Raw genomic sequence first — 104,995 nt, 5'->3', positions numbered from 1 at the left:
TGCCCCGCATCGATGCCGTGATACATCATCTGATCGTCCAGACGTCCGAGCCTGCGATTCAGGCCTTTGCACAGCCCGTCCTCCGACGCCTCGAACCATTCGCCTTCGGAATTCACCCCATGAACGAAGATCACGATACCGGGCAAGGGCATCTGCTTGAGACAGATGAGCGGCGTGTTCTTCGCGAACATCGTCACGCCTTCGACGCGGCCGACGACGATCGGCGGCGGTGCCGGCCGAGATGCGGGCGCGTCAGGCGCAGCCGCGTGCGCGACGGGTTCGTCATTGCGCGTGTTTGCTTCCGATCGAGGATCGAAAATTGAATCGGTCATCCAGACTCCTCAACATGCGGGATGCGTTCCACCGCCATCGGACCGACACGGAATGAAAAGATAAGTGTCCGAAGCAAGAGGGAAACGTGATCAGGCGGCGAGCATACTGAATCGGCGCGCATGAAAGACGCGGCCGCCCGAAAACTCCGCGCGGAGCCCGTGATAACGGACACGGATTGTCAGAATGTGTTTCAGGCCCGAATCGGTCGCATGGCTTCGCTGCTGACGTAGAGCGTGGCCTTGCGATTCGCTGTCGTCCGACAGGCGACCATCCGGCGAATCGGCCTCATGACACAGCTGCGCATGACATCGCGTCCGTACCTGGAAGCGCTCGAATCGCTATCGTCCGTATGTACGTGGCGATGCTGGCGAATTTGTATCGCACTGTATCTATCGAGGCTCCGGAAACATCGGATTGCACTGAAGGCGAGTTTTGGAAACATCCCGGATACGTGAGCCGGTTCTACTGTCGACATGCAGAAAACGTTCGGTGCCAAGCGTTCGCACCGGATGCCGAGTGATCGATACCCCACCTTCCTTCCAGGAGAAATCTCATGAAAGCCGCTCGAATCCTCGCAGTTGCCGTACTCGCTTCGATCCCCGTCTTGTCGTTCGCCGATGCCGGCCACGGCCTCACGCGCGCCGATGTGCGCGCCGACCTCGTCCGGCTCGAGCAGGCCGGCTACAACCCGGCCGGCAGCGACGCGCGTTACCCGGACGATATCGCCGCCGCACAGAACGTCATCGCGGCGCAGCAGGTCGCGCGCTCCGACCAGAATGGCCCGTCGAAGTCGCAGGACGACAACGTGGCTGCCGCGTCGGCGCCGGCCTCCCGCTACGCCGCGGCCGACCAGCGCGCCGCACGGAACGCGCGCACGGACGCTGACGATCTGTACGCGCACTCGTGATCCGCGGCCGCGCCCGGGAGACGAGCGGCGCGGCCGCATCGGAAACACTTCAGATGCACAACACGATGAAAAGGAGCATGACGATGGTCGGTTTGACGAAACGGGTTCTGGTGTCCGCGGCGGTGCTCGGCGGGCTGTTCGGTGCGGTCGCGGCGCAGGCGGCGCCCAAGGAAGACCTGAAGGGCACGAACGTCGTGCTGGTGCACGGCGCGTTCGCCGACGGGTCGAGCTGGAACCGCGTGATTCCGCTGCTCGAAGCGCGCGGCCTGCATGTCGTATCGGTGCAGAACCCGCTGAGCTCGCTCGCCGCCGACGCGGCCGCGACGAAGCGCGCGATCGACGAGCAGAAGGGGCCCGTCGTGCTGGTCGGCCATTCGTGGGCCGGTGTCGTGATCAGCGATGCGGGCAACGACGACAAGGTGAAGTCGCTCGTCTACGTCGCCGCGTTCGCGCCGGACAACGGCCAGTCGATCGCCGACGTCACGCAGGGGCTGCCGGCACCGTCGTGGGCCGGCGAGTTGCGCAACGATGCGGGCGGTTTCGCGACGCTGTCGGACAAGGCGATCGCACAGGATTTCGCGCCGGACCTGCCGCCCGCGCAGCAGCGCGTCGTCGCGGCGACGCAGGGGCCGTGGTACGGTGGCTGCATTTCGGAGAAGGTCGCGCAGGCCGCGTGGCATGCGAAGCCGTCGTCGTTCGTCGTCGCGACGCAGGACCGGATGATCGATCCGAAGCTGCAGGAGGCGATGGCGAAGCGGATCGGCGCGACGGTCACGCGTGTGAACGGCAGCCACGTCGCGATGCTGAGCCAGCCGAAAGCCGTGGCCGACGCGATCATCGCGGCCGCGGAACGTGCGAAGCAGGATGCGCAGTGAGTGAACCCGGCGATCAACGCGGTGGTCGAGCATCGCCCCGACGACGTGCGCCGGCAGGCCGACGAGGTGGATCGCGCGATTGCCCGCGGCGACGATCCGGGCCGCTGATGTGGTGACGGGCGTGGTGCGTCGGCGATGCACCGCGCCGGCCGCCTGCCGTTCGCCGATTCAATGAAGCGTGCGCCGTTCGACCCGGCGCACGATTCCATTGCGGATTCCATCACGACGTGCGGCGCGCGTCGCATGCGGCATCGTTCCCGGCTTCGCCGCCGCCGATCCTTTCAAAAACCTTCGATGCGCGACATCGAACGGCCGTCGCTCCCCGTCCTCCGCACGAATCCGCCCCAATTGCGCGCGTCTGCTATTGCATTTCACGCGCTGCTGATTAGGAAATGAATTTTTATTGGTTCTGCTTCCCCAAGCGCGCTCGCATAGTGGGGCTGACGGCTATAGACAGCACGCAAGCTGCACCGGCCGCATTCCCGGCATGTTTGATCATACGAATCTGCGAGAACAAGGAAGCGTGATGACGTTTGCATTGGAAGAACGAACCGCCGCCCAGCAGGCGCTCGAAGACGCCCGCGCGGCGGCCGCAGCGGCGGGCACGCCGTACGCGGGCGGCGTGGCGCCGGAAGCCGCGTGGGCGCTCTTTTCCGCCGGCGACGCGTTGCTGGTCGACGTGCGCACCGCGGAAGAACGGAAATTCGTCGGCCACGTGCCGGAGTCGCTGCACGTGCCGTGGGCGACCGGCACGAGCCTGACGCGCAACCCGCGCTTCGTGCGCGAACTGGAAGCGAAGACCGGCAAGGACGCGGTCGTGCTGTTGCTCTGCCGCAGCGGCAACCGCTCCGCGCAGGCAGCCGAGGCCGCGGCCAAAGGCGGCTTCACGCAGGTATTCAACGTGCTCGAAGGGTTCGAGGGCGACCTCGATGAACAGCAGCATCGCGGCGGCAGCAACGGCTGGCGCCATCGCGGCCTGCCGTGGGCGCAGGACTGAGTCACGGCCGTTACGGGGAGAAGTCAGCATGGCCGCATTCGATATCGACGACATCGTTCAGTCGCTCCAGACCGTGCGCCGCGCGTGGCGCGAGAAGCAGCGGCGCTCGCTCGAACCGGGCGGGCGCGACCTGCCGGCGCGCGAGGCGCTCGCACAGATCATCGGCGCACTCAAGGGCGTGCTGTTCCCGATGCGGCTCGGGCCGCCCGACCTGCGGCAGGAGAGCGAGAACTTCTATGTGGCTCACGCGCTCGACGCGGCGCTGAACGCGCTGCTTGCGCAGGTGACGCTCGAGCTGCGCTACGCGGCGCGGCAACGCAACGCCGACGCGCAGATCGACGAAGCGGCCGCCACGGCCGTGCAGGCCTTCGCGGCACGCCTGCCCGACATCCGCCGGCTGCTCGACAGCGACGTGCTGGCCGCGTTCCACGGCGATCCGGCGGCGGGCAGCGTCGACGAAGTGCTGCTGTGCTATCCCGGCATTCTCGCGATGATCCACCACCGGCTCGCGCACGAACTGTACCGGCTCGGGCTGCCGCTGCTCGCGCGGATCATCGCCGAGCAGGCGCATGCGGAAACCGGCATCGACATTCACCCGGGCGCGCGGATCGGCGGCGGCTTCTTCATCGACCACGGCACGGGCGTCGTGATCGGCGAGACCGCGATCATCGGCGAGCGCGTGCGCGTGTACCAGGCCGTCACGCTCGGCGCGAAGCGCTTCCCGCGCGATGCGGCCGGTCATCTGGAGAAGGGGCTCGCGCGCCATCCGATTGTCGAGGACGACGTGGTGATCTATGCGGGCGCAACGATCCTCGGCCGCGTGACGATCGGCCGCGGCGCGGTGATCGGCGGCAACGTGTGGCTCACGCAGGACGTGCCGGCGGGCGCGAACATCACGCAGGCCGTGCTGCGCAGCGAGGCGAATGCCGCGCCGCGCGCGCGGAGCGAGCCGGCCGAGCCGGTGCCCGACGCACAGGTAACGACATGAGCGACCTGATCCAGCACTTCGGCGCCAACGTGCGCAAGCTGCGCGAGGCGCGCACGTGGTCGCAGGAGCAGCTCGCCGAACACGCGGGGCTGAACCGCTCGTACGTCGGCGAGATCGAGCGCGGCGAGGCGATTGCCTCGATCGTCACCGCCGACAAGATCGCGCGCGCGTTCGACGTGTCGATCTCGACGCTGTTGCCCGGCGTGTCCGTCGCCTGACGCATTCCGCTTCCTTTCCCGTTCGGTGGTGCCGCGTGACGGCTATAGCATGTTGAGCCGGCAGGTGCGTGCTTCCGATAATCACCCAGCGTCATAAGCAATCCCGTTTTTCATCTTAAGAACCCGGAGCCACACATGTCGACCGTTGCAAGCGGCACGGCCGCGCTGAGCGATCACGCCGCCCGCCAACTAGCGAACGCTACCAAGACCGTCCCGCAGCTTTCCACGATTACGCCGCGCTGGCTGACCCATCTGCTGCAGTGGGTGCCGGTCGAGGCCGGCATCTACCGCCTGAACCAGGTGAAGAACCCGGAAGCCGTGCGCGCCGCGTGCACGCAGCTCGAGGACGAAAGCGTGCTGCCGCAGACCTTCGTGCCGTACGAGGAACAACCGCGCGAGTATTTCCTGAACGCGGTGAGCACGGTGCTCGACGTGCATACGCGGATCTCCGATCTCTATAGCAGTCCTCATGACCAGATCAAGGAACAGCTGCGCCTGACGATCGAGACGATCAAGGAACTGCAGGAAAGCCAGCTGATCAACAACCCGGACTACGGGCTGCTCGCGAACGTGACCGACGAACAGCGGATTTTCCCGCTGACGGGCGCGCCGACGCCGGACGACCTCGACGAACTGCTGACCAAGGTATGGAAGGAACCGGCGTTCTTCCTCACGCACCCGCTCGCGATCGCCGCGTTCGGCCGCGAATGCACGCGGCGCGGCGTGCCGCCGCCGACGGTCAGCCTGTTCGGCTCGCAGTTCCTCACGTGGCGCGGCATTCCGCTGATCCCGTCGGACAAGGTTCCGGTCGCGGACGGCAAGACCAAGATCCTGCTGCTGCGCGTCGGCGACAAGCGCCAGGGCGTGGTCGGCCTCTATCAGCCGGGCGTCGCGGGCGAGCAGGGGCCGGGCCTGTCGGTGCGCTTCATGGGGATCAACAACCAGGCGATCGCGTCGTACCTGATCTCGCTGTACTGCTCGCTCGCGGTCCATTCGCCGGATGCGCTGGCTGTCCTCGATGACGTCGAAATCGCCAAGTACCATGACTATCCCGACACCTACCGTTAATCCCGGCTCGGCCGGCAGCGACGCGCTCGCGTTGCCGCACGCGCCGCTGCCGGCCGGCCTGCCCGATCCGGCGGCGCTCGCGCGGCTCGCGTCCGAGTTCTTCGCGACGCCGCCCGGGCAGGCCACCGCGCCCGGGCTGTCGGCGGGCAGCGGGGCGGTCGGCGGCGTGCCGTCGGCGCTGCCGGCTGCCGCGCCGATCCTCGCGTCGGTGAGCAATCCGGCGCCGGGCGGCTCGCCGCTCGCGGGGCCGGGCGGCACGGGCACCGGCGTGCCGGGCCTCGCGCTGCCGCAAGGCAAGGCGCCCGGCACGAACCTCGCGCCGTCCGCGCCGACGCACGTGCTGTCGCTCGGCAATCGCGTGCCCGCGCTCGCGCCGCACGCGGCCGCGCAAAACGGGCTGCCCGACAACGCGGTGTCGATCGCGCCCGCGTTCGAGCCGCGCGTCGGCGGCGCGGCGCTCGGCGTGCCGCAGGCGCAGGCGGCGGTGTCGGAGGGCGCGGTGCAGGCCGCGCCGGCCGCGTCGCCGTTTTACTTCACCGACGGCTCGCGGCAGGGCTGGCAGGCGACGCCGCAGGACATCGTCGTGCCGTCGAACGGCCTCGCGTCGCCGGAAGCGTTCGGGCTGCCGGGGGACGATGCGCTGCGCGAACTGCTCGCCGTGCAGCGCGACGTGCCGGTGTCGCGCGCATCGGGCGGCGAGGTGCCGCGTTACTTCATCGACGATACGCGTGCGGCCGAGCCGCAAGGCCAGTTGTATCGCGGCGCACACCCGCCGTTCGACGTGAACGCGATCCGCCGCGACTTCCCGATCCTGCAGGAGCGCGTGAACGGCAAGCAGCTCGTCTGGTTCGACAACGCGGCGACGACGCACAAGCCGCAGGCCGTGATCGACCGACTCGCGTATTTCTATGCGCACGAGAACTCGAACATTCACCGGGCGGCACATGCATTGGCCGGCCGTGCGACGGATGCGTACGAGCATGCGCGGGAAACGGTGCAGCGCTTCATCGGAGCGTCGTCGCCGGACGAGATCGTGTTCGTGCGCGGCACCACCGAGGCGATCAACCTGATCGCGAAGTCGTGGGGCGTGCAGAACGTCGGCGAAGGCGACGAGATCATCGTGTCGAACCTCGAGCATCACGCGAACATCGTGCCGTGGCAGCAGCTTGCCGCGCTCAAGGGCGCGAAGCTGCGCGTGATTCCGGTCGACGATTCGGGGCAGGTGCTGCTCGACGAATACCGGAAGCTGCTCAACGACCGCACCAGGATCGTGTCCGTCACGCAGGTGTCGAATGCGCTCGGCACGGTCGTGCCGGTGAAGGAGATCGTCGATCTCGCGCATCGCGCGGGCGCGAAGGCGCTGGTCGACGGCGCGCAGTCGATCTCGCACATGCGCGTCGACGTGCAGGCGCTCGATGCGGATTTCTTCGTGTTCTCCGGGCACAAGATCTACGGGCCGACCGGCATCGGCGTCGTGTACGGCAAGCGCGCGATCCTCGACGACATGCCGCCCTGGCAGGGCGGCGGCAACATGATCGCGGACGTGACGTTCGAGCGCACGGTGTTCCAGCCGCCGCCGAACCGCTTCGAGGCCGGCACCGGCAACATCGCGGACGCGGTGGGGCTCGGCGCGGCGCTCGACTATGTGAACCGCGTCGGCATCGAGAACATCGCGCGTTACGAGCACGACCTGCTCGCGTATGCGACGAGCGTGCTCGCGCCGGTGCCGGGCGTGCGGCTCGTCGGCACCGCGCGCGACAAGGCGAGCGTGCTGTCGTTCGTGCTGAAGGGCTATGAGACCGAGGAAGTCGGGCAGGCGCTGAACGAAGAGGGCATCGCGGTGCGCTCGGGGCATCACTGCGCGCAGCCGATCCTGCGGCGCTTCGGGCTCGAGGCGACGGTGCGGCCGTCGCTGGCGTTCTACAACACGTGCGATGAGGTCGATGCGCTCGTGAGTGTCGTGAGAAGGCTGGCGGCACGGCGCTGAGGCGCGCGGCATGCGGAAAGGCCGCTTGCGACTCCCGGCAACGGGGCGTCGCAAGCGGCCTTTTTTCGTGGCGATGCGGCAGCGCGACGGCGCTCAGCGCCCGGCCAGCATGCGCCCGCCGAGCCCCATCAGCAGCAGCCCGGCCGTCGTGTCGAGCACGGCCTTGCGCCGGATCAGCAGCCGGCGCACCGACGGATGCGATGCGAGCAGCGCCATCGCGCAGTACCACGCGCCCGAAATCCCGATCGACAGCACGACGACCGTGAGATCGAGCCACACCGGCGTATGCGCCGGCACCATCAACGCGAAGATGCTGCCGTAGAACGCGACGGATTTCGGGTTCGTCATGCTGACCACGTAGCCCTTCTTCGCGGCCTGCCAGCCGGAGGACGCGGGCGGCGCGGACACGGCGAGCGGCTTGCGTGCGCTCAGCACCATCTTCAGGCCGAGCCAGATCAGGTACGTGGCGCCTGCCAGTCGCAGCGCGGTGTGCACCCAGGCGACGTGGGTCACGAGCAGGCCGAGGCCGGCAATCGCGATCGCGGCCCAGGTGCCCGATGCGGCGGCGAGGCCGAGCCCGGTCATCACGCCGGCGCGGCGCTGCGCGAGCGCGGTGGACGTGACGATCACGAAGTTCGGGCCGGGGCTGGCCACGCTGAGCAGCAGGACGCCGGCGAGCGGCAGCAGGGTGTTGATGGTGGTCGACATGGCGCGGGCGGCGAAGCGGCGGAAGGAGCGTTCATCTTACCCCGGCGTGCCGTCGATGGCGCCGCGCGGTCGCTTCGGCACCGGCCGGCGGGCGTGCGCCGCACGCCGCCGCCATTGTTGAGCGCGTTGGAAAGGTGCAATCCGGAATCGGCAATAGGTGTCGCGAATATGACCGATTATTCTCCCGAGCGCAGTACCGTCCGCCAGCCGCAAATGCTGTCGGACTGCTTACAAAATCAATCGCTCAGGGAGGCCTTTCATGAACCGCATCGTCGTATCCGGTGGTGTCGGCGCGGTGTTCGCCGTAGCAGCGGCATCACCCGCCTTTGCGCAGAGTTCCGTCACGTTGTATGGCCTCGTCGATACGGCGATCCGCTATCAGACGAACGCCGGCCCCGACGGCCGGGACCTGGTCGGCATGACGGTCGGCCCGGAAACGCACAGCCGCTGGGGCTTGCGTGGCAGCGAGGATCTCGGCGGCGGCCTTGCGGCGATCTTCCGTCTCGAGAACGGCTTCGAGCTCGGCGACGGCAGACTGCACGTCGCGAACACGCTGTTCAGCCGGCAGGCATACGTCGGCCTGGCGAGCGACCGGTACGGCTCGCTGACCTTCGGCAACCAGTACGCGCCGCTGTACGACACGATGGGCGACGTGTTCGACCCGATGACCGTCGGCGACTACTGGCAGGACAGCTGGGCGTACAACGGCATCGGCAACTACCTGACGGTGGCGAACTCGGTGAAGTACAAGTTCTCGACCAACGGCTTCAGCGTCGATGCGATCTACGGGTTCGGCAATCATGCCGGTGCAATGGGTCTCGACAGCACGTACGGTGTCGAGCTGACCTACGCGCAAGGGCCCGCGTCGATCAACGCCGGCTTCCAGCAGACCTCGGTATCGTCCGTGAACGGCAGCGCGGTCAACGGCGCGAAGGTGAACTTCCTGCACGTGAGCGGTGCGTACCAGGTCACGCCGTCCGTGCGCCTGCTGGCCGGCTGGCTGCACGGGCAGGACAAGACGGGTACGACCGACTTCAACATGCAGCAGGCCGGCGCGCCCACGCTCGGTGGCGGCAGCCCGAATCGTATCGACGATACGTTCTACGTCGGCGCGAACTGGCAGGCTACCGCGCCGCTGCTGATCACGGTGGCCGGCTATTACGGCCACGCGCGCAATGCGGAGCGGCTCGACGGCACGCTCGGCTCCGGGATCAACTACTCGGCGACCGTGCTGGCCGAATATGCGCTGTCGAAGCACACCGAGGTATACGGCACGGTCGATTTCGCGCGCGGCAACGGCGCGTTCGCGGCCGACTATCCGGGCGCCACCAACCGGCTCACCGGCAAGGTCGACCAGATCGGCAGGACCAACAACGTCGGGGCCGCGATCGGCCTGCGCCAGATGTTCTGACGACGGCGCGCGCGGCGTTCACGCATGAAAAAACGCGTGGCGACCGGTGCCGCCACGCGTCGTGGATCGAAACGCGGTTGCCCGGTTCGGGCGGCCGCGCACAGCGATGTCAGAAATCGAACCCGGGCCCGCCCGCACCCGGCCCGCCCGGCACCGCGGCCGGCGCCGCATCCTTCGGCGCTTCGAACACGGTCGCGTCGGTCGTCAGCAGCAGCCCCGCGACCGATGCCGCGTTCTGCAGCGCCGTGCGCGTGACCTTGGTCGGATCGAGCACGCCCGACTCGACGAGGTCGCCGTATTCGCCCGTCTGCGCGTTGTAGCCGAAGTTGCCCGTGCCTTCCGCGACCTTCGCGACGACCACGCTCGCTTCCTCGCCCGCGTTCGTGACGATCTGGCGCAGCGGTTCCTCGAGCGCGCGCAGCACGATCTTGACGCCCGCATCCTGGTCGGCGTTCGCGCCCTTGAGTGCGCGGATCGCCTGCCGCACGCGGATCAGCGCGACGCCGCCGCCCGGCACGATGCCTTCCTCGACGGCCGCGCGCGTCGCGTGCAGCGCGTCGTCGACGCGGTCCTTCTTCTCCTTCACTTCGATCTCGGTCGCGCCGCCGACCTTGATCACGGCGACGCCGCCCGCGAGCTTGGCCACGCGTTCCTGCAGCTTTTCACGATCGTAGTCGGAGGTCGCTTCCTCGATCTGCACGCGGATCTGCTTCACGCGGGCCTCGATGTTCTTCGCGTCGCCCGCGCCGTCGATCACGGTCGTGTTTTCCTTGCCGACCTCGATGCGCTTGGCCTGGCCGAGTTCGGCGAGCGTCGCCTTCTCGAGCGTGAGGCCCGTTTCCTCGGCGACGACCTGGCCGCCGGTCAGGATCGCGATGTCTTCCAGCAGCGCCTTGCGGCGATCGCCGAAGCCCGGCGCCTTGACCGCGACCGTCTTCAGGATGCCGCGGATGTTGTTCACGACCAGCGTCGCGAGCGCTTCGCCTTCGACGTCTTCCGCGATGATCAGCAGCGGCCGGCCCGACTTCGCGACCTGCTCCAGCACCGGCAGCAGGTCGCGGATGTTCGAGATCTTCTTGTCGTGCAGCAGGATGTACGGGTTCTCGATCTCGGCGATCTGCTTGTCGGCGTTGTTGATGAAGTACGGCGACAGGTAGCCGCGGTCGAACTGCAGCCCTTCGACGACGTCGAGCTCGTCGGCGAGCGACTTGCCGTCCTCGACGGTGATCACGCCTTCCTTGCCGACGCGGTCGATCGCCTCGGCGATGCGCTGGCCGATCGATTCCTCGCCGTTCGCGGAGATCGTCGCGACCTGCGCGATTTCCTTGCTGGTGGTGGTCGGCTTGCTGATCTTCTTCAGCTCGTCGACGGCCGCTGCCACCGCCTTGTCGATGCCGCGCTTCAGGTCGAGCGGGTTGAGCCCGGCCGCGACGTATTTCTGGCCTTCACGCACGATCGCCTGCGCGAGCACGGTGGCCGTCGTCGTGCCGTCGCCGGCGGCGTCGCTGGTGCGCGACGCGACTTCCTTCACGAGCTGCGCGCCGATGTTCTGCAGCTTGTCCGCGAGTTCGATTTCCTTCGCGACCGACACGCCGTCCTTGGTGACGACGGGCGCGCCGAAGCTGCGTTCGAGCACGACGTTGCGGCCCTTCGGCCCGAGCGTGACCTTCACCGCGTTCGCGAGAATGTTGACGCCTTCGGTCAGCTTCGCACGTGCGACGTCGCTGAAAATGATTTCCTTCGCTGCCATGATTTGCACTCCGTTATTGATTGACGACCGCGACGATGTCTTCCTCGCGCAGCACGAGGAATTCATTGCCGTCCACCTTGACCGCCTGGCCCGCGTACTTGCCGAACAGCACGCGTTCGCCGACCTGCAGGTCGGGCACGATGCGCTGGCCGTCCGCGTCCTTGCGGCCGGGGCCGACGGCAATCACTTCGCCCTGGTCGGGCTTTTCCGCGGCGCTGTCGGGGATCACGATGCCCGAGGCGGTGGTGGTTTCCTGGTCGAGTCGCTTCACGATGACCCGGTCGTGCAAGGGGCGTAGGCTCATCTGTCCGTCCTGTTCTGTTGTGTCGAAATTGGCTGGCACTCTTTAGCAGAGAGTGCTGACGAGTATAAAAACGCGCGACGGCGCGATCCAATAACGGATTCCGAAATGCATTTGCGTGCAGGCGCTATGGACGCGCCTGCCGCGACGATGCAGCCCATGCGTCGATTCCGGGAAAGCATTCGCGCCGTCATGCAAAGCACGTGCTGCCGGCTATTGCGCGTCGGCCTGCTGCGCGGCCGGCGTGCAAACCGGGCGGATCGTCGCGCCGGCGAGCACGCGCTTCACGAACGGAATCGAGTCGGCAAGCGATGCGTTGACGGTGCCGTTGTGTTCGCGGCCCGCATACAGGTGCGCCTCGACCGTCGTGCCCGCCGCGCACGCATCCTTCGCGAGCGCGAGCTCGAGCGGTGCGAGCCCGTCGTCCGCGCCCGCGCCGATGAAGACGGGCGTGGCGATCTTCAGCGTCGGATATTTCAGGTATTCGTCCCACCACGCCTTCAGACGCGCATCGCCGCCCGGCTTCACGGCGTTCGCGTGGGTGAGGTGCGCGAGCGCCGCATCGTCCTCGAGCGACGCGAGGCAACCGATGCGCGCCTGTTCGAGGATCGGCATCGCGGTGTCGGTCAGCACTTCGTCCGCGCGCAGCGACGGGTCGATCTGCTGCGCGGACAGCACCGAGTAGAACTGATACGCGAGCGTAGGATCGACGCGCTCGGGATCGCGCCGGTATGCGGTTTCGAACTTCGGGAGCGACGCGAGCGTGGCGCGCGACGCGTTGTAGATCGTCCCGGTCGCGACGGTCGCGCGGATCGCGAGCTCCGGTGCATAGACGGGTGCGTAGCCGGCCGCCGCGAATACGGCCGAGCCGCCCTGCGACTGGCCGACGAGCACGACTTCGTTCGCGAGGCCCGGCACGCCGCCCAGCACCGCACGCACGCTGTCGAGCAGCGTGTAGCTGTTCGAGCGGTTGTTGAGCTGCGGATTCGGGCCGGGTGTGCCGAGCCCCTGATAGTCGGTCGCGACGACCGCGAATCCTTGTTGAAGCCATGCGTTCAGGTAGCGCACGTCGCGATACGAGCGGCCGAACCACGACGGCGCGCAGATGTCGGCCATCCCGAATGTGCCGTGTGCCCACGCGACGATCGGCCAGCCGCCGGCCGGCGGCGTACCGCGCGGCACGAACAGCGCGCCCGATACGGCGATCGGCGCGCGGCCGCCGACGCCGTCGGTCGACGCATACAGGATGCGCAGTTGCCGTCCGGCGCTCGCGAGCCCGAGCGTCGCGGGCAGTGCTTCGGTGCGCAGCAGCACGCCGGGCGTCGCCGGAACGTCGCGGTCCCACGTGTAGAACGCGGATACGCGACCGTCGCCCTGCAACGGATCGGGCGCGGGAACGCGGCCGGGCGAAGCCGCATGCGAAACGAGGGACGGCACGGCGAGCGCCGAAACCAGCAGCGTGCGCGCAGCGAAGCCGCGCAGGGGGAGGAGCGTCATGGTCGGATGGAGGTCGGTGAGATCGGATCGGACGCGCCGGGCATTGCCCGGCGCGGGCCGACCACGACGCAAGTTTTGAACCAGCGCGGGGGCAGCGCGGGCGCAGCGCGAGTGCAGCGCGAGTGCAGCGCGTGAGCGGCACGCGCGGCGTGCGGCACGACGGGGAAACGCCCGCGCGCGGCGCGCGCAGGCGCCGGCTGCGTCTCGCGCAGCAATCCGGGCTCGCCGGTTGTTGCTCCCGCAACAGATGCCGACACACGGATCGCGCCGCGCGGTTCGTCCACGGCGCGCACACGGCACGTGCGCGCGGTGGCGCACGCATGCGACGCTCGCGTGCCCGGCTGGCACGATTGCTGCTGATCCGGTTGCCGTGCGTCGCGGCGTTGCGACGCGAGCCCATCCGTCCACCCGATCAAGGAAACCGTACTCATGTCCGTCACCCAAGCCATCGACAGCGGCGAACTCGTGGCATTCGTCGAGCGCGCCGCGCGCGAATTCGCGCAGGCCGCGCGCGTGCTGAAGGAAACGCGCACGCTGTCCGCCACCAACACGTTCCAGGCGTTTCAACGCGTGCCGGGCACGGAACTCGTCGTCGCGCTGTCGGCGCCGAGCCCGTGGGCTGCGTCTCAGGAGATCCAGCCGGTCGTCGTGACGCTCGACGGCGACGTGCTGCACGGCGATGCGCGCGCGGGCGCCAACGGGCCGCGTTATGCGGGCGTATTCCGCGAGGTACCGGAAGTCGACGTCGTGATTCACGTGCACGGCCCGTACCTCGGCGCGTGGGCGAGCGCGCATCGTCCGCTGCCGATCCGCTATGCGCCGGCCGCGCGCTACACAAGGGCCCGCGAGATTCCGGTCTACGTCGATCGCCGTCCCGGCGAACCGCGCTTCATCGTCGACACGATCCGGCGCGACCCCGAAGTCCCGGCGATCATCGAGGCGAACGGCGGCGCGACGTTCTGGGGCAAGTCGATTCTCGACGTGTCGAAGTACATCCTGATCCTCGAGGAAGCCGCGTATTTCCAGGCGCTCGCGGAACCGCTCGGCGGCTCGCTCGAATTCGGCCCGGGCGCGCTCGAGCAGCAATGGAAGATGACCGGCCTCGCGTGACGCCGCGCCGCGGGCGGCGCAATCCGGCCGCCGTCATACCGATAGCTCGATGAATTGGTTCCTGGCCGGCGCGCGCCTTGCTATCGTCGAACCTCTCCCGTTCAACACGCCGGTCGTGCCATGGCCATCTTCAGCTTGCCGGACCCGACTTCGCATGCGATCACGATCCGTGCGAAGGCACTGACGTTCGACGATCCCAAATCGCGGGTGCTGCTCGAACGCATCCAGCTCGTCGCGCCGAGCGATGCGACGGTGCTCGTCACCGGCGAGAGCGGCACCGGCAAGGAGCTGATCGCGCGCCTCGTGCATTCGTTGAGCGAGCGCCGCGACGGCCCGTTCGTCGCGGTCAACTGCGGTGCGTTCTCCGAGACGCTGATCGAAAGCGAGCTGTTCGGCCACGAGCGCGGCGCGTTTACCGGCGCGATCAACAGCCAGCCAGGCTGGTTCGAATCCGCGAATCGCGGCACGCTGTTTCTCGATGAAGTGGGCGACCTGCCGCTGTCCGCGCAGGTCAAGCTGCTTCGCGTGCTGCAGGAGCGCGAGGTGACGCCGGTCGGCTCGCGCAAGACCGTGAAGATCGACGTGCGGCTCGTCGCGGCCACCAACGTGAATCTCGAAGCCGCGGTGCGCGCGGGCAATTTCCGCGAGGACCTGTACTACCGGCTCAACGTCGTGAAGCTGAGCCTGCTGCCGCTACGCGAGCGGCCCGGCGACATCGCGCCGCTGATCGAACACTTCATCGACACCTACGCGAAGCGGCTGCGCGTGGCCGCGCCGACGCTGACCGACGCCGCACGCGCACGGCTGCACACGCACGCGTGGCCCGGCAACATCCGCGAACTCGAGAACGTGATCCATCATGCGGTGCTGATCTGCGCGGGCGGCGCGATCGACGTCGGCGACCTGCAGTTCTCGGCGCTGTCGCTCGCGCCCGACATGGCCGATTCACCGGGCGCGGCCGCCGCACCGCCGCGCCGTGCGCGCGACGTCGCCGAAGCGACCGACGCGCTGCGTCACGCGGTGATCGAGCTGCTGGATCTCGGCACGCCGGCGCTGTGGCAGCACATCGAGGACACCGTCTACCGCAGCGTGTTCGACTACAGCGAGCACAACCAGCTGCGCATGTCGCGCCTGCTCGATCAATCGCGCAACATCGTGCGCGCACGGCTCGCGCAGCTCGGCATCCTGAAGCCGCGCGATGCGGGTGGAGCGGGCGATGCGGGCGACGCCGACGCGCGGCTGCGCCGTCAGGCGTGATCGCGCCAGCGCAGCGCGCGCTGTGCGACCCGCTCGCATACCGCGCTCATCCCGACGGCCAGCGCCGTCACGCCCAGCACGCACACCAGTAGCACGTCGGCGCGCGCACCGGCCTGCGCGTTCTGCATCAGGCTGCCGACGCCGGCCCCCGTGTTGAACAGCAGCTCGCTGCTGGTCGCGGTGATCCACGCGAACGGCACGGCCTGCAGCACGCCCGCGAACAGGTCGGGCAATGCGCCCGGAATCAGCACGTCGCGCCACAAGCCGATCCGGCTCAGGCGATACGACCGCGCGAGTTCGACGTAGCGCGGATCGACGCGGCGCAGCCCGTCGAAGCTGGCGGTGGTCATCGGGTAGAACGCGGCGAGCGCGATGATGAACACCTTCGCGAATTCGCCGGTGCCGGCCCACAGGCTCAGCAGCGGAATCAGTCCGAGCAGCGGCACGTAGCGCAGTGCCTGGAAGGCCGGCTCGGCGAGCTTGCGCGCGAGCGGCGAACGCGCCATCGACGCACCGAACACGAGCCCGAACGCGACGCCGACTCCGAGCCCGAGCGTCGTGCGGCGCAGGCTCGCGCCGAGATCGGTCGCGAGTTCACCGCTGCGTGCGAGTTCGAGCAGCGCGGCGCCGACCTGCTGCAACGGCACGAACGCGTATTGATGAGCCGCGTCGCCGGACGACGCGTATTGCCATGCGGCAACCAGCAGGGCCGGCACGACGAAGCCGCGCGCGCGGCGGCGCAGCGGGGCGAACGAGAAAGCGCGGGTAGCGAAGGTCATGCCGAAGCGTATCCAGTCAGGGTCAGCGTGCGGGCATCTGCCAGCGCAATGCGTAGCGCTGCACGAGCGCGATCGATCGGTCGAGCGCGAAGCCGATCAGCCCGATCGCCGCGACGTCGACGAGCACCACGTCGAGCCGCAGCATCTGCCGGGCAAGTTCCATCATCTGGCCGATCCCGCTGTCGGCGCTGAGCAGTTCGACCGCAACGAGCGCGAGCCACGCGCGCGCCAGCGCGATTCGCACGCCGGTCAGCAGCGGAGGCAGCGCGGCCGGCAGCAGCACGTCGCGCAGCAGCGCGAAGCGGCCGAGCCCGTAGTGGCGCGCCATCTCGACGAGATCGCGCGGCGCGTCGTGCACGCCCGTGTATGCGGCCAGCGCAACCGGGAAGAACACGGCCTTGCCGACCACGACGAGCTTCAGCGGTTCGTCGACGCCGATCAGCAGGATCAGCAGCGGAATCAGCGTGAGCGTCGGCACTTGCCGCAGCAGGTCGAACGTCGGCCGCAGATAGTCGGAGAACAGTCGGCTGCGCGCGAGCAGGATGCCGAACGCGGCGCCGCCCGTCGCGCCGATCGCGAAGCCGAGCGCGAGGCGATGCAGCGTGATCAGCAGGTTGTCGCGCAGCTCGCCGGTGTCGAGCAGCGTGCGCAGCGTCGCCGCGAGGCGCTCGGGCGGCACGACGAGCTGCGGCGGAAACCAGCGCTGCGCGCTCGCGAGCCACCACAGCGCGGCGAACGCGACGGGCGTGATCCACCACAGCGCATGTTCGCCGAGCCGCGCGATGCCGGGCAGGCGGATGGCGCGCAAGCCGTTCGGCGCGAGGGCGCGCATCGGCATCAGCGGCTCGCGACGCGCGCGGCGTCGGCGTGCCAGTAGCCGTCGAGGCCGAGCTGCTTGAGCGCGGTCGACACGAAGGTCGGCGCGAGCAGCGCGTTCACGTCGACCGGCACGGAAGTCAGGCCGGCCTGGCGGCTGTATGCGATCACGTCGCGATAGTGGCCGGTCAGCGCCGGCGTGAAGAGCGGCGTCCATTGCTCCTTCCACGGCGTCGCTTCGTCCGCGTATTCGCGGCGGACGATGCTTTCCGGCTGGCCGGACGCGCTCAGGATCTTCACGTACGCGTCGCGGTTCTGCGGCTGCGAGATCCAGTGCGCGGCACGGACATAGGCCGTCGCGATGAGCTGCGTGATGTCGGGGTAGCGCCGCACGAAATCGTCGGACGCCCACAGTTCCGCGCGCATCTTCCAGTCGTCGGGCGCGGTCTTGGTCGACCAGATGATCTTGCCGACCTGCTTGTCGACGAGCGAATACGCGTCGGACAGCGTGAACAAGCCGTCGACGCGGCCGGCCGCGACGGCCGCCGCGCCGGCCTGCGGATCGAGGTTGTAGATCTTGAAGTCGGACAGCTTCAGCCCGTTCTCGGCGAGCAGCTTGCCGAACGTGACTTCCCACGGCCGGCCGCGGTTGAGCGCGATGCGCTTGCCCTTGAGGTCGACGATCGATTTCGCGGTCGAGCCGGCCGGTACGACGAGATACGTGTTGCTGCCGACGCCGCCGGGCACGATCAGGCGCGTGTGCGTGCCCGATGCGTTGACGACGACCGACGGCAAATCGCCGTAGCCGGCGAAATCGATGCTGCCGTTCGTGAATGCCTCGTTGACGAGCGTGCCGACCGCCGCGGTCGACACGGGCACCCATTGCAGCTTCACGTGCCGTGCCGCCAGCGCTTTTTCAAGCGACTTGTCGGCGTCGATCAGTGCGGAGGCGCCCGCGTATTGCGTCTTGCCGCCGCTCGAATACGCGACGACGGCGATGCGCACGACCTTGGGGGCGTCTTCCGCATGCGCGACCGGTGCCGCGAGCGCCGCCGCGGCCAGCGGCAGCGCGGCGAGCAGCGCGCGTAGCGGGCGGCGCAGCGAAGCGAGGGAGAGCGTGTGTTTCATGATGGTCCCGGACAGTGAACGGTAAAGGGGCTCATGCGCGCTTCTGCAGCGACGGCCGCAGCACGTCGGCAAGCGGGCGCGGGTCGATCCAGTCGGCGACATCGAAGTCCGCTTCCAGAAAGCCGTGGGCATGCAGGAACGTCTTGAACTCGTCGAGCGCGGCGATCGATTCGTCGTCGAGATTGACGCCGAGATGGCGGTGCAGCTGGTTGCCGTACGCGGCGCGCACCCAGTCGATCGACGACGCGGTTTCGCCGGCCACGTAGTGCGCGGTTTCGTCGGGATGCGCGCTCGCCCATTCGCCGGCGGCGACCACGAGCTTCAGGAAGCCGGCGACGATGTCCGGATGGTTCGCGAGCACGTCCGCATTGACGGTCAGCGGGCGCGGCGTGCCGTTGTTGTTGCGGATCGAGCGCTCCGGATGGAAGCCGATGTCGATCACGACGTGCGCGCCGATCAGTTGCGCGATCTCGAGGCCCGTCGAGCCTTTCACGTAGATCGCGTCGACTTCGCCGCGCAGCAGCGCGCCGGCTTCGGCCGCATAGAGCGCGCGGCTCGAGAAGCCTTGCGGCGACACGAACAGGTTCGCCGCGCGCGCCGGCCCGACGGCCTGCAGCGTGCGTGCGCGCACGTCGACGAGTTCGACGTCGCGCGTGGTCAATCCGTCGAGGCTCAGCGCATTGACGAAGCCGCGCAGCGCCGACGCGCGAAAGATGTCGATGCGATCGTCGGGGCGGCTCGGAATCGCGATCCGGCGCCCGCGCAACGCCTTCACGGAGCGGATGCCCGACTCGGGGCGCGCGAGGATCAGCTGCGATTCGTCGACCCACGACAACCCGATCACGCGCGTATTCGCGTCGTTCGAGCGCGCCCACATCGCGGGGATGCTGCCGCCCTGGCGAAACGACTGCGCGAGCGTGTGGTCGCTGATCGACGACACGTCGTGCCGCGTGGCGCCGCGCGGCGAGCGGATCGCGACGCCGTCGGCCGACGTCTCGCCGTTGAGCCAGCCGAGATGCACGGCGATGCCGAGCGGCGTCGGTACCGGCGATCGGGCGTACCAGAACGTCTGCTGCTTGTCCGATGACGAATCGGGCCTGTCTGTCATGTGTGAGATTCCCCTGTCTGGGTAAGCGTGGTCGAGGCGCGGTGTCGCACGCGCGGGCCGTTCCACATTGCAAGTTCCGGGCCAGTGAACGGAAACGGCCGTGCGGCAAGCGCAGCGGGCATCGCGCGCGATGCGTGGCGCGTCGGCCCGCGCATCGCCTGTTGCGTGAGCAACAGTCGCATCGAGTGCTGTTGCGCATGCAGCACCGGTGCGGCCGGTGCAGCAGCACCGCGCCGCCTCGTGTTCGCGATGCCGGCAACCTCGGGCGCGTTCCTGCCGTTTGCCGCCGACGCCCGGCCCGCAAGGCGTCGCGCGCGCTCGTCGGTCGCTTCGCAGGTCGGCGAGCGAGCGCGTTGGCACACCGCGTGCTTAACAGCGCTGCATACGCGCGGCACGCCGGTGCCGCACGCAATCCGAACGGGCCGACAAGGAGAATCCCGATGGCTGTTGAATTTCTGTGGCGCCTGCCGATGCACGGCGACGGCCGGCGCGCACACGACCTGCATACGCGCGGCGAGTGGAACCGCCAGCGCGCAGCGCGCGTTGCGCCCAAAGTCGACGACGACGATTTCGGCTACATCGACTACCTGTCGCAAGTCGCGCGTGCGGCCGATATCGTAGGCTTTCACGGCGCGCTGATTCCGATCTTCCGCTTTACCGAGGAGCCGTGGGTCGTCGCGGCCGCGCTGGCGCGCGAGACGCGCCGGCTGCGACTGCTGATCGCGCTGCAGCCGCATTTCGTGCATCCCGTCTATGCGGCGCAGATGGCCGCGAGCCTGCAGCGGATCAGCCGCGGCCGCGTCGAGTGGAACGTCGTCACGGGCGGCGGCGGTCCCGACCAGCGCGCGTACGGGGACTTCATCGATCACGACAGCCGCTATGCGCGCACCGACGAATTTCTCGACGTCGTGAAGGGCGTCGCGGCCGGCGCGCCGTTCACGTTCGACGGCCGCTTCTATCGCGTCGAAGCCGGCGGGCTGCTGCCGCCGCTGAGCGGCCAGACACCGCCGCGGATCTATCTGGCCGGCGCGAGCGATGCCGCGCTCGCGGTCGCCGCGAAGCACGGCGACGTGCACCTGAGCTGGGGCGAGCCGCTCGCGAAGCAGAAGGAGGTGATCGATGCGGCGCGCCGCGCGCTCGACCGCCAGAACGCCGAGCGCGACCTGCGCTTCGGCATGCGCATCGACATCCTGGCGCGCGAGACCGAGGAGCAGGCGTGGGCCGAGCTGCGGCAGATGTTCGCGACCGTGAGTGCGTCGACGCACAACGGCTTCGGCGGGCGCGGCGAGTCGGAATCGGTCGGCGCGAAACGTCAGTTCGCGCTGCACCAGGGCAACACGCAGCACTTCGACGACCTGATCGTCGGCCCGAACCTGTGGGCCGGGATGTCGCAGATCCGCGGCGGCCCCGGTTGCGTGATCGTCGGCAGCCACGAGCAGGTAGCCGAGCGGCTGGCGGAATACGTCGACATCGGCGTCTCGACGTTCATCCTCGCGAGCAACCCGCATCTGGAAGAGGCGTACCGCGTGGGCGAGGAAGTGCTGCCGCTCGTCGACGGCGCGCTGAACGCACGCGGCACGCAGGCGGCGCTGCGCGTGGCCGGCGCCTGAGCGCGGCGGTGGGCCTGCACATTCAAACGACAAGGACACTCACCATGACGACACTCGCTGCGCAGGCCACGGCTTGCGACGCACTCTGGTACACGCGCTGCCCGGTGCCGACCGCGCTCGGCATCGCCGTGCATCGCGGCTGGTTCGACGAGGAGTTCGGGCCGGACGGCATCGCGCTGCACTCGCTGCAGGAGACGGCCGACGCCGACAAGCGCGAATCGCATTTCGATCACAGCCTGCCGCACTCGTTCCGGCAGGGCGGCAACATTCCCGCGCTGTGGGCGCGGGCTCGCGGCGCCGATACGCGCGTGATCGGCCTGTCGTGGACCAACGAATTCCAGGCGATCGTCACGCTGCCCGAGCGCGGCATCCGCACCGCGCGCGATCTGCGCGGCCGGCGGCTCGGGTTGCCGCGCCATCCGATCAGCATCGACTTCTGGCGCGCGGCCGCGTTGAAGGGGTTCCTGAGCGCGCTCGAACTGGAAGGGCTCGGCCACGGCGACGCCGAATGGGTCGACCTGCCCGACACGCACGAGCGCCGCACCGGGCCCGCGTCGTTCACGCGCGGCCCGCACGAGTACGGGCTCGAGATCGCGGCACTCGTGCGCGGCGAGGTCGACGCGGTGTTCGTGAAAGGTGTCGAAGGGCTCGAAACCGTGCACCTGATCGACGCGCAGGTCGTCATCGATCTCGGCGCGCACCCCGATCCGCTGGTGCGGATCGGCAACGGAACGCCGCGCACGCTGACCGTCGATCGCGCATTGATCGATGCGCGCCCCGATCTCGTGAGCCGCTTCCTGTCGGTCGTGGTCGGCGCGGGCGACTGGGCCGCGCGCCATCCGGCGGAGACTGTCGCCTATATCGGCCGCGAAACGCGCGCGTCCGACGAGTGGGTGCGCTACGCGTACGGCGCGGACGTGCACCGGCATCTGGAAACGGGGCTCGCGCCGACGTCGATCGACGGACTGGTCGCGTTCAAGGATTTCCTCGTCGAGTGGGGCTTTCTCGAACGCGATTTCGATGCGCGCGCATGGATCGATCCGGCGCCGTTCACGCAGATCGACCGGCATCGCCATGCGTGGGTCGCGTAGCGCGCCGCGGCGCGTCATTGCAAGGAGTCGAACATGACAGGACTGGCGATCGAATACGGCGTGCCGCCGGCGCGCCGGCACGCGGCGCGCACGGCCGCCGCGGTTGCGGTGCCCGCGACACGGCTGCCGCCGGCGGTTCCGCCTGCGCGCAAGGACGTGCGGCCTGCGCAGCCGGGCGCTTGGCGCGGCGCGGGCGCGATTGCGCTCGCCGTCGCGGCGCTGCACGCGGGCATCGCGCTATTGGCGGCGCGTGCGCCCGCCGAGCCGCCCGTGCAACCGCCGAGGCCACTGCCGATGACGGTCGAGTTGACGCGGCCGCCCGAACCGTTGCCGCAGGCCGTACATCCGCCGCCGCCGGTCGTGCCGCCGAAGCCGTTGAAGCAGGCGCCGACCCCGCCGAAGCCGCGTGCGGCCGTTGCGCATCAGGCGGCCGCTCCGGCTGTCGTGCCCGCGGTGGCGCGCGACGCATCGACTGCTGCACCGGCACAGGTCGCCGCAGCGCCTGCCATCCCGAACCCGGCGCCCGTCTCCGCCGCGCCGGCCGCACCCGTGCGCGAATCCGCGCCGATCGGCGACGCGGCATACCTGCGCAACCCGGCACCCGACTATCCGGCGTTCGCGCAGGACCAGGGCTGGGAAGGGCGCGTCGTGCTGCGCGTGCACGTGCTCGCGAACGGCACGCCAGATTCCGTCGAGGTCCGCACGAGCAGCGGCCGCCGCGTGCTCGACAACGCGGCGGTGGCCGCCGTGAAGCGCTGGACGTTCGTGCCCGCGAAGCGCGGCGACGAAGCGGTCGACGGCTGGGTCAACGTGCCGATCGATTTCAAGCTGGGCTGACCCGCCGGGCGGCTCGCCACATTTTCCAAGGAACTCACATCATGACCGGTATCCCGACCACCTTCATCGTCCAGGGCGCGCTCTGGCTGCTCGTCGTCTTCTCCGTCGTCACGTGGACGCTGATCGTCGTCAAGGCGATCCAGAGCCTGCGGTCGAGCGCGCGCAACCGGCGTTACGTCAGCGCATTCTGGGCCGCGAACAGCTTCCACGACGCGGCCGCGCTCGACGGCGCGAACAGCCCGGTCGGCGAACTCGCCGCGACGGGCTTCGACGCGCTGCGGCGTGCCGACGAGAGCAGCGCGCACGATCTGGAACACAGCTGGAGCCGCCACGACCTGCTCGAACGCCATCTGCGCCAGCAGATCCACAATGCGCGCCGACGCGAGGAAGCGGGGCTCGCGGTGCTCGCGTCGATCGGCAGCACCGCGCCGTTCGTCGGCCTGTTCGGCACCGTGTTCGGCATCATCCATGCGCTGACCGCGATCACGCACAGCGCGTCGGCGAGCATCGACGTCGTTGCCGGGCCGATCGGCGAGGCGCTCGTCGCGACCGGGATCGGCATCGCGGTCGCCGTGCCGGCCGTGCTCGCGTACAACTTCTTCGTGCGTCGCGTGAAGGCCGCGTCGGCCGACCTCGATGCGTTCGCGACCGACTTCGTCACGCTCGCGCAGAAGGCCGGCTTCCGCGTGCCGGCCGCCGCGCCTGGCGCCGCGCCGGCACGCCGTTCCGACGACACCCGCCAGGAGGCGTTCGCATAATGGCCTTCTCGTCTTCTTCCGACAACGACGACGTGCTCAGCGAAATCAACATCACGCCGCTCGTCGACGTGATGCTCGTGCTGCTCGTCGCCTTCATCGTCACCGCGCCGCTGCTCAACAACGCGGTACACGTGAATCTCCCGAATACCGTCGCTACCGCGCCGGCCGACCGCAAGCCGAACGTCACCGTGAGCGTCGACGCCAAGGGCATCGTGTATCTCGACAAGCGAGCGGTCGCGCTCGACACGGTGCCGGCCGAGCTGGCCGCGCTGAAGGCCGGCCGCCCCGACGTCGCGCTCGACCTGCAGGCCGACGAGCACGTGCCGTACGGCACCGTCGCGAAGCTGATGGCCGCGATCGAGCACGTGGGCATCACGCGGCTGTCGGTGCTCACCGCGCCGCGCGGCTGACGCGCCCTTCAAGACTTCCTTTGCGAACGCATCCATGAGCACCACGGCTTCACACAACGTCCAGTCGATCTGGTACACGCGCTGTCCGGTACCGACGCCGCTCGGCATTGCCGCGCATCTCGGCTGGCTCGACAGCGAATTCGCCGGCGACGGCATCACCGTACGCGCATTGCAGGAAAGCCAGCACGCGGCGCTGCATCACGCGCACGTCGATCATTCGCTCGACAACGCGTTCCGGCAGGGCGGCAGCATTCCCGCGCTCTGGGCGCGCGCGTCCGGCGCCGACACGCGTGTGGTCGCGCTGACCTGGGTCGACGAGGCCCAGGTGATCGTCGCGCTGCCGGAAGCCGGCCTGACGCGGCCGAAAGACCTGCGCGGGCGCCGCATCGGCCTGCCGCGCCGCGACGGCGAGCGCATCGACATCTTCCGCGCGGCGGCGCTGCGCGGCTTCGTCAGTGCGCTGTCGCTCGACGGGCTCGGCCCCGGCGACGTCGAATGGGTCGACGTACCGGCGTCGAACCTGCGCGCGCCGGTGTCGACCCCCGTGACCCGCGACGCGGCATTCAGCCATCCGGCGAGCCTGTCGAGCCGGCGGCTCTATGCAGCCGAAGCGGCCGCGCTGGTGCGGGGCGACGTCGATGCGATCTACGTGAAAGGCTCGCTCGGGCTCGAAGCCGCGCACCTGATCGGCGCGCAGCCGGTCGTCGACATCGGCTTTCATCCCGATCCGCAGATCCGCATCAACAACGGTTCGCCGCGGCCGCTGACCGTCAACGCAGCGACGCTCGAGCGCCATCCCGACATCGTCAGCCGCTTCCTCGCGCGCGTGACGGATGTCGAAGGCTGGGCGCGCGAGCACGAAGAGGAAGTGCTCGGCTATCTCGGCCGCGAGACGGGGTCGGGCCACGACTGGCTGCGGCTGGCTTATGGCGCGGACGTCCACCGGCGGCTGCGCACGGATCTCGACGAAGCGTCGATCGCCGCGCTCGACGATTTCAAGCGTTTCCTGGTCGACTGGCGGTTCCTGCCCGCCGACTTCGACGTGCGCGCGTGGATCGACCGGCGTGCGCTCGACGGCATCGCGGCATCGTTTCGCGACGCCGCGCGGTGAGCGTGCCGGCACGCGTCGCCGGCGCATGGCGGCGCGAGCGCTTCACCGGCGGCTTCATGCTGCTCGCGCTCGCGAGCGGCACGACGATCAGCATGGCGCAGCTCGCGACGACGTTGTATGCGCTGGCACTCGGCGTCGACAGCGCGCGGCTCGGCATCATCGCCGCGATGGAGCCCCTCGGCATTGCACTGATGACCCTGCCTGCCGGGCTGCTCGTCGCGCGCTACGGCGCGCGGCGCGTGTACTTCGCCGCGAGCATGGGGCCGATGCTGCTCAATCTCATCGTGCCGTTTACCGGCGCGTGGCCGCTGATCGCGCTCACGCAGGGGCTGATCGGGCTATGCATCCCGTTCCGGATCGTGTCGATCAACGGCGTATTCCTTGCGCGTCTCGCGCAGATCGGCCTCGCGCGCGCGGGCTGGTATCGCGCGGCCATGTCGGTCGGAACCGGCATGGCGGGGCCGTGGCTCGCGAGCTGGCTGATCGGCGCGCACGGCGCGGTCGCGACGTTCTGCGCGGCGTCGGCGAGCTTCGCGGGCATGGCGTTGTTCAGCCGGATGCTGCTTGGCGACGCCGAGCAGCCGCCGCGCCGCGCACGGCCTGAAACGGGCACGCTGCGCGCGCTGCTCGCGCTCGCGTGGAGCCACGACGTGCGCGAGCAACTCGTGCTGGAGGCCGTGAACAGCGCGACACGCTCGCTCGTCGGCACGTATACGGTGGTGCTCGCGATTCAGTCGCTCGGACTGTCGCAGACGCGCGCCGTCGCGCTGCTCACCTTGCAGGGTGCCGTTGCGGTGATCGCGTTGTTCGGGCTCGGCAATGTCGCCCAGCGGATGACCGGGCGCCGTTGCCATGCGTTCGGTCTCGCAGGCGGCATCGCCGGGCTGCTCGCGCTCGGCCTCGCGCGCGACGCGTGGATCGTCGGCGCAGGGCTCGCCGCGCTGTGCGCCGGGTCATCGCTGCTGCATCTCGTCAACATGCAGCACCTGGGCCGCCACCCGGCCGACAAGAGCCAGGTGTCGAGCCTGTACAACCTCGCGTCGATGGCCGGCGCGTTCTGCGGACCGCTGGCCGGCAGTGCGCTCGTGCCGGTCGTCGGATTGCAGGCCGTGTTTCTGTGCTGGCTGCCGGTGGTCGTGCTGGTGGCGTTCGCGCTGCGGTTCGCCGGGAGCCGTCGCGGTGCGGCGCAGCCGCTGCCTGCAAAGCTATCCTGACGATCTTGGCTGCCGGTGTTGCGAGACCAGCAGTTTGCTTTCTTCCACAGATGCGTATGCAGCAACGCCGGCACCGTGCGCGTGCCGGCAGCCCCGTGTGACGGGCTTCTCGATGCTGGCATCCGAATTGCAATACAGAACCCGTGCGTCGCGCACGCACGTGCGTTCAACCGATCAAACAGGATGACTCATCGATGTTCAGGAAAAAACTAATCGTCACCGCGCTGGGGGGACTGCTGACGGGCGGCACCGTATCGTTGCCCGCATGGGCAGAGGATGGCGCGGCGACCGCGGGGGCGCCGGACGCGAAGCCGGCGCAACAGGCGTCGGACGACGCGACCGCGGCAGCGCCGAAGACCACCGGCGCGAATCGCGGGTCGACCGTACGCGAAGCGAATCTCGGCACGGTGACCGTGACCGCGCGCCGGCGCAAGGAGCGCATTCAGGACGTGCCGGTCGCGGTGAGTGCGCTGAGCGGCGACGCGATCAAGAACAACGAGTTGCGCGTGATCAACGACGTGACGAAGTACGTGCCGAACTTCAACGGACAATCGACCGAGGGCCGCGAACGGCCGCGCTGGTTCCTGCGCGGCGTCGGCAGCAACGATCCTTCGGACCTTTCGCTGAGCCCGATCGGCGTGTACTTCGACGACGTATACATCAACAGCGTGTTCGGGCAGGGTTTTCCGCTGTTCGACCTCGATCGCATCGAGGTGCTGCGCGGGCCGCAGGGCACGCTGTGGGGCAAGAATACCGTCGGCGGCGCGCTCAGCATCACGTCGCAGAAGCCGACCTTCGACGTGAGCGGCTACGGCAAGCTCGGCCTCGGCCAGTACAACAGCCGGCTCGCGGAAGCCGCGATCGGCGGTCCGATCGGCAAGAACGACGTGCTGGCCGCGCGCGTGTCGGTGTATCACGAGAATGCCGACAGTTTTTACACGAACACCGTGCAGCAAGGGCGCTTCGGCGGCTTCCACGACAACGCGGTGCGCTTCCAGGTGCTGGCCGTGCCGACGTCCGACACCGATTTCCTGTTCAACATCCACGGCCGCAACTACACGGGCGGCGGCGATGCATGGCACGCGGAGGGCGCGGGTCGCGGCGGCGCGAACCAGTTCGGCTTCGTCGGGTCGACCGATCCGTACACGGTGTCGCTCAATGCGCCGTCGAGCGATCACATCTCGACTTGGGGTACGTCGCTCACCGCGCACTGGCGCATCAACCCGGCGGTGTCGCTGACGTCGATCACGGCGTTCGAAGGGCTGCACCGCTGGTATCAGGACGACGAGGACTATTCGCCGTTCGATGCGGCACGCTCGCATGACCGCCTGTCGAGCCGCCAGTTCTCGCAGGAGTTCCGGCTCGAATCGCCGCAGAGCGAGCGGCTGAGCTGGCTGGTCGGCACGCACCTGTTTACCGAGCAACTGGCCGAGCAGGGCGCCGGCGGCGGCCTGCCGGGCGCGCCATCGCCCGCGTTCTACCACCAGACCGACCTCACGCAGCACACGCAGAGCGCGGCGATCTTCGGCAGCGTCAAGTACCGTTTCACCGACCGTTTCAACGTGACGGGCGGGCTGCGTTACACGATCGAGCGCAAGACCATCAATCTGACGGGGCTGCAGGGCACGGGCAGCGTGACGTTCAGCGATCCGAACAGCTGGTGGTCGCCGTCGTCGGTGTCGTCGCCGCTCGCGGTCAGCGCGCAGCAGAACCAGACGAACACGTGGCGTGCGCCGACCTGGGATCTCACGCCGGAATATGCGCTCAGCAACAACGTGCGCGCATATTTCCGCTATGCACGCGGTTTCCGCTCGGGCGGCTACAACGGCAACGCGTATACGCAGAGCACGGTGTCCACCGTGTCGCCGGAGTACCTGACCGACTACGAGATCGGCATCAAGAGCGAGTGGTTCGACAAGCGGCTGATCGTCAACGCGAGCGTGTTCCACTACGACTATCGCGACATCCAGGTATTCGCGCTCGCGCCGAACCCGTTCGGCGGGCCGCCGGTGTCGACGTTGTCGAATGCGGGGCAGGGGCGCGCGGACGGCTTCGAACTCGAGCTGAAGGCGCAGCCGGTCAACAGCCTGTACCTGTTCGCGAACCTCGGGATGCTGAACACGCGCTTCACGGAGTTCCGCTACGTGCCGACGGCCGTCGGCAACTCGTTCGCGCGTTCGCCGCATACGACGCTGAACGCGGGCTTCGACTATCGCGTGCCGGTGTCGTTCGGCACGTTGACGGCCGGGGGCGACGTGAACTACCGCAGCCGCGAATATTTCAGCGCGACGCGGCAGACGATGCCGCAGCTCTGGCAAGGCGGCTATACGGTGCTGAACGCGCATGTGTCGTACACGACGCCGAACCAGAAATACATCGTGACGGGCTACGTGACGAACCTGACGAACAAGGTTTACAAGAAGCTCGAGCTGCTGCCGTCGTATGGCGCGTATCCGGTGCTGTACGGCGATCCGCGCACGGTCGGGATCACGCTGACCGCGAAGATCTGACGCGCGGCGCATGCCGCGTCCGTTCGACGAACGGCGCGACGGTAACGTCGATCAGGTATCGGAACGTCGAAGTGAACGGCAAGGTTCGGTTCATGCCTGCGTCGTTCGTCGGCGCGCGATACGTGTACACGACGGTGCGCTACAACGCTACAACGCGACGACGCGACGACGCGACGACGCGACGACGCGACGACGCGACGACCGGCGTCGCGAAGCCGGCGATCCGGGGACGTCCGGGGATCCGGCACGGGTTCCGGGTGTGCGGGAAAGAAGGCGGCGGCGGCCGCCTTCATCCATCCGTTACGAAGCGACGCGAATCACGACCTTGCCGAAATGCTGGCCCGACTGCAGGTACGCATACGCTTGCGGCGCCTCGTCGAAGCCGAACACGCGATCGACCACCGGCCTGATCCGTTTCGCATCGACGAGCCGCACGACGTCGTCGAGCATCGCGCGGCTGCCGACCATGATCCCGTGCAGTTTCCGAATGCCGCCGATCAGCGACAGCAGCCCGAGTTCGGGGCCGCCGAACCCGCTGACGCCGCCGATCACCGACACGACGCCGCCCAGCTTCGTCGCGGCGACCGAGCGCGGCAGCGTGTCGTGTCCGCCGACTTCCACGACGAGATCCGCGCCCGCACCGCCGGTGAGCCGCAGCACTTCGTGCTGCCACTCGGGCGTCGCGCGATAGTTGATCGTTGCATCCGCACCGAGTGCGCGGGCGCGTTCGAGTTTCGCGTCGCTCGACGACGTGACGATCGTGCGCAGGCCCGCCGCGTGCGCGAGCTGCAGTGCGACGATCGAGACGCCGCCCGTGCCGAGCAGCACAACGGTCGAGCCCGGCCCCGCGCCGCCGTCGGCGAACAGCGCGTTCCATGCGGTGATGCCCGCGCACGACAGCGTCGCCGCTTCGTCGTAGTCGAGATGCGCGGGAATCGCGACCAGCGCCGCTTCGTCGGACACGAAGTGCTCGGCCAGCACGCCGTCGAATTGCGCGCCGGGCGAACCGGAGACTTTCTGCGGCGTGGGCGGCCCGTCGATCCAGCGCGGGAAGTACGTGTTGATCACGCGATCGCCCGGCTTGAAGCGCGTGACGTCGCGGCCGGTTTCGACGACCTCGCCGGCGCCGTCGGCGACAGGAATCAGCGCGTCCTTGCCGATGCCGAGATAGTCGCCGCGCGCGAACATCAGGTCGCGGTAGTTCAGGCCTGCCGAGTGGATTTTCACGACGACGTCGGTTGGCCCGACGGGGCGACGCGTCGCGTCGATGCGCCGGAGCGCGGCAATGCCGTCCCCCGGTCTGATTTGCCATGCGTGCATGTCGACTCCTTTTTCGAGATAGACCGGACTATCATAGTGTTGCGCGTCCGGACGCATTGGCGATTATTCGGCCAACGATTGTCGCCGGCACGGATACAAACCTGTCATCCCATCGGAGTGGAACTGCATGGACGAGCGGCTGAGAGGCATCGCCGAATTTGTCGACGTCGTCGAGTCGGGCAGCTTCGCCGCGGCGGCGCTGCGCCTCGGCATGACGCGCTCGGCCGTGGCGAAGATCGTCGCGCGTCTCGAACAACGGCTCGGCGCGCGGCTCTTGCAGCGCACGACGCGCCAGCTCGGCTTGACCGACGAAGGGCTCGTCTATTACGAGCAGTGCCGGCGGTTGCTGGTGGAACTCGGCGAGACGGAGGCCGCGCTCGACTCGGGCCGGCGCGAGCCGGCCGGGCGCGTGCGGATCAGCGTGCCCGTGCTGTTCGGCCGGCAATGTGTGGCGCCCGTCGTACGGCGCATCATCGAGCGCTATCCGCGGCTTGAAATCGACGTGTCGTTCAGCGATCGCCTGGCCGACCTGGTCAACGACGGCTTCGACATCGCGGTGCGCATCGGCGAGCTTGCGGATACGAGCACGCTCGTCGGGCGGCGGCTTGGCGTACAGAGGATGGGCATTTGCGCATCGCCGGCGTATCTCGAACGTCACGGCCGGCCGACTGGATCCGACGAGCTCGCGTCGCACGTCGGCATCGCGTATTCGCGCGGCGGGCAGCCGACGCCGTGGCGGATCATCGGCCCGGACGGCGCGGTGCACGACCATCGCCCGGCCGGCCGCCTGCGGTTCGACGACCTGCTGGCGATCGCGGACGCGGCCGCAGCCGGCGCGGGCCTCGCGTGGCTGCCGTGCTGGCTGATGGCGCCGTACGTGCGCGACGGGCGTCTCGCGCTCGTGATGGACAGCGACAGCGTGTCGGGCGCCGAAGTGTTCGCGGTGCGGCCGGCGTCGCGCAACGTGCCGTCGAAGGTGCGCGTCGTCATCGATGCGTTCGTCGACGAGATTCCGCGCATGCTGGCATCGGACGACGCCGACGGCGAGCGCGTGCCGCGGCGCAGCGTTCACGCTACGTAGCGACGCCGCAGGATCGGGCGATGCGGAAGACGCGGACGACGGCGACCACACGCGTTTTCTGCGCCTGACGGACAATCGGTGCGGGTCGTGCATGCGCCGCGCGCGAGCGCGCTCGTCGGTTGCACGCGCACGTGGGCGCTGGAACTCGCCGGACACGGCGTGACGGTCAACGCGCTCGCGGTGAACGACGGCGGTACCCTCGGCGGACGCAACTGACGCAACGCGTGCATGACGGCGCGAGTCGTCGATCAACGGGCGGCGTGCATATTCCTGCTTCCCGTTAGCATGTGACGAATCCGACTTTGGGCGCCGCGCGGGCGCCGCTAAGATCGCCGATCCGTAATCGAGCGTTCGACAAAATGAAAAAGTCCGCGTCGCCGTTGCATGCCTTCCGTTTCCGTGTCGTCTGCGCCGCGATTGCCGGCGTGTTGTCGCTCGCATCGTGCGGGGGCGTCGACAGCGATGCGCCGTCGCAGTCGGCCGCGACACCGCCGCAGGCCGCGAAGCGCCCGAACATCCTGTACATCATGGCCGACGATCTCGGCTACTCCGACATCCATGCATTCGGCGGCGAGATCAACACGCCGAACCTCGACGCGCTCGTCGCGTCGGGCCGCATCCTGTCGAACCACCACACGGGCACCGTCTGCGCGATCACGCGCGCGATGCTGATTTCCGGCACCGACCACCACCTCGTCGGCGAAGGCACGATGGGCGTGCCGACCGACGAGCGGCGCGCGCTGCCCGGCTACGAGGGCTACCTGAACGATCGCGCGCTGTCGTTCGCACAACTACTGAAGGACGCCGGCTATCACACGTACATCGCCGGCAAGTGGCACATCGGCTCGGGGATCGTCGGCAGTGCGACGGGCAGCGGACAGACGCCCGACCAGTGGGGCTTCGAGCGCAGCTACGTGCTGCTCGGCGGCGCGGCGACGAACCATTTCGCGCACGAGCCGGCCGGCTCGTCGAACTACACGGAAGACGGCAGCTACGTGCAGCCGGGCCAGCCCGGACAGCCGGGCGGCGCGGGCGGCAATCCGGCCGTGTTCTACTCGACGGACTTCTATACGCAGAAGCTGATCTCGTACATCGATGCGAACAGGCAGGACGGCAAGCCGTTCTTCGCGTACGCGGCCTACACGTCGCCGCACTGGCCGCTGCAGGTGCCGGACCCGTGGCTGCACAAGTACGCGGGCGTATACGACGCCGGCTACGATGCGATCCGCAACGCGCGGATCGCGCGGCAGAAGGCGCTCGGCCTGATCCCCGCCGACTTCAAGCCGTTCGACGGCCTGCCCGAAACGACGGCCGCGTCGCCGGCGACGGCGAACAACGGCACCGCGAACGCGAAGTACATCAGCGCCGTGCATTCCGCCGCCGACGGCTACAGCGACTACGGCACCGGCAAGGTCGACAAGCTGTGGGCGAGCCTGAGCCCGGCCGAGCGCCGCGCGCAGGCGCGCTACATGGAAATCTACGCGGGGATGGTCGAGAATCTCGACTACAACATCGGCCTCCTGATCCAGCACCTGAAGGACATCGGCGAATACGACAACACGTTCATCATGTTCCAGTCGGACAACGGCGCGGAAGGCTGGCCGATCGACTCCGGCGCGGACCCGACGGCGACCGACACCGCGAACGGGCAGGAGCCGGTCTATTCGACGCTCGGCACCGACAACGGCAAGCAGAACGCGCAACGGCTGCAGTACGGGCTGCGCTGGGCCGAAGTGAGCGCGACGCCGTTCCGGCTCACGAAGGGTTATTCGGCCGAAGGCGGCGTGTCGACGCCGACGATCGTGCGGCTGCCGGGGCAGACACGCCAGTTGCCGACGCTGCGCGCGTTCACGCACGTGACCGACAACACGGCGACCTTCCTCGCGGTCGCGGGCGTCACGCCGCCGTCGCAACCGGCGCCGCCGCTCGTGAACACGCTGACGGGCGTCGACCAGAACAAGGGCAAGGTCGTCTACAACAACCGCTACGTCTATCCGCCGACGGGCCAGTCGCTGCTGCCGGTGCTCACCGGCTCGGCGACGGGCGAGGTGCATACCACGCCGTTCGGCGACGAAGCGTACGGCCGCGCATACCTGCGCAGCGCCGACGGCCGCTGGAAGGCGTTGTGGACCGAGCCGCCGCTCGGGCCGCTCGATGGCCACTGGCAGCTGTACGACCTTGCAGCGGATCGCGGCGAGACGACCGACGTGTCGGCGCAGAACCCGTCGGTGATCAGCACGCTCGTCGACCAGTGGAAGACGTACATGAGCAACGTCGGCGGGGTGGAATCGCTGCGTCCGCGCGGCTACTACTGAGGACGGCACGATGCGGTTCCGCTTCCGGACACTCGGCGCGGCGCTCGCGGCCACGCTGTTCGCGGCTGCGTTCGCCGTCGGCTATGCGAGCCCGTCGGCGCCGCCCGCCGGCGCCTTCGACGACGCGAATCGCGGCCGCCCGCTCGTGCCGCTCGGCTCGGAGCGGCAGTGCGAGCGCTACTCGGGCCTGCCCGCGAAGTGGCGCGACGACCCGAAGGCCGGGATGGTGCACCTGAGCGGCGGCGCGTTCGTGTTCGGCAGCACACGCGGCTATGCGGACGAGCGTCCGGCGGGCGACGGCAAGACGCGCGTCGGCGGCTTCTGGATCGACCAGACCGACGTGACGATCGCGCAGTTCGCCGCGTTCGTGCAGGCGACCGGCTACGTGACCGAGGCCGAGCAGCAGGGCGGCGCGGCCGTGTTTCACGTGCCGACGCGCGACGAGCTGAACGCGCGCGACCTCGCATGGTGGACCTGGGTGAAGGGCGCATCGTGGCGGCAGCCGCGCGGCCCCGGCAGCAGCGTCGACGGGCTCGGCAACCTGCCCGTCACGCTCGTCACGCAGCGCGACGCGCTCGCGTATGCGCGCTGGCTCGGCCGCGATCTGCCGACCGAAGCCGAATGGGAATACGCGGGCAAGGCCGGTCGCGACGACGCGTCGCTCGATGCGGCGCCGCGCGACGCGCAGGGCAAGCCGGCCGCGAACTACTGGCAGGGCGCGTTCCCGGTGCTCGATACGGCCGAGGACGGCCACGCGGGCCTCGCACCGGTCGGCTGTTATGCGGCGAACGGTTTCCATCTGTACGACATGATCGGCAACGCGTGGGAATGGACGAAGGACACATACACGGGCCAGCATCAGTCGCACACGAACGGCGACACGGCGGCCGTCGCACCGCCGACGCGCCGGCACGACACGCCGATGGTGATCAAGGGCGGCTCGTTCCTGTGCTCGCGCGATTACTGCGTGCGCTATCGCGCGTCGTCGCGCGAGCAGCAGGAAGCGGATCTCGGTGCATCGCATATCGGGTTCCGCACGATTCTGAGGGATGCGTCATGAAGCGGGTGATGCATTGCGTTGCCGCGTCGTTGATCGTTGCGTGCGGTGTCGCCCATTCGGGCTGGATCGTTGCGGCCGAAACCGTCACGTCGACGATCCGCGTCGGCGTGACGCGCGGCGTGCATGCGGACATCCTGGACGAGGTGAAGCGTGTCGCCGCCACGCGCGGGCTGAATGTCGACGTCGTCGAATTCGACGACGCGTCGCGCATCGATACCGCGCTCGCCGACGGCAGGATCGACGCGGCGAGCTTCGAGGACGCGCAGCGCCTTGCCGCGACGCGCACGGCGAAAGGTCATGCACTGAACGCCGTCGCGCCGACCGTCACGCTGCCGATGGCGCTCTATTCACGAAAGATCAGGAGTCTGAACGAACTGCAGCCCGGCGCGACGGTCGCGATCCCGGCCGATCCGCGCGGGATGGCTCGCGCGCTCGTGCTGCTGCAGAACGACACGCTGGTGACGCTGCGCGACCAGGCCGGCCTGCACGCGACGCTGCGCGACGTGACGGGCAACCGGCTCGCGCTGAAGTTCGTCGCGCTGCGCCGCGACCGGCTGCATGCGGCGCTCGACTCGGCCGCGTTCGTCGCGATCGACTACGAGGACGCCGCGCGCGCTGGGCTGCAACCGGCGCGCGACAGCATCAATCTCGAGGATGCGCGCTCGCCGTATGCGAACGTGCTGACCGTGCGCGACGCCGACCGCACGAAGCCGTGGGTCGCGCAGCTCGTCGCCGCGTATCACTCGCACGACGTCGCGCATTTCATCCTGACACGCTATCAGGACTCGGTGCGGCGGCCGTGGTAGACGACTACCGCCTCGCGTGCAATGCGTGCGGCCGCTGCTGCAACAGCGCGCCGACGCTGTCGTTGCGCGAACTGTTCCGGCATCGGCACCGCTTCGTCGGCGCGCTGACGATCCATCGTGTGCCGAAGCGGCGCATCGGTGAACGAACGCGCGCGGGCGGACGCGAGCATGCGCTCGACGCGGACGACATCGCCGCCTGCGATGCGCTCGCGAACGCGTTGTTCCACCGCGCACGCGGCGCGAACGACGAATGGATTGCGCTGACGCTTCAGGGCTACGACTATCCGTCGCTCGGGCGCTGTCCTGCATTGGCCGACGACGGCCGCTGCAGCGTGCATGCGGACAAGCCTTCGATCTGCGGCGCCGTGCCGCTCGATCCGATGCTGCCGGACCGCCTGCAATCCCGCGTGCTCGCCGGGCGGCGCGACGAGACGGCGTGGCTCGGTGCGAATTGCATCGTCGGCGCGGACGACGGCACGGCTTCCGTCGATATGGCGTCGGCGCTGCCGCTCGTGACGGCAGGGCAGCTCGCGGACCGCGCGGCGCTCGACACGTTTCGCGATGCGCTCGCGTTCGAGCGTGCGGTATGGCGCGACGCGGTGTTCGCATCGCTGATCGACGGCGGACCGCAGGTGCGCGCGGCGTTGGCGCGGCTTGCGCCCGGCGGTTACCTGACGATGTCGATCGTGCCGGTGCTGCTGGCGGTCGCATCGGTGTCCGCACATTGCCGCGCGTTGTGCATCGACTTCATCGACGCGCAGCGCGCGTTGATCGACGCACGTATCGAGGCGGCGCTCGCACGCCGTCGTCTTGACGACCGGCCGGCGACGGCCGAATTGCGCGGCTTTGCGCAGGCACTCGAACGTGCGGGGAACGCACTCGCCGCCATGCCGGCCGCCACGGCGGGCACGCGCACCGACGCCCCGCGCATCGACGCGTGGCTCGACGATCGGCACGCTTCCATCGCGCTCACCGCGTGACACCGGCGGCACGCCGCGCGTGCCTTACACTTGGCGCTCTTTCAACCGTCTCCGATGGGGCGCGCATGTACGCATCGACCTTCATTTTCCGCGCAGGGCAATACGACGACGAATTCCACCGCCTCGACCGGCAGATCGCCGACATGGCGCGCGCGACGCCCGGCTACCTCGGCGAGGAGACGTGGGAGAACGCCGAGGCGGGGCTGATCCAGAACGTCTACTACTGGGAATCGGAGGCGGCGCTGCGGCAGTTGATGCAGCATCCCGCGCATCTGGAAGCGAAGGCGAAGCAGGCGCGCTGGCTGGACGGCTATCGCGTGGTGATCTCGCAGGTGCTGCACGAGTACGGCGACGGCAAGCTCGCGCAGCCGCATGCGCGGCAGCCGGCGTAAGCCGATCGCCGAACGGGCGATTCAGGCGCCGTGCGTGATCCGCCCGGCATCGCCACACGACATCAAAGCGCCTCGACCAGCAGCCGGTTGCTCTTCTCGCAATACTCGTGACACGCGGCGCGTGCCGCGATCGACGCGCCATGCACGAACTTCGGCGCGTCCGCCCGCCGTGACATCGACACGACGATCGACGGCGGCGACGGCTGCAGCGGCAGCTCGACGACCTCGCCGCTCGCGATCAGCGCATCCACGAACAGCACCGGAATCGCGGCGACGCCGAAGCCGTCGCGCACGAGCTGCACGATCACCGAGATCGACGGCGAGCCGGTGATGCGCGTCTCCGACAGCGGCACGCCATGCGCGTGCGCGAGCGTGCGCACGATGTCCTCGAGCGCGCGGTGCGGCGCGGTACCGCGCCCGTAGGTCAGGATCGGCTGGCGCAGCACCTGCCGCGCGAGGCCGGCGCGCGCAGTCGGCAGCAGCCCCGCGCGCGCGATCCAGCGCACCGGATAGTTCGCGAGCGCGTCACAGACGACCGACGCCTCGTCGCTTCCCTCCACGCGAATGATCAGGTCCAGTTCGCCGGCCATCAGCCGGCGCTGCAGCACGACACTGACGTCGACGGTCAGGTCGATCTCCAGTTGCGGATAGTCGGCGGCGAGGCGGCGCAGGTAATGCGGCAGCCAGCTGTGCACGACCGTCTCGATCACGCCGAGCCGCAACTTGCCGCGCAGCGCGCTTTCGCCGGCCGCGGCGGCCTGCAGCTCGTGTGTCGCCTCGACGACGGCCTTCGCATAGCCGAGCAGGTACTCGCCGTTCGGCGTGAGCCGGAATTCGCGGCTGTCGCGATCGACGAGCACGGTCTGCAATTCGTCCTCGAGCGCCTTCAGGCGCTGCGAGATCGCGGCCGGCGTCGCATGCAGCGCGGCGGCCGTCGTGCGGAAGTTGCGCAGCTTCGCGAGCGTGACGAAGGTTTCGAGGAAACGCGTGTTCATGGCGGTCGGCAAGGCGTTGGGCGCGCAGCTTGCCCCGCTGAAAAAATGAACGGGACTGGGGAAAACCCGGCTTCGTGTAAAGAAATTCTATACACGCGACGCAAAAAAACTCGTTGGCGACAAAATTTTTTCTTTTCTATTCTTCGCCGTATCCGCTGACGCAACCGTCATTCCGACGACATATCGATCTGCCCGCGACCATCATGACGCCTACCGAATTCCGCCAGTCCGTGCGCAACGGCACGTTTCGCAGCCCGACGGCCGGCCAGTGCGGCCCGTTCGCGCAAGCCAATCTCGCGATCCTGCCGAACGCGTACGCGCACGACTTCCTGCGCTTCTGCCAGGCGAACCCGAAAGCGTGCCCGCTGCTGGGCGTGGGCGAACCCGGCGCGTTCCGGCTCGACGTGCTCGGCGAGGATCTCGACATCCGCACCGACGTGCCGAGCTACAACGTCTACCGCGACGGGCGCCTGACGGAGCGGGTCGAATCGCTCGAAGCGCTGTGGCGCGACGATTTCGTCGTGTTCGCGATCGGCTGCTCGTTCTCGTTCGAGGACATGCTGGCGCGCGAAGGGATCGGGCTGCGCCACATCGAGGAGGGTCGCAACGTGCCGATGTACCGTACGACGATTCCGAACCGGCGCGCGGGAATCTTCGGCGGCCAGCTGGTCGTGTCGATGCGGCCGCTGCGCGGCGCCGACGCGATCCGCGCGGTGCAGATCACGAGCCGGTTCCCGGGCGTGCACGGCGCGCCGGTCCATATCGGCCATCCGCAGGAACTGGGCATCGCCGATCTCGGCGCGCCCGATTTCGGCGACGCGGTGACGGTGCGCGACGGCGAACTGCCGGTGTTCTGGGCGTGCGGCGTGACGCCGCAAACCGCGCTGATGGACGCGAAGCTGCCGCTCGCGATCGCGCATACGCCCGGCTACATGCTGATGACCGACATCACGAACGCGTCGCTGGCCGTGTTCTGACCCGACCGACGCCGGCGGCCCGCACGGGCGCCGGTCCGGCCCCGGCGCGGCGGCATGCCGCGACCACAGACGATCCGCCCGCCCGGAGGGCGGCGCGCACCCGCGGCGCGACGCGCGCAAGCAACGCACGACGCAAGAAGCGCACGACACCACACGCAAGGTTTCGACCGCATATTTCGACAGGAGCTTCACCATGGAAAGCAAGACCCTCGCGGCGCCCGCCGCCGACCCCGCGGGCCCCGCACGCAACGGCCTGTTCGGATGGTATGCGGACGCGCAGCCGCGCGAACGCCGCGCGTTCTGGAGCTGCAAGGTCGGCTACATGCTCGACGGGATGGATACGCAGATGCTGTCGTTCGTGATCCCGACGCTCGTCGCGACGTGGGGCATCTCGCTCGCGGACGCCGGCTTCATCGGCACGATGACGCTGCTCGCGTCGGCGCTCGGCGGCTGGATCGCGGGCATCCTGTCCGACCGGATCGGCCGCGTGCGCACGCTGCAGCTGACGGTGCTGTGGTTCGCCGTGTTCACCGCGCTGTGCGGGCTCGCGCAGAACTATCACCAGCTGCTCGCGGCGCGCGCGCTGATGGGCTTCGGCTTCGGCGGCGAATGGACGGCCGGCGCGGTGCTGATCGGCGAAGTGATCCGCGCCCGCGATCGCGGCAAGGCGGTCGGCCTCGTGCAGTCGGGCTGGGCGATCGGCTGGGGGCTGTCGGCGCTGCTGTATGCGCTGCTGTTCTCGGTGCTGCCGGCCGAACAGGCCTGGCGCGCGCTGTTCCTCGTCGGCCTCGCGCCGGCGCTGCTGGTGGTCGTGATCCGCCGCTACGTGAAGGAGCCGGACGTCTACGAGAAGGAGAAGGCCACGCAGGCGAAGGTAGCCGACGCGCCGCGCCTCACCGAAATCTTCGCGCCGAAACTGCTGTCGACGACGCTGCGCGCGGCGCTGCTGACCACCGGCGCGCAGGGCGGCTACTACGCGATCACGACCTGGCTGCCGACCTTCCTGAAGACCGAGCGGCACCTGACCGTGATGGGCACCGGCGGCTATCTCGCGATGATCATCTTCGGCTCGTGGGTCGGCTACCTGACGAGCGCGTACCTGACCGACCGGCTCGGCCGCAAGCCGAACTTCATCCTGTTCGCGCTCGGCTCGATGGTGATCGCGTTCGCCTACACGTCGCCGGTGCTGCACCTCACGAACGCGTCGATGCTGTGGCTCGGCTTCCCGCTCGGCTTCTTCGCATCGGGCATCTTCTCCGGGATGGGGGCGTTCCTCACCGAGCTGTTCCCGACGCGGGTGCGCGGCTCGGGCCAGGGCTTCTGCTACAACGTGGGCCGCGCGATCGGCGCCCTGTTCCCGTTCCTGATCGGCGCGCTGTCGAAGCACTACGGGCTCGGCGCGAGCATCGGGATCTTCGCGGTCGCCGCCTACGGCGTGTTGATCGTCGCCGCGCTGACGCTGCCCGAGACGCGCGGCCGCGAACTCGACGCCGCATAACGCCGCATGGGCGGGCGCCCGCCCGCCGCCTTTCTACCGCTCCCTTTTCATCGAAGCCCTCACGCGGCGCGCGACGCGCGCCGTGCGGCGGCGCTCGTCCTTCGTTCAACGACGCATCGAGTTCATCGCCATGACTGACCGACACACTTTCCCCGTTTCCTCCGACGCCGCGCGCTGGCAATTCTGGATCGACCGCGGCGGCACCTTCACCGACATCGTCGCGCGCCGGCCCGACGGCTCGCTCGTCACGCACAAGCTGCTGTCGGAGAATCCCGAGCAGTATCGCGATGCGGCCGTCGCCGGCATCCGCCACCTGCTCGGCCTCGCCGACGGCGAGCCGATCACGCCCGAGCGCGTCGACATGGTGAAGATGGGCACGACGGTCGCGACCAACGCGCTGCTCGAACGCAAGGGCGAACGCACCGCGCTCGCGACGACGCGCGGCTTTCGCGACGTGCTGCGCATCGCGTACCAGAACCGGCCGCGCCTGTTCGATCTCGACATCGTGCTGCCCGATGCGCTGTACGAGACGGTCGTCGAGGTCGACGAGCGGATCGGCGCGCACGGCGACGTCGTCGTGCCGCTCGACGTGCAACGCGCGGAAGCGGCGTTGCGCCGCGTGTTCGACTCGGGCGTGCAGGCGCTGGCCATCGTGCTGATCCACGGCTATCGCTACACCGCGCACGAGCGCGCGCTGGCGGACCTCGCGCGCCGGATCGGCTTCACGCAGGTGTCGGTGTCGCACGAGGTGTCGCCGCTGATGAAGATGGTGTCGCGCGGCGATACGACCGTGGTCGACGCCTACCTGTCGCCGATCCTGCGCCGCTACGTCGAGCAGGTCGCGCACGAGATGCCCGGCGTGAACCTGCAGTTCATGCAGAGCAGCGGCGGCCTGACGCGCGCCGACGCGTTCCAGGGCAAGGACGCGATCCTGTCCGGCCCGGCCGGCGGCATCGTCGGGATGGTGCGCGCCGCGCGCGCGGCCGGCTTCGAGCGCGTGATCGGCTTCGACATGGGAGGCACGTCGACCGACGTGTCGCACTACAACGGCGAATTCGAGCGCGTGTTCGAGACGCAGGTGGCCGGCGTGCGGATGCGCGCGCCGATGATGAGCATCCACACGGTCGCGGCCGGCGGCGGTTCGGTGCTCGGCTTCGACGGCGCGCGGCTGCGCGTCGGGCCCGAATCGGCCGGCGCGAACCCGGGGCCGGCCGCCTACCGGCGCGGCGGCCCGCTGACGGTGACCGACTGCAACGTGATGCTCGGCAAGATCCAGCCCGATCACTTCCCGCGCGTGTTCGGCCCGCATGCGGACCAGCCGCTCGACCGCGACGGCGTGGCCGCGAAATTCGCGGCGCTCGCCGACGAGATTCACGCGGCGACCGGGCGGCGCGACACGCCCGAGGCGCTGGCCGAAGGGTTCCTGGAAATCGCGATCGGCAGCATGGCGAACGCGATCAAGAAGATCTCGGTGCAGCGCGGCCACGACGTGTCGCGCTACGTGCTGACGACGTTCGGCGGCGCGGGCGGCCAGCACGCCTGCGGCGTGGCCGACGCGCTCGGGATGACGCAGGTGTTCGCGCATCCGCTCGCGGGCGTGCTGTCCGCTTACGGGATGGGGCTCGCCGACCAGACCGCGATGCGCGAGCGCGCGGTGGAAGCCGTGTTGTCCGATGAATCGTTGCCGGCGCTGAACGCGGCGCTCGACCGGCTGGCCGACGACGCGGTCGGCGCGCTGCTCGAACAGGGCGTGGCGCCGGAGCGCATCGCGACCGAGCGGCGCGTGCACCTGCGCTACCAGGGCACCGATTCCGCGCTCGACGTGCCGGCCGGCAGCGTCGCCGCGATGCAGCAGGCGTTCGAGGCCGCGTACCGGCAGCGCTATGCGTTCCTGATGCCCGGCACGCCGCTGGTCGCCGAGCTGGCATCGGTCGAGGCGATCGGCCGCTCGGATGCGCCGGTCGAGATCGCACCGCTCGTGCCGCGCGACACGGGCGCGGCGCCACGCGCGCACAGCGCCGTGCGTTTCCATTCCGGCGGTCAATGGCACGACGCGGCGCTGTACGTGCGCGACGCGCTGCTGGCCGGCGACGCGATCGACGGCCCGGCGATCGTCGCGGAGAAGAACGGCACGACCGTCGTCGAACCCGGCTGGCGCGCGCAGATGACCGCGCAAGGCAACCTCGTGCTGACGCGCACGACGCCGCTGCCGACGCGCCGCTCGCTCGGCACCGATGCCGATCCGGTGCGGCTCGAGATCTTCAACAACCTGTTCATGTCGATCGCCGAGCAGATGGGGCTGCGGCTGCAGAACACCGCGTATTCGGTGAACATCAAGGAGCGGCTCGACTTCTCGTGCGCGATCTTCGATGGCGATGGCAACCTGATCGCGAACGCGCCGCACATGCCGGTGCATCTGGGCTCGATGGGCGAGAGCATCCGCACGGTGATCGAGCGCAACCGCGGCCGCATGCGCGACGGCGACGTGTTCATGCTGAACGACCCGTATCACGGCGGCACGCACCTGCCGGACGTCACCGTCATCACGCCGGTGTTCGCGGACGGCTCGGACACGCCGCTGTTCTACGTCGGCTCGCGCGGCCACCATGCGGACATCGGCGGCACGACGCCGGGCTCGATGCCGCCCGATTCGACGCACATCGACGAAGAAGGCGTGCTGATCGACAACTGGCAGCTCGTGTCGGCGGGCGTGCTGCGCGATGCCGACACGCGCGCGCTGCTCGCGTCGGGCCGCTATCCGGCGCGCAACGTCGAGCAGAACATGGCGGACCTGCGCGCGCAGGTCGCGGCGAACCAGAAGGGCGTCGACGAGCTGCGGCGGATGGTCGGGCAGTTCGGCCGCGACGTCGTGCTCGCGTTCATGGGGCACGTGCAGGACAACGCGGAAGAAGCGGTGCGGCGCGTGATCGGCGCGCTGCAGGACGGCGCGTATCGTTATCCGCTCGACAACGGCGCCGAGATTCGCGTCGCGATCCGCGTGGACCGCGCGGCGCGCCGCGCGGAGATCGACTTCACCGGCACGTCCGCGCAGCTCGACAACAACTTCAACGCGCCGAAGGCCGTCTGCATGGCCGCGGTGCTGTACGTGTTCCGCACGCTGGTCGGCGACGACATCCCGCTGAACGCCGGCTGCCTGAAGCCGCTGACGGTGATCGTGCCGGCGCGCTCGATGCTGAACCCCGAGTATCCGGCGGCCGTGGTATCGGGCAACGTCGAGACGTCGTCGGCGATCACCAACGCGCTGTACGGCGCGCTCGGCTGCGTCGCATCGAGCCAGGGAACGATGAACAACTTCACGTTCGGCAATGATCGCTACCAGTACTACGAGACCATCGCCGGCGGCAGCGGCGCGGGCGACGGCTTCGCGGGCGTCGGCGCGGTGCAGACCCACATGACGAACTCGCGGCTGACCGACCCGGAGGTGCTCGAATGGCGCTATCCGGTGCGGCTCGACTCGCATCGGCTGCGCGCGGGTTCCGGCGGCGCCGGGCGCTGGCGCGGCGGCGACGGCGCGGTGCGGCGGATCCGCTTCCTCGAGCCGATGACCGCGTCGATCCTGTCGAACAACCGGATCCACGCGCCGTTCGGCGCGGCGGGCGGCGAGGCCGGCGCGCTCGGTCGCAACACGATCGAGCGGGCGGACGGCACGGTCGAGACGCTCGAGCATATCGGCCGCGCGCAGATGGCGCCGGGCGACGTGTTCGTCGTCGAAACGCCGGGCGGCGGCGGGTACGGCGCGGCGGGCTGAGCGGCAGGGGGCGCACGCGGAAAGCGGTGCGGCGGGGCGCCCGCCGCACCGCTTTCGCGCGTTCCGGGCGGCGATCGCACCGGTTCCATTCATGCCGCTGCATCGGCTGCGCGGTCCGGCGATCTATTCGCTCGCACCGATCGACGCGATGTTGCAACGGCGCTGGGAATAAGGGCGCGCATTCACGCACGAACGGGCAACGAGAATCCCGATTCCGCGCGCTGCGCAATGCGATCCGACCCCGCCGCAGCGCCGTGCCGACACATCGCTGCCGGGATGCCTCGATTTCCCGCAAACCGCCGTCCGGCGGGGCGCTCCGGCGATTCCACCGGCCGGGTTCGACGCGTTCGCGACCGGCTTCATGCGTCCCGCCGATCACGAAAAATCCGTTATGCCAACCGAGTTCCGATTCCTTGACACCTCGTTCCAAATGTGAGTGCCAATCTTCTTCGTCATTTGATAAGATGGGTTCCATCATTCGTTTGGAAAACCTGCGCGCGAGATGCGCGAACGCCGGTTCGCATTGGTTGGAAACAAGTACGGAACGAGGGCCACTGGCACGGTCATCACGACTGCCCCACCAGGTAGGCGCACTGCGCGCCCGGGGATCGGGGGCGGCCGGCTCGCCTCCGTCTACACTGTGCGTTTTTTCTGGATCGGGGCGTGTCCATGGATGACGAAAACGATCGCGCCGTGCTCGAAGCGCATCTCGGTACGCATAGCCCGTGCTGGCGGCTCGGCAGCGATAGCAATGCACTCGAGCTGGCCGCCGTTCGCGGCCTGACCAATGTCGCGGTGGCGCTGACCGGCGAGCAGGCCGCGCGAATCCGCGCGCTCACCGGCGTCACGTCGCACCTCGTGCTCGAACTCGCGCTGTTCGGCGATCCGGTCAGCCTCCATCTGGTCGGCAGGAAGGTCGACACCGCCAATTGGGCCGGCACCGCCTCCGCCTATTCCGATACCGCGTCCGTCGCGGGCGACCTCGCGCACGGGCTCGCGTTCGCCGAGCAGGTCGTGTCCGAGGTGAATTCGCTCGTCGTGATCCTCGACCGCAACGGCATGGTGCAGCGCTTCAACCGCCTGTGCGAGGAAGTGACCGGCAAGCGCGAGGTCGACGTGATCGGCCGCAGCGCGTTCGAGCTGTTCATGAGCCCCGACCAGGGTGCGCAGTCGCGCAGCAACATCACCGGCTTTTTCGCGAGCAACCGGGCGTTCGAGGTCGAGCGCTACATCAACACGGTCAACGGCCCGCGCCTGTTCCAGTTCCGCAACAAGTTCGTGCAGAGCGGCAGCGGCGCCGACGAGCAGTTCCTGATCTGCTCGGGCGTCGACGTCACCGAGGAGCGCAACGCGCAGCAGCGGCTCAGCGAACTCGCGAATTCCGACGTGCTGACCGGCTTGCCGAACCGTCATGCAATCAGCGAGCGCATCCGCGTCGCGCTGGCCGCGGACCGCACCGACGTGCGCGGCCAGGTCGGCATCCTGTTCCTCGATCTCGACAACTTCAAGCGCGTCAACGACCACTACGGGCACATCACCGGCGACCGCCTGCTGCAGGACGTGTCCGCGGTCATCGGCGGCTGCCTGCCGTCCGGCGCGACGCTCGCGCGGCTCGGCGGCGACGAATTCCTGGTGCTGTTCGAGCACGGCACGCGGCCGCTGCTCGAGGCGACCGCGCAAATCATCCTCGAGCGGCTGCGTACGCCGATCCACCTCGGGCTGGTGGAGGTCTACACGAGCTGCTCGATCGGCATCGCGATGTATCCGCAGCACGGCGATTCGCTCGAAACGCTGATCCGCAGCGCCGACACCGCGATGTACGTCGCGAAGGAAGAGGGCAAGCATACGTACCGCGTGTTCTCGCTGGAGATGAACCAGAAGGTCGCGAAGTACATGTGGCTCGACACGAACCTGCGCAAGGCGCTCGAGGAAGAGCAGTTCGTGCTGCACTACCAGCCGGTCGTCGACATCGCGACCGGCGACGTGCACGCCGTCGAGGCGCTGATCCGCTGGCAGTCGCCGGATCGCGGGCTCGTCGCGCCGATCGAGTTCATCCGCTTCGCCGAGGAATCGGGGCTGATCGCGCCGCTCGGGCGCTGGGTGATGCGCACCGCGGCCGCGCAGGCCGCCGCGTGGAAGGCGAAGGGGCTCGACGTGCGGATCGCGGTGAACGTGTCCGCGCGGCAGTTGCAGGACATGAACATCGTCGATCAGTTCGCGTCGATCCTCGACAGCGCCGGGTTGAAGCCGAGCCTCGTCGACATCGAGCTCACCGAAAGCAGCTTCATCGAGGACGAAGAAGCGGCGCACGAGCTGATGAAGCAGTTCCGCCAGCTCGGCGCGGAGGTTCACCTCGACGATTTCGGCACCGGCTATTCGTCGCTGTCGCAACTGTCGCGGCTGCCGCTCGATTCGATCAAGCTCGATCGCAGCTTCATCACGGGCATCGACCGCAACCCGCGCTCGCAGGCGCTGGTGCGCTCGGTCGTGTCGCTCGCGCGGGCGCTGAGTTTCTCGGTGGTCGCCGAGGGCGTCGAGACGCACGCGGAAGCCGAATTCCTGAAGCAGATCAGCGTCGACCACGCGCAGGGTTTCTACTTCGCGCGGCCGATGCCGGCCCAGGCCTTCGAGGCCTGGCTCGCGGAAACCAGAAAGCTCAGGCTGATCGCCTGAGCCTCCCCGCATGACGGGCGCCGCCGCTTGCGCGGCGGCGCGCCGCTCACGTCACACCGTGCGCAGCTTCGACACGCGCCGGTTCTGCAGCATCACCAGGCGTTCCATGTACGCGAGATCCTTCGGCTCGATCGTGAACGCCGCGTGCACCCATTCCTCGGTGATGTCCATCAGCTCGGAACGCGTGAGATGGAACACGCGTTCGCGGGCGCGCAGCATCGCGCGCACGCCGTTCAGCTTCGGCTTCATCACGTCGATGAAGGTGCGTGTCGCGAGATATGCGTCGCCCGCGTCGAACGTCTGGTCGATCAGCCCGCGATCCTCGTACCACTCGGCCGCATGCGCCTCGCCGGACGAGATCAGCGATTCCGCGAGCCCGCGGTCCGCCTTGCGCGCGACCAGCGAATAGCCGCCCATGCCCGGGAACAGGTTGAACGCGATCTCGGGGAAGCCGAGCTTCACGCCCTTCTGCGCGAGCATGTAGTGGTGCGCGAGGGCGGCCTCGAAGCCGCCGCCCAGCGCGCTGCCCTCGACCATCGCGATCGAGATCGCCCCGGTGCCGAAGCCCGTGTAGATCTCGTATACGCCGTCGATGCACGAGCGCGCGTAGGCCATCAGCTGGTCGCGGCGGCCGCTGCGGATCGCGTCGACGAAGAAGCTCAGGTCGCCGCCGACGTTGAACAGCTCGGGGACGAGCGAGCCCGTCACCCAGAAGTCGAACGGCAGGCCCGAGTCGCGTGCGACGCGCGCGAGATGGATGATGTCGGTGACGAGTTGCTGGTTGAAGCACGGCCGCGGCTCCGATCGCAGCATCATCCACATGACGTTGCGGCCTTCTTCGTAGAACGCGGTCAGTTGCGTGAGTTCGCCTGCTTCGTAAAACGGACGGCACGCCGGATGGGATTGGAGTTGCATGGTATGTCCTCGAGAGATGTGGTTTTTCAGAGACCGACGCGGCCGGCGACGTGGAAACCTGCCCCCGCACGGCGCCGGCCGCGAGGCACCGCCATTGTTGCGCGCGCACAAATGTCGAATTGCGGGGAACAACGCATGACGGGGGCGCGGGCGGGTATCGCGTCCGGCGCGAACCGTGCGGGTCATGCGGGTGATGCGAACGATGTGGTCGATGTGATCGCCCGGCGGGAGAACCGTGATGAGAGGTGGGCGGGATCGGGCCGGTGGTCGTCAGGGGCGGTGAAGGCAGCGAAGGCAGCGAAGGCAGCGAAGGCAGCGAAGGCAGCGAAGGCGGTGAGGGCGGTGAGGGCGGCCGCGATGACGATGCCGTGCGCGATCCGCGCGATCGGCCGGCGGGCGGTACGGGCACGCCGCTTCGGCCGACGCGCGGCGTGCCGGCCGCTTACGCGGTGAAAGCGACGCCGTGCCGCCGACCGCGTCTCATGGATTGTGCGGACTGGTGCAGCGGCCGGGCGTCGGCTAGCTTTAGAAGATGACGCCGCCGCGCCCGGCGTCCCGGGAGGGGACCGTGACCGCATTCCAGAAGATGTGGCAGCTGCTCGTCGGGAAGCCGCTGGACCCGCTCGATCCGCGCACGCGCCATGCGATCGCGGTGACGCCGTTGCTGGCCTGGGTCGGACTCGGCGCGGACGGCCTGTCGTCGTCGTGCTACGGCCCGGAGGAGGCGTTCCTCGCGCTCGCGCACCACACGCCGCTTGCGCTGTTCCTCGCCTGCGCCACCGCGGCGACCGTGTTCATCATCGCGCTCGGCTACAACCAGGTGATCGAGCTGTTCCCGACCGGCGGCGGCGGCTATCGCGTCGCGACCTCGCTGCTCGGGTCGAAGCCGGGGCTCGTGTCGGGCGCTGCGCTGCTGGTCGACTACGTGCTGACCGTCGCGACGTCGCTCGCGAGCGGTGTCGACGCGTTCTTCAGCCTGCTGCCGGTCAGTGCGCAGGCGTTCAAGCTCACGACCGAGATCGTGCTGATCCTGCTGATGACGGGGCTCAACTTCCGCGGGATGCGCGAATCGATCATGGTGCTGCTGCCGATCTTCATCGGCTTCGTCGTGCTGCATTTCGGGCTGATCGTGTACGGCGTCGCGGTGCACGGCAGCGCGCTGGCGACGATCGTGCCCGACGCGGTGCACGAGGCGCACGGGATGTCGCAATCGCTCGGCGTGTTCGTGATGCTCGCATTGCTGATGCGCGCGTTCTCGCTCGGCGGCGGCACCTATACGGGCCTCGAGGCCGTGTCGAACAACGTGAACATGCTCGCCGATCCGCGCGTGCCGAACGGCAAGGCGACGATGTGGTACATGTCGACGTCGCTCGCGTTCACGGCCGGCGGCATCATCCTGCTGTACATGCTGTGGCACGCACGGCCCGTCGAAGGCGAGACGCTCAACGCGGTCGTGTTCGGCAGCGTGATCGATCATCTCGGGCTCGGCTCCGCGGTCGCGCGCCACGCGCTGCTCGCGGCGGTGCTCGCGTTCGAGGCAGGGCTGCTGCTGGTCGGCGCGCAGACGGGTTTTCTCGACGGGCCGGCGGTGCTGTCGAACATGGCGTCGGACTCGTGGGTGCCGCGCCATTTCCGCGACCTGTCGACGCGCCTCGTGCGGCAGAACGGCATCATCGTCGTCGGCCTGTCGGGCCTGCTGATCCTGCTGTGGACGCACGGCAGCGTCGACGTGCTCGTCGTGCTGTACAGCATCAACGTGTTCCTCACGTTCAGCATGTCGCTGCTGGGGCTGTGCACGTACTGGTGGCGCCATCGCAGCGAGCGCGGCTGGTTCAAGCACTTCTTCCTGTCGGCGCTCGGGTTCAGCGTGACGTCGACGGTGCTCGTCATCACGCTGATCGAGAAGTTCACGGCCGGCGGCTGGCTCACGGTGCTCGTGACGAGCGCGGTGATCGCGCTGTGCGTCATGATCAACCGCCACTACGCGTACACGCGCGCGCAGCTCGCGAAGGAAGACGCGCTGTTCTCGGGGCCGCCGCCTGCAGTCGACGAGGCGATGGCGCCGGGCAAGCCCGACCCGTCGCAGCCGACCGCGGTGCTGCTGGTCGGCAAGCATCGCGGCGCGAGCATGCACGCGCTGCTGTGGGTGAACCGGCTGTTTCCCGGGCACTTTCGCAACGTGATCTTTCTCGCGGTGGGCGAGGTCGATGCGAAGGCGTACGACGGGCACGAGCATCTCGAGCGGCTGCGTCACACGATCACCGAAGCGCTCGACTATTACGTCGCGCACTGCCGCCGCAACGGCATCGCGGCCGACTACCGGATCGCGTTCGGCACGAACCCGGTCGTCGAATTCATGAACCTCGCGTCGTCGACGCTCGATGCCTATCCGAACGCGGTGTGCTTCGCGAGCAAGCTGATCTTCAGGCGCGTGAATTTCCTGACCGCGTGGCTGCACAACCAGACGCCCGTCGAGCTGCAGGCGCGGCTGCACGTCGAGGGGCGGCAGATGGTGTTGTTGCCGATGAACGTCGGGTAGCGATGCACGCGGGAGACGCCCGCGCACGCCTGGAAACGATTCAACATGACGTGGCGCGTCAGAACGTTCAGTATCCGAAAGCTATTGCCCGTTTTCCCGGAAAGATTTGATAAGATGCGCGCGCTTCGACGCCATCAACAGAACGACAAATCCTTTCCGAGGGGCTCAATGAAGAACGCAGCATCGTCCGTATTCCATGTCGCGCGCCGTGGCCGCAACGCACTGTTCGCCGCCGCGCTGCTGTCACTTTCGTCGCTGGCGAGCGCTGGCGGCGACAAGCCGGGTGCGAAAGATCATCTGTTGCTCACGCGTTTCGCCGGCGCGACCATCACCGCATATTCGCAGACGCCGTTCGACGAGGCGTTCCTGCCGAACCAGCCGATCGACGACGAGAGGACCGCCAAGGGCCTGAATCTCGAAGGCAAGATCACGCGGATCTCGTACGCGATCGACGGCGGCCGGTCGACGCTGGAAGTCGAGCGCAACTATCTCGACGCGCTGCAGAAGGGCGGCTTCCAGATTCTGTTCCGCTGCACGGCGGAGCAGTGCGGAAAGAGCGGCGGCAACGACTTCCAGAGCGTCGTGATCAATTCCGGCCGGCTGCGGCAGGCGGGCGGCGGCGACGCGAACTTCGGCGACAAGCACCGCACGATCCTCGCGAAGCTGCCGCGAGCGTCCGGCGATGCGTATGTGTTCCTGCACATCATGGACAATTCGGCATCGAACAAGCGCACGCTCGTCTACGAGGAAGTCGTCGAAGTGAAGCCGATGCAGACCGGGCAAGTCAAGGTGCTCGATTCCGGTGCGCTGCAGAAGGGCCTCGCCGCGACGGGCAAGATCGCGCTGTACGGCATCTACTTCGACACCGACAAGGCGCAGGTGAAGCCCGAGTCGAAGCCGCAGCTCGACGAGATGGCGAAGCTGCTGACGGCGAATCAGGCGCTGAAGGTGTACATCGTCGGCCATACCGACAATCAAGGGCAGTTCGCGCACAACGCCGACCTGTCGCAAAAGCGTGCGGAGGCCGTCGCGCAGGCACTGGCGACGACCTACAAGATCGCGCCGGCGCGGCTCGTCGCGAAGGGTGTCGGGTCGCTGTCGCCGGTTGCGTCCAACGGCGACGACGCCGGCCGCGCGCAGAACCGCCGCGTCGAACTCGTGCAGCAATAACGCACGCCGGACCGGGCGCACGCGCTGCGCGAACGAACAGGGCCGCGGCAACGCGACCGTGACGGGCGATGTGACGCCGACGCGCTACGACCTCAAGGGGCAATTGCACGGGCAGCATGCACAGGCCGGCGCATACACGCTCGCGTGGACGTGGCGCGGCAAGCGCGTCGGCGATTGCCATTGAACGCAACGACGCTCGACGCGCAAGCAGCCGGACCACGAGCGCCCTTCTGCGCCCGTTGATGTCCTCGAGAAACATGTGCCGCCATTCCGGGGCTGTACGCTTGAAGGGGCTCGACGTGCGCGGCGCGCTTTCCGCTTACGAATGGTGATGCGTATGCGAGCGTGCCGAGCGCTGCGACGAGCGGTGCAGCAGCCGGTCGCGCGTGCGGTCGCGGCTGCGCCGTTCCGCGAAGAACAGCACCGCGAACACGAGGACCGCGAGCATCAGGATGATCGCGACGATAGCGTTTTCCATGTCGCCTCCGGCAGGTAGGGGCCGGTGCCGCTCGTTCCGACCCCGGGCCGCGAACGCGCACACGGCGCAGCGGAAACGGGGGGCAAGAACGAGGGCCAGGCCGCGTTCGCGTCAGCATCGGCATCGCTTCGATCAGCGCGATTCCGAGCCGCGCGCCGATCGCGGCGCCGACACGTTCAGGATGCCACCGTTCGAGATGCAGCGCACCGATCGGGATCACGCCCGGCAGCGCGAACGCGATCACGAGATAACGGATTTCGAATTCGTGTCGATCGGCACGATGTCTCCATCCCCATGTCGGCGTGTCGAATTCACCCGATCGTCATGCGTTTCGGCGACCTCGCACGCGCGCGTTACGCGCCCAAATAATATGTCGCGACATGACATAAATGGCGATCGCGCAGCCAGCAGGGCGCGAAAGTTCGACAGTCATGCCTGCATGACGCATGCGCGCTTCCTCGTGCGCCCGGTGCATGGCGGCGCGGGCCGCCGCCCCGTGGCTTGACGCTCGCGGGCACGTCACCCACACTGGGTCGAACGACGGGGCGCGGCGCGCGCCAATGCGTGCCCGTTGCGTCCCGACCTGAACACGAACGCGCGGAGAGCTTCGACGTGGTGCGTTTTCCGTTCCGATCGACCGGCAGGCTGCCGGGTCGCGCCGCAACGCTCGCGGTTGCCGTGACCGCGATCGCGCTGGCGTTCGTGCGTCCCGCGTTCGCCGACGCGGGCGACGCCGCGCCCGTCACGCTCGTCAGCGACGTCCATGTATTCGTGATCCAGCACGACGGCTCGCTCGACGAGGACGACGATTCGACACTGCGCGCGAACGATGCGAACGGGATCGATGCGATCGCGCAGCGTTACGTGTGGTTCGACAAGAACCTCGAGAAGGTCGACCTGGTCGCGGCCGAGACGATCGATCGCGACGGCGTCGCGCATCCGGTCGGTCCGGAAGGTATCCGCGATGTGCAGGAGCCGCGCTCGGCCGGCGCACCGACGTTCCAGGACGGGCTGCTGCGCACCGTCGTGTTTCCCGGCGTCGAAGCCGGATCGAGCACGCGCATCGCGTTCCGCAAGTCGCGCACGAAGCCGGTCAACGCAGGTTACTTCGGCTACTACGTCGAACCGTCGCGCGAGCCGGTGGAGAACCAGCGGCTGATCTTCGACGTGCCGGCCGACATGCCGCTGCATGCGGACGCACGCGGTTACGTCGCGCTGCCGCCGGTGACCGCGAACGGCCGCACGCGCTACGCATTCGAATACCGGCACGGCACGTACGACCGGATCGAGAACGGCTCGGTCGGCTATCCGACCTACGGCGACCGGCTCGTGGTGTCCACGCTACCCGACTACGCGGCGTTCGCCGCGCGCTACCGCAACGCGGCCGTCGACCCGGGCGCAAACGATCCGGCCGTCGTGCAACTGGCGCGCGCGCTCACCGCCGGCACCGCCGATCCGCGCGATCGCGCGCGCGTCCTGTACGACTGGGTGCAGGCGAACGTGCGTTACGTCGCGCTTTTTCTCGGCGAGACGGCCGCCGCGCCGCACCGCGTGACCGACATCCTGCGCAACCGCTACGGCGACTGCAAGGACCACGTCGCGCTGTTCGGCGCGTTGCTCGCGGCGGCCGGCATCCGCAGCGAAGCGGTGCTGATCAATCTCGGCTCCGTGTACACGCTGCCGTCGGTGCCCGGTTACGGCGGCGGCGCGATCAATCACGCGATCACGTGGCTGCCCGATCTCGGCGTCTACGCGGACACCACGACGGCCGGCATCGCGTTCGGCTACCTGCCGCCGATCGTGATGGACCGGCCGGCGCTGCTCGTCGACACCGGCGTGCTGTCGCGCACGCCGGCCACGCAGCCGAAGCACCGCGCCGCGCGCGTGGAGATCGATGCCGCGCAACCGGGCGCCGCGCGGTTTCATGCGCGCGTCGAGGACGACGGCTGGACCGCGGAACTCGAACGCACGCTGTTTCGCCGGGCGGCGCCCGACCGCATCCGGCAGCTCGCGAACGAACGGCTGCGGCAAAGCGGGCTGCGCGGCCGCGCGCAGATCGCGACGAGCGATCGCCGTGCGACGGACGGGCCGTTCGACGTCACGTATGCCGGCACGCTCGATCACTTCGTGTGGCCGGACGGCACGACCGCCGTGCCTGCGCTGTCGAGTCTCACGGGCGGCATCGCGACGCAGGTCGAGGGCTGGCTGGCCGAGCCCGTGCGCACGCAGCCGTGGGCATGCATCGGCGGCACGTTCGACGAGACCGGCCAGGTCGCGCTGCCGGCCGACGTCGCGGTGACCGACCTGCCGGCCGATACGGCCGTGCACGACCGTTTCGTCGAGTTCACGTCGCATTACGTATTCGATGCGGCCGCGCACGTCGTGCAGGTCACGCGGAGGATGAAGGCCGAATTCGGCCGCCAGGTCTGCACGCCCGACGAGTTCACGGCGCTGCGCGCGTCGCTCGAACGCATCGAACGCGATACGCAGGCGCAGATCGTCGTGCGGGCCAGGCAACGTTGAAGGTCGGGCGCGGCGCACGCGGCGCCCGGTGCAATCGCGCGTGCGGCCGAAGCCGGCCGGCGCGCAGGAGAGGAACATGACGGAACGGGAACACGAGATCGCCGATTTGTCGAAGGAATTGCTGGGCCGGATCGTGCAGGGTGCGGTGACGAACGGCGCGCCGGTGGATGCGCAACAGTGTGCGGCGCTGGCCGTGAAGTGCGCGACGGCGCTGATTGACGCGCTCGACGCGCGCAGCGGCTGAACGGAATCGTCACGCGCGGCGGCCGATCGTGCGATGCCGGGGCGACCCGGCAGGCGTTCGCTGCGCCGTGCGTTGCGCGTGACGCGTTACACGTCACGCATCGGCGTGCGTGTCGCCTTCGGCACGCACCGCGCCCGGCGGCCTGCCGACCACGCGCTTGAACGCGCGGCTGAACGCGGCGAGCGACCCGTAGCCGAGCCGGTACGCCACCGCTTCGATCGTCTCGCCCTCGCGGGCAATCCACTGCGCGGCGAGCCGCATCCGCAACTCGGTCAGGTAACGCACCGGCGTCATCCCGGTGGCCGCGAGAAAGCGCTCGGCGAATACCGAGCGCGACACGCCCGCTTCGGCGGCCAGTTCCGCGACGCTCCAGTTGCGCCCCGGATCGCGATGCAGCGCGACGATCGCGCGGCCGAGCTTCGGCTCGCGCAACGCCTGCACCCAGCCCGTCGCGTCGCCGCATCCGCACTCGACCCAGCCGCGCACGATGAACGCGGCGACCACGTCCGCGAGCCGTGCGAGGATGCCCGCGAAGCCCGCGCGCGCGGCGCACGATTCGCGTTCCATCGCGTCGAGCATCGGGCGGATTTCCGGGTAGCGCGCGAGCAGCGTGCCGACGTGCATGAATGCCGGCATCGTCCCGACGAGCGGCTGCATGCCGCCGAGATCGAGCTCCATGCACGCGCTGAAGATCAGCGCATCGCCGGCGGCCGGCTCCGTCGCGGCGCACGTCGTCGCGCCCACCGACGCGACCGTGTCGCAGATCTTCGCGGCCGCGAAGCCGCCGATCTCGCGGCACGGCGCGTCCGGATCGGACACCAGCGCATGCGTGCGGCCGTGCGGCAGCAGGATCGCGTCGCCGGCCTCGAGCCGCACCGTCGTGCCGTCCGCGTCGCGCAGCAGCACGGGCCCGCGCCCGACGAAATGGAACTGCGCGCGGCCCGGCGCATGGCCGAAGCTCAGCCCGAACGGCCGCGGCACCTGGATCCGGCGGTACTGCACGCCGCTCAGGCGCATTCCCAGCAGCAACTCGCTGACGAGGTCGTGTACGTCGGGCACGGGGGGAAGCAAGGGCTCGGACATCGCGAGATTCGGACGATCGATCAACAAGAACGGATTGTATGTCATAGACCGTCCTGCCGCTGTTCCTTACGATACGCTCTCATCAGTACTTTCCCTAACCGACACGGAACCCCGCATGAATCCCGGAATCTCCTCGGCCGCTTCGACGGCGGCCCCCCGTGAACCGGCCTGGGGCGCGGTGTTCGCGATGACGCTCGGCGTGTTCGGCCTCGTCACCGCCGAATTCTTGCCCGCGAGCCTGCTCACGCCGATGGCCGACAGCCTCGGCGTGACCGAAGGCGTGGCCGGGCAGGCCGTCACGGCCACCGCGACGGTCGCGCTCGTCACGAGCCTGCTGATCTCGGCGCTGACGCGCACGATCGACCGCCGGCGCGTGCTGCTCGCGTTCTCGGTGCTGCTCGTCGCGTCGAATCTCGCGGTCGCGTTCGCGCCCGGCCTGACGACGCTGCTGATCGGCCGCGTCGTGCTCGGCATCGCGCTCGGCGGTTTCTGGACGATGGCGACGGCCACCGCGATGCGGCTCGTGCCGGCCGCGATGGTGCCGCGTGCGCTGTCGATCATCTTCAGCGGCGTGGCGGTCGCGACGATCGCGTCCGCGCCGATGGGCAGTTATTTCGGGCACCTGATCGGCTGGCGCAACTTGTTCCTGATCGCGGCCGGGCTCGGCGCGCTCGCGTTCGTGTCGCAGGTCATGACGCTGCCGTCGATGCCGCCGAGCGGCACCACGCGGCTGCGCACGCTCGTCGACGTGCTGCGCCGGCCGACCGTCGGCCTCGGGATGTTCGCGACGATCCTCGTGTTCACCGGGCATTTCGCGTTCTTCACGTATCTGCGGCCGTTCCTCGAACAGGTCGCGGGCGTCGGCGTGAACGGGCTGTCGGCGATCCTGCTCGGCTACGGGATCGCGAACTTCGTCGGCACGTCGCTCGCCGGGCGCGTGCTCGAGCACCGGCTGCGGCCGATGCTGATCGGGATGCCCGCGCTGATGGTCGTGCTCGGCGTCGCGCTCGTCGCGCTCGGCCGCGCGCCGATGATCGACGCGGTGCTCGTCGCGTTGTGGGGGATGGCGTTCGGCGGCGTGCCGGTCGCCTGGTCGACGTGGGTCACGCGCACCGTGCCCGACGAAGCCGAGAGCGCGGGCGGGCTGATCGTCGCGGCGATCCAGCTCGCGATCGCGACGGGCGCGGCGGCCGGCGGCGTCGTGTTCGACGCGAACGGCGCGGGCGGCGTGTTCCTGGGCGCGGCCGCGGTGCTGGCCGTCGCGGTCGCGACGATCGTGACCGGCGTGCCGAAGCGGGTTGGCGTGGCGCCGGCGCTGGCCGACTGACGGATTGCGGCACGCCGATGCGCGCGATCGCGCATCGGCTAGTGGCGCGGCGAGGTCGCGCCAGTCGTGCAACAGCCGGCCCGGTTCATGCGGCGTGGCGTGGCCGAATCGATCGTATCAAGCGGATAGCGGGACAGGACGCCGCCTGGGCGATGTGCGCCGCCGGCATGGCGGCGCGACGCCCGAAGCGTGCTTTCGGCATCTGCTCGCTGTCGATGAAACCGCCGGAAACCTACGCACTGCGGCTCGCAACCGTCATCGACGGCGCGCTCAGCGGCGGGCAGGTACTGCATGCGCACGGGCCCGTGCGCTTCCTGCAGGAATGCGCGCAACTGCTGATGCCGAAGAAGGGCCGGAAGTGAATGACGTGACGCGCCGCTTCAGCCGCGCGTAGCCGGATCCTCCGACAGCGCGCGCAACTGGCCGCGCAACACATCGACTGCTTCCGGCGCGAACGGCCGTTCGATCTCGGTATGGGTCTGCTGCCAGAGCGGGAACGCTTCGGCCAGCAACTGATGACCGGCCGGCGTGAGTTCGAGCAGGCGGCTGCGCTTGTCGTCCGGATCCGTCGTGATCGTGAGCAGCCCGCGCCGCTCGAGCGGCTTGAGCGCGGCGGTCAGCGTGGTGCGATCCATCGCGAGCAATGACGCGACCGATTTCATCGCGGCCGGCTGCGGCCGGTTCAGCGACATCAGCAGCGAGAACTGGCCGTTGGTGAGATCCAGCGGACGCAGCACATCGTCGAAGATGCGCGCGAGATTGCGCGCCGCGCGCTGCATGTGCAGGCACAGGCAGCAATCGCGCACCATCAGCGTCGTTTCGAAAGGGAGCTTTTCTTTGCGTGCCATGTTGCAATTGTGTTGATATCAACCTACTGTGTCAAGGGCGAGGTGCGGCAGCCCGCCGTGCCCGCCATCGGACGGAGGAAGCATGAGTGCTCAACAGCAGTTGTATCTCGCGGTATTCCTCGGCAGCAAGGATAGCCCGGGCATGAAGGCGTGGATGGCGTTGCCGGAGGACGAGCGGCGCACGCGGGAGCGCGAAGGGATCGCCGCGTGGCACGCGTGGGTCGAGCGGCATCGCGACGCGATCGTCGAGCCCGGCGGGCCGCTCGGCAAGACCAAGACGATCGGCAAGGGCGGCGTGACGGACACCGCCAATGCGATGAGCGGCTTCACCGTGGTGCGCGCCGCATCGCACGACGCGGCCGCCGCGCTGTTCGAGGGCCATCCGCATTTCACGCTGTTCCCGGGCGATGCGATCGACGTGATGCCGGTGCTCCCGGTACCCGGCATGTGAGCGGCGACAGGCGCTGCATGCGTGGGCGAAGCGGCCGAAGTGATCGAAGCATTCACATCATTCGAAGCACTCGAAGCACTCGAAGCACTCGAAGCACTCGAAGCATTCGAAGCATTCGAAGCATTCGAAGCATTCGAAGCATTCGAAGCATTCGAAGCGGCCGATTGGCCGTCGCCTGCGCGCGGCGATTTTTCCCGACATTATCGATGGAGACATTGCGATGAAGCTTTACGGATTCGCCGGCACGCGCACGCAACGCGCGCTCTGGGGGCTCAAGGAACTGGACGCGGATTTCGAGTTCGTGTCGGTCAACCTGCTAAAAGGCGAGCACAAGCGGCCCGAATTCCTGCGCCTCAATCCGGCCGGCAAGGTGCCCGTGCTGGTGGACGGCGACCTCGTGATTCCCGAGTCGGCCGCGATCGTGCTGTATCTCGCGGACAAGTACCCGGAGAAGGCGCTGCTGCCCGTCGATCTCGCTTTGCGCGCGCAGGCCTATCGATGGGTCATGTTCGCGGTGACGGAGCTTGAACAGCCGTTGTGGCGGATTACGCGCCATTCGTTCCTCTATCCGCCGGAAAAGCGCTCGCCGGCCGATATCGAGCTGGCACGCGAGGATTTCGCGACGATGGCCGCGATCCTCGACAGGCATCTCGAAGGGCGCGAATTCATCGTCGGCGACACGCTGACGGTGGCCGATTGCGTGACGGTCTACCTGATCGACTGGGCGAGCGAATGCCACCTGATCGAACCGTTCCCGCAATTGCGTGCGTACCTCGAGCGGCTTTATGCGCGGCCGAAGGCGCCGCAGCGGATCGCGGACGCACGCAAGGCGGCGTGAAGCGGCGGTCGGTCATGTCGACGGGCGTGATCGATCGCGGCCGCGCGATCTTGCGGGCTTGCGGTTACGCCACCGCGTCAGGCGCACCCAGCGCGCGACACAGCACTGACAAGTCGCGAACGGTCAGATGCGGCGACGGGGCACGATGCGCAGCGTGCTCCGCTTGCGCCCCTGCGTGACGCACGACCCACGCTGCCTGAAGCCCCGCATTCAACGCGCCGACGATATCGAGGTGAAAGTCGTCGCCGACGTGCAGCAGCTCCGCCGCAGGCACGCCGAGCGTCGCGGCGGCCGCATGGAAGATTTCCGGCTCGGGCTTCGCGAACCCGAACGCACGCGCGCTGAGCGTTTCACGGAAGAACTCGCCGCCGCCGGTCAGTTGAAGGTCCGCATTGCCGTTCGTCACCGCGATCAGCGGAAACCGCGCGCTCAACCACGCGAGCGCCGGCAATGCATCGTCGAAGAACTCGACCTGGTTTCGCGCCGAATAGAACACGTCGTAGGCGCGGTCGGTCAGTGAGACGTCTTCGTTCGCGCGCTGCAACGCCAGCCGGATCGATCCGATGCGCAACGCGCGATAGTCGCCGACGAGATCTGGCCGCGAGCGTTCGTATTCATCGCGCAGTTGAGCCAGCGTCTGCGACGTCGGCAGCACGCTCGCGGTATCGGGGGCGTGCGCGATCAGCCACGCATGCAGCGACGCCTCGGCCCGTGCGACGGAAGGGCCGAACGGCCATAGCGTGTCGTCAAGATCGAACGAGATGGCGGAAACTTTGGATAGACGCATGGCGATGGAAGATATCACGCCGTTGCCGTTCACCACGGCCACGGGATCGAGCGTCCCGTGCCGCGCTCGACGGCCTGCCGATACAGGAAGCGCGCCACGGTCAGGTCCTGCAGCGCGAGCCCCGTCATGTCGAATACGGTGATCTCGCCCGGCGAGCGATCGACCGACACGGTCCCGGCGAGCACGTCGCCGATTTCGGTGCGCGGCAGATCGGGCGCCCATTGGCACTCGCCGATGCCACGCGCCTGCTCGTGATCGTCCACGAAAATGCGCGCGCGCTGCAGCAAGCCTTCGGGAAGCTCGCGCTTGCCCGCGGTGTCCGCGCCGACGCAGGTCAGGTGGGTGCCGGGCTGAACCGCGTCCGCATCGAACAGCGGGCCGCCGCCCGGCGTGGCCGTGATGACCACGTCGCTGTCGGCCACCGCATCGTTTCGGTCGCGTGCGACGCGGATGTCGCAGCGTTCGCGGAATGCCGATTCGAACACCGCGTCCGCTTCGCCGCGCGCGTTCACGTACTGCACCGCGCACCGTTGCGGGAGCAGCCTGAGCGCACGGTCGAGCTGGACGCGCGCCTGCACGCCGGTGCCGAACACGCAGATGCGCGTACTGTCGCGGCGGGCCAGCGCCTGCAGGCCGAGGCCGCCGGCCGCGCCGGTCCGGGCGGTGGTGATCGCGTTGCCGTCCATGATGCAGAGCGGGCGGCCGGTGGCCGGATCGAACAGCGCGATCGTCGCCTGGTGCGGCTCGCCGCCCAGGCTGCGATTGCCGGGCCAGAATCCGGCCGCCTTGAAGCCGAGCAGATCCTGGCTCGCGACGTCGCCCGACTTGATGCCGAACACGCCGCCGGTATGCAGCTTCTCGCGCACGACCGGGAACACGCGCCCCGCGCGTTGGCTGTGCAGCACGAAGGCTTCGCGGACCGCCGCCATCACGTGTTCGGCTTGAAGGGCCGGTTCGACGACATCCCGGTCGAGAAGAAGGAGGTGGGCGTCTGTCGGCATGGTGGGGGAGCCTGTCGGATGCAATGTGAATCGCGGTTTTATAGTTTGTATAAAATTGGACAAATAGTCAATGTTGGGAGGGCGGTCAGTCGGTCGCGCGCGGCGGCCGGTTGCGTCGCCGGACGTCGGCGTATCAGTTCGCCGCACCGGCGAACGCCACCGCGCCGCCTCTGCTTACCACCCATAGAAGCGCGGCCAGCTCTGCACGATGCCGTCGTCGCCCAGCGCCTGGTATTCCGGATGTTGCGCGCCGGTCGCGCACGCGTGGTTCGGCAGAATCCGCAAACGGGTCCCGATCGGAAACCGCTTCGCGATATCCGTGTCCGGCGTCCCGATGCGGGACACGATGCCGTGCTCCTGATTGGCCGCGCTCATCACGTACTCGCCGAGCACGTCACCGTCTTCGCTACACACCTGCCCGTAGCCGAAATCCCGCGCCTGCCGCTGCGTGCCGCGATCGCGGCTCATCGCCATCCAGCCCGCGTCGACGATGGCCCAGCCTTTTTCTTCCTGGTGCCCGATGACGGTGGTCAGCACCGACAGCGCGATGTCGGACAGCGCGCACACGCCGACGTTGTGCATCACGAGGTCGAACAGCACGTACACGCCCGCGCGGACTTCGGTCACGCCGTCGAGACGCTCCGCGGACAGCGCGGTCGGCGTCGAACCGATGCTGACGACCGGGCAGGGCAGCCCGGCGGCCCTGAGGCGCTCCGCGGCGTGCACGGTCCGGCTGCGCTCCTGTTCGGCGATCGCGACCAGCGCGTCGCGGGTGTCGTATTCGTAGCTGGAGCCGGCGTGCGCGAGCACGCCGCCGAGCGTCATGCCGCCGTCGACCAGCGCGCGGCCGACGTCGATCAGCAGGTCGTCGTCGGGGGCGATCCCCGAGCGATGGCCGTCGACATCGACCTCGATCCAGACTTCGAAGCGCTCGCCGTGCTCGCGCCCGAACGCTGCGATCGCATTCGCGGCCTGCAGGCTGTCGGCGACGATCTTCAGGTCGCAGCCCTGCCGGCGCAACGCGAGCGCCTGGCCGAGCTTCGCGGGAATCATGCCGACCGCGTAGACGATGTCGCGCACGCCGCCCGCGAAGAACTGCTCGGCTTCCTTCAGCGTCGATACCGTGATGCCTTGCGCGCCGGCCGCAACCTGCGCGTCGACGACGTGCTGGCACTTGGTCGTCTTCACGTGCGGCCGGAACCTGACGCCGAGCGCGTCCAGACGCGCCTGCATGCGCGCGATGTTGTCACGCATGCGGCCGACGTCGATCAATGCGGCGGGGGTGTTGAGAAGGAGGGGAATGCCCATGATGCGTTGCCTCGGTGGATTGCCGACAGCGAACACAGTAGGGCGTTTGGCGCGCAGCGTGTTTAACGCATGCCAAATCGAGCATTAAGCAGCATTTAATCCCGGGACCGCGCTCATGCCTTGCCGCGCCACGGCGGCGGAGCGAGGAATTGCGTCGCGGCTTCGAGGAAAACCCGCTGCCGCGCGGAGCGGCCCGTGCGTGACGGCAGCAGCGCGGTCACGGGCGCGGGCGGCAAATGCCAGTCGGGCAGCAGCCTGACCAGCTTGCCGTTCGCCAGCAGCGGCGCGACGTCCCACTCGGAGCGCTCGACGATGCCGAGTCCGGCAAGCGCCCAGTCGGTGATGACGGTGCCGTCGTTCGACGACAGCGCGCCCGTGACGCGAATCACCGCCGATCGTCTGGATTCGCCCTTGCCGTCGCCGGCTTGCGAGAAGCGCCAGCGCGGCACGTCCTCGTCGTTCTCGCGCAGGCACAGGCAGTCGTAGTGCGCGAGGTCGGACGGATGGTCCAGTTGCTTGATGCGCCGCGCGTAACCGGGGCTCGCGCACAGGAAGCGCTCGTTGGGCGCGAGCGGATAGCCGATCCACGACGACGACTTCAGGCTGCCGACATGGATGACCACGTCGGCCCCCGACGCGCTGGTCAGCGGACTCTCCGACAGGTGCAGCGAGATTTCGAGCTTCGGATGCGCGCGTTGCACGTCGCGCACGATCCGCGCGACGTACTTGCGTCCGAAGCCGAACGGCGCGACGACGCGCAGCGTGCCCTGCACGTCGCCGTGATCGCCCGCGATGTTGCCCGGCAGCGCGTCCACGCGCTCGAGAATCTCCACGGCTTCCCGATAAAGCCGCTGACCTTCGTCGGTCAACTCGATCCCTTTCGGCTGCCGCACGGCGAGCCGGGCGTCCAGCCGCGCCTCCATCCGCTGCAGGCGGATCGTGACCGCGGGCGGGGTGAGGTCGAGCAGGCGCGCGGCGGATGCCAATGAACGCGACGCGCCGATCGCGCGCACGAGGCGAAGGTCGTCGAGGTCGAGCATTGCGTGTCCTTTAATGCTGGCGTTGCCGGGCATTAAACATCACATTGCATGAAGCATGTAGCACTACGCCGCCGCGGTCCCCATGCGGGGGCATGCGTTTCACGTCGCGCGCCCGAATTCGCGCGATTTTGGGGTGAAGGCGGTACGCCGCCGCAAGCCGCGCTGACGCGCCGCAACATCGCGGCCGACACCCGGCCGACCCCCGATAGCCGGCAGTCCGATGCAATCCGGCGCCGCCCAAAACCCGCGCGCCGTTGTGTTCTGTCCCCCAACTTCTGCCCGGTTCGCCCGCCACAGGGCAAAATACGGGTTTTCCGCACCCGAGAGGGCGCGCCCGAATCACGCGCCGGGCGGCGGCAGTGCGCATTCGCACGCCGCCGCCGGGCGCCCAGGCAAGCTGCTCGCCGTGTCGCGAGCCCACAGGAGTCCAGACCCCATGCCCGAATCCAACCTGTCCTTCTTCGGCCGGCTGTCGCTGGCCGTCGGCACGTTCTTCTCCGTGATCGGCAACCGCGAGTTCGCGGCCGGCGTGCTGCGCGTGCGCGACGGCGCCCCGGCACCGGTTGCGCCGGCCCCCGCGGCAGCCCCGGCGCCCGCGCCCGTGAAGGCGCCGGCCCCCGAGCTGCGCGAAGCGAGCCCGCAGGCCGCGCTGCAACTGCTCGGCCTGCTGCAGCGCGATGCGCGCTTCATCGACTTCGTCGAGGAAGACATCGCGGGCTACGCGGACGCCGACATCGGCGCCGCCGCACGCCTCGTGCACGACGGCTGCCGCGCCGCGCTGCGCGAGCATTTCACGATCGTGCCGGTGCGCGACGAAGCCGAAGGCAGCCGCGTGACGCTGCCGGCCGGCTTCGACGCGACGGCCGTGCGCGTGACGGGCAACGTGGTCGGCGCCGCGCCGTTCACGGGCACGGTCAGCCACCGCGGCTGGCGCGTTGCCGACGTGCGCCTGCCGAAGCTGACCGGCAGCCACGACGCCTCGGTGGTCGCACCGGCGGAGGTGGAACTGTGAACGATCCGCGCTATTCGATCGGTATCGACCTCGGTACGACCCACTGCGCGCTGTCGTACGTCGACAGCGCCGCGAGCGACGGCGAAACGATCACGCAGCAGGTGCTGCCGATCGCGCAGCTGACCGCGCCCGGCGCGCTGGAGTCGCGCGACCTGCTGCCGTCGTTCCTCTATCTTCCGCATGAAAGCGAGCTGACGCAGGGCGACCTGACGCTGCCGTGGACGGCCTCGCGCGGCTTCGCGGTCGGCGAGATGGCGCGCACGCGTGGCGCCGGCACGCCGATTCGCCTCGTGTCGAGCGCGAAGAGCTGGCTGTGCCACCCGGGCGTCGATCGCCGCGCGGCGATCCTGCCGAGCGATGCGCCGCCCGAAGTGGCGCGCGTGTCGCCGCTGGAAAGCTCGATCCGCTACCTGACGCACCTGCGCGAAGCGTGGGACCACGCGCATCCCGACGCGCCGTTCGCCGACCAGGACGTGACGGTCACGATCCCCGCGTCGTTCGACCCGGCCGCGCGCGAGCTGACGGCGGAAGCCGCGCGTGCCGCCGGCTATTCGCGCATGACGCTGCTGGAAGAGCCGCAGGCGGCGCTCTACAGCTGGATCCAGAAGAGCGAAGGCGGCTGGCGCAAGCAGGTGCAGGTCGGCGACCTGATCCTCTGCGTGGACGTCGGCGGCGGCACCACCGACCTGTCGCTGATCGCGGTGGTCGAGCGCGACGGCAATCTCGAACTGCATCGCGTGGCGGTCGGCGAGCACATCCTGCTCGGCGGCGACAACATGGACCTCGCGCTCGCGCACGTGGTCGCGCGCAAGCTCGCGCAGCAGGGCACGCAGGCGGACCCGTGGCAATTGCGCGCGCTGACCTACGCGTGCCGCTCGGCGAAGGAAACGCTGCTGTCCGACCCGACGACCGACGCGGTGCCGCTCGTCGTGCCGAGCCGCGGCTCGAAGCTGATCGGCGGCTCGATCCGCACGGAACTGACGCGCGCGGAACTCACGCAGACGATTCTCGAAGGTTTCTTCCCGCAAGTCGACGCGGCCGCGCGCCCGGTGAGCCGCGCGCGCGTCGGCCTGACGCAGCTCGGCCTGCCGTATGCGCAGGACGCGGGCATCACGCGCCACCTCGCAGCGTTCCTCGGCCGCCAGGTCGCGGCGCTCGACGCGCTCGAAGGCGTGCAGCGCACGCTGCCGCAAGGTGCGACGTTCCTGCATCCGACCGCGGTGCTGTTCAACGGCGGCGTGTTCAAGTCGCCGCTGCTCACGCAGCGCGTGCTCGATACGCTCAATAGCTGGCTCGCCGCCGAAGGCGCGCCGGCCGCGCGCCTGCTCGAAGGCGCGGACCTCGATCTGGCGGTCGCGCGCGGCGCGGCGTATTACGGCTACGTGAAGCGCGGCCGTGGCGTGCGCATTCGCGGCGGCACGGCGCGTGCGTATTACGTCGCGATCGAGTCGGCGATGCCCGCGGTGCCGGGGCTGGAGCCGCCGGTGCAGGCGCTCTGCGTCGCACCGTTCGGGATGGAGGAAGGCTCGGATGCGGCGTTGCCGCCGCAGGAGTTCGGCCTCGTCGTCGGCGAGCCGGTGCAGTTCCGCTTCTTCGGGTCGTCGGTGCGTCGCCAGGACCAGGTCGGCACGCTGCTCGACTACTGGTCGCCTGAAGAGCTGCAGGAACTCGAGGAAATCCAGGCCACGCTGCCCGCCGAAGGGCGCACGGTCGGCGAGGTCGTGCCGGTGAAGCTGCATGCGCGCGTGACCGAAGCCGGCACGCTCGAACTCGAGGCGATCCCGAGCGGCACGAACGAGCGCTGGAAGGTCGAGTTCGACGTGCGCGGCGCCGCCTGAGCGCGATGAAGCGCTATACGGTCGGCATCGACCTCGGCACGAGCAACACGGTCGTCGCATACGTCGAGGCCGGCTCCGACGCGATCCGCGTGTTCGACGTCGAGCAGCTGGTCGGCCCCGGCGCGGTGGCGGCGCAGCCGCTGCTGCCGTCGGTGCGTTATCACCCGGCGGCGGGTGAGCTGCCGCCGGACGCGCTGCGCCTGCCGTGGGCGGCCGATTCGAAGGCGGGTGCGAAGGCTGATCCGAAGGCCAACGCGAATGCGGCCGGTGCACCGCCGGCCGTGATCGGCCGCTATGCGCGCACGCTCGGCGCGCAAGTGCCGGGGCGGCTCGTCACCAGCGCGAAGAGCTGGCTGTCGCACGCATCGGTCGACCGGCTCGCGGCGATCCTGCCGTGGGGCGCGGCCGACGGCGTCGACAAGGTGTCGCCGGTCGACGCGAGCGCGAGCTATCTCGCGCACGTGCGGGCCGCGTGGGATGCGCGTTTTCCCGATGCGCCGCTCGCGAAGCAGGACGTCATTCTGACGGTGCCGGCGTCGTTCGACGACGGCGCCCGCGCGTTGACGGTCGAGGCGGCCAAACGCGCGAAACTGCCGGCGCTGCGCTTGCTGGAAGAACCGCAGGCCGCGTTCTACGACTGGCTGTACGGCCAGCGCGCGACGTTGCGCGACACCTTCGCCGCACCGCGCCGCGTGCTGATCTGCGATGTCGGCGGCGGCACGACCGACCTCACGCTGGTCGACGTCGCGCCGGGAGACGATGGCGAACCGGCCTTCACGCGCGTCGGCGTCGGCAATCACCTGATGCTCGGCGGCGACAACATGGACCTCGCGCTCGCGCGCCTGGTCGAGACGCGGCTGACCGAGCCCGGCACGCGGCTGTCGGCCGCGAGCCTGTCGCAGCTCGTCGAGCGCTGCCGCGCGGCGAAGGAGCGGCTGCTCGGCGACGACGCGCCGGCCTCCGTCACCGTGACGCTGCTCGGCGCGGGCAGCAAGCTCGTCGGCGGCGCCCGCTCGGCCGAGCTGACGCGTCAGGAAGTCGAGCAGATCGTCGTCGACGGCTTCTTTCCGCAGGTCGAGGCCGGCGAGCTGCCGCGCCGCGCGCGGGCCGCGATCGTCGAATTCGGCTTGCCGTATGCGAGCGACCCGGCCGTCACGCGCCACGTCGCCGCGTTCCTGAATCGTCATGCGGAAGGCCCGCTGCCCGACACGCTGCTGCTCAACGGCGGCGTGTTCCGCGCGGGTGCGCTGGCCGGCCGTCTCGCGCAGACGCTCGGCGCGTGGCGCGGCGCGCCGCTCGACGTGCTGCACAACGCGCATCCGGACGTGGCGGTCGCGCGCGGCGCGGTGGCTTATGGCCTGGCGCGGGCGGGGCATGCGCCGCGCATCGGCGGCGGTTCCGCGCGCAGTTATTTCCTCGTGCTCGACGATGGCGAGGGCGCCACGGCGGCGCGCGGTGTCTGCCTGCTGCCGCGCGGTGCCGAGGAGGGCCGCGAGATCCGGCTCGAGGAACGCACGTTCGCGCTGCAGCTCGGGCAGCCGGTGCGTTTCCACCTCGTGTCGACGGTCGCCGACACCGCGTACCAGCCGGGCGATCTGGTCGAGCTGGACGGCGGCGACTTCGTGCGGCTGCCGCCGATCGCGACGGTCGTCGACGCGAAGGCCGGTAGCGATGCGCGCGAAACGCCGGTGAAACTCACCGCGTCGCTGACCGAGGTCGGCACGCTCGAAATGCATTGCATCGCGACCGACGATGCAGCGCGCCGCTGGCGGCTCGAATTCCAGTTGCGCGGCGATGCGCCCGCGCAAGGCGACGATGCCACGTTCGCGCGCCATCCGCGCGTCGATCACGCGATCGAGCTGATCGACCGCTCGTTCGGCAGCAAGGCCGCGGATGTCACGCCGAAGGACACGCGACGGTTGCGCGCGCAACTTGAACAGGTGCTCGGCCCGCGCGACGAGTGGGACGTCGCGCTCGCGCGCGAGCTGTTCGACGCGTTGCTTGCGCGCGCGCGTCGCCGGCGGCGCTCGGCCGATCACGAACGCGCGTGGCTGAACCTCGCCGGCTATTGCCTGCGCCCGGGCTTCGGCCATCCGCTCGATGCGTGGCGCATCGAGCAGCTGTGGCCGCTGTTCGACGACGGGATCCAGTACGTGAACGACGCGCAGGTGTGGTCCGAGTGGTGGACGTTGTGGCGGCGCGTGGCCGGCGGCCTCGACGACGACGCGCAGACGCAGGTGCGCGATGCGATCGCGTTCCTCGAACCGTCCGACGACAAGCGCCGCAAGCTGCCGTTCGACCCGGCCAAGGTCGGCCCGGCCGACATGACGCGCCTGTCCGCGTCGCTCGAACGACTGCCGGTCGAGCGCAAGGTGGAACTGGCCGAGCGGTTGATCGTGCAATTGCAGAAGCCGGCCGAGCGCACGCTGTGCGCGTGGGCGCTCGGGCGCATCGGTGCGCGCCGGCCGTTCTACGGCAGCGCGCACAGCGTGGTGCCGGCCGACGTCGCGAACCGCTGGCTCGATGCGCTGTTCGCGCTGGACTGGAAGCAGGTCGAACCCGCGGCGTTCGCGGTCGCGCAGATCGCGCGGATGACAGGTGACCGCGAACGCGATTTGCCGGATGAAACGCGTGAGGCGGTGATCAAGCGCCTGTCTTCCGCGAATGTGTCGGCCGCGTGGATCGACATGGTGCGCGAGGCGATTGCGTTCGATGAAGCCGACACCGCACGTGTGTTCGGCGAAACGTTGCCGGCCGGGTTGAAGCTGCTGGCGGGGTGATGAACGGGCGGGACGATGCTTCGATCTGATTCGCAGATCGAAGCATCGTCCGGCGACGCCATCGGGCTATTCGCGCAGGATGTCCGCTCAGGTCGAAGCATCGCCCGGCGGCGCCATCGGGCTATTCGCGCAGGATGTCCGCTCAGGCCGAAGCATCGTCCGGCTGCGCCATCGGGCTATCCGCGCAGGATGTCCGCTCAGGCCGAAGCGTCGTCCTGCGGCGCTTTCGGGCTATCCGCCGCAGGATGTCCGCTCAGGCGTGCGGCACCGGTTCGCGTTACCGCGCCGCCGATTCCATTTCCTTCACGTCATGTGCTGCGGCCCGCCGCGCGAGATGAATGCCCGCGAGCATGCAGCGCACCGAGCCACCGGCCAGTTCGATCGTCGACACGTCGAGCGGCAGCAGCCGCGCGGAGCGTTCGATCGTCGCGCGCTGGCCGCCGGTGAGGCAGTCGAACGCGCGCCGCGACAGCGCGAGCACGCGCCCGTCCTTGCCCGACAACTCAAGCGTATTGCCCGCGAAATTCGCGATCTGCGCATGATCGAGCGCGATCACGGTGCGGCCCGTTTCGGTCAGGCGTTGCGCGATTTCGTCGCGGCGCCGGCGGTCGGCGATCAGGTCGAGGCCGATCATCGCGAACTCGGTGGCGACGCTCATCATCACGTTCGTGTGATAGATCGGGTTGCCGTTCGCATCGGCCGTATCGAAGCAGATCGGCTCGAAGTTGAAGTGCGTGCAGAAGCGTTCGAGCGCGACCGGATCGGCGCGGCGCGAACGCGCGGTGTACGCGATGCGTGCGACGTGGTCGAGCACCATCGCGCCGGTGCCTTCCAGGAACACGTCGTCGTATTCGAGCCCCGAGTAGTCGATCACGTCCTGCACGCGGTATTCCTCTTTCAGCATCTCGACGATGTCCGCGCGCCGCTCGCGGCGGCGGTTCGGGCTATGCATCGGAAACAGCGCGATATGCCCGCCCGGATGAGTCGAGAACCAGTTGTTCGGGAACACGGAGTCGGGCGTGTCGCGCTCGCCGTGATCGTCGAACACGTGCACGCGCACGCCTGCATCGGCGAGTGTGCGCGCGGCGGCCGTGACTTCGTCGCGCGCGGCGGCCGACACCGACAGCGTGTCGTGCGCGCCGCCGACGGCCGTGCGCTGGAACGCGTTGTCGGCCGCGGTCTGCGGATTCGGCAGGAAGCGGTGCGGCCGGATCATCACGACGGCGGCCGGCGCCTGGATCGATACGAGATTCATGAACGTTTGAAGAGACAGGCGGAGAATCGGGCGGCGCGCCGGCCGCCCGGGATGACGATCAGCGTGCGAACGCGGCGACGGCTTCGGTCACGAACGCCGCATGACCCTGCGCGATCGCGGCCGGATCGTCGATCAGCGCGAACAGGTTTTTCGGATCGACGGCCGGCGGAATCAGCGCGATCTCGACGCCCGCGTTGTGCTGCTGCGCGAGCGCATACAGGTAGCGCAGCGCCGAGTAGTCCTCGAGCGCGAAGCCGACCGAGTCGAACACCGTGACTTCATCTGCGCGCTCGCGGCCGGGCGTCTCGCCCTGCAGCACGCGCCACAGTTCGGTCACCGGGAAGTCGGCCGGCATCTGCTGGATCTCGCCCTCGATGCGCGACTGCGGCTCGAATTCGACGAACACGCGGCCCGCCTGCAGCACGCCCGCGTCGAGCTCGGTCTTGCCCGGGCAATCGCCGCCGACCGCGTTCAGGTGCATGCCGGGCTCGATCATATCGGCCGTGACGATGGTCGCATACGCCTTGTCGGCGGTGACGGTCGTCACGATGTCGGCGCCACGCACGGCGTCGGCGGTCGACGCGGCGCGCACGACGCGCAATTCAGGGTAAGCGGCGAGGTTCTTCACGAGCTTGTCGGTCGCGAGCGGATCGACGTCGAACACGCGGATCTCGTCGATGCCGAGCAGCGTGTGGAACGCGATCGCCTGGAATTCGCTCTGCGCGCCGTTGCCGATCAGCGCCATCGTGCGCGCGTCGGGGCGGGCGAGCGCCTGCGCGGCCAGCACCGACGTCGCGGCGGTGCGCAACGCGGTGGTCAGCGTGAGTTCGGCGAGCAGCAGCGGGTAGCCGGTGTCGACTTCGGCGAGCGCGCCGAACGCCATCACGGTGTGCATCCCGCGCGCGGCGTTGACGGGGTGGCCGTTCACGTACTTGAACGCGAACAGCGACGCGTTCGCGACGGGCATCAGCTCGATCACGCCGTCGCGCGAGTGGCAGGCGACGCGCGGCGACTTGTCGAAGTCGGCCCAGTGCAGGTAATCGGCGCGCAGCGTGTCGACGAGCGCGCGCAGGAACGGCGTGACGCCGGTCTGGGCGATCAGTCGGGCGGTGGCGGGAACGTCGAGGAAGCGGGTCATAGGTCTGTCTCCATTTTGTTGCCCCGGACGCGTGTCCAGGCGTTCTGGTCGACCGGGGCGGGCGTGTCGGCCCGGGCCCCGGCTCCATCAAAAGCGGCGTTGCGGCCCATGCGGCCGGTCGATGGAGTCATTATTTCCGTGAGTCGAGCCAACAAAAAGACGGCAAAAATGGCAGATTTCTCGATAGACTTGGCAGATTGCTGGCCGGATATGGCAGTTTGTTCAAATCATGCTGGTCGAAATGCGTGCCGTCCGGCACGCTGGCGGCTGTGTCACGTTCAACAGGAAGGTCCGTTCATGATTACGCTCGACGACGTCGACCGGCAGCTCATCGCGCTGCTGCGCGACAACGCGCGGATGCCCGTCGTCGCCCTTGCGAAGGCGTTGCGCGTCGCGCGCGCGACCGTGCAGAACCGGCTGACGCGGCTGGAGAAGAACGGCGTGATCGTCGGCTATACGGTGCGGCTCAAGCCGGCCGCCGAGCGGCACCGGATCCGCGCGCTGATGTCGATCGCGGTGCAGGGCAATCGCGGCGCGGAAGTGGTGAAGGTGCTGCGCGGGCATCCGAACGTCGCGTCGATCCACAGTACCAACGGGCGCTGGGATCTGGTCGCCGAGCTGCACGCCGATTCGCTCGAGCATTTCGATCGCGTGCTCGGCGCGATCCGGTTGATCGACGGGATCGCGAATACGGAGACGAGCATTCTGTTGTCGACGCACAAGGCGTGACGCGCGGCGGCGCGCGTCGGCCGGCGTGCTCGCCTGCGCCGGCGCGGCGGCGTGTCAGTCGCCCGCTGCGGATTCGGGAAACACCGGTTCGCCCAGCGTCAGCATCAGCCGGTTCGCCCACGCGAAGATCGCGACGGCGTGCGACAGGTCGAGAATTTCTTCGTGGGTGAGCCCTTCGGCTTCGAGCGCGGCGATGTCGCGTTCGTCCACCGTGTCGGGCCGTTCGGTCAGCGCGACCGCATAGCGGATGATCGCGCGTTCGCGCGCGGTCGTGCCGGCTGTCGACGGATCGTCGAACACCTGGTCGATCGCATCGGTGCGTTTCGCGAGCTGCGCGAAGCGTTGTGCGTGCACCGATGCGCAATACACGCAGCCGTTCACGCGCGACACGGCCGTGCTTGCCAGCTCGCGTTCCGCGCGCGACAGTCCGCCCGGACCATACATGATCGCGTTGAACACGCCGGAACGCTGCCGCAGGATGTCGGGCAGGTGGACGAGCAGCAGGTAGTAGTCCGACGTTTTCGCTTGCGGATGGCTCGCTTCGAGCACCGCGAGCTGGTCGGCCGTGGCGCGCTCGAGCGGCACCGTGTCGAGCCATGCACGCCAGCCGAGCGTGGCGGACGTGAAACCGTGCGTGGCCATCGTCATGCGGCCTCCCGGGCGGCACGCGCCTGCAACGCTTGCGCCGCTGCCGCGACACGCAGCTGATACGAGACGAAGGCGACGAGCTGCGACATCGCGACGATCGCGGGTGTCGTGAACCCGGCCGACTTCAGTGCGTCGAGATCGGACGGGCGTGCGTCGGCGGGCGAGCGCGTCAGGCGCCGCGCATGCGCGAGGAGCGCGCCGAGGCGCGTGGGCAGTGCGTCGAATGCATCGGCATCCGCGCGGGCGATGTCGTCCGGCGTGCCGCCTGCATCGATCAGTCGTGTTCGGTAGACCGCGGCCAGCGCGTGCGCATTCGAGCGCTGCGCGACGTACCGCGCCGCATGCAATCGTTCGATTAACGAAAGATCGGGCAGCGCGGTGTCGAACAGCGCGGCTTCGCTGAGCCGCGTATGGAGCAGCACCTTGTCGCGTGCGCGACGCAGCGTGGCCACGGCATCGCCTTCGCGCAGGCCGGCGACGGCGTCGATCGTATCCGGCGCGGCGGCCGGCGGGATGGGTTCGGTCATCGTGATGGATTCCAGTCGTCGTGAGTATCGTGGATCGCGGCGGCGCTCATGCATCGGCGTCGCGCCATTCGTCGCCCTGCAGCTCCGCGGTCGCGAACGCGACGAGCGCGTCGTAGTGGCGGTCGCGATCGGCGTCGAACAGCCGGCTCGCGATGCCGCGTGCGAGCCGCCCGGCGCCCGCGCTGATCGCGGGGATGTCGCCCGACAGCTTGCCGTGGCTCAGGCTCGCCGCATGGTTGAAGCAATGGATGCGCGTGACGGCCGGGCAGGCGCCGCGCTCGCGTTCCTGGAACGCGAACGCGGGGCCGAGATCGGGCGACTCGGCGAGCTCGTCGAGCCATGTGCCCGGTTCCGGTTGATAGCGATCTTTCCAGCGCCGCACATGCGGCCCGAACGACGCGAATTCCGCGCGTGTCGTCCAGTCGGAATGAAAGCCCGTCGCGAAGATCAGGAAGTCGACCGTGTAGCGGCCGCGCGGCGTGACGACGTCGAGGCCGTCCGCGTGTTCGACCAGCGTTTCGATCGGGCTGGCTGCATGGAAGTGTGCGTGAGCATGCCGCGACACGCGCAGCACGCTGTCGCGCGGCGGCGGTGTCTGCGACGTCAGCGCGTAGTGCATGAAGCGCCACTTCGTCGCATCGTCGAGATCGGCATAACCGTGCACGAGGCCCGGGCTGCCGATGCCCGTCAGCTTGTTGATGCGCGGAATGTCCGCGCGACGGAAGAACAGGTCGACGCGCGCGGCGCCCGCTTCGAGCGCGGTGCCCGCATTGTCGAACGCGGACGCGCCCGCGCCGACCACGCCGACGCGCTTGCCGGCGAGCGAAGCGAAATCGATCGGCTCGGACGAATGGGCCCAACGCGAGCGCGGCGCGCGTTGCGCGACGGGCGGCACGTACGGGCCGCCGAGCCCGTCGCGGCCGGTCGCCAGCACGACGTGTCGCGCGAGCACGGTCTGCGCGTGGCCGTTCGCGCGCAGGTCGAGCGCGAGCAGGCCGTCGTCGCGCGGACGCAGTGCCACGAGCGCGGTGTCGTTGCGCACCGGCAGGTCGAGCACACGGCGATACCAGCGCAGGTATTCCATCCATTGCGTGCGCGGAATCTTGTAGAGCGCATCCCACGCGTCGCGGCCGTATCGTGCTTCGAACCACGCGCGGAACGTCAGCGCGGGCAGGCCGAGCGCGGGGCCGGTGAGCTGCTTCGGCGAGCGCAGCGTCTCCATCCGCGCGAACGTGATCCACGGGCCTTCGTAGCCGGCCGGTGCGCGGTCGATCACGCACTGGTTGTCGATGCCGAGCAGGCGCAGTTCGGCGGAGGCCGCGAGCCCCGCCATTCCGCCGCCGACGATCGCGACGTCGAGCACGCGCGTGCCGTCGACGTCGCGCGGCGGCACCCACGACGGCGCGGGCAGGTCGAGCCAGCGCAGGTCCTGGGCGAGGCGGGCTTCGAGTGCGTCGAGCGTGTCAGGTGTGTCAGGTGTGTCAGGTGTGTCAGGTGTGTCGGGTGTGTCGGGTGTGTCGGGCGTCGCCGTCATGCGGCCTCCGGGCGGGTACCGCGTGTGCGTGCGGTTCGTGTGGCGCGTGTCACGCGAGGCGGGCGATCGATGCGCAACCGGTCGCCTCGCAGCAGCGCGTCGTGCACGGATGCATCGTGAAAGGTCACGTCGTCGAGCAGCGCGCGCGTCGTGTTCTGCAGCGCGTCGAGCAGCGCCTCGACGGCGGCCGTGCGCGTCTTGCCGGCGGGCGTCGCGACACCGAACGCGAACGGGATGTCGACATCGAGCGGTCGTGCGACGACGCCGTCCACCGGCAGTGCCACGCCGGTCGCCGGGTCGACGATGCCGATCCCGACGCCTGCGCGCGTGGCCATCACCGCGTTCAGCGATGCATTGGTTTCGATGAACACGTGCGCGTCGACGCGTGCGGCCGCGAATGCCGCATCGATCCGCTGGCGCAGCCGGTGCCGGTTCGCGACCGTCACGATGCGGCGGCCCGCGAGATCGCGCAGCGCGATGCGCGGCTTGCCCGCGAGCGGATCGTCGGCCGGCAGCACGGCGACGCAGGGCGTTTGCGCGATCCAGTGCACGTCGAGCCCCGCATGCGCCATCGGCAGCGTGACGACGCCGATATCGGCCGTGCCGGCGAGCACTTCGTGCACGACGTGTTCGGCCGACTCGCTGCGCAACTGGTAGTGCGGCGCGTGCGCGCCGTCGGGCAGTGCGGCGAGCGCGGCCGGCACGAGCGTGGCCGCGAGTGAAGGCGTGGCCGCGATGCGCACGGGTTCGGCGGTTTCGTCGCCGAGTGCGCGCGCCCGCGCTTCGATCGCGCGCAGGCCGACGAGCGAGCGTTCGACTTCCTCGTAGAGCAGGAATGCACGGCGCGTCGGCGTGACGCGCGGGCCGTGCCGGTCGAACAGCGCATAGCCGAGATCGGCTTCGAGCTCCTGGATTTGTCGCGTGACGGCCGGCTGCGAGCGGCCGAGCAGTTCGCCCGCGCCGGTCACGCTGCCGGCCGACATGACCGCGGAAAAGGCTTCGAGTTGATGCAACTCCATGACGCGTTCCGATGATGCGATTTGCGCATTGTAGGAGTGCGAGCATGCACGATTCATATAATGATTTTTGCTATCGACAGTGCCAAACATGCGAAGGGCACGCGCGCCGGGACGACGAGCCGTGCATGCACGCGCGTCGGCCGGCAGCGCTGCACGACGGCAAACGTCAATCGAATCAATGCGCTGCAGCGCATGCCGATGCGTCGCGCGGGACGCGCCGTGCAGGAGACCGTGGCAGTGATGTTGCGCTTCGCGCCGCGCACGATATCGATATGCGCAAAACTTCGTTGGAACGCCCTGAACCGGATGGTTACATGCCCTCACTCTTTTCGACTGACTGAAGCTGGGGGGACGCATGAACGTTTCGGGGAACGACGCACGCGGCGCATGGCGGCGCGTGCTGGGCACGGTGGCGGCACTGGCTGCCGCATGGGGCTTGTCGACGGGCGGCGCGCTCGCGGCGGGCGTGTCCGGCGAGCCGGTGGTGATCGGCGTGAGCGGGCCGCTCACCGGGCAGGACGCGCAATACGGCGAACAATGGAAGCGTGGCTTCGATCTCGCGCTCGACGAGATCAACGGCGGCGGCGGCATCCACGGCCGGCCGCTCGCGGTCGACTTCCAGGACAGCCGCAGCGATCCGCGCCAGGCGGTGGCGATCGCGCAGAAATTCGTCGCGGACCCGCGCATCGTGATCGAGCTCGGCGACTTTTCCAGCGCGACGTCGATGGCCGCGTCGCCGATCTACCAGCGCGGGCAACTGATCCAGTTCGGCTTCACGAACTCCCATCCGGATTTCACGAAGGGCGGCGACTACCTGTGGAGCACCGCGCTGAGCCAGGCCGAGGAGCAGCCGCTGCTCGCGCGCTACGCGGTGAAGGAGCTCGGCTTCAAGCGGATCGCGGTGCTGTACCTGAACACCGACTGGGGCCGCACCAGCAAGGACATCTTCGCGAAGGCGGTGACGGGGCTCGGCGCGCAGGTCGTCGCGGCCGAAGGCTACCAGCCGGCGGAGAAGGATTTCCGCTCGACGCTCGTGCGGATCGGTGCGTCGAAGCCCGATTCCATCGTGCTGATTTCCTACTACGCGGACGGCGCGCAGATCGTGCGGCAGGCGCGCACATCGGGGCTCACGCTGCCGATCGCGGCGGTCGGCTCCGTGTATTCGCCGAAGTTCCTCGAACTCGGCGGCACGGCCGTCGAGGGCGTCTATACGGAATCGAACTTCTTCCCGGCCGAACCGCGACCGGAGGTGCAGGCGTTCGTGCAGCGCTATCGCGCGAAATTTCATGCCGATCCCGATTCGTTCGTCGCGCGTGCATACGATGCGCTGATCCTGTCGGCCGAAGTGCTGCGCCGCTACGGCGTGACGCGCCAGGCCGCGCACGACGGCTTCGAGAAAGTGAGCGACGTGCCGAGCGTGATCTTCGGCAAGGTGCGTTTCGATCCGCAGACGCGCCGCGTCGCGGGCGCACGCACCGTGTATCTCGTCGTGAAGCAGGGGCAGTGGGCGCTGTGGGACGGCGCGAAGCCGCAGCTCGCGGCGCGCTGACTCCGACCCGGAACCGCATGCAAATGACGGACGCATCGTGATGGCTTCCTGGCTCGACTACACGCTCAACGGCCTCATCGTCGGCAACATCTACGCGCTGCTCGCGGTGGGGCTCGCGCTGATCTTCGGCGTGTCGCACCTGATCAACTTCGCGCACGGCTCGGTCTACATGGTCGGCGCCTTCATCGGCTGGCTGTGCCTGACGCGCTTCGGCTTGCCGCTGCCGGCCGCGCTCGCGGCGGTCGTCGTCGGCTGCGGCGCGCTCGGCATCGCGATCGAGCGGGTCGGGCTGCGGCCGTTGCGCCACGCCGCGCGCATCGCGCCGCTGCTCGCGACGATCGGCATCAGCTTCATCCTCGACCAGCTCGCGCAACTCGCGTTCGGCGCGGACCCGCGTGCGGTGCCGACGCCGCTGCCCGACTGGCACCTGCGCATCGCCGGCGCGACGCTCGGTGCGCTCGACCTGCTGATCGCCGGCATCGGCCTCGCGGCGGCCGCGCTGCTGTACGGCTTCCTGCGCTTCACGCGGCTCGGCTGGGCCGTGCGCGCGACCGCGCAGGATCGCGACGCGGCGCTGCAGATGGGCGTCGACGTCGATCGCGTGAACCAGACGGTGTTCGCGATCGCGTGCGCGCTCGGCGGTGTCAGCGGGCTGCTGGTCGGCATGTACTACAACAGCATCGATCCGGCGATGGGCTTCCAGGCGACGCTGAAGGGCGTGGTCGCGCTGCTGATCGGCGGGCTCGGCAACGTGCCCGGCGCGATCGCCGGCAGCCTGCTGCTCGGCCTCGTCGAAAGCTACGGCGTCGCGCTGTTCGGCACCAGCTATCGCGACCTGTTCGCGTTCGGGCTGCTGATCGTGTTCCTCGTGTGGCGGCCGAACGGCCTGTTCAGCGGGAAGCGCGCGCTGCCGCCGGAGCCGATGACGGGCACCTTCCTCGCGGCCGCGAAAGCCGTGCGCGTGCCGCGCCCGGTGCTCGTCGTGCTGATCGTGGCGGCGGCCGTGCTGCCGTGGCTCGGTGCATCACCTTATGTGCTGCAGACGCTGACCAACGCGTGGCTGTACGGGCTGCTCGCGCTGAGCCTCACGCTCGTCGCGGGCACGGTCGGGCAGATCTCCCTCGGCCACGCCGCGCTGCTCGTGATCGGCGCGTATGCGTCGGCGCTGCTGTCGTCGGATCTCGGCTGGTCGCCGGCCGTGACGATTCCGTGCGCGGGCGCGATCACCGCCGTGCTCGGCACGCTGCTCGTCTATCCGGCGTTCCGGCTGCGCGGGCACTACGTATCGATCGCGACACTCGGGATCGGCGAAGTGGTGAGCCTCGTGATCCTGAACTGGGACGGCCTCACGCGCGGCCCGCTCGGCATCACCGGCATCGCGCCGCTGCCGTGGGCGACGACCGCGCGCGCCGCGTACTGGTTCACGCTCGCGGTGCTCGTCGCGTTCGCGCTCGTGCAGGTGCGGCTGCTGCGCTCGCATCTCGGCCGCACGCTGCGCGCGGTGCGCGAGGACGACGTCGCCGCGCGCGCGCACGGCATCGCGCCGAACCGCTACAAGGCGATCGCGTTCGCGGTCGGCGGCGTCGCGGCCGGCGTGAGCGGCGGCATCGCCGCGCACCTGTACAGCTACATCAATCACCAGACCTTCGATTCGCAGGTGTCGATCCTCGCGCTGACGATGGTGATCCTCGGCGGGCTCGGCAACGTGCTCGGCGGCGTCGTCGGCGCGATCGCGCTGATCGGGCTGCCCGAGCTGTTCCGCTGGGCGGCCGACTACCGGATGCTGATCTACGGCCTCGTGCTGCTGCTGCTCGTCCGGTTCCGGCCGCAGGGCCTGCTCGGCACGGTGTGAGGAGGAATGCGATGACCACCACTCGACCCTTGCTCGACGTACGGGGTTTGACGCGCCGCTTCGACGGCGTGACCGCGCTCGACGCGGCAAGCCTGACGCTCGCCGACGGCGAGCTGCTGAGCGTGATCGGCCCGAACGGCGCGGGCAAGTCGACGCTGTTCAACCTGATCGCGGGCGCGGACCGCCCCGATGCCGGCAGCGTGACGTTCGACGGCCGCGACGTCACCGGCACGCCGCCGGAACGGCTCGCGGCGCTCGGCATCGCGCGCACGTTCCAGCACGGCCGCGTGTTCGGCAACCTGAGCGTGCTCGACAACGTGCTGATCGGCGCGCACGCGCGGTTGCGCGCGGCGCGACCGGGCTGGCCGGCGCTCGGCGCGGCGGCCGAGGTGTGGCGCGCGCTCGTGCGGCCCGCGTCGGTGCGGCGCGAGGAAGCGGCGCTGCGCGACGAGGCGCGCGACATCATCGCCGGGTTCGGCGAGCGGCTCACGCCGCGCATCGATCATCCGGCGCACAGCCTGTCGTATGCGAACCGGCGGCGCGTGGAGATCGGCCGCGCGCTCGCGCTGCATCCGCGCCTGCTGCTGCTCGACGAGCCGACCGCCGGGATGAACGAGACCGAGACCGCCGAGATGCTGCAACTGATCCAGTCGCTGAAGACGCGCGGCCTGACGATCCTGCTGATCGAGCACAAGCTCGAGCTCGTGATGCGCGTGTCCGACCGCGTGATGGTGCTCGACAACGGCGTGAAGATCGCCGAAGGCGCGCCACGCGACGTGCGGCACGATCCGCGCGTGATCGAGGCTTATCTCGGCCGCCGTCATGCAGGCGGCACGGCCGCCGAGCGCACCGTGCAGGCGGCCGCATGAGCGCACCTTCTTCCGGACCCGACACGACCATGACCGACGCGCTGCTGAAACTCGAACACCTCGACACGTTCTACGGCCCGGTGCAGGTGCATTTCGACGTGAACGTCGAAGTCGGCCGCGGGCAGATCGTCAGCCTGCTCGGCGGCAACGCGAGCGGCAAGTCCACGACGATGAAGCTGATTCTCGGGCTGATGCGGCCGCGTCGCGGCGTCGTGCGTTTCGACGGCGACGACGTGACCGCGCTCGCGACGCCGCAGCGCGTGCGGCGCGGGATCGCGGCCGTGCCCGAGGCGCGGCGGCTGTTCGGCGACATGAGTGTGCGCGAGAACCTGCTGATGGGCGCCTATACGCGCGGCGATCGTACGGCGGTGGCCGACGACTACGCGCGCGTGCTCGAACTGTTTCCGCGCGTGCGCGAGCGGCTCGCGCAGCGCGCGGGCACGCTGTCGGGCGGCGAGCAGCAGATGCTCGCGATGGCGCGCGCGCTGATGGCGCGGCCGAAGCTGATCTGCATGGACGAGCCGACGATGGGGTTGTCGCCGCTCTACGTCGACAAGGTGCTGGAACTGATCGACACGATCAACCGGCAGGGCGTGACGGTGTTCATGGTCGAGCAGAACGCGAGCCTCGCGCTGGAGATCGCGCATTACGGATACGTGCTGCAGACGGGGCGCGTCGTGCTCGAAGGGCCCGCGAAAACGCTGCTCGACGACGAACGCGTGCGCGATGCGTATCTCGGCGGGGAGGCGGTCGCGGCGTAGTCGACGGACGGGGCGCCGCATCCCGCCGATTCATGCGTGACCGGCGTGCGCCGTCGCCGGCCGCGGAAACGTCAGCACCACCGCGAACCCGCCCGCATCGGGAAACGCGAACCCGACGCGCCCGCCGTGCGCCTTCATCACTTCCTGCACGATCGCGAGCCCGAGCCCCGACCCGGTGCGGCGTTCGCTGCCGTCGGGCGCGATCCGCACGAACGGCTGCAATGCCGCGTCCCAATGCTCGCGCGGAATGCCGCGCCCGTTGTCGGTGACGGTCAGCGTCACCGACCGATCCGCGTTGCCCGCGGTGGCGACCGACACGACGATATCGTCCGCATGCCCGTGCAGCAGCGCGTTGTGCAGCACGTTCGACAATGCCTCCTGCAGACTGATTGCATCGCCGTCGATCCACGCATGCGGCGCGTCGCTCGCGAACGCGACGGCCACGTCGCGCGCGTCCGCGAGCGGAATCGTGCGGCCGAGCACGTCCTTCGCGAGCGCGACGAGATCGACGGGCTGCAGCGGCACGACCTCGGTGCGATGAATCACCATCGCATGATTGAGCAACTGCCCGGTGAGACGTCCGACATCCGAGCAGGTCGCGCGCAACGCATCGAGCCGCGCCGCATGACGCGCGGGATCGGCTTCGCCGTCGAGCAGTTCGATCTGCGCGTCGAGCCGCGCGAGCGGCGTGCGCATCTGGTGCGCGGCGTCGGCGATGAAACGCTGCATCGCGTTGATCCGCTCGGCGAGCCGCCGCATCAGCCCGTTGATCGACCCGATGATCGCGTCGATCTCGCTCGGCGTGTCGACGGCCACCGGCCGCAGGTCGGCCGGGTCGCGCGCGGCGATGATCGCGCCGATCTGCGCGAGCGGGCGCAGCCCGCGCCGGATCGCGAGGCCGCTCGCGCCGATCGCGAGCACGCTCATCAGCAGGATCAGCGTCCACACCTTGATGCTCATGTCGTTCGTCAGCTGTTGCCGCGCATTGGTTGTCTGCGCAACCGTCACGAGCGCCCAGCCCGGCGTGCTTTCCTCCGGCATGTAGCGCGCGATGGTCGCGGTGCGGATCCGGTGACCCTGGTAGACGGCGTTTGCGAACGACGGGCCCTGTTTCGCGGCCGCGAGCGTCGCGGGGCTCGCGAGATCGTTGTAGCCGGCCACGACGACGCCGCGCGAATCGACCACCTTGTAGTAGACGAGGTCGTAGCGCGACTGCGTCGACAGTGCGGCGACGGGCGGGTTCAGCGCGAGTACGCCGCCTTGCACATACAGGTTCTCCGCGACCTGGATCGACGCGCCGGCGAGCAGCTGGTCGTACGCGCGCTCGGCCGCGACGCCCGCGTAGTAGCGCGCGATCGCGGCCAGCGCGAGCGCACCGGTCGCGACGACGAGCGCGATGAACAGCAGCGTGCGCCCGAACAGCGTCTTCGGGAACCAGTCAGTGCGCGGCAATCTGATACCCCATCCCGCGCGCGGTGCGGATCTCGACCGAGCTGCCCTGCAGCTTCCTGCGCACGCGCGTCACGTATTGCTCGACCGCGTTCGCGGTCGGCTCGTTGCCGAAGCTGAACAGCTGGTTCAGCAGTTCGTCCTTCGAGAAGATCCGCTGGGGACGGCTCGCGAGGATCTCCAGCAGCGCGAATTCCTGGCGCGACAGCGACAGCGGCTGGCCGTCGAGTTCGGCAAGCCGGCTGCTGCGATCGATCACGAGGCCGCCGAGCGTCAGCACGTCGTTCGCATGGCCGCTGTTGCGGCGCAGCAGCGCCTGCACGCGCGCATCGAGCTCGCGGTAGTCGAACGGCTTCACGAGATAGTCGTCGGCGCCGAGGCCGAGGCCGCTCACGCGGTCGTCGATCGCCGAGCGCGCGGTGACGAGCAGCACCGGCGTCGTGCTGCCCGACGCGCGCAGGTTGCGCAGCACCGCGAAGCCGTCGAGGCCGGGCAGGTTCGCATCGAGCACGACGAGGTCGAAGCGCTCGACGCGCAGCAGGCCGTTCGCGGTCGAGCCGTCGGTTTCGAGATCGACGGCATGGCCGAGCCGCGCGAGGCGGTTGCGGATCGCCGCGCCGATTTCGGCATCGTCCTCCACGACGAGAATGCGCATGGTGCCGTTTGCAGGGTGAGGGGTTAGGGGTTTTCCCGGGGGCGGGATGTCAGTATTTTCTCAGACTCGCTCGATAACCTGTGTTCAGCCGGAGCAAGCGACGACGGCATTAATACCAGAGGAGACGGCAACATGCAGCATGTCACGGGCACGACGAAGGCGCGGCCGGATGCACGGCGTAGCCTGACGCCGGCTGCCGCGTTGCCGCTGGTCGCGCGCCGCATGGAGGCATGCGCATGAAGACGTCGCCGCGCCGCCGCGCGTTGCTCGCCGCCGGCCTCGGCATGCTTGCCGCACCGTCGCTGGTGCGCGCGAAGCCACGCACGGTGCGGATCTCGAAAGGCTATGGCGTGTTGTACCTGCCGCTGCTCGTGATGGAGAAGCAGCGCCTGTTCGAGCGGCATGCGGCGCGGCACGGCCTGCGCGACGTCGCGGTCGACTGGGTGCTGCTCGACGGCGGCAATTCCGTCAACGACGCGATGATGGCCGGCACGCTCGATTTCGCGGGTGCCGGCGCGCCGGGCTTCATCGAGCTGTGGGCGCGGGCGCGCGGGATTCCGAACGTCGAGGTGATCGGCATCAGCGGATTGTCCACGACCTCGCTGTCGCTCAATGCAAACCGTCCGGGCCTGACGTCGCTGCGCGACTTCACGCCGTCCGACCGGATCGCGGTGCCGGGCATCCGCACGTCGCTGTCGGCGGTCGTGCTGCAGATGGTCGCGAGCCGGCAGCTCGGCGCGCGGCATTTCGCGCAGCTCGACTCGATCACCGTGAACCTGCCGCATCCGCAGGCGATGCAGGCGCTGATCCGCCGCGAGAACGGCGTCACCGCGCACTTCACGTCGCCGCCGTTCTCGACCCTCGAATTGCGGCAGCCGGGCATTCATCGTGTCGTGAATTCGGTCGACGTGCTCGGCCCGCTGACGCTCGACGTCGTGTTCGCGCCGAAGCGGCTCGTCGATACGGAGCCCGCGCTGGCTGCGGCGTTTCTCGGTGCGCTCGACGAAGCGAACCGCCTGATCGCGCAGGACCCGCGCGCGGCGGCCGCGCTGTATGCGGCGTCGTCGGGCGTCGCCGTGTCGCACGACGATGTGATGCAGATGCTCGCCGCGCCTGACACGCGTTTCTCGGTGCGGCCGAACCAGCTGATGGACTACGTCGAATTCCTGTATCTCGCCGGCACGATCAAGGCGAAGCCGCGCGCGTGGCACGAGATGTTCGCGCCGATGCTCGACGACTACCGGACCGGCTGACGACGGCGGCCATCCGTTCCCGGATCCCGATTTCATCGAACCCCACCGCGCCCGCGCGTTCGTCGCGCGCGGCGCCGATTCAACCGACAAGCAACCGCTTCACGGAGGAGCCCGCAGTGAATGCCACCGAAACCCTGGACCCCGCGTCCGCCGAAGAGCAGCGCATCATGTCGAAGATGGCGCGGCGCCTGATGCCCATCCTCGTCGTGATGTTCCTGATCGCGTTCATCGACCGGCAGAACGTCGGCTTCGCGAAACTGCAGATGGTGCACAGCCTCGGGATGACCGAGGCCGCGTTCGGTCTCGCGTCGTCGCTGTTCTTCATCGGCTACCTGCTGTTCGAGGTGCCGAGCACGCTCGCGCTGCATCGCTACGGCGCACGCGTGTGGCTCGCGCGGATCATGCTGACGTGGGGCCTCATCACCGTGCTGATGGGCTTCACGACGTCGATGCCCGCGTTCTGTTCGCTGCGCTTCCTGCTCGGGATCGCCGAGGCCGGCTTCTATCCGGGCGTGATCTATTACCTGACGCTGTGGTTCCCGCAGAGCTATCGCGCGAAGGTGCTCGGCATCTTCACGCTCGGCAGCGCGCTCGCGAACATGCTCGGCTCGCTGGTCGGCGGCGTGCTGCTGAGCCTGAACGGCGTGTGGGGGCTCGCGGGCTGGCAGTGGGTGTTCGTGGCGACGGGTATCCCGGCGGTGATCGTCGCGATCGTCGTGTTCCGCGTGCTGCCGGCGTCGTTCCGCGAGGCGCCGTTCCTCGACGAACGCGAGAAGCAGATCGTCGCGGCCGCGCTGGAGCGCGAGAAGCCGGTGCAGGCCGAGCATGCGCAGCCGTGGAAGGCGCTGCTCGATCCGCGCGTGATGCTGTTCGCGGCGACCTACATGCTGATGTCGACGTCGCTGTACGGCGTCACGTACTGGCTGCCGACGCTCGTGAAATCGTTCGGTGTGTCGAGCAGTACGAACGGTTTGCTGAGCATGCTGCCGTGGGCGCTCGCGGTGGTGCTGCTGGTGTGGCTGCCGTCGAAGCTGCGCCGCGCGAAGAGCATCCTGCGCACGATCGCGATCGTCGCGGCGCTCGGCGCGCTCGGCTTCCTGCTGAGCCTCGTGCTGCCGTCGACGCCGCTGCGCTTCGTCGCGCTCGTGCTGGGCGGGGCGTGCATCCCGCTGCTGTATCCGTGCTTCTGGTCGATGCCGCCGCGCTACTTCACCGGCGCGCGTGCGGCGGCGAGCGTCGCGGCGATCAACTCGATCGGCAACCTCGGCGGCTTCTTCAGCCAGAACCTGATGCCGTTCGCGGGCAAGGTGACGGGCACGGCGTTCGGGCCGATGATCGTGCCGATCGTGTGCCTCGCGCTGCTCGGGATCGGCGCGCTCGTCGCGTGGACGCGCTCGGAGCGGGGGATGGTGGCGGCGCGGGTGTGATGGGCGGCGGCGGCCGGGGGCTGCGGTATCGCGCAGTCCCTGCTGCCGATCGGGCCGATGTGCTTCCGTGCATGCGTTCCGCATGCATGGAGAGCGAAATGAAAACGACGGCGATGTCCGTGCTTCGAGTCGATCGCAAGTTGCTCGAGGCAGCGGAAAGCGTGTTGGAGGAAAACGAGACGCTGTCCGCGTTCGTCGAATCGACGCTGCGCGCTGCCGTCGCACGCCGACGAACGCAGCGCGAGTTTGTCGCGCGCGGCCTGGCGTCGGCCGATGAGGCGCGGCGTACCGGTGAATACGTCGATGCCGCAGAAGTCCAGGCCAGCCTTGGGACGATGCTGAATGCCGCGCGTGCAGCGACGACAACCGGTTAGACGAGCGGTGTGAGTGACGGGCATGGTCGAACAAGTCACGATCCTCACCGTTCGGCATCAGCGGGAAGAGGACTACCACTGACCCCCCATGGCAGCACAGCGCCGCTACTGCTTCGCCCTTACCTCTTCCGTCCGCGACGTCCCCCGTCCGTCATGCGCGATCGCCACATGCGCCGACGCCACCGGAATATCCACTTCCACCGTCGTTCCTTCGCCGAGCGTCGTATCGATCCGCAGCGTGCCGCCGACGAGATACGCGCGCTCGCGCAGGCCGACCAGCCCGAACGATCCCGACTTGCGCGGCGCACCGGGATCGAAGCCCGCACCGTCGTCGCGAATCGTCAGCGCGATCGTCTCGTCACGGTAGACGAGCGCCACGGTCGCGCTCGACGCGGCCGCGTGCCGCGCGACGTTCGCGAGCGCTTCCTGCGCGATACGGAACACGGCCGTCGCATACGGTTCGTCGAGCAGCAATTCGCCCGGCTCGACGTGCAGCGCGCACGCGATGCCGTGACGGTGCTGGAAATCCTCCACGAGCCATTGCATCGCGGCCGCGAACCCGAGGTCGTCGAGCATCAGCGGACGCAGGTCGGACGCGATGCGCCGCGTGGCCGTCACCGCGCCGCGCGCGAGCGCATGCATCGCCGCGATCTTGCGCGCCAGCGGCGCGTCGTCCTGCGGCACGCGGTCGAGCAGCCATTCGAGATCGTTCTTCAGCGCCGCGAGCGTCTGCGCGAGTTCGTCGTGCAGTTCGCGCGCGATGCGGCGCTGTTCGGCCTCGCGTGCGCTCGCGCTGATCGCCGCGATCTCGCGCAGCTCCTCGCGCGACGCCTGCAGCGCCCGCTCCGCGCGCACGCGCTCCTCGACTTCGCGCCGCAGGTCGCGATTCGACGCGCTCAACTGCGCGGTGCGCGCCGCGACGCGCTGCTCGAGCCGTTCGTTCGCCTCGTTGAGCTGCGCGCTCTTCTGCACGACGAGCAGATGCTGATAGCGCGCGCCGGCCAGCGCGCGCACCGTCTGCGCATGCAGCCGGCCGTTCTCGAACAGCAGCGCGAACAGCACGACGCACGATGCGACGAGGCCGTAGGTCCGCCCGGCGTAGAAGCCCAGGTCGAAGCGACCGTGGTTCAGCATCGCCGACAGCGCGATGTCGAACAGCCAGGCGACGAGCACGATCATCACCCACAGATCGAGCACCGAATGACGACGCCGCAGCCGCCACATCAACACGAGCGCGGCGAGGTTCAGTGCCCAGACGATCGTGATCGCGTGCGTCATCGTCGACGCCATCCGGTTGCCCTGCATGATGCGCGGCAGCAGGTCGTGGCCGGCGGTCGCGAGCAGCGCGAGCGCGACGGTTGCGCCCGCGGCCGACGCGATGCAAAGCAGGATCGGAATCGCCGCGCGACGCTGCTCGAGCGACGGCGGTCGCGCGCGCGCCGCCGCGCGCAGCAGCACGTACGCGATGACCGTCAGCGGAAAGCCGCCGTGCCAGAACAGATAGAGCCACGCGGTGGTCTGTTCGCCCGCGCCGAGCAGGCCCGTCGGCGAGAACAATCCGGGAAAGGTCAGCATGTGCGTGCCGGCCATGAAGCCCGTGAACAGGTAGCCGCCCGCGAGCGCGAGCAGCGATTTCTCGCGCAGGATCGCGTACTGGCCGAGCAGCAGGCCGGCCGTCACCATGTCGTTGATCACGATCGCCGACTGGTACACGGGAATGAAGCCCAACACGCGCGCGAGCGGCACGCCCGCGAACGGCGCGAGGGCGGCGAAGATCACGGCCGACACGATCACCGTCGCGATCGCGAGCCGCCGCTCGCGCCGGTCGGGCGGCAGCGACGACATGAACAGGCGCGACGGATCCGACGCGTCGTCGTCGTCGGGGGCGGCGGAGCGGACGCGGAACGCGGGCATCATGCGTCGTCGACGCCGAGGTCGAGATCGTGGCGCATCGCGTAGCGCACCAGCGCGGCTTCGTGCGGCAGTTCCATCTTCTCGAGGATGCGGGTCTTGTAGGTGCTGACCGTCTTCGCGCTCAGCGTGAGTTCCGCCGCGATCCGCGTGACCGTCTGGCCCGCGACGATGCGGCGCATCACGTCGAGTTCGCGCGCGGACAGCCGCTCGTGCGGCAGCATGTCGGCCGGCGTGCGCAGCGTGCGCGCGAGGCTCTCGGCCGCCGACCGGCTCACGTACACGCCGCCCGCCGCGACCTTGGTGACGGCCTCGACGAGTTCGGCGGTCGCGCTGTCCTTCGTCAGGTAGCCGGTTGCGCCGGCCTTGAACGTGCGCGCCGCGTACTGCGCCTCCGCATGCATCGTCAGCACCAGCATGCGCAGCGACGGCGCATGCGTCCTGACCAGCCGGATCAGCTCGATACCGGTCGGCGCGGGCATCGACAGGTCGAGCAGCAGCACGTCGGCGGCGCGACGCTCGGCCAGCGCGAGCGTGGCCGCGCCGTCGCTCGCCTCGCCGACGATTTCGAAACCGCCGGCCGTTTCCAGGATGTGACGCAGTCCGTCCCGCATGACTGCGTGATCGTCAGCCAGCATTACCCTGATCATCTAGCGGTCCTCTTCGGGATGATGCCGCGGGCTGCTCCGCCGGTAGCCGCCGCGGCCGTTCTTCTGACCAATATATTCCGCCGAAACCAAAAATGGTGCACCTGCGGGAAATTTTTGAGATACGAGAGTGTCGAATCTGTCTTGAAGAGAAATAATCGGCGTGAAATGGCACAGGCGATAGGGCCAGATGGGGCGGGTATTCCCGAGGAATGGTCGCCGTCGGGCGGGCGGCATGCGTCGCGGACCGCCCTGATTCAGAGATAAACTGGTGCCTGATTGCACCGTCCCGACCCGAGGAGCCGCCACGATGATCGATCTCGCCGACATCCTGCCGTCCGCGTTGCCCGACGCCGTCGCGTGGGCTGACGCGCAGGCGGCCCACGGGCTCGCGCAGGGCGTGCCGCTGACGCCCGCGCAGGCCGACGACGCGCGCACCGTGGGCGTCGCCCGGCCGGAGCGGATCCGCGTCGTGGTCGCCGACCGGCTGCCGTTCCCGGACACGCCGGCGCTGGGCGCGATCGCGCGCGACACCGGCCTGTTGTCACCGGGGACGATCGGCCTCACGCTCGGCCATGCGGTGTTCGTGCTGCGCGGCCACGACACGCGACGCCTGCTCACGCACGAATTCCGCCATGTGCATCAGTACGAGGAAGCCGGGTCGATCGGCGCGTTTCTCGCGCGCTATCTGCACGAGATCGCGACCGTCGGCTACCACGACGCGCCGCTCGAGGCCGACGCGCGCCAGTACGAGTTCGACTGACACCGCCCGCCGGCGCGACCGCGCACACACGCCGATGAACCTTCACCACGCCACCGCCGGCCCGGTGCAGGCACGCCGCGCCGCCACGCCGCGCGGCCTGCGATGAGCGACACCATCCACGCATGGCTCGGTGCGATCGGCGCGCATCCGGCGCTCGTGCTGGCGATCGTGTTCGCCGCCGCCTGTGCCGAGGCGATCGCGCTGATCGGCACGGTCGTGCCGGCCGGTGCCGTGCTGTTCGCGGCCGGCACGCTGATCGGCGCGGGCGCGCTCGACGGCTGGACGGCGATCGGCGTCGCGGCCGCCGGCGCGATCCTCGGCGACGGGATCAGCTACGAGCTCGGACGCCGCTACCGCGGCGCGATTCGAAACGGGTGGGTCCGGCTGGGCTACGCGGATGCCTATGCGCGCGGCGAGCAGTTCGTGCTGCGCCACGGGACGAAGAGCATCGTGCTCGCGCGTTTCCTGGCGCCGGTGCGCGCGGTCGTGCCGGTCGTGGTCGGCTGCGCGACGCTGCCGCGCCGGTCGTTCTACCCGGTCAATGTCGTGTCGGCGCTGATCTGGGCGCCCGTGCACATCGTGCCGGGCATCCTGTTCGGCGCGTCGGCGGTGCTGGCCGCCGCGATCAGCGTGCGGGTCGCCGCGATCCTGCTGGTGATCGCCGCGCTGGTCGCGCTCGTGTGGATCGGCGTGCGCGTCGCGCTGCGGCGCGGCTGGCCGTTGCTGCGCCGCGCGGCCGGCGCGGCCGTGCATGCATGCGCGCGCCGCTGGCCGCGCGTCGGCGGCTGGCTGCACGACGCGATCGAGAAGGGGCGCCGCCTGCCGGGCGTGGTGCCCGTGTTCGCGCTGCTGTTCGTCGGCTGCGTGTGGCTGTTTGCCGGCATCGTGCAGGACGTCGTCGCGAACGATCCGCTGATGCACGCCGACATCACGGTGTATGCGTTCCTGCAGGACCTGCGCACGCCGCCGGTGGATGCCGCAATGCGCGCGCTCGCGGTGCTGCACGGACACGATACGGGGCTGATCGTCGCGGCCGCGTTCCTGGTCTGGCTGATGATCCATCGCTGCTGGGTGACGTCCGCGTGGTGGCTTGCGACGGTCGGCATCGCGGTCGTGCTCGTGCCGGCGTTCGGCACCGGCGTGCCCGGCATGACGCCCGCGAGCCTGCCGCCCGGCGCGCTGCACGTGCCGCTGCCCGACGCCGACGCGGCGTTCGCGATGCTCGCGAGCAGCGGCATCGGCTGGGTGATCACACGCGACCGGCCGGCGCTGTGGCGCATTCCGGTCGTGACGGCGGTCGTGTTGTGGATCGTGCTGGGCGGCTTTGCGCGGCTGTACGTCGGCGATACGTGGCTGTCGGGTCTGCTCGGCGGCTGGAGCCTCGGGCTCGCGTGGTTCGCGGTGCTGGCGGGCGCCTATGCGTACTGGCAGGTGCGCGAGCATGTGCAGCCGCGGGGCGCGCTCGTCGCGGTGCTCGTCGTGCTCGCGACGGCCGGCGTCTGGACCGTGCCCGCGCAATGGCAGCTCGATCGCGCGGCGCGTCCGCACGTGGGCGACGTCGTCGCGATGACCGTCGATCAATGGATGCGCGGCGGGTGGCCGCGCGTGCCGACGCGGCGCACCGAGATCGGCGGCGATCGCGAGGAATATCTGCCGTTGCAATGGTGCGCGACGTCGGACACGCTCGATCGCCATCTTTCGCTGGCCGGCTGGCAGCGCGCGACGCCGTGGTCGGCCGCCGCCGCGCTGCGTTGGCTGCTGCCGCAGGGGCCGGCCGATGCGCTGCCCGTGCTGCCGCGCTATACGCACGGCGAGAGTACGCGCCGCGTGTTCGTGCGTGTCGATCCGGCCCGTCCGGACAGCCGCCTCGTGCTGCGGCTGTGGCGTTATCCGTACGCGCTGCAGGATGCGCTCGGCACGCGGCCGCTGTGGTACGGCGCGCTGTATCGCGAGACGCTGCATCGGCCCGCGGGGCTGATGACGGTCGTGCGCACGACGACGATCGACGATGCGGCGACGATCGCGCAGGCGCTGCAGGTCGAGCCGACGCTTGCGCGGCCGCCGGCGGGGACGAGTGGGGCGCCGGCCGCGGTGCTGCTCGTGTGGATGGTGCAGCCTTGAAGCGTGTGCGCCGCGTTATGCGTGCGACGGTTGCGCGGGGACGACGGACAGGCGCAGGCCGACCGTCTTGAGCACCGCGAGCAGGGTTTTCAGCGTCGGGTTGCCGTTGGGTGACAGCGTGCGATACAGCGATTCGCGGCTGATGCCGGCGTCGGCCGCGACCGCGCCGAGCCCGCCATACGCTTCCGCGACCGTGCGCAGCGCGAGCAGCGCGGCCGCGCGGTTGTCGGGGTCGTCGAGCGATTCCATCGCGACGCGCAAATAGGCCACCGCGAGCTCGCGGTCCGCGCCGAGTTCGGCGACTTCCGCGTCGTGGTGCGATACCGCGCCTTTGAGCTTGTTCATGCTTGCCTCCGTTTCCAGTCCAGCCAGTGTTCCTTCGCATGCCTGATATCGTCGGACTGGCTGTGCTTGTCGCCGCCGTACAACAGCAGCACCAGCGCACTGCCGTACCGGCCGAAGTACACGCGATAGCCGGCACCGACGTGGATGCGCAGTTCGATCACACCTTCACCGACGGGCTCGCAATCGCCGAAATTTCCGGTCTGCACGCGACGCAGCCGCTCGCGAATCCGCGCCTGGGCGACCTTGTCGCGCACGGCGTTCAACCATTCGGTGAAAGGCTCGCGACCGTCGGCGCGCTGATAGCGAAGCAGTTCGAACTTGGAGAGCATTGTAGCTTATAAGTTACATGAAGGGTATGGATATCGACGTGATTGCGTTGTTGGCCTGATGAGGCGGATGACGTGAAACGCACGCGGGCCGACTGCCGAATCGAGACGAAGCAAGACGCGAAGACGCTGCGCGGGAATGCCTGCAGTGGCTTCGTGGCTCGGGGTGTCAGGCGGCGAGACCCGTTACCCGAACGAAAATCATTCTTTCATTCGGGGCGTGGGATGACGATTCGGCCGAACGGCTGATCTCGTCGGCGCGTACGGGAAACGCGCCGTGCGGGGGAGGGACTGCTCAAACGATCGGACCTCCGGTGCCGCCGCGTGACGCGACGGTCGACCCGGCGAGTCCGGCCTGCGTTACTGCTTCGCCGGCGCGGCCGTCGCGACCTTGTCGAGCGCGGCCGGGATGAACGTGTCGAGCTGCGCGGTCACCGATTCGTAGAAGTCGATCGGCTTGCCCCACGCGTCGGGTACGTCCTTGTGCACGCCGGTCGCGTATTCGGCAAGCGTGAAGACCTTGCCGGCGGCAGACGGATAGAGCGTGAGCACCTTCTCCTTGTGCTTGTCGGTCATCGTCAGGATCACGTCGGAGTGCTTGACGTCGTTCGCATTCAGTTGCACCGAACGATGCGCGGACGTGTCGATTCCGCGCCGCTTCATCAGGATCACACCGTTTTCCTCGGGCTTTTCGTCATACGGATCCTCGTCGACCGCGCGCGAGATCACGGCGATATGCGCGTGCCGTTGCGCGATCAGTTGTCCGGCGATCGCTTCGGCCATCACGCTGCGTCCGGTATTGCCCGTATCGACGAACGCGACCTTCTTCGGTTCCTCCGCGAATGCCGACGTCGCGCACTGGACGCCCAGGCAACAGAGCAGCGCAAGCGTCTTGAGGATGGGGCCTTTTTTCATTGGTGTCTCCGCCAGGGTGGGGTGGTCGTCGCCGCGGCACGACGCCGAGGCTGGCGGAGATCATGCCGGCCGCGCATGCCGGAAAAAAATAAACGGCCGGTTTTGGCAAGAAGGTGTCGCATTGTTGCAAGCGGGTCGATCGAGGCAGTCGCGCTCCGCAGCCTCGATCGCCGGCATCACCGGATCGTCACGTCGCGACCGCCGTCGCCGCCACCCGCCGCGCGGCAAATCCCGCCAGCGTCCGCAACGCGTCCCGCCCCGAGCGCAGATAGAACGCCTGCAGATGAAACACATGCCAGCGCGCGGCATGAATCTCCAGCCGGCACGGCACGCCGCAGGCGAGCGCATGCGACGCGAGTCGCTGCGCGTCCGACAGCAGCACTTCCTGGTCGCCAGCCTGCACCAGCATCGGCGGCAGTCCACGCAGGTCGGTGTCGAGCGGGCCGGGCGCTGCAGCCGAGCCCGCGCCGTGATACCAGCGCAGCCCTTGTTCGAGCCAGCCGCGACGGATCATCGGATCGTCGTGGCGGCGCGATGCGAGCGTGTCGCCGCCGAGCGTCGGGTCGGTCACGGGCGAGATCAGCAGCAGCGCGGCCGCGGCGGGTTCGCCGCGCTCGCGCAGCGCGATGGCGAGCGCCAGCGCGAGCGCGCCGCCGGCCGAATCGCCGGCAATCACGATCCGGTGCGGCGCGTAGCCTTGCGTGCGCAGTGCATCGTATGCGGCCAGCGCGTCGTCGAGCGCCGCCGGGCTCGGGTGCTCGGGCGCGAGCCGGTAGTCGGGCACCCACACCGGCAGGCCGGCTTCGGTCGCGAGCCGCGTCGTCACGCCGCGATGCGTATGCGGGCCGCCGAGACAGAACGCGCCGCCGTGCAGATAGAGGATCGCGCCGCCCGCCTCGCCGCGCTTCGGCGCGATCACTTCGACCGGCACGCCGGCGGCGGACGTCCGGTAGCGCAGCGTGTCGCCTGTGCCCGGCATCAGCGGCGACAGCAGCGCGACGACGCGGCGCTGCATGCGCGCGCCGAACGGCGGCCCGATCAGCGGCCGGAACGCGACGCGCAGAAAGCCGCGCAGCGACGCCGCGGCGAGTGCTTCCACGCGGCCGGCGGGCGGCGCGACGACGGCACCGTGCGTCGTCGTCGGGGTTGATGTGGGTGTCGCCGTGCCGGGCAACGGCTGCGTGAAGCGATACGCGGACAGCCCCGTGAAGCGCGTGATCCATCGATAGGTCAGCGTGAAGCCGGGCCAGTTCGTACTGTTGTGGCCCGACGCGTCGACGTACCAGCTCTTGCAGCCGCTCCACACTGAGCCTTCGAGCCGCTGCTGCACATGCGTGTTGTAGCGCCGGTAGCGGCGCGGATCGACGTCGATCGCGCACGCGCCGTCGCGCCGCATCGCGCGCACGCAGCGCATCACGTGCGCGATCTGGCTTTCGAGCATGTAGACGATCGAGTTGTGGCCGAGGTTGGTGTTCGGGCCATACAGCATGAAGAAGTTGGGGAAGCCCGGCACGGTGAGCCCGAGATACGCTTGCGCGCCGCGCCGCCAGGCGTCGTTCAGGTCGAGCCCGTCGCGGCCGGTGATGCGCATCGGCGACAGGAACGCGGTCGCCGCGAAACCGGTGCCGTAGACGATCGCGTCGACCGGATGGTGCACGCCGTCGTCGGTCTCGATGCCGGTCTCGGTCACGCGCCGGATGCGCTGCGTGACGAGCGCGACGTTGTCGCGGCCGATCGCGGCGAGGTAGTCGCTCGACAGCAGGATCCGCTTGCAGCCGATCGGATAGTCGGGCGTGAGCCGTTCGCGCAACGCCGGGTCGCGCACGTCGCGCGCGAGCAGCTTGCGGAACGGCCGGCCGACCGCGATGTCCATCAGCCCGTGCAGCCGCGTGAACGCAATCGCACGCGACTCGTAGCGCACGTAGATCGACGCGCGATGCAGCTTCATCGCCCACGGCAGCCGGCGGAACAGCGCCCGCTCCCACGGACGATAGGCGCGGTCGGGACGCGGCATCACGTAGGCCGGCGAGCGCTGGAACACGACGAGGCGCTCGACGTCGCCGGCGATCGCGGGCACGAACTGGATCGCCGACGCGCCGGTGCCGACCACCGCCACGCGCTTGCCCGCGAGCGGATAGTCGTGATCCCAGTGCGCGGAGTGGAAGGCGCGGCCGCGAAACGTGTCGATGCCGGGCAGGTCCGGCATCGCGGGGCGGCTCAACTGGCCGGTGCCGCTGACGAGCACGGCAGCGCTGAGCGTCGTGCCGTCGGCGAGCGTGACGTGCCACAGCGCACGGGCCTCGTCATACTGCGCGCGTTCGACGTTCGCGCCGAAGCGCAGGTAGCGTGCGAGGCCGTACTTGCGCGCGCAATGCTGCAGGTACGCATGGATTTCAGGCTGCGGCGCGAACACGCGCGACCAGTCCGGGTTGGGCTCGAACGAGAACGAGTACAGATGCGACGGCACGTCGCACGCGGCGCCCGGGTAGCGGTTGTCGCGCCACACGCCGCCGACGTCGTGCGAGCGCTCGACGATCACGAAGTCGTGAATGCCGGCGCGCTGCAGCGCGACGGCCATGCCGATGCCGGCGAAGCCGGCGCCGATGATGATCGCCGACAGCGGCGCGGCCGGTGCGGCGGGACGGGATGCTTCAGGCGACGACATGGCGGTTTTCCTCGGGCAGGATCGCATCGTGCGGCGCGCACGACGCGGGAACAGTGTCACGATGTGCCGGCACGGCGGCCGGTTCGCGTTCGGTGTCGGCCGCGGCGTGTAGCGGCACACGCCGCACGCCGCGGATCAGGTCGATGGCCTTCTCGGCGATCATGATCGTCGGCGCGTTGGTATTGCCGCCGATCAGCGTCGGCATGATCGACGCATCGACGATGCGCAGCCCCGCTACGCCATGCACGCGCAATTGCGGATCGACGACCGCGAACGCGTCGCGCCCCATCCGGCACGTGCCGACCGGGTGATACACGGTGTCGGTGCGCCGGCGCAGCACGTCGCGGATCTCGTCGTCGGTCGTCACGTTCGCGGTGAACAGGTCGCGCGTGATCCATTCGGCGAGTGCCGGCGCCTCCATCAGCCGGCGCGTGATGCGGAAGCCGGCGACCATGTCGTCGAGATCGCGCGGATCGTCGAAGAACGCGGGGTCGATGCGCGGCGCGGCGAGCGGATCGGCGCTGTGCAGCGTGACCGAGCCGCGGCTGCGCGGCCGCAGCAGGCACACGTGGCACGACAGTCCGTGGCCGGCGTGCAGCCGGCGCGCATGATCGTCGACGAGCGCGACGACGAAGTGCAGCTGGATGTCGGGTGCATCGAGGTCGGCTCGCGTCTTGAGGAAGCCGCCGCCTTCCGCGAAATTCGACGTCAGCATCCCGCGCCGCTCGCGGCGAAAGTGCGCGAACTCGCGCAGCATGCGCAGCCCGCCGCGCGCGGACACGCCCATCGTGTCGACGCTGCGCGCGCGGTAGCCGAGGATGAAGTCCGGATGATCCTGCAGGTTGCGGCCGACGCCGGGCAGGTCGGCCCGCACCGGGATGCCGAGCCCCTGCAGTTCGCGGGCCGGACCGACGCCCGACAGCATCAGCAACTGCGGCGTCTGCAACGCGCCGGCCGCGAGTACGACTTCGCGCCGTGCGCGCAGCGTGCGAACCTCGCCGCGCTGCCGTACCTCGACCCCCGTCGCGCGCGTGCCGTCGAACAGGATGCGCAGCACCTGCGCGTGTGTCTCGACCGTCAGGTTGTCGCGGCGGCCGACGTGCGGCAGCAGGTACGCGCGCGCCGCGCTCCACCGCTCGCCGTGCTTCTGCGTGACCTGATAGAGGCCGACGCCTTCCTGCCGCGCGCCGTTGAAGTCGTCGGTGAGCGGCAGGCCGGCCTGTCGCGCCGCTTCCAGGTAGCGCGCATGGAACGGGTTGCCGGTGCGCAGGTCGCTGACCCACAGCGGGCCGTCGCGGCCGTGAAAGGCGTCGTCGAAGCGCTCGTTGTGCTCGCTCAGGCGGAAGTAAGGCAGCACGTCGTCGTAGGACCAGCCTTCGTTGCCGAGCGCGGCCCAGCCGTCGTAATCGACGCGATGGCCGCGAACGTAGACCATCGCGTTGATCGCGGACGAGCCACCGAGCGCCTTGCCGCGCGGCTGATAGCCGATGCGCCCGCCGAGCCCCGGCTGCGGCACCGTGTCGAATGCCCAGTTGTTCATGCGGGTCGGCAGCATCGCGACCGCGCCGGTCGGCACGTTGACGAGCGCGTTGTCGCCGCGGCCACCGGCCTCGAGCACGCAGACGGTGACGGCCGGGTCCTCGGTGAGGCGCCCCGCGACGACGCAGCCGCCCGATCCGCCGCCGACGACGATGTAGTCGAAAGTCTTGCTCATGAAATCGTCTCCCGATGGTCGATGGGTCAAGCGATGCGCGTGAGCACGCGCAGCAGCAGGTCGAAGGTTTTGCCGTACGGCGGGTGGAACAGCGCGGTGCCGCTGCGACGCGCCTGGTGGAACACGGGCTTGTGATGGCTGAACGTGTCGAAGCCCCATTTGCCGTGATACGCACCGATGCCGCTCGGGCCGACGCCGCCGAACGGCTGGTGTTCCTGTGCGAGATGCCACAGGCAGTCGTTTACCGTGACGCCACCCGACACCGTTTCGCGCAGCACGCGATCGCGGCGCGCGGCGTCGCGGCCGAACCAGTACAGCGCGAGCGGGCGCGGCCCGCGGTTCACGCGCTCGATCGCTTCGTCGAGATCCGCGTATTCGACGATCGGCAGCACGGGGCCAAAGATCTCCTCGCGCATTACGCGCATCGTGTCGCGCGCGCCGAGCACGAGCGTCGGCGCGAACTTGCGCGAGCCGGCGGGGAAGCGTTCGCCGGCCGGATTGACTTCGAGCACGCGTGCGTCGCCTGCGCGCGCATCGTCGACCAGGGCCGCCAGACGGTCGCGGTGGCGCGCGCCGATGATCGCCGTGTAGTCGGGGTTGGCGAGGAGGGTCGGGTAGCGGCGCGCGATCGCGTCCGACAGGCGCGCGGCAACGATCGGTGCGGTGCCCGCCGGCACCAGCAGATAGTCGGGCGCGATGCAGGTCTGGCCGGCATTGAGCAGCTTGCCGAACGCGATGCGCCCGGCCGCGTGTGCGACGTCGCACGACGGATCGAGGATCGCCGGCGACTTGCCGCCGAGCTCGAGCGTGACGGGCGTGAGGTTCGCGGCCGCAGCTTGCGCGACGTCGCGGCCGACCGCGGTCGAGCCGGTGAAGAACAGATGATCGAACGGCAAGCGCGCGAACGCCTTCGCCGTGTCGACGTCGCCGGTGACGACCCGCAGCTCGTCGGCATCGAACGCGTCGGCGACGAGCGTCTCGAGCAGCGCCGACAGCTGCGGTGTCAGTTCCGACGGCTTGACCAGCACGCGGTTGCCGGCAGCGAGCGCCGCAACCGCGGGCCCGATCGCGAGTTGCAGCGGATAGTTCCACGGGGCCATCACGCCGACGACGCCGCGCGGTTGCGGCGCGATCCGGTTGTAGCCGGGCCGGAAGTGCGCGGCGGTCGGCACGCGGCGTTCGCGCATCCAGTGCCGCAGATGCGCGCGTGCATGGCGCAGGCCGCTTCGAACCACGAATAGTTCGGCGAGCCGCGTTTCGTGCGCGGAGCGTCCGCCGAAATCGGCGTCGATCGCACGCACGAGCGCGGCTTCGTGCGTATCGAGCAGCGCGCACAGGCGATCGAGCCGCGACAGGCGGATCGCGAGCGGCGGGGCGGGATCGCGGGCACATGCCTCGCGCTGGTGTTCGAAGCGGGCGGCGAGGTCGGGTGGGCGACTCGGTCGCATGGTGTCTCCTCCGGGGGCGTTGACGTCGTTCGGGCGACGACTGATGACGCCGATGGTGCGGGCCGCATGGGAAAACACCAATGCTGCTTCGGGACAATTGTTTTAGTATTTGGGCCAAATCGGCGCTTCGAGGGTTTCTCCGCATGAGCTTCTGGGACTTCACCCGGAGTCCGGCCAGCGCGCGGCTGCTGGTCGATTTCGGCGACGAACGCGGCGTGCCGCGCGCGAAGTTGCTGGCCGGTACAGGGCTCGCGGACGCGCAGCTCGACGATCCGAACGTCGAGGTGACGGCCGCGCAGGAACTGCGGCTGACCGGCAACCTGCTGCGCGCGCTCGGGCGCGCGCCGGGCCTCGGGTTCGAAGTCGGGCAGCGCTATCACTTCTCCGCGTACGGCGTGTGGGGCTACGGGCTGATCGCGAGCGCGACCGCGCGCGACGCGCTGGCGCTCGCGATGCGCTTCCTGCCGCTCACGTATGCGTTCACGGTGATCACGTACCGCGAGGAACTGCAGACGGGCGTGCTCAATTTCGGCGCGCCGGAGCTTGATGCCGACCTGAGCCGGTTCCTCGTCGAACGCGACATGGCGGCTGCGGCCGTGCTGCTGCAGGAAATCGGCGGCGGCGATTTCGCGTTGTCGCGCTTCACGATGCAGGCCGCGAGCGCGGCGAGCGCAGCCGCGTTCGCACCCGCAGCGCGCATCGCGGGCGTCGAACCTGCGTTCGGCGCCCGCGCGAACAGCCTCGCATTCGACCGTGCGTTTCTCGACCGGCCGCTGCCGCATGCGAACCCGCTGACGGTCTCGATGTGCGAGCAGATGTGCAGCCAGCTGGTCGAAACGCGGCGCGCGCGGCTCGGCACGTCGGAGATGGTGCGGCAATATCTGACGGCGACGCCCGGCAACGTGCCGTTCTCGCTCGAGGACATGGCGCGGCTGATGAACACGAGCCCGCGCACGCTGAAGCGCCGGCTGCAGGAAGAAGGCACGACGTTCAGGGTGTTGCTCGCGCAGGCGCGCGGCGCGATGGCCGAGACGCTGCTCGGCGATGCGCACCTGTCGCTAACCGAAGTGGCCGAGCGGCTCGGCTTCAGCGACCTGTCGAGTTTCTCGCAGGCGTTCAAGCGCTGGTATGGTGTGCCGCCCGGCACGTATCGCAGCGGCCTGCTGCGCGACGGCGGCTCGCCCTGACGCAGTGTCGCGCCACGCGCGCATTCCCCAACCCCTTCACGAGAGGACCCGCATGATCACGCTTCGCCCGATGACCGAAGACGACTTCCCCCGCTTCTGGCCCACGTACCACGCGATCGTCGCCGCGCAGGAGACCTACGCATTCGATCCGGCGCCCACGCGTGAAGCCGCCCGCGCGCTGTGGCTCGATGCGCCGCTTTGCACGTGGGTTGCCGAAGAGGATGGCGTGCTGCTCGGCTCGTACTTCCTGAAGGCGAACGCGGCCGGCCCCGGCAATCACGTGTGCAACTGCGGTTACATGGTCAGCGAGGCCGCGCGCGGCAAGGGCGTCGCGCGCCTGATGTGCGAGCACTCGCAGCAGGTGGCGCGCGAACGCGGCTTCCTCGCGATGCAGTTCAATTCGGTGGTCGCGACGAACGAGGTGGCGGTCGCGCTGTGGCAGAAGCTCGGCTTCGAGATCGTCGGCCGCCTGCCGCGCGCGTATCGTCACGCGCGGCTCGGCTTCGTCGACTGCTTCGTGATGTTCAAGTGGCTCGGCGACGCGGCGGCCGCCGACGCCTGATGCCAAGGTCAGACGGCGAACGCGCCGTCGAACACGATCCGCTCGTCGAACGCGAGCGTGCCGCGCGCGAAGATCAGGTCGAGGTGGTGACTGCCGTTCGCGCCGCCACCGAGGCCGAGATGCAGGCCCGGATGGCGTTCCTCGAAGCCGGCGTTGCGGCCGTATAGCCCGCGGATGCCCAAGTTCGTGCCGATGCCGAATTCCTCGATGCGCCGGTGATTGTCGTGCCGGTCGAGGTACGACGCGAAGTCGCGCCGGAAGCCCGTGTCGTCGCTGTCGAAATCGACGATCAGGCTGTCTTCGACATGCAGCGTCGCGAGCCGCTCCGTCACGCGGTACTTGATCGCGAACGGCACGGTGCCGAGGAACGTGCCGCTGAACACGATCGAGCCGTGCAGGTCGGTGACGTGCGTCGCGATCTCGCCGGGCACGACGTCGAGATTGCCCATCCCGTCCACGCTCGTCCATTTCTGGTCCGGCGCAAGCGAGCCGGTCAGCGTGTTGCCGGCTTCGTCGATGAAATGGATCTGCGATGCGCGCGCGGCCGCTTCGATCAGCCGGCCGTTGCGCGCGGCGATGTCGTCGAGCGATTCGGCGAACGCCTCGTCGAGATGCGGGCCGTAATCCTTGAACAGCACCGACTTGCTCCAGTGCCTGACGATCGCGGGACGGATCGCGGCCAGGAACGGCGGGCCGCTCGGCGACGGCGTCGGCAGGCACGACGAGTCGTACAGCAGCACGAATAGGTCCGCGTGCGTGAGCGCGGCGGCGATGTCGGCGGGCGGGGTGGTGTCGAGGCAGAGGATCGTCGCGTCGAGCGAGTCGGGCAGGGCGGAAAACGCACGCAACGCGGTGTCGCGGTTGCGGCTGTCGCAGCCGACCAGCAGTTTGCCCGTCTCGCCGCGTGCGAGCTTGTCGCGCAGCGCCGGGTGATACCCCAGCGCACGGTGCAGGTTCAGCATGCGTGTCTCCGGAGGCGGCGGAAGGGCCGCGGCCCTTCCGCGGGAACGGGCTGGCCGCTCAGACCGGCCAGAGCGCGGTGCCGAACGGCACCACGGCATCCTCGACCATCATCTCGACGGCCTCGGGGTGCGTGTCTTCCTGCATCCAGTCAAGCAATTCGATCTGCCGGGTTTCCTGCATGTCAATTCTCCTGTGGTGAACATGAGCGATTCAACATGAAAGCGCGGTAACGGGATTACCGCGGCTCATCCGATGTTTTTTGAATACCGGACGAGTGGCGTCGATATTAGTCTGATGATTTGGTGAATGCAATGCGTGGCGAGGTTTTTAGCCGCGGCGTGCTAAACATGCGGGTTCGCTACATTTCGCGCGGTGAAGGCGTATGAATCCAATCGCAAAACCCGAGGATTTTTTTCGAATATCGGGGCCGCGATCGATTGATTGATTCATTCAAGCGATTTTTTGAATCGCGAGTTCAATCGTGTCGATCATTTCGATTTCCGCCATTCACGAACAATGCGCGCGGTTATCGTGGACGCGAACCGGCTTCAGCGGTTTTCTGGCACCATCTGACGACCTCGCGCGCGGGCCGCAGCCGCGCGCCTGCCGCCGTCCCGGCGGCACGATGCGAACCACGATGGAGACACCGCGATGCGCGCAACGCCGCAACCGGAGCACGCCGGGCCAGCACGACAGGACGCCGGCGCCACCGAACCCGACCGCATGACCGCGTGGCGGCTCGCGATCTGCCTGTCGCTCGGCAGCGCGATCGCGCTCGGTCTCGCGCGCTTCTCGTACGCACTGCTGCTGCCGCCGATGAAGGCCGATCTCGGCTGGACCTTCGCGCAGGCAGGCGCCTTGAACACGGCCAACGCGGCCGGCTACCTGATCGGTGCGCTCGTCTTTCCGTTGCTGTCCCGCCGCTGGCGCACCGGCACGCTGCTGGCGGCCGGCTGCGCGCTGACCGCGGCGCTGATGGCCGCATGCGGGCTCACGTCCGGCATGAACGCGCTGCTCGTCGAGCGGCTCGCGACCGGCGTCGGCAGCGCGCTGATCTTCATCAGCGGCGGCGTGCTGGCCGCGCGGCTCGCGTCCGCAGCGCCGCGCGACGCGGGGCTGCTGCTCGGGCTCTATTACGGCGGCACCGGGTGGGGCATCGTCGCGTCGTCGCTGCTCGTGCCCGCCACGCTCGTGCAGCGCGCGCACGGCTGGCAACCGGCATGGTTCGCGCTCGCGTTCGCATGCGTGCTGTTCTCGGCGATCGCCGTGTCGGCGGCGCGTCGCATCGAGCATGCGCACGCGGCACCGGCCGCGCGGCGTGGCGGTGCCGCGCCGGCGGCGACCGCGAGCCCCGCGCGCTTCGCACTCGCGCTCGCCGGCTACGGCCTGTTCGGCGTCGGCTACATCGGCTACATGACGTTCATCGTCGCGCTGCTGCGCGGCGCGGGAATGAGCGGGACGGTCGTGTCCGCGTTCTACGTGATGCTCGGCGTCGCGACCGTCGTGTCGGCGCGGCTGTGGTCGGGGCTGCTCGACCGGATGCATGGCGGCCAGGCGCTGGCCGTGCTCAACGCATTGCTCGGCGTGGCGACGCTGATGCCGGCGCTGTTCGTGCATCCGGCGGCCGCGTTCGCGTCGGGCGTGCTGTTCGGCGCGACGTTCCTGTCGGCGGTCGCGTCGACGACCGCGTTCGTGCGCCACAACCTGCCGCCGGAAGGCTGGGCGAAGGGCATCAGCGCGTTCACGACGATCTTCGCGTTCGGGCAGATCGCCGGGCCGGTCGCGATCGGCTGGGTGTCCGACAGCGCGGGGCTTGCGCGCGGGCTCGTCTATTCGGCGCTGACGCTGTTCGCGGGCGCGGCCCTCGCGGCCGGACAGCGTGCATTGAGGGCGTCGGCGTAGCCGATCGGGCCTGCAACGACCGGCGAGCGCGACAACGTGAGTGCGACCGTTACCGTTCCCGTTACCGCACGCAGGCCGTGCGCGACACGCGATGAAACGCGCGGCTGAAGTAGATGAGGCTGTCGCCGTCGTTGCGCACGCGAATCGACGTCGCCTCGATGAACATCACCGAATGCGAGCCGACTTCCTTCATCTCGGCGATCCTGCCCTGCAGGCTCGCGAGCGCATCGCGCAGCACGGGGACGTCCTGCTCGCCGCGATCCCACACCGGCAATTCGAAGCGGCGTTCCATCGGCAGCTCGGTCATCCCCGCGAAATGGCGCGCGAGCAGTTCGTGCTCGGCCGGCAGCACGTTGATGCAGACCTGACGATTGCGCTCGAAGATCGCATGCATCGCGCTCGACCGGTTCAGGCACACGAGCAGCGTCGGCGGCGCGTCGGTGACGGAGCAGACGGCGCTCGCGGTGATGCCGCAGCGGCCGTGCGGCCCCGCGGTGGTGATCACGTTGACGGCCGCGCCGAGGTGGGCCATTGCCTGCCGGAAGGCCTGTTGCGCGTCGGTGGGGGCGGCGCGTGCCGGTTGCGGGGTATCGGTCGTTGCGGACATGGGCGCTCCTGGGTGAATGAGGGCGGCGAACGTGCGCATTGTCGATGCGGCAGCGGATCGTCGATGATGAACCAAGCGTACGTCGCGAAAAAGCCGGCGAACATTCGCACGATTGACGATGAAGATGGCGTTCCCGCCAACGCATCTAAAGGTTCTACCTAGATGCGCGATACGACGCGCGAAAAAAAGTGCGATCGGGCGTTCGAGCGGTACGTAAAGGGGTATTCAGCGCATTTTCGGCTCGTTATGATGTGCCGCACACCCCCGACGAACGACGCTTGCCTCACCCGCGGCGCGTGCGATACCGATACCGATATCTTGCGAGACAACCCGATGACGTCACCCGCTCCGATCGTATACATCGTCGACGACGACAGCGGCATGCGGACCTCGCTCGCGTGGTTGCTCGAATCGGTCGGCATCGCGTCCGAGGGATTCGCGAATGCCGCCGATTTTCTCGCGCGCTTCGACGTGAACCTGCCCGCGTGCCTGGTGCTCGACGTGCGAATGCCGGAGAAAAGCGGATTCGACGTGCAGGCGGAACTGAACGCGCGCGGCGCGACGCTGCCGGTGATCTTCGTCAGCGGACACGGCGACATTCCGATGTCGGTGCGCGCGCTGCAGAACGGCGCGATCGACTTCGTCGAGAAGCCGTACAACTCGCAGCAGATGCTCGAGCGCGTGCAACGCGCGCTGCGGCTCGCGCAGCAGCGGCACGCGGTCGGCCAGCGTCACCGCGAGCTGCGCCAGCGGCTCGATGCGCTGACCGCGCGCGAGAAGGAGGTGCTGCGCGGTGTCGTCGACGGCAAGGGCAGCAAGCAGATCGCGTCGGACCTGTCGATCAGCGTGAAGACCGTCGACGTGCATCGCGCGAGCATCAAGGAGAAGCTCGGCGCGACGTCGATCGCCGCGCTGGTGCGCGACGTGATGGTCGTGTGGGGCGACGACGGGGAGTCGTCGCGCTAGCAGATTGCACCGCACGCTCGACGCATGCCGCCGCTCAACGCATGTACAACCCGCCGTTGATGTCCCAGCACGCGCCGTTCGCGAAAT

At 69.1% G+C, this 104,995-nt stretch carries 92 protein-coding genes and 2 pseudogenes (1 of these 94 running past the window's edge); 55 read left to right on the top strand and 39 right to left on the bottom strand.

The window, feature by feature from the left end; genetic code table 11:
* Positions 1-332, bottom strand: a pseudogene (locus DIE12_RS38130) (hypothetical protein); the annotation flags it as partial.
* Between the two features lie 554 nt (positions 333-886).
* On the opposite strand from DIE12_RS38130, the gene DIE12_RS19860 reads away from it, so the two are divergent.
* From DIE12_RS19860 to DIE12_RS19830, 7 genes are all read left to right on the top strand, one after another.
* Entirely contained in the window at positions 887-1,240 is a 354-nt protein-coding gene (locus DIE12_RS19860; protein ID WP_124487737.1) for a DUF4148 domain-containing protein, read from the top strand.
* A gap of 83 nt (positions 1,241-1,323) precedes the next feature.
* The gene (locus DIE12_RS19855) at positions 1,324-2,115 is read left to right on the top strand and encodes an alpha/beta fold hydrolase (protein WP_124520422.1); all 792 of its coding nucleotides are present in this window, start codon (positions 1,324-1,326) and stop codon (positions 2,113-2,115) included.
* A 526-nt stretch (positions 2,116-2,641) separates the two neighbouring features.
* On the top strand, positions 2,642-3,112 hold the full coding sequence (locus DIE12_RS19850) for a rhodanese-like domain-containing protein (RefSeq protein ID WP_044849009.1): 471 nt from the start codon (positions 2,642-2,644) through the stop codon (positions 3,110-3,112).
* A gap of 28 nt (positions 3,113-3,140) precedes the next feature.
* Complete coding sequence (epsC, locus tag DIE12_RS19845; RefSeq protein WP_044849008.1) at positions 3,141-4,100, top strand: serine O-acetyltransferase EpsC; 960 nt, start codon at positions 3,141-3,143, stop codon at positions 4,098-4,100.
* Positions 4,097-4,318 (top strand): helix-turn-helix domain-containing protein, encoded by a 222-nt coding sequence (locus DIE12_RS19840; RefSeq protein WP_044849007.1) that lies wholly within the window; start codon positions 4,097-4,099, stop codon positions 4,316-4,318. The genes epsC and DIE12_RS19840 overlap by 4 nt, the downstream gene beginning before the upstream one ends.
* A gap of 135 nt (positions 4,319-4,453) precedes the next feature.
* On the top strand, positions 4,454-5,386 hold the full coding sequence (locus DIE12_RS19835) for a family 2A encapsulin nanocompartment shell protein (protein WP_034205507.1): 933 nt from the start codon (positions 4,454-4,456) through the stop codon (positions 5,384-5,386).
* Positions 5,361-7,373: a family 2A encapsulin nanocompartment cargo protein cysteine desulfurase gene (locus DIE12_RS19830; protein ID WP_124520408.1), complete on the top strand. Its 2,013-nt coding sequence runs from the start codon at positions 5,361-5,363 to the stop codon at positions 7,371-7,373. Before DIE12_RS19835 ends, DIE12_RS19830 begins: the two co-directional genes overlap by 26 nt.
* Positions 7,374-7,466: 93 nt before the next feature.
* Here DIE12_RS19830 and DIE12_RS19825 read toward each other — a convergent pair whose 3' ends face one another.
* Positions 7,467-8,081, bottom strand: coding sequence for a LysE family translocator (locus DIE12_RS19825; protein WP_044847315.1), 615 nt, complete (start codon positions 8,079-8,081; stop codon positions 7,467-7,469).
* Positions 8,082-8,340: 259 nt separating this feature from the next.
* Between DIE12_RS19825 and DIE12_RS19820 the strand changes: the two genes are divergently transcribed.
* Positions 8,341-9,492, top strand: a complete 1,152-nt coding sequence (locus DIE12_RS19820; protein ID WP_044847314.1) for a porin — start codon at positions 8,341-8,343, stop codon at positions 9,490-9,492.
* 109 nt (positions 9,493-9,601) lie between these two features.
* Here the strand turns inward: DIE12_RS19820 and groL are convergent, their stop codons facing one another.
* The 3 genes from groL to DIE12_RS19805 form a co-directional block, all read right to left on the bottom strand.
* Positions 9,602-11,242, bottom strand: coding sequence for a chaperonin GroEL (gene groL / locus DIE12_RS19815; protein WP_044847313.1), 1,641 nt, complete (start codon positions 11,240-11,242; stop codon positions 9,602-9,604).
* A 13-nt stretch (positions 11,243-11,255) separates the two neighbouring features.
* On the bottom strand, positions 11,256-11,546 hold the full coding sequence (locus tag DIE12_RS19810; protein ID WP_011356207.1) for a co-chaperone GroES: 291 nt from the start codon (positions 11,544-11,546) through the stop codon (positions 11,256-11,258).
* Positions 11,547-11,756: 210 nt separating this feature from the next.
* The gene (locus DIE12_RS19805) at positions 11,757-13,040 is read right to left on the bottom strand and encodes an alpha/beta fold hydrolase (protein ID WP_124520407.1); all 1,284 of its coding nucleotides are present in this window, start codon (positions 13,038-13,040) and stop codon (positions 11,757-11,759) included.
* 429 nt (positions 13,041-13,469) lie between these two features.
* Here DIE12_RS19805 and DIE12_RS19800 point away from each other — a divergent pair, with 429 nt between their 5' ends.
* Together DIE12_RS19800 and DIE12_RS19795 are read left to right on the top strand one after the other, a co-directional pair.
* A complete protein-coding gene (locus tag DIE12_RS19800) occupies positions 13,470-14,150 on the top strand; it encodes a class II aldolase/adducin family protein (protein ID WP_044847311.1) in 681 nt (226 codons plus the stop codon).
* Between the two features lie 120 nt (positions 14,151-14,270).
* Positions 14,271-15,407 carry a sigma-54-dependent Fis family transcriptional regulator gene (locus DIE12_RS19795; protein WP_124520406.1) on the top strand — a complete coding sequence of 379 codons (1,137 nt, stop codon included), beginning with the start codon at positions 14,271-14,273 and terminating at the stop codon, positions 15,405-15,407.
* On the opposite strand, the gene DIE12_RS19790 is transcribed toward DIE12_RS19795, so the two are convergent.
* The 4 genes from DIE12_RS19790 to DIE12_RS19775 are packed head-to-tail and all read right to left on the bottom strand — an operon-like array spanning position 15,398 to position 19,238.
* Positions 15,398-16,186 carry an ABC transporter permease gene (locus tag DIE12_RS19790; protein ID WP_124520405.1) on the bottom strand — a complete coding sequence of 263 codons (789 nt, stop codon included), beginning with the start codon at positions 16,184-16,186 and terminating at the stop codon, positions 15,398-15,400. The two genes, DIE12_RS19795 and DIE12_RS19790, sit on opposite strands and share 10 nt — an antisense overlap.
* A gap of 22 nt (positions 16,187-16,208) precedes the next feature.
* Positions 16,209-17,024, bottom strand: coding sequence for an ABC transporter permease (locus DIE12_RS19785; protein WP_044847308.1), 816 nt, complete (start codon positions 17,022-17,024; stop codon positions 16,209-16,211).
* The gene (locus DIE12_RS19780; protein WP_124520404.1) at positions 17,024-18,130 is read right to left on the bottom strand and encodes a PhnD/SsuA/transferrin family substrate-binding protein; all 1,107 of its coding nucleotides are present in this window, start codon (positions 18,128-18,130) and stop codon (positions 17,024-17,026) included. Before DIE12_RS19780 ends, DIE12_RS19785 begins: the two co-directional genes overlap by 1 nt.
* 31 nt (positions 18,131-18,161) lie before the next feature.
* Entirely contained in the window at positions 18,162-19,238 is a 1,077-nt protein-coding gene (locus DIE12_RS19775) for an ABC transporter substrate-binding protein (protein WP_124487730.1), read from the bottom strand.
* A gap of 440 nt (positions 19,239-19,678) precedes the next feature.
* Between DIE12_RS19775 and DIE12_RS19770 the strand changes: the two genes are divergently transcribed.
* The 8 genes from DIE12_RS19770 (at position 19,679) to DIE12_RS19730 (ending at position 28,779) form a co-directional block, all read left to right on the top strand.
* Positions 19,679-20,848, top strand: coding sequence for an LLM class flavin-dependent oxidoreductase (locus DIE12_RS19770; RefSeq protein WP_124487729.1), 1,170 nt, complete (start codon positions 19,679-19,681; stop codon positions 20,846-20,848).
* Between the two features lie 44 nt (positions 20,849-20,892).
* Complete coding sequence (locus DIE12_RS19765; RefSeq protein WP_044847304.1) at positions 20,893-21,939, top strand: ABC transporter substrate-binding protein; 1,047 nt, start codon at positions 20,893-20,895, stop codon at positions 21,937-21,939.
* A gap of 33 nt (positions 21,940-21,972) precedes the next feature.
* The gene (locus DIE12_RS19760; protein ID WP_124487728.1) at positions 21,973-22,776 is read left to right on the top strand and encodes an energy transducer TonB; all 804 of its coding nucleotides are present in this window, start codon (positions 21,973-21,975) and stop codon (positions 22,774-22,776) included.
* 41 nt (positions 22,777-22,817) lie between these two features.
* Positions 22,818-23,534 (top strand): MotA/TolQ/ExbB proton channel family protein, encoded by a 717-nt coding sequence (locus DIE12_RS19755; RefSeq protein WP_124487727.1) that lies wholly within the window; start codon positions 22,818-22,820, stop codon positions 23,532-23,534.
* The gene (locus DIE12_RS19750; RefSeq protein WP_124487726.1) at positions 23,534-23,944 is read left to right on the top strand and encodes a biopolymer transporter ExbD; all 411 of its coding nucleotides are present in this window, start codon (positions 23,534-23,536) and stop codon (positions 23,942-23,944) included. Before DIE12_RS19755 ends, DIE12_RS19750 begins: the two co-directional genes overlap by 1 nt.
* A gap of 34 nt (positions 23,945-23,978) precedes the next feature.
* The gene (locus tag DIE12_RS19745) at positions 23,979-25,055 is read left to right on the top strand and encodes an ABC transporter substrate-binding protein (RefSeq protein ID WP_124487725.1); all 1,077 of its coding nucleotides are present in this window, start codon (positions 23,979-23,981) and stop codon (positions 25,053-25,055) included.
* Positions 25,052-26,269, top strand: a complete 1,218-nt coding sequence (locus tag DIE12_RS19740; RefSeq protein WP_124487724.1) for an MFS transporter — start codon at positions 25,052-25,054, stop codon at positions 26,267-26,269. The genes DIE12_RS19745 and DIE12_RS19740 overlap by 4 nt, the downstream gene beginning before the upstream one ends.
* 194 nt (positions 26,270-26,463) lie before the next feature.
* On the top strand, positions 26,464-28,779 hold the full coding sequence (locus DIE12_RS19730) for a TonB-dependent receptor (protein ID WP_124487722.1): 2,316 nt from the start codon (positions 26,464-26,466) through the stop codon (positions 28,777-28,779).
* 300 nt (positions 28,780-29,079) lie between these two features.
* On the opposite strand, the gene DIE12_RS19725 is transcribed toward DIE12_RS19730, so the two are convergent.
* Positions 29,080-30,099: an NAD(P)-dependent alcohol dehydrogenase gene (locus tag DIE12_RS19725; protein ID WP_124487721.1), complete on the bottom strand. Its 1,020-nt coding sequence runs from the start codon at positions 30,097-30,099 to the stop codon at positions 29,080-29,082.
* A gap of 127 nt (positions 30,100-30,226) precedes the next feature.
* Between DIE12_RS19725 and DIE12_RS19720 the strand changes: the two genes are divergently transcribed.
* The 7 genes and pseudogenes from DIE12_RS19720 to DIE12_RS19690 all read left to right on the top strand — a co-directional run bounded on the left by DIE12_RS19720 (position 30,227) and on the right by DIE12_RS19690 (position 36,733).
* The gene (locus tag DIE12_RS19720; RefSeq protein ID WP_124487720.1) at positions 30,227-31,180 is read left to right on the top strand and encodes a LysR family transcriptional regulator; all 954 of its coding nucleotides are present in this window, start codon (positions 30,227-30,229) and stop codon (positions 31,178-31,180) included.
* A gap of 102 nt (positions 31,181-31,282) precedes the next feature.
* Positions 31,283-31,360, top strand: a pseudogene (locus DIE12_RS19715) (short-chain dehydrogenase); the annotation flags it as partial.
* Positions 31,361-31,539: 179 nt separating this feature from the next.
* A complete protein-coding gene (locus DIE12_RS19710) occupies positions 31,540-33,495 on the top strand; it encodes an arylsulfatase (protein ID WP_124520403.1) in 1,956 nt (651 codons plus the stop codon).
* Between the two features lie 10 nt (positions 33,496-33,505).
* The gene (locus DIE12_RS19705) at positions 33,506-34,555 is read left to right on the top strand and encodes a formylglycine-generating enzyme family protein (RefSeq protein ID WP_124520402.1); all 1,050 of its coding nucleotides are present in this window, start codon (positions 33,506-33,508) and stop codon (positions 34,553-34,555) included.
* On the top strand, positions 34,552-35,361 hold the full coding sequence (locus DIE12_RS19700) for a MetQ/NlpA family lipoprotein (RefSeq protein ID WP_124520401.1): 810 nt from the start codon (positions 34,552-34,554) through the stop codon (positions 35,359-35,361). The genes DIE12_RS19705 and DIE12_RS19700 overlap by 4 nt, the downstream gene beginning before the upstream one ends.
* On the top strand, positions 35,355-36,341 hold the full coding sequence (locus tag DIE12_RS19695) for a YkgJ family cysteine cluster protein (protein WP_124520400.1): 987 nt from the start codon (positions 35,355-35,357) through the stop codon (positions 36,339-36,341). Before DIE12_RS19700 ends, DIE12_RS19695 begins: the two co-directional genes overlap by 7 nt.
* A gap of 65 nt (positions 36,342-36,406) precedes the next feature.
* The gene (locus tag DIE12_RS19690) at positions 36,407-36,733 is read left to right on the top strand and encodes an antibiotic biosynthesis monooxygenase (protein WP_124520399.1); all 327 of its coding nucleotides are present in this window, start codon (positions 36,407-36,409) and stop codon (positions 36,731-36,733) included.
* Between the two features lie 62 nt (positions 36,734-36,795).
* Here DIE12_RS19690 and DIE12_RS19685 read toward each other — a convergent pair whose 3' ends face one another.
* On the bottom strand, positions 36,796-37,728 hold the full coding sequence (locus DIE12_RS19685; protein ID WP_124520398.1) for a LysR family transcriptional regulator: 933 nt from the start codon (positions 37,726-37,728) through the stop codon (positions 36,796-36,798).
* 203 nt (positions 37,729-37,931) lie between these two features.
* Here DIE12_RS19685 and DIE12_RS19680 point away from each other — a divergent pair, with 203 nt between their 5' ends.
* From DIE12_RS19680 to pdeR, 4 genes are all read left to right on the top strand, one after another.
* Entirely contained in the window at positions 37,932-38,705 is a 774-nt protein-coding gene (locus DIE12_RS19680) for a putative hydro-lyase (protein ID WP_124487714.1), read from the top strand.
* A 193-nt stretch (positions 38,706-38,898) separates the two neighbouring features.
* Positions 38,899-40,203, top strand: coding sequence for an MFS transporter (locus tag DIE12_RS19675; RefSeq protein WP_044847288.1), 1,305 nt, complete (start codon positions 38,899-38,901; stop codon positions 40,201-40,203).
* 130 nt (positions 40,204-40,333) lie between these two features.
* Positions 40,334-43,972: a hydantoinase B/oxoprolinase family protein gene (locus tag DIE12_RS19670; RefSeq protein ID WP_124520397.1), complete on the top strand. Its 3,639-nt coding sequence runs from the start codon at positions 40,334-40,336 to the stop codon at positions 43,970-43,972.
* A 669-nt stretch (positions 43,973-44,641) separates the two neighbouring features.
* Positions 44,642-46,645 (top strand): cyclic di-GMP phosphodiesterase, encoded by a 2,004-nt coding sequence (gene pdeR, locus DIE12_RS19665; protein WP_124487712.1) that lies wholly within the window; start codon positions 44,642-44,644, stop codon positions 46,643-46,645.
* Between the two features lie 51 nt (positions 46,646-46,696).
* On the opposite strand, the gene DIE12_RS19660 is transcribed toward pdeR, so the two are convergent.
* Complete coding sequence (locus DIE12_RS19660) at positions 46,697-47,560, bottom strand: crotonase/enoyl-CoA hydratase family protein (protein ID WP_124487711.1); 864 nt, start codon at positions 47,558-47,560, stop codon at positions 46,697-46,699.
* Positions 47,561-48,128: 568 nt separating this feature from the next.
* Here DIE12_RS19660 and DIE12_RS19650 point away from each other — a divergent pair.
* The 3 genes from DIE12_RS19650 to DIE12_RS38950 all read left to right on the top strand — a co-directional run bounded on the left by DIE12_RS19650 (position 48,129) and on the right by DIE12_RS38950 (position 51,453).
* On the top strand, positions 48,129-50,099 hold the full coding sequence (locus DIE12_RS19650) for an APC family permease (protein WP_124487709.1): 1,971 nt from the start codon (positions 48,129-48,131) through the stop codon (positions 50,097-50,099).
* A 168-nt stretch (positions 50,100-50,267) separates the two neighbouring features.
* A complete protein-coding gene (locus DIE12_RS19645; protein ID WP_124520396.1) occupies positions 50,268-51,269 on the top strand; it encodes an OmpA family protein in 1,002 nt (333 codons plus the stop codon).
* Positions 51,270-51,327: 58 nt separating this feature from the next.
* A complete protein-coding gene (locus DIE12_RS38950) occupies positions 51,328-51,453 on the top strand; it encodes a hypothetical protein (RefSeq protein WP_260439219.1) in 126 nt (41 codons plus the stop codon).
* 135 nt (positions 51,454-51,588) lie between these two features.
* Here DIE12_RS38950 and DIE12_RS38125 read toward each other — a convergent pair whose 3' ends face one another.
* A complete protein-coding gene (locus tag DIE12_RS38125) occupies positions 51,589-51,747 on the bottom strand; it encodes a hypothetical protein (protein ID WP_185500344.1) in 159 nt (52 codons plus the stop codon).
* Between the two features lie 612 nt (positions 51,748-52,359).
* Here DIE12_RS38125 and DIE12_RS19635 point away from each other — a divergent pair.
* Both DIE12_RS19635 and DIE12_RS38120 read left to right on the top strand, forming a co-directional pair.
* Positions 52,360-54,270, top strand: coding sequence for a DUF3857 and transglutaminase domain-containing protein (locus tag DIE12_RS19635; protein WP_124520395.1), 1,911 nt, complete (start codon positions 52,360-52,362; stop codon positions 54,268-54,270).
* A gap of 76 nt (positions 54,271-54,346) precedes the next feature.
* Positions 54,347-54,514, top strand: coding sequence for a hypothetical protein (locus DIE12_RS38120; protein ID WP_185640969.1), 168 nt, complete (start codon positions 54,347-54,349; stop codon positions 54,512-54,514).
* A gap of 93 nt (positions 54,515-54,607) precedes the next feature.
* Here DIE12_RS38120 and DIE12_RS19630 read toward each other — a convergent pair whose 3' ends face one another.
* A complete protein-coding gene (locus tag DIE12_RS19630) occupies positions 54,608-55,642 on the bottom strand; it encodes an AraC family transcriptional regulator (protein ID WP_124487704.1) in 1,035 nt (344 codons plus the stop codon).
* A 70-nt stretch (positions 55,643-55,712) separates the two neighbouring features.
* Here DIE12_RS19630 and DIE12_RS19625 point away from each other — a divergent pair, with 70 nt between their 5' ends.
* Positions 55,713-56,924 carry an MFS transporter gene (locus DIE12_RS19625; protein ID WP_124520394.1) on the top strand — a complete coding sequence of 404 codons (1,212 nt, stop codon included), beginning with the start codon at positions 55,713-55,715 and terminating at the stop codon, positions 56,922-56,924.
* Positions 56,925-56,941: 17 nt separating this feature from the next.
* A complete protein-coding gene (locus tag DIE12_RS38670; RefSeq protein WP_260429029.1) occupies positions 56,942-57,286 on the top strand; it encodes a hypothetical protein in 345 nt (114 codons plus the stop codon).
* Positions 57,287-57,304: 18 nt separating this feature from the next.
* Here the strand turns inward: DIE12_RS38670 and DIE12_RS19615 are convergent, their stop codons facing one another.
* Complete coding sequence (locus DIE12_RS19615; RefSeq protein ID WP_044847277.1) at positions 57,305-57,772, bottom strand: MarR family winged helix-turn-helix transcriptional regulator; 468 nt, start codon at positions 57,770-57,772, stop codon at positions 57,305-57,307.
* An 82-nt stretch (positions 57,773-57,854) separates the two neighbouring features.
* Here DIE12_RS19615 and DIE12_RS19610 point away from each other — a divergent pair, with 82 nt between their 5' ends.
* Both DIE12_RS19610 and DIE12_RS19605 read left to right on the top strand, forming a co-directional pair.
* Positions 57,855-58,223 carry a hypothetical protein gene (locus tag DIE12_RS19610; RefSeq protein WP_124487701.1) on the top strand — a complete coding sequence of 123 codons (369 nt, stop codon included), beginning with the start codon at positions 57,855-57,857 and terminating at the stop codon, positions 58,221-58,223.
* 220 nt (positions 58,224-58,443) lie between these two features.
* Positions 58,444-59,061, top strand: a complete 618-nt coding sequence (locus DIE12_RS19605; RefSeq protein ID WP_124487700.1) for a glutathione S-transferase family protein — start codon at positions 58,444-58,446, stop codon at positions 59,059-59,061.
* A gap of 64 nt (positions 59,062-59,125) precedes the next feature.
* Here the strand turns inward: DIE12_RS19605 and DIE12_RS19600 are convergent, their stop codons facing one another.
* From DIE12_RS19600 to DIE12_RS19585, 4 genes are all read right to left on the bottom strand, one after another.
* A complete protein-coding gene (locus DIE12_RS19600) occupies positions 59,126-59,848 on the bottom strand; it encodes an HAD family hydrolase (RefSeq protein WP_124520420.1) in 723 nt (240 codons plus the stop codon).
* A gap of 29 nt (positions 59,849-59,877) precedes the next feature.
* Positions 59,878-60,849, bottom strand: a complete 972-nt coding sequence (locus DIE12_RS19595) for an ornithine cyclodeaminase family protein (protein ID WP_124520393.1) — start codon at positions 60,847-60,849, stop codon at positions 59,878-59,880.
* Positions 60,850-61,023: 174 nt separating this feature from the next.
* Positions 61,024-62,157 (bottom strand): DSD1 family PLP-dependent enzyme, encoded by a 1,134-nt coding sequence (locus DIE12_RS19590; protein WP_124520392.1) that lies wholly within the window; start codon positions 62,155-62,157, stop codon positions 61,024-61,026.
* 113 nt (positions 62,158-62,270) lie between these two features.
* Positions 62,271-63,197, bottom strand: coding sequence for a LysR family transcriptional regulator (locus DIE12_RS19585; protein WP_124520391.1), 927 nt, complete (start codon positions 63,195-63,197; stop codon positions 62,271-62,273).
* A gap of 436 nt (positions 63,198-63,633) precedes the next feature.
* Here DIE12_RS19585 and DIE12_RS19580 point away from each other — a divergent pair, with 436 nt between their 5' ends.
* From DIE12_RS19580 to DIE12_RS19570, 3 genes are read left to right on the top strand one after another with little or no spacing between them, the layout of a single operon-like run.
* Complete coding sequence (locus tag DIE12_RS19580) at positions 63,634-64,209, top strand: DUF2760 domain-containing protein (protein WP_124487695.1); 576 nt, start codon at positions 63,634-63,636, stop codon at positions 64,207-64,209.
* Complete coding sequence (locus DIE12_RS19575; RefSeq protein WP_124487694.1) at positions 64,206-66,047, top strand: Hsp70 family protein; 1,842 nt, start codon at positions 64,206-64,208, stop codon at positions 66,045-66,047. Before DIE12_RS19580 ends, DIE12_RS19575 begins: the two co-directional genes overlap by 4 nt.
* A gap of 5 nt (positions 66,048-66,052) precedes the next feature.
* Entirely contained in the window at positions 66,053-68,827 is a 2,775-nt protein-coding gene (locus tag DIE12_RS19570) for an Hsp70 family protein (protein WP_124551323.1), read from the top strand.
* 277 nt (positions 68,828-69,104) lie between these two features.
* Here DIE12_RS19570 and ctlX read toward each other — a convergent pair whose 3' ends face one another.
* Positions 69,105-70,082, bottom strand: coding sequence for a citrulline utilization hydrolase CtlX (ctlX, locus tag DIE12_RS19565; RefSeq protein WP_124520389.1), 978 nt, complete (start codon positions 70,080-70,082; stop codon positions 69,105-69,107).
* Positions 70,083-70,140: 58 nt separating this feature from the next.
* Positions 70,141-71,220 (bottom strand): ornithine cyclodeaminase, encoded by a 1,080-nt coding sequence (locus DIE12_RS19560; protein WP_124520388.1) that lies wholly within the window; start codon positions 71,218-71,220, stop codon positions 70,141-70,143.
* Between the two features lie 297 nt (positions 71,221-71,517).
* On the opposite strand from DIE12_RS19560, the gene DIE12_RS19555 reads away from it, so the two are divergent.
* On the top strand, positions 71,518-71,949 hold the full coding sequence (locus DIE12_RS19555) for an Lrp/AsnC family transcriptional regulator (protein WP_044845386.1): 432 nt from the start codon (positions 71,518-71,520) through the stop codon (positions 71,947-71,949).
* Between the two features lie 54 nt (positions 71,950-72,003).
* Here the strand turns inward: DIE12_RS19555 and DIE12_RS19550 are convergent, their stop codons facing one another.
* Genes DIE12_RS19550 through DIE12_RS19535 form a run of 4 tightly spaced genes read right to left on the bottom strand, consistent with a single transcriptional unit; the run spans position 72,004 to position 75,677 of the window.
* Positions 72,004-72,597 (bottom strand): peroxidase-related enzyme, encoded by a 594-nt coding sequence (locus DIE12_RS19550; RefSeq protein ID WP_124520387.1) that lies wholly within the window; start codon positions 72,595-72,597, stop codon positions 72,004-72,006.
* On the bottom strand, positions 72,594-73,124 hold the full coding sequence (locus DIE12_RS19545) for a CMD domain-containing protein (RefSeq protein WP_124520386.1): 531 nt from the start codon (positions 73,122-73,124) through the stop codon (positions 72,594-72,596). The genes DIE12_RS19550 and DIE12_RS19545 overlap by 4 nt, the downstream gene beginning before the upstream one ends.
* A 46-nt stretch (positions 73,125-73,170) precedes the next feature.
* Positions 73,171-74,658, bottom strand: coding sequence for an NAD(P)-binding domain-containing protein (locus DIE12_RS19540; protein ID WP_260429028.1), 1,488 nt, complete (start codon positions 74,656-74,658; stop codon positions 73,171-73,173).
* A complete protein-coding gene (locus tag DIE12_RS19535) occupies positions 74,655-75,677 on the bottom strand; it encodes a LysR family transcriptional regulator (RefSeq protein ID WP_124520385.1) in 1,023 nt (340 codons plus the stop codon). Before DIE12_RS19535 ends, DIE12_RS19540 begins: the two co-directional genes overlap by 4 nt.
* 355 nt (positions 75,678-76,032) lie before the next feature.
* Here DIE12_RS19535 and DIE12_RS19525 point away from each other — a divergent pair, with 355 nt between their 5' ends.
* From DIE12_RS19525 to DIE12_RS19510, 4 genes are read left to right on the top strand one after another with little or no spacing between them, the layout of a single operon-like run.
* On the top strand, positions 76,033-77,226 hold the full coding sequence (locus DIE12_RS19525) for an ABC transporter substrate-binding protein (RefSeq protein ID WP_044845382.1): 1,194 nt from the start codon (positions 76,033-76,035) through the stop codon (positions 77,224-77,226).
* A 40-nt stretch (positions 77,227-77,266) separates the two neighbouring features.
* Positions 77,267-79,078, top strand: a complete 1,812-nt coding sequence (locus tag DIE12_RS19520; RefSeq protein ID WP_124520416.1) for an ABC transporter permease — start codon at positions 77,267-77,269, stop codon at positions 79,076-79,078.
* An 11-nt stretch (positions 79,079-79,089) separates the two neighbouring features.
* The gene (locus DIE12_RS19515) at positions 79,090-79,947 is read left to right on the top strand and encodes an ABC transporter ATP-binding protein (RefSeq protein WP_124520384.1); all 858 of its coding nucleotides are present in this window, start codon (positions 79,090-79,092) and stop codon (positions 79,945-79,947) included.
* On the top strand, positions 79,944-80,708 hold the full coding sequence (locus DIE12_RS19510) for an ABC transporter ATP-binding protein (RefSeq protein WP_044845379.1): 765 nt from the start codon (positions 79,944-79,946) through the stop codon (positions 80,706-80,708). Before DIE12_RS19515 ends, DIE12_RS19510 begins: the two co-directional genes overlap by 4 nt.
* Before the next feature lie 30 nt (positions 80,709-80,738).
* Here DIE12_RS19510 and DIE12_RS19505 read toward each other — a convergent pair whose 3' ends face one another.
* Both DIE12_RS19505 and DIE12_RS19500 read right to left on the bottom strand, forming a co-directional pair.
* On the bottom strand, positions 80,739-82,160 hold the full coding sequence (locus DIE12_RS19505; protein ID WP_124520383.1) for a sensor histidine kinase: 1,422 nt from the start codon (positions 82,158-82,160) through the stop codon (positions 80,739-80,741).
* Complete coding sequence (locus DIE12_RS19500; RefSeq protein ID WP_124520382.1) at positions 82,147-82,812, bottom strand: response regulator transcription factor; 666 nt, start codon at positions 82,810-82,812, stop codon at positions 82,147-82,149. Before DIE12_RS19500 ends, DIE12_RS19505 begins: the two co-directional genes overlap by 14 nt.
* A 236-nt stretch (positions 82,813-83,048) precedes the next feature.
* Between DIE12_RS19500 and DIE12_RS19495 the strand changes: the two genes are divergently transcribed.
* From DIE12_RS19495 to DIE12_RS19485, 3 genes are all read left to right on the top strand, one after another.
* Positions 83,049-84,065 carry an ABC transporter substrate-binding protein gene (locus tag DIE12_RS19495; RefSeq protein ID WP_044845401.1) on the top strand — a complete coding sequence of 339 codons (1,017 nt, stop codon included), beginning with the start codon at positions 83,049-83,051 and terminating at the stop codon, positions 84,063-84,065.
* Positions 84,066-84,181: 116 nt separating this feature from the next.
* Positions 84,182-85,492, top strand: coding sequence for an MFS transporter (locus tag DIE12_RS19490; protein WP_124520381.1), 1,311 nt, complete (start codon positions 84,182-84,184; stop codon positions 85,490-85,492).
* A gap of 98 nt (positions 85,493-85,590) precedes the next feature.
* Complete coding sequence (locus DIE12_RS19485) at positions 85,591-85,866, top strand: YlcI/YnfO family protein (protein WP_124487682.1); 276 nt, start codon at positions 85,591-85,593, stop codon at positions 85,864-85,866.
* 105 nt (positions 85,867-85,971) lie between these two features.
* Here DIE12_RS19485 and DIE12_RS19480 read toward each other — a convergent pair whose 3' ends face one another.
* Positions 85,972-87,783 (bottom strand): sensor histidine kinase, encoded by a 1,812-nt coding sequence (locus tag DIE12_RS19480; protein ID WP_185640968.1) that lies wholly within the window; start codon positions 87,781-87,783, stop codon positions 85,972-85,974.
* Entirely contained in the window at positions 87,780-88,427 is a 648-nt protein-coding gene (locus tag DIE12_RS19475) for a response regulator transcription factor (protein ID WP_044845374.1), read from the bottom strand. Before DIE12_RS19475 ends, DIE12_RS19480 begins: the two co-directional genes overlap by 4 nt.
* Before the next feature lie 307 nt (positions 88,428-88,734).
* Between DIE12_RS19475 and DIE12_RS19470 the strand changes: the two genes are divergently transcribed.
* The gene (locus DIE12_RS19470; RefSeq protein WP_124520380.1) at positions 88,735-89,187 is read left to right on the top strand and encodes a hypothetical protein; all 453 of its coding nucleotides are present in this window, start codon (positions 88,735-88,737) and stop codon (positions 89,185-89,187) included.
* A 102-nt stretch (positions 89,188-89,289) separates the two neighbouring features.
* Entirely contained in the window at positions 89,290-91,308 is a 2,019-nt protein-coding gene (locus DIE12_RS19465) for a VTT domain-containing protein (protein WP_124520379.1), read from the top strand.
* A gap of 15 nt (positions 91,309-91,323) precedes the next feature.
* On the opposite strand, the gene DIE12_RS19460 is transcribed toward DIE12_RS19465, so the two are convergent.
* The 6 genes from DIE12_RS19460 to DIE12_RS19435 form a co-directional block, all read right to left on the bottom strand.
* Complete coding sequence (locus DIE12_RS19460) at positions 91,324-91,653, bottom strand: addiction module antidote protein (RefSeq protein ID WP_044845371.1); 330 nt, start codon at positions 91,651-91,653, stop codon at positions 91,324-91,326.
* Complete coding sequence (locus DIE12_RS19455) at positions 91,650-91,982, bottom strand: type II toxin-antitoxin system RelE/ParE family toxin (protein WP_044845370.1); 333 nt, start codon at positions 91,980-91,982, stop codon at positions 91,650-91,652. The genes DIE12_RS19460 and DIE12_RS19455 overlap by 4 nt, the downstream gene beginning before the upstream one ends.
* 357 nt (positions 91,983-92,339) lie before the next feature.
* Complete coding sequence (locus DIE12_RS19450) at positions 92,340-92,894, bottom strand: protein tyrosine phosphatase (RefSeq protein ID WP_124487679.1); 555 nt, start codon at positions 92,892-92,894, stop codon at positions 92,340-92,342.
* 187 nt (positions 92,895-93,081) lie between these two features.
* The gene (locus DIE12_RS19445) at positions 93,082-95,559 is read right to left on the bottom strand and encodes an alpha/beta hydrolase fold domain-containing protein (RefSeq protein ID WP_124520378.1); all 2,478 of its coding nucleotides are present in this window, start codon (positions 95,557-95,559) and stop codon (positions 93,082-93,084) included.
* Positions 95,546-97,273, bottom strand: coding sequence for a GMC family oxidoreductase (locus DIE12_RS19440; protein ID WP_124520377.1), 1,728 nt, complete (start codon positions 97,271-97,273; stop codon positions 95,546-95,548). The genes DIE12_RS19445 and DIE12_RS19440 overlap by 14 nt, the downstream gene beginning before the upstream one ends.
* Before the next feature lie 26 nt (positions 97,274-97,299).
* Positions 97,300-98,721: a coniferyl aldehyde dehydrogenase gene (locus DIE12_RS19435; RefSeq protein WP_124487676.1), complete on the bottom strand. Its 1,422-nt coding sequence runs from the start codon at positions 98,719-98,721 to the stop codon at positions 97,300-97,302.
* Positions 98,722-98,864: 143 nt separating this feature from the next.
* On the opposite strand from DIE12_RS19435, the gene DIE12_RS19430 reads away from it, so the two are divergent.
* Together DIE12_RS19430 and DIE12_RS19425 are read left to right on the top strand one after the other, a co-directional pair.
* Entirely contained in the window at positions 98,865-99,908 is a 1,044-nt protein-coding gene (locus DIE12_RS19430; RefSeq protein WP_124520376.1) for an AraC family transcriptional regulator, read from the top strand.
* Between the two features lie 52 nt (positions 99,909-99,960).
* Positions 99,961-100,470, top strand: coding sequence for a GNAT family N-acetyltransferase (locus DIE12_RS19425; RefSeq protein ID WP_044845369.1), 510 nt, complete (start codon positions 99,961-99,963; stop codon positions 100,468-100,470).
* An 8-nt stretch (positions 100,471-100,478) separates the two neighbouring features.
* Here DIE12_RS19425 and DIE12_RS19420 read toward each other — a convergent pair whose 3' ends face one another.
* Positions 100,479-101,432: a leucyl aminopeptidase gene (locus DIE12_RS19420; protein WP_124520375.1), complete on the bottom strand. Its 954-nt coding sequence runs from the start codon at positions 101,430-101,432 to the stop codon at positions 100,479-100,481.
* A gap of 58 nt (positions 101,433-101,490) precedes the next feature.
* Positions 101,491-101,613, bottom strand: coding sequence for a hypothetical protein (locus DIE12_RS38665; protein ID WP_257770953.1), 123 nt, complete (start codon positions 101,611-101,613; stop codon positions 101,491-101,493).
* Positions 101,614-102,084: 471 nt separating this feature from the next.
* Here DIE12_RS38665 and DIE12_RS19415 point away from each other — a divergent pair, with 471 nt between their 5' ends.
* Positions 102,085-103,335: a YbfB/YjiJ family MFS transporter gene (locus DIE12_RS19415; RefSeq protein ID WP_124520374.1), complete on the top strand. Its 1,251-nt coding sequence runs from the start codon at positions 102,085-102,087 to the stop codon at positions 103,333-103,335.
* A 61-nt stretch (positions 103,336-103,396) separates the two neighbouring features.
* Here the strand turns inward: DIE12_RS19415 and hpaC are convergent, their stop codons facing one another.
* On the bottom strand, positions 103,397-103,942 hold the full coding sequence (hpaC, locus tag DIE12_RS19410; protein ID WP_124520373.1) for a 4-hydroxyphenylacetate 3-monooxygenase, reductase component: 546 nt from the start codon (positions 103,940-103,942) through the stop codon (positions 103,397-103,399).
* A 333-nt stretch (positions 103,943-104,275) separates the two neighbouring features.
* Between hpaC and DIE12_RS19405 the strand changes: the two genes are divergently transcribed.
* Complete coding sequence (locus tag DIE12_RS19405) at positions 104,276-104,908, top strand: response regulator transcription factor (protein ID WP_044845365.1); 633 nt, start codon at positions 104,276-104,278, stop codon at positions 104,906-104,908.
* A gap of 34 nt (positions 104,909-104,942) precedes the next feature.
* On the opposite strand, the gene DIE12_RS19400 is transcribed toward DIE12_RS19405, so the two are convergent.
* Positions 104,943-104,995 carry the 3' portion of an SDR family NAD(P)-dependent oxidoreductase gene (locus tag DIE12_RS19400; RefSeq protein WP_124520372.1) on the bottom strand. Its footprint extends 691 nt past the window's final position, so only the last 53 of its 744 coding nucleotides appear in the window; the start codon falls outside the window, past its right edge; it ends in the stop codon at positions 104,943-104,945.

It is taken from the genome of Burkholderia sp. Bp9015, from assembly GCF_003853505.1.
Lineage (GTDB): Bacteria > Pseudomonadota > Gammaproteobacteria > Burkholderiales > Burkholderiaceae > Burkholderia.
Note: the sequence above shows the minus strand (reverse complement) of the source record. Positions and strands in the feature narration are given on the sequence as shown.

What these genes read in the sequence shown, in the direction of transcription:
- DIE12_RS19615 (WP_044847277.1), bottom strand. Translation starts at nt 57,772, where the DNA reads ATGGCACGCAAAGAAAAGCTCCCTTTCGAAACGACGCTGATGGTGCGC.
- DIE12_RS19710 (WP_124520403.1), top strand. Translation starts at nt 31,540, where the DNA reads ATGAAAAAGTCCGCGTCGCCGTTGCATGCCTTCCGTTTCCGTGTCGTC.
- DIE12_RS19855 (WP_124520422.1), top strand. Translation starts at nt 1,324, where the DNA reads ATGGTCGGTTTGACGAAACGGGTTCTGGTGTCCGCGGCGGTGCTCGGC.
- DIE12_RS19790 (WP_124520405.1), bottom strand. Translation starts at nt 16,186, where the DNA reads ATGACCTTCGCTACCCGCGCTTTCTCGTTCGCCCCGCTGCGCCGCCGC.
- DIE12_RS19750 (WP_124487726.1), top strand. Translation starts at nt 23,534, where the DNA reads ATGGCCTTCTCGTCTTCTTCCGACAACGACGACGTGCTCAGCGAAATC.
- DIE12_RS19470 (WP_124520380.1), top strand. Translation starts at nt 88,735, where the DNA reads ATGATCGATCTCGCCGACATCCTGCCGTCCGCGTTGCCCGACGCCGTC.
- DIE12_RS19545 (WP_124520386.1), bottom strand. Translation starts at nt 73,124, where the DNA reads ATGACCGAACCCATCCCGCCGGCCGCCGCGCCGGATACGATCGACGCC.
- DIE12_RS19765 (WP_044847304.1), top strand. Translation starts at nt 20,893, where the DNA reads ATGACGACACTCGCTGCGCAGGCCACGGCTTGCGACGCACTCTGGTAC.
- DIE12_RS19840 (WP_044849007.1), top strand. Translation starts at nt 4,097, where the DNA reads ATGAGCGACCTGATCCAGCACTTCGGCGCCAACGTGCGCAAGCTGCGC.
- DIE12_RS19475 (WP_044845374.1), bottom strand. Translation starts at nt 88,427, where the DNA reads ATGATCAGGGTAATGCTGGCTGACGATCACGCAGTCATGCGGGACGGA.
- DIE12_RS19510 (WP_044845379.1), top strand. Translation starts at nt 79,944, where the DNA reads ATGAGCGCACCTTCTTCCGGACCCGACACGACCATGACCGACGCGCTG.
- DIE12_RS19680 (WP_124487714.1), top strand. Translation starts at nt 37,932, where the DNA reads ATGACGCCTACCGAATTCCGCCAGTCCGTGCGCAACGGCACGTTTCGC.
- DIE12_RS19830 (WP_124520408.1), top strand. Translation starts at nt 5,361, where the DNA reads ATGACTATCCCGACACCTACCGTTAATCCCGGCTCGGCCGGCAGCGAC.
- epsC (WP_044849008.1), top strand. Translation starts at nt 3,141, where the DNA reads ATGGCCGCATTCGATATCGACGACATCGTTCAGTCGCTCCAGACCGTG.
- DIE12_RS19520 (WP_124520416.1), top strand. Translation starts at nt 77,267, where the DNA reads ATGGCTTCCTGGCTCGACTACACGCTCAACGGCCTCATCGTCGGCAAC.
- DIE12_RS19775 (WP_124487730.1), bottom strand. Translation starts at nt 19,238, where the DNA reads ATGACAGACAGGCCCGATTCGTCATCGGACAAGCAGCAGACGTTCTGG.
- groL (WP_044847313.1), bottom strand. Translation starts at nt 11,242, where the DNA reads ATGGCAGCGAAGGAAATCATTTTCAGCGACGTCGCACGTGCGAAGCTG.
- DIE12_RS19405 (WP_044845365.1), top strand. Translation starts at nt 104,276, where the DNA reads ATGACGTCACCCGCTCCGATCGTATACATCGTCGACGACGACAGCGGC.
- ctlX (WP_124520389.1), bottom strand. Translation starts at nt 70,082, where the DNA reads ATGAATCTCGTATCGATCCAGGCGCCGGCCGCCGTCGTGATGATCCGG.
- DIE12_RS19685 (WP_124520398.1), bottom strand. Translation starts at nt 37,728, where the DNA reads ATGAACACGCGTTTCCTCGAAACCTTCGTCACGCTCGCGAAGCTGCGC.
- DIE12_RS19860 (WP_124487737.1), top strand. Translation starts at nt 887, where the DNA reads ATGAAAGCCGCTCGAATCCTCGCAGTTGCCGTACTCGCTTCGATCCCC.
- DIE12_RS19630 (WP_124487704.1), bottom strand. Translation starts at nt 55,642, where the DNA reads ATGACATACAATCCGTTCTTGTTGATCGATCGTCCGAATCTCGCGATG.
- DIE12_RS19555 (WP_044845386.1), top strand. Translation starts at nt 71,518, where the DNA reads ATGATTACGCTCGACGACGTCGACCGGCAGCTCATCGCGCTGCTGCGC.
- DIE12_RS19585 (WP_124520391.1), bottom strand. Translation starts at nt 63,197, where the DNA reads ATGCTCGACCTCGACGACCTTCGCCTCGTGCGCGCGATCGGCGCGTCG.
- DIE12_RS19645 (WP_124520396.1), top strand. Translation starts at nt 50,268, where the DNA reads ATGAAGAACGCAGCATCGTCCGTATTCCATGTCGCGCGCCGTGGCCGC.
- DIE12_RS19460 (WP_044845371.1), bottom strand. Translation starts at nt 91,653, where the DNA reads ATGAACAAGCTCAAAGGCGCGGTATCGCACCACGACGCGGAAGTCGCC.
- DIE12_RS19720 (WP_124487720.1), top strand. Translation starts at nt 30,227, where the DNA reads ATGGACGAGCGGCTGAGAGGCATCGCCGAATTTGTCGACGTCGTCGAG.
- DIE12_RS19825 (WP_044847315.1), bottom strand. Translation starts at nt 8,081, where the DNA reads ATGTCGACCACCATCAACACCCTGCTGCCGCTCGCCGGCGTCCTGCTG.
- DIE12_RS19820 (WP_044847314.1), top strand. Translation starts at nt 8,341, where the DNA reads ATGAACCGCATCGTCGTATCCGGTGGTGTCGGCGCGGTGTTCGCCGTA.
- DIE12_RS19595 (WP_124520393.1), bottom strand. Translation starts at nt 60,849, where the DNA reads ATGCCGACAGACGCCCACCTCCTTCTTCTCGACCGGGATGTCGTCGAA.
- DIE12_RS19805 (WP_124520407.1), bottom strand. Translation starts at nt 13,040, where the DNA reads ATGACGCTCCTCCCCCTGCGCGGCTTCGCTGCGCGCACGCTGCTGGTT.
- DIE12_RS19670 (WP_124520397.1), top strand. Translation starts at nt 40,334, where the DNA reads ATGACTGACCGACACACTTTCCCCGTTTCCTCCGACGCCGCGCGCTGG.
- pdeR (WP_124487712.1), top strand. Translation starts at nt 44,642, where the DNA reads ATGGATGACGAAAACGATCGCGCCGTGCTCGAAGCGCATCTCGGTACG.
- DIE12_RS19725 (WP_124487721.1), bottom strand. Translation starts at nt 30,099, where the DNA reads ATGCACGCATGGCAAATCAGACCGGGGGACGGCATTGCCGCGCTCCGG.
- DIE12_RS19760 (WP_124487728.1), top strand. Translation starts at nt 21,973, where the DNA reads ATGACAGGACTGGCGATCGAATACGGCGTGCCGCCGGCGCGCCGGCAC.
- DIE12_RS19580 (WP_124487695.1), top strand. Translation starts at nt 63,634, where the DNA reads ATGCCCGAATCCAACCTGTCCTTCTTCGGCCGGCTGTCGCTGGCCGTC.
- DIE12_RS19500 (WP_124520382.1), bottom strand. Translation starts at nt 82,812, where the DNA reads ATGCGCATTCTCGTCGTGGAGGACGATGCCGAAATCGGCGCGGCGATC.
- DIE12_RS19795 (WP_124520406.1), top strand. Translation starts at nt 14,271, where the DNA reads ATGGCCATCTTCAGCTTGCCGGACCCGACTTCGCATGCGATCACGATC.
- DIE12_RS19730 (WP_124487722.1), top strand. Translation starts at nt 26,464, where the DNA reads ATGTTCAGGAAAAAACTAATCGTCACCGCGCTGGGGGGACTGCTGACG.
- DIE12_RS19560 (WP_124520388.1), bottom strand. Translation starts at nt 71,220, where the DNA reads ATGACCCGCTTCCTCGACGTTCCCGCCACCGCCCGACTGATCGCCCAG.
- DIE12_RS19435 (WP_124487676.1), bottom strand. Translation starts at nt 98,721, where the DNA reads ATGCGACCGAGTCGCCCACCCGACCTCGCCGCCCGCTTCGAACACCAG.
- DIE12_RS19425 (WP_044845369.1), top strand. Translation starts at nt 99,961, where the DNA reads ATGATCACGCTTCGCCCGATGACCGAAGACGACTTCCCCCGCTTCTGG.
- DIE12_RS19625 (WP_124520394.1), top strand. Translation starts at nt 55,713, where the DNA reads ATGAATCCCGGAATCTCCTCGGCCGCTTCGACGGCGGCCCCCCGTGAA.
- DIE12_RS19705 (WP_124520402.1), top strand. Translation starts at nt 33,506, where the DNA reads ATGCGGTTCCGCTTCCGGACACTCGGCGCGGCGCTCGCGGCCACGCTG.
- DIE12_RS19485 (WP_124487682.1), top strand. Translation starts at nt 85,591, where the DNA reads ATGAAAACGACGGCGATGTCCGTGCTTCGAGTCGATCGCAAGTTGCTC.
- DIE12_RS19770 (WP_124487729.1), top strand. Translation starts at nt 19,679, where the DNA reads ATGGCTGTTGAATTTCTGTGGCGCCTGCCGATGCACGGCGACGGCCGG.
- DIE12_RS38665 (WP_257770953.1), bottom strand. Translation starts at nt 101,613, where the DNA reads ATGCAGGAAACCCGGCAGATCGAATTGCTTGACTGGATGCAGGAAGAC.
- DIE12_RS19785 (WP_044847308.1), bottom strand. Translation starts at nt 17,024, where the DNA reads ATGCCGATGCGCGCCCTCGCGCCGAACGGCTTGCGCGCCATCCGCCTG.
- DIE12_RS19660 (WP_124487711.1), bottom strand. Translation starts at nt 47,560, where the DNA reads ATGCAACTCCAATCCCATCCGGCGTGCCGTCCGTTTTACGAAGCAGGC.
- DIE12_RS19610 (WP_124487701.1), top strand. Translation starts at nt 57,855, where the DNA reads ATGAGTGCTCAACAGCAGTTGTATCTCGCGGTATTCCTCGGCAGCAAG.
- DIE12_RS19755 (WP_124487727.1), top strand. Translation starts at nt 22,818, where the DNA reads ATGACCGGTATCCCGACCACCTTCATCGTCCAGGGCGCGCTCTGGCTG.
- DIE12_RS19440 (WP_124520377.1), bottom strand. Translation starts at nt 97,273, where the DNA reads ATGAGCAAGACTTTCGACTACATCGTCGTCGGCGGCGGATCGGGCGGC.
- DIE12_RS38120 (WP_185640969.1), top strand. Translation starts at nt 54,347, where the DNA reads ATGACGGAACGGGAACACGAGATCGCCGATTTGTCGAAGGAATTGCTG.
- DIE12_RS19590 (WP_124520392.1), bottom strand. Translation starts at nt 62,157, where the DNA reads ATGGGCATTCCCCTCCTTCTCAACACCCCCGCCGCATTGATCGACGTC.
- DIE12_RS19675 (WP_044847288.1), top strand. Translation starts at nt 38,899, where the DNA reads ATGGAAAGCAAGACCCTCGCGGCGCCCGCCGCCGACCCCGCGGGCCCC.
- hpaC (WP_124520373.1), bottom strand. Translation starts at nt 103,942, where the DNA reads ATGTCCGCAACGACCGATACCCCGCAACCGGCACGCGCCGCCCCCACC.
- DIE12_RS19420 (WP_124520375.1), bottom strand. Translation starts at nt 101,432, where the DNA reads ATGCTGAACCTGCACCGTGCGCTGGGGTATCACCCGGCGCTGCGCGAC.
- DIE12_RS19600 (WP_124520420.1), bottom strand. Translation starts at nt 59,848, where the DNA reads ATGCGTCTATCCAAAGTTTCCGCCATCTCGTTCGATCTTGACGACACG.
- DIE12_RS19850 (WP_044849009.1), top strand. Translation starts at nt 2,642, where the DNA reads ATGACGTTTGCATTGGAAGAACGAACCGCCGCCCAGCAGGCGCTCGAA.
- DIE12_RS19495 (WP_044845401.1), top strand. Translation starts at nt 83,049, where the DNA reads ATGAAGACGTCGCCGCGCCGCCGCGCGTTGCTCGCCGCCGGCCTCGGC.
- DIE12_RS19430 (WP_124520376.1), top strand. Translation starts at nt 98,865, where the DNA reads ATGAGCTTCTGGGACTTCACCCGGAGTCCGGCCAGCGCGCGGCTGCTG.
- DIE12_RS19570 (WP_124551323.1), top strand. Translation starts at nt 66,053, where the DNA reads ATGAAGCGCTATACGGTCGGCATCGACCTCGGCACGAGCAACACGGTC.
- DIE12_RS38125 (WP_185500344.1), bottom strand. Translation starts at nt 51,747, where the DNA reads ATGGAAAACGCTATCGTCGCGATCATCCTGATGCTCGCGGTCCTCGTG.
- DIE12_RS19800 (WP_044847311.1), top strand. Translation starts at nt 13,470, where the DNA reads ATGTCCGTCACCCAAGCCATCGACAGCGGCGAACTCGTGGCATTCGTC.
- DIE12_RS19810 (WP_011356207.1), bottom strand. Translation starts at nt 11,546, where the DNA reads ATGAGCCTACGCCCCTTGCACGACCGGGTCATCGTGAAGCGACTCGAC.
- DIE12_RS19455 (WP_044845370.1), bottom strand. Translation starts at nt 91,982, where the DNA reads ATGCTCTCCAAGTTCGAACTGCTTCGCTATCAGCGCGCCGACGGTCGC.
- DIE12_RS19535 (WP_124520385.1), bottom strand. Translation starts at nt 75,677, where the DNA reads ATGGAGTTGCATCAACTCGAAGCCTTTTCCGCGGTCATGTCGGCCGGC.
- DIE12_RS19605 (WP_124487700.1), top strand. Translation starts at nt 58,444, where the DNA reads ATGAAGCTTTACGGATTCGCCGGCACGCGCACGCAACGCGCGCTCTGG.
- DIE12_RS19700 (WP_124520401.1), top strand. Translation starts at nt 34,552, where the DNA reads ATGAAGCGGGTGATGCATTGCGTTGCCGCGTCGTTGATCGTTGCGTGC.
- DIE12_RS19480 (WP_185640968.1), bottom strand. Translation starts at nt 87,783, where the DNA reads ATGATGCCCGCGTTCCGCGTCCGCTCCGCCGCCCCCGACGACGACGAC.
- DIE12_RS38670 (WP_260429029.1), top strand. Translation starts at nt 56,942, where the DNA reads ATGCGCGCGATCGCGCATCGGCTAGTGGCGCGGCGAGGTCGCGCCAGT.
- DIE12_RS19450 (WP_124487679.1), bottom strand. Translation starts at nt 92,894, where the DNA reads ATGAAAAAAGGCCCCATCCTCAAGACGCTTGCGCTGCTCTGTTGCCTG.
- DIE12_RS19835 (WP_034205507.1), top strand. Translation starts at nt 4,454, where the DNA reads ATGTCGACCGTTGCAAGCGGCACGGCCGCGCTGAGCGATCACGCCGCC.
- DIE12_RS19515 (WP_124520384.1), top strand. Translation starts at nt 79,090, where the DNA reads ATGACCACCACTCGACCCTTGCTCGACGTACGGGGTTTGACGCGCCGC.
- DIE12_RS19415 (WP_124520374.1), top strand. Translation starts at nt 102,085, where the DNA reads ATGCGCGCAACGCCGCAACCGGAGCACGCCGGGCCAGCACGACAGGAC.
- DIE12_RS19445 (WP_124520378.1), bottom strand. Translation starts at nt 95,559, where the DNA reads ATGTCGTCGCCTGAAGCATCCCGTCCCGCCGCACCGGCCGCGCCGCTG.
- DIE12_RS19745 (WP_124487725.1), top strand. Translation starts at nt 23,979, where the DNA reads ATGAGCACCACGGCTTCACACAACGTCCAGTCGATCTGGTACACGCGC.
- DIE12_RS19550 (WP_124520387.1), bottom strand. Translation starts at nt 72,597, where the DNA reads ATGACGATGGCCACGCACGGTTTCACGTCCGCCACGCTCGGCTGGCGT.
- DIE12_RS19690 (WP_124520399.1), top strand. Translation starts at nt 36,407, where the DNA reads ATGTACGCATCGACCTTCATTTTCCGCGCAGGGCAATACGACGACGAA.
- DIE12_RS19540 (WP_260429028.1), bottom strand. Translation starts at nt 74,658, where the DNA reads ATGACGGCGACGCCCGACACACCCGACACACCCGACACACCTGACACA.
- DIE12_RS19525 (WP_044845382.1), top strand. Translation starts at nt 76,033, where the DNA reads ATGAACGTTTCGGGGAACGACGCACGCGGCGCATGGCGGCGCGTGCTG.
- DIE12_RS19780 (WP_124520404.1), bottom strand. Translation starts at nt 18,130, where the DNA reads ATGAAACACACGCTCTCCCTCGCTTCGCTGCGCCGCCCGCTACGCGCG.
- DIE12_RS19465 (WP_124520379.1), top strand. Translation starts at nt 89,290, where the DNA reads ATGAGCGACACCATCCACGCATGGCTCGGTGCGATCGGCGCGCATCCG.